The organism is Lentisalinibacter salinarum (assembly GCF_040706555.1).
Lineage (GTDB): Bacteria > Pseudomonadota > Gammaproteobacteria > Steroidobacterales > Woeseiaceae > Lentisalinibacter > Lentisalinibacter salinarum.
In genome coordinates, this window is the sequence record NZ_JAPDRH010000002.1 from 1 (window position 1) to 113,599 (window position 113,599).

Annotated in this window: 102 protein-coding genes and 2 tRNA genes (1 of these 104 cut by a window edge); 46 read left to right on the top strand and 58 right to left on the bottom strand. The window is 67.5% G+C overall.

Going from position 1 to position 113,599, the window contains the following annotated elements; translation table 11 throughout:
• Positions 1–257: 257 nt before the first annotated feature.
• The 5 genes from ACJMKZ_RS03170 to ACJMKZ_RS03190 all read right to left on the bottom strand — a co-directional run bounded on the left by ACJMKZ_RS03170 (position 258) and on the right by ACJMKZ_RS03190 (position 8,336).
• Positions 258–1,058, bottom strand: coding sequence for a PA domain-containing protein (locus ACJMKZ_RS03170; protein WP_405231750.1), 801 nt, complete (start codon positions 1,056–1,058; stop codon positions 258–260).
• Between the two features lie 2,751 nt (positions 1,059–3,809).
• Complete coding sequence (locus tag ACJMKZ_RS03175) at positions 3,810–4,514, bottom strand: hypothetical protein (protein WP_405231751.1); 705 nt, start codon at positions 4,512–4,514, stop codon at positions 3,810–3,812.
• Positions 4,515–6,275: 1,761 nt separating this feature from the next.
• The gene (locus tag ACJMKZ_RS03180) at positions 6,276–6,821 is read right to left on the bottom strand and encodes a hypothetical protein (protein WP_405231752.1); all 546 of its coding nucleotides are present in this window, start codon (positions 6,819–6,821) and stop codon (positions 6,276–6,278) included.
• A gap of 13 nt (positions 6,822–6,834) precedes the next feature.
• Positions 6,835–7,536: a hypothetical protein gene (locus ACJMKZ_RS03185; protein ID WP_405231753.1), complete on the bottom strand. Its 702-nt coding sequence runs from the start codon at positions 7,534–7,536 to the stop codon at positions 6,835–6,837.
• A 710-nt stretch (positions 7,537–8,246) separates the two neighbouring features.
• Positions 8,247–8,336, bottom strand: a tRNA-Ser gene (locus ACJMKZ_RS03190).
• Positions 8,337–8,594: 258 nt separating this feature from the next.
• On the opposite strand from ACJMKZ_RS03190, the gene mltF reads away from it, so the two are divergent.
• Positions 8,595–10,052: a membrane-bound lytic murein transglycosylase MltF gene (mltF, locus tag ACJMKZ_RS03195; RefSeq protein WP_405231754.1), complete on the top strand. Its 1,458-nt coding sequence runs from the start codon at positions 8,595–8,597 to the stop codon at positions 10,050–10,052.
• On the opposite strand, the gene tadA is transcribed toward mltF, so the two are convergent.
• Complete coding sequence (tadA, locus tag ACJMKZ_RS03200) at positions 10,049–10,558, bottom strand: tRNA adenosine(34) deaminase TadA (protein ID WP_405231755.1); 510 nt, start codon at positions 10,556–10,558, stop codon at positions 10,049–10,051. The two genes, mltF and tadA, sit on opposite strands and share 4 nt — an antisense overlap.
• A 95-nt stretch (positions 10,559–10,653) precedes the next feature.
• On the opposite strand from tadA, the gene ACJMKZ_RS03205 reads away from it, so the two are divergent.
• Positions 10,654–11,826, top strand: coding sequence for an L-lactate dehydrogenase (locus ACJMKZ_RS03205; RefSeq protein WP_405231756.1), 1,173 nt, complete (start codon positions 10,654–10,656; stop codon positions 11,824–11,826).
• Positions 11,827–11,844: 18 nt separating this feature from the next.
• On the opposite strand, the gene guaA is transcribed toward ACJMKZ_RS03205, so the two are convergent.
• Entirely contained in the window at positions 11,845–13,419 is a 1,575-nt protein-coding gene (gene guaA, locus ACJMKZ_RS03210; protein WP_405231757.1) for a glutamine-hydrolyzing GMP synthase, read from the bottom strand.
• Between the two features lie 7 nt (positions 13,420–13,426).
• Positions 13,427–14,887, bottom strand: coding sequence for an IMP dehydrogenase (gene guaB, locus ACJMKZ_RS03215; protein ID WP_405231758.1), 1,461 nt, complete (start codon positions 14,885–14,887; stop codon positions 13,427–13,429).
• A gap of 135 nt (positions 14,888–15,022) precedes the next feature.
• Here guaB and xseA point away from each other — a divergent pair, with 135 nt between their 5' ends.
• Positions 15,023–16,384, top strand: coding sequence for an exodeoxyribonuclease VII large subunit (gene xseA / locus ACJMKZ_RS03220; protein ID WP_405233126.1), 1,362 nt, complete (start codon positions 15,023–15,025; stop codon positions 16,382–16,384).
• Positions 16,381–17,292 carry a peptidoglycan DD-metalloendopeptidase family protein gene (locus tag ACJMKZ_RS03225; protein WP_405231759.1) on the top strand — a complete coding sequence of 304 codons (912 nt, stop codon included), beginning with the start codon at positions 16,381–16,383 and terminating at the stop codon, positions 17,290–17,292. The genes xseA and ACJMKZ_RS03225 overlap by 4 nt, the downstream gene beginning before the upstream one ends.
• Positions 17,293–17,512: 220 nt before the next feature.
• Here ACJMKZ_RS03225 and metX read toward each other — a convergent pair whose 3' ends face one another.
• The 14 genes from metX to ACJMKZ_RS03295 form a co-directional block, all read right to left on the bottom strand.
• Positions 17,513–18,637, bottom strand: a complete 1,125-nt coding sequence (gene metX / locus ACJMKZ_RS03230) for a homoserine O-acetyltransferase MetX (protein WP_405231760.1) — start codon at positions 18,635–18,637, stop codon at positions 17,513–17,515.
• A 59-nt stretch (positions 18,638–18,696) separates the two neighbouring features.
• Positions 18,697–19,239 (bottom strand): DUF937 domain-containing protein, encoded by a 543-nt coding sequence (locus ACJMKZ_RS03235; protein WP_405231761.1) that lies wholly within the window; start codon positions 19,237–19,239, stop codon positions 18,697–18,699.
• 42 nt (positions 19,240–19,281) lie between these two features.
• Positions 19,282–20,661: a ribosome biogenesis GTPase Der gene (gene der, locus ACJMKZ_RS03240; RefSeq protein WP_405231762.1), complete on the bottom strand. Its 1,380-nt coding sequence runs from the start codon at positions 20,659–20,661 to the stop codon at positions 19,282–19,284.
• Between the two features lie 47 nt (positions 20,662–20,708).
• Complete coding sequence (gene bamB, locus ACJMKZ_RS03245) at positions 20,709–21,905, bottom strand: outer membrane protein assembly factor BamB (RefSeq protein WP_405231763.1); 1,197 nt, start codon at positions 21,903–21,905, stop codon at positions 20,709–20,711.
• Entirely contained in the window at positions 21,902–22,576 is a 675-nt protein-coding gene (locus tag ACJMKZ_RS03250; protein ID WP_405231764.1) for a YfgM family protein, read from the bottom strand. The genes bamB and ACJMKZ_RS03250 overlap by 4 nt, the downstream gene beginning before the upstream one ends.
• Before the next feature lie 49 nt (positions 22,577–22,625).
• Positions 22,626–23,927, bottom strand: coding sequence for a histidine--tRNA ligase (gene hisS, locus ACJMKZ_RS03255; RefSeq protein WP_405231765.1), 1,302 nt, complete (start codon positions 23,925–23,927; stop codon positions 22,626–22,628).
• Positions 23,928–23,952: 25 nt separating this feature from the next.
• Positions 23,953–24,942, bottom strand: a complete 990-nt coding sequence (locus ACJMKZ_RS03260) for a helix-turn-helix domain-containing protein (RefSeq protein ID WP_405231766.1) — start codon at positions 24,940–24,942, stop codon at positions 23,953–23,955.
• Positions 24,932–25,717 (bottom strand): type IV pilus biogenesis/stability protein PilW, encoded by a 786-nt coding sequence (gene pilW / locus ACJMKZ_RS03265; protein WP_405231767.1) that lies wholly within the window; start codon positions 25,715–25,717, stop codon positions 24,932–24,934. The genes ACJMKZ_RS03260 and pilW overlap by 11 nt, the downstream gene beginning before the upstream one ends.
• A gap of 5 nt (positions 25,718–25,722) precedes the next feature.
• Positions 25,723–26,835, bottom strand: a complete 1,113-nt coding sequence (gene rlmN / locus ACJMKZ_RS03270) for a 23S rRNA (adenine(2503)-C(2))-methyltransferase RlmN (RefSeq protein WP_405231768.1) — start codon at positions 26,833–26,835, stop codon at positions 25,723–25,725.
• Positions 26,836–26,856: 21 nt separating this feature from the next.
• On the bottom strand, positions 26,857–27,288 hold the full coding sequence (ndk, locus tag ACJMKZ_RS03275; protein ID WP_405231769.1) for a nucleoside-diphosphate kinase: 432 nt from the start codon (positions 27,286–27,288) through the stop codon (positions 26,857–26,859).
• 123 nt (positions 27,289–27,411) lie between these two features.
• On the bottom strand, positions 27,412–27,735 hold the full coding sequence (iscA, locus tag ACJMKZ_RS03280) for an iron-sulfur cluster assembly protein IscA (protein WP_405231770.1): 324 nt from the start codon (positions 27,733–27,735) through the stop codon (positions 27,412–27,414).
• 54 nt (positions 27,736–27,789) lie between these two features.
• Complete coding sequence (locus ACJMKZ_RS03285) at positions 27,790–28,191, bottom strand: hypothetical protein (protein ID WP_405231771.1); 402 nt, start codon at positions 28,189–28,191, stop codon at positions 27,790–27,792.
• On the bottom strand, positions 28,188–29,372 hold the full coding sequence (locus ACJMKZ_RS03290) for an aminotransferase class V-fold PLP-dependent enzyme (protein WP_405231772.1): 1,185 nt from the start codon (positions 29,370–29,372) through the stop codon (positions 28,188–28,190). The genes ACJMKZ_RS03285 and ACJMKZ_RS03290 overlap by 4 nt, the downstream gene beginning before the upstream one ends.
• Positions 29,365–30,102, bottom strand: coding sequence for an RNA methyltransferase (locus tag ACJMKZ_RS03295; RefSeq protein ID WP_405231773.1), 738 nt, complete (start codon positions 30,100–30,102; stop codon positions 29,365–29,367). Before ACJMKZ_RS03295 ends, ACJMKZ_RS03290 begins: the two co-directional genes overlap by 8 nt.
• Positions 30,103–30,255: 153 nt before the next feature.
• Between ACJMKZ_RS03295 and ACJMKZ_RS03300 the strand changes: the two genes are divergently transcribed.
• A complete protein-coding gene (locus ACJMKZ_RS03300; RefSeq protein WP_405231774.1) occupies positions 30,256–31,053 on the top strand; it encodes an inositol monophosphatase family protein in 798 nt (265 codons plus the stop codon).
• Between the two features lie 43 nt (positions 31,054–31,096).
• On the opposite strand, the gene secF is transcribed toward ACJMKZ_RS03300, so the two are convergent.
• From secF to ACJMKZ_RS03340, 8 genes are all read right to left on the bottom strand, one after another.
• Positions 31,097–32,038: a protein translocase subunit SecF gene (secF, locus tag ACJMKZ_RS03305; protein ID WP_405231775.1), complete on the bottom strand. Its 942-nt coding sequence runs from the start codon at positions 32,036–32,038 to the stop codon at positions 31,097–31,099.
• Positions 32,035–33,846, bottom strand: coding sequence for a protein translocase subunit SecD (gene secD, locus ACJMKZ_RS03310; protein ID WP_405231776.1), 1,812 nt, complete (start codon positions 33,844–33,846; stop codon positions 32,035–32,037). The genes secF and secD overlap by 4 nt, the downstream gene beginning before the upstream one ends.
• A 57-nt stretch (positions 33,847–33,903) precedes the next feature.
• Complete coding sequence (yajC, locus tag ACJMKZ_RS03315) at positions 33,904–34,233, bottom strand: preprotein translocase subunit YajC (protein WP_405231777.1); 330 nt, start codon at positions 34,231–34,233, stop codon at positions 33,904–33,906.
• A 37-nt stretch (positions 34,234–34,270) separates the two neighbouring features.
• The gene (gene tgt / locus ACJMKZ_RS03320; protein ID WP_405231778.1) at positions 34,271–35,407 is read right to left on the bottom strand and encodes a tRNA guanosine(34) transglycosylase Tgt; all 1,137 of its coding nucleotides are present in this window, start codon (positions 35,405–35,407) and stop codon (positions 34,271–34,273) included.
• Positions 35,404–36,444, bottom strand: a complete 1,041-nt coding sequence (gene queA / locus ACJMKZ_RS03325; RefSeq protein ID WP_405231779.1) for a tRNA preQ1(34) S-adenosylmethionine ribosyltransferase-isomerase QueA — start codon at positions 36,442–36,444, stop codon at positions 35,404–35,406. Before queA ends, tgt begins: the two co-directional genes overlap by 4 nt.
• A 14-nt stretch (positions 36,445–36,458) precedes the next feature.
• Positions 36,459–37,553: a PDZ domain-containing protein gene (locus ACJMKZ_RS03330; RefSeq protein ID WP_405231780.1), complete on the bottom strand. Its 1,095-nt coding sequence runs from the start codon at positions 37,551–37,553 to the stop codon at positions 36,459–36,461.
• A gap of 98 nt (positions 37,554–37,651) precedes the next feature.
• Positions 37,652–38,221, bottom strand: a complete 570-nt coding sequence (locus ACJMKZ_RS03335; protein WP_405231781.1) for a hypothetical protein — start codon at positions 38,219–38,221, stop codon at positions 37,652–37,654.
• 2 nt (positions 38,222–38,223) lie between these two features.
• Complete coding sequence (locus ACJMKZ_RS03340) at positions 38,224–38,823, bottom strand: RNA polymerase sigma factor (RefSeq protein WP_405231782.1); 600 nt, start codon at positions 38,821–38,823, stop codon at positions 38,224–38,226.
• 119 nt (positions 38,824–38,942) lie between these two features.
• Here ACJMKZ_RS03340 and ACJMKZ_RS03345 point away from each other — a divergent pair.
• The 3 genes from ACJMKZ_RS03345 to fdxA all read left to right on the top strand — a co-directional run bounded on the left by ACJMKZ_RS03345 (position 38,943) and on the right by fdxA (position 40,056).
• A tRNA-Leu gene (locus ACJMKZ_RS03345) sits at positions 38,943–39,029 on the top strand.
• Positions 39,030–39,105: 76 nt separating this feature from the next.
• The gene (locus ACJMKZ_RS03350) at positions 39,106–39,639 is read left to right on the top strand and encodes an NUDIX hydrolase (protein WP_405231783.1); all 534 of its coding nucleotides are present in this window, start codon (positions 39,106–39,108) and stop codon (positions 39,637–39,639) included.
• Positions 39,640–39,732: 93 nt separating this feature from the next.
• Entirely contained in the window at positions 39,733–40,056 is a 324-nt protein-coding gene (fdxA, locus tag ACJMKZ_RS03355) for a ferredoxin FdxA (protein ID WP_405231784.1), read from the top strand.
• 16 nt (positions 40,057–40,072) lie between these two features.
• On the opposite strand, the gene ACJMKZ_RS03360 is transcribed toward fdxA, so the two are convergent.
• Positions 40,073–40,840 (bottom strand): DsbC family protein, encoded by a 768-nt coding sequence (locus ACJMKZ_RS03360; RefSeq protein ID WP_405231785.1) that lies wholly within the window; start codon positions 40,838–40,840, stop codon positions 40,073–40,075.
• A gap of 152 nt (positions 40,841–40,992) precedes the next feature.
• On the bottom strand, positions 40,993–41,931 hold the full coding sequence (gene xerD, locus ACJMKZ_RS03365) for a site-specific tyrosine recombinase XerD (protein WP_405231786.1): 939 nt from the start codon (positions 41,929–41,931) through the stop codon (positions 40,993–40,995).
• A 208-nt stretch (positions 41,932–42,139) separates the two neighbouring features.
• On the opposite strand from xerD, the gene ACJMKZ_RS03370 reads away from it, so the two are divergent.
• Entirely contained in the window at positions 42,140–42,985 is an 846-nt protein-coding gene (locus ACJMKZ_RS03370) for a lysophospholipid acyltransferase family protein (RefSeq protein ID WP_405231787.1), read from the top strand.
• A gap of 21 nt (positions 42,986–43,006) precedes the next feature.
• On the opposite strand, the gene ACJMKZ_RS03375 is transcribed toward ACJMKZ_RS03370, so the two are convergent.
• The 7 genes from ACJMKZ_RS03375 to ACJMKZ_RS03405 are packed head-to-tail and all read right to left on the bottom strand — an operon-like array spanning position 43,007 to position 48,497.
• Complete coding sequence (locus ACJMKZ_RS03375; protein WP_405231788.1) at positions 43,007–44,308, bottom strand: tetratricopeptide repeat protein; 1,302 nt, start codon at positions 44,306–44,308, stop codon at positions 43,007–43,009.
• A complete protein-coding gene (locus tag ACJMKZ_RS03380; RefSeq protein WP_405231789.1) occupies positions 44,305–44,934 on the bottom strand; it encodes an energy transducer TonB in 630 nt (209 codons plus the stop codon). The genes ACJMKZ_RS03375 and ACJMKZ_RS03380 overlap by 4 nt, the downstream gene beginning before the upstream one ends.
• Positions 44,935–44,974: 40 nt before the next feature.
• Complete coding sequence (locus ACJMKZ_RS03385) at positions 44,975–45,382, bottom strand: ExbD/TolR family protein (protein ID WP_405231790.1); 408 nt, start codon at positions 45,380–45,382, stop codon at positions 44,975–44,977.
• Between the two features lie 13 nt (positions 45,383–45,395).
• Positions 45,396–45,800: an ExbD/TolR family protein gene (locus tag ACJMKZ_RS03390; protein ID WP_405231791.1), complete on the bottom strand. Its 405-nt coding sequence runs from the start codon at positions 45,798–45,800 to the stop codon at positions 45,396–45,398.
• Between the two features lie 19 nt (positions 45,801–45,819).
• Positions 45,820–46,344 carry a MotA/TolQ/ExbB proton channel family protein gene (locus ACJMKZ_RS03395; RefSeq protein WP_405231792.1) on the bottom strand — a complete coding sequence of 175 codons (525 nt, stop codon included), beginning with the start codon at positions 46,342–46,344 and terminating at the stop codon, positions 45,820–45,822.
• 12 nt (positions 46,345–46,356) lie between these two features.
• Positions 46,357–47,742: a MotA/TolQ/ExbB proton channel family protein gene (locus tag ACJMKZ_RS03400; RefSeq protein ID WP_405231793.1), complete on the bottom strand. Its 1,386-nt coding sequence runs from the start codon at positions 47,740–47,742 to the stop codon at positions 46,357–46,359.
• Positions 47,739–48,497, bottom strand: a complete 759-nt coding sequence (locus tag ACJMKZ_RS03405; RefSeq protein ID WP_405231794.1) for a DUF3450 domain-containing protein — start codon at positions 48,495–48,497, stop codon at positions 47,739–47,741. Before ACJMKZ_RS03405 ends, ACJMKZ_RS03400 begins: the two co-directional genes overlap by 4 nt.
• A gap of 297 nt (positions 48,498–48,794) precedes the next feature.
• Between ACJMKZ_RS03405 and ACJMKZ_RS03410 the strand changes: the two genes are divergently transcribed.
• Genes ACJMKZ_RS03410 through ACJMKZ_RS03435 form a run of 6 tightly spaced genes read left to right on the top strand, consistent with a single transcriptional unit; the run spans position 48,795 to position 56,763 of the window.
• Positions 48,795–49,913, top strand: a complete 1,119-nt coding sequence (locus tag ACJMKZ_RS03410; RefSeq protein WP_405231795.1) for a Glu/Leu/Phe/Val dehydrogenase dimerization domain-containing protein — start codon at positions 48,795–48,797, stop codon at positions 49,911–49,913.
• A gap of 20 nt (positions 49,914–49,933) precedes the next feature.
• Complete coding sequence (locus tag ACJMKZ_RS03415) at positions 49,934–51,091, top strand: acyl-CoA dehydrogenase family protein (RefSeq protein WP_405231796.1); 1,158 nt, start codon at positions 49,934–49,936, stop codon at positions 51,089–51,091.
• A gap of 55 nt (positions 51,092–51,146) precedes the next feature.
• Positions 51,147–52,328 carry an acetyl-CoA C-acyltransferase gene (locus ACJMKZ_RS03420; RefSeq protein WP_405231797.1) on the top strand — a complete coding sequence of 394 codons (1,182 nt, stop codon included), beginning with the start codon at positions 51,147–51,149 and terminating at the stop codon, positions 52,326–52,328.
• Positions 52,329–52,332: 4 nt separating this feature from the next.
• Positions 52,333–53,940, top strand: coding sequence for a carboxyl transferase domain-containing protein (locus ACJMKZ_RS03425; RefSeq protein ID WP_405231798.1), 1,608 nt, complete (start codon positions 52,333–52,335; stop codon positions 53,938–53,940).
• A gap of 16 nt (positions 53,941–53,956) precedes the next feature.
• Entirely contained in the window at positions 53,957–55,984 is a 2,028-nt protein-coding gene (locus ACJMKZ_RS03430) for an acetyl/propionyl/methylcrotonyl-CoA carboxylase subunit alpha (protein ID WP_405231799.1), read from the top strand.
• An 11-nt stretch (positions 55,985–55,995) separates the two neighbouring features.
• On the top strand, positions 55,996–56,763 hold the full coding sequence (locus tag ACJMKZ_RS03435) for an SDR family NAD(P)-dependent oxidoreductase (protein ID WP_405231800.1): 768 nt from the start codon (positions 55,996–55,998) through the stop codon (positions 56,761–56,763).
• A 33-nt stretch (positions 56,764–56,796) separates the two neighbouring features.
• On the opposite strand, the gene ACJMKZ_RS03440 is transcribed toward ACJMKZ_RS03435, so the two are convergent.
• Positions 56,797–58,443: an electron transfer flavoprotein-ubiquinone oxidoreductase gene (locus ACJMKZ_RS03440; RefSeq protein WP_405231801.1), complete on the bottom strand. Its 1,647-nt coding sequence runs from the start codon at positions 58,441–58,443 to the stop codon at positions 56,797–56,799.
• A gap of 227 nt (positions 58,444–58,670) precedes the next feature.
• Between ACJMKZ_RS03440 and zapE the strand changes: the two genes are divergently transcribed.
• Both zapE and ACJMKZ_RS03450 read left to right on the top strand, forming a co-directional pair.
• Positions 58,671–59,771, top strand: a complete 1,101-nt coding sequence (gene zapE / locus ACJMKZ_RS03445) for a cell division protein ZapE (protein WP_405233127.1) — start codon at positions 58,671–58,673, stop codon at positions 59,769–59,771.
• A 103-nt stretch (positions 59,772–59,874) separates the two neighbouring features.
• Entirely contained in the window at positions 59,875–60,339 is a 465-nt protein-coding gene (locus tag ACJMKZ_RS03450; RefSeq protein WP_405231802.1) for a MarR family winged helix-turn-helix transcriptional regulator, read from the top strand.
• 1 nt (position 60,340) lies between these two features.
• Here the strand turns inward: ACJMKZ_RS03450 and ACJMKZ_RS03455 are convergent, their stop codons facing one another.
• Positions 60,341–61,189 carry a tryptophan 2,3-dioxygenase gene (locus ACJMKZ_RS03455; RefSeq protein ID WP_405231803.1) on the bottom strand — a complete coding sequence of 283 codons (849 nt, stop codon included), beginning with the start codon at positions 61,187–61,189 and terminating at the stop codon, positions 60,341–60,343.
• 187 nt (positions 61,190–61,376) lie between these two features.
• Between ACJMKZ_RS03455 and ACJMKZ_RS03460 the strand changes: the two genes are divergently transcribed.
• From ACJMKZ_RS03460 to ACJMKZ_RS03475, 4 genes are all read left to right on the top strand, one after another.
• The gene (locus ACJMKZ_RS03460) at positions 61,377–66,215 is read left to right on the top strand and encodes an NAD-glutamate dehydrogenase (protein WP_405231804.1); all 4,839 of its coding nucleotides are present in this window, start codon (positions 61,377–61,379) and stop codon (positions 66,213–66,215) included.
• A 63-nt stretch (positions 66,216–66,278) separates the two neighbouring features.
• Positions 66,279–67,049, top strand: coding sequence for an NYN domain-containing protein (locus ACJMKZ_RS03465; protein WP_405231805.1), 771 nt, complete (start codon positions 66,279–66,281; stop codon positions 67,047–67,049).
• A gap of 48 nt (positions 67,050–67,097) precedes the next feature.
• The gene (gene gpmA, locus ACJMKZ_RS03470) at positions 67,098–67,838 is read left to right on the top strand and encodes a 2,3-diphosphoglycerate-dependent phosphoglycerate mutase (RefSeq protein WP_405231806.1); all 741 of its coding nucleotides are present in this window, start codon (positions 67,098–67,100) and stop codon (positions 67,836–67,838) included.
• Between the two features lie 10 nt (positions 67,839–67,848).
• Positions 67,849–68,361, top strand: a complete 513-nt coding sequence (locus ACJMKZ_RS03475) for a gamma carbonic anhydrase family protein (RefSeq protein WP_405231807.1) — start codon at positions 67,849–67,851, stop codon at positions 68,359–68,361.
• A 17-nt stretch (positions 68,362–68,378) separates the two neighbouring features.
• On the opposite strand, the gene ACJMKZ_RS03480 is transcribed toward ACJMKZ_RS03475, so the two are convergent.
• The gene (locus ACJMKZ_RS03480; RefSeq protein ID WP_405231808.1) at positions 68,379–69,680 is read right to left on the bottom strand and encodes an MFS transporter; all 1,302 of its coding nucleotides are present in this window, start codon (positions 69,678–69,680) and stop codon (positions 68,379–68,381) included.
• 73 nt (positions 69,681–69,753) lie between these two features.
• Positions 69,754–70,653: an acyl-CoA thioesterase II gene (tesB, locus tag ACJMKZ_RS03485; RefSeq protein ID WP_405231809.1), complete on the bottom strand. Its 900-nt coding sequence runs from the start codon at positions 70,651–70,653 to the stop codon at positions 69,754–69,756.
• Between the two features lie 153 nt (positions 70,654–70,806).
• On the opposite strand from tesB, the gene ACJMKZ_RS03490 reads away from it, so the two are divergent.
• Positions 70,807–71,577, top strand: coding sequence for a DUF1499 domain-containing protein (locus ACJMKZ_RS03490; RefSeq protein ID WP_405231810.1), 771 nt, complete (start codon positions 70,807–70,809; stop codon positions 71,575–71,577).
• Between the two features lie 29 nt (positions 71,578–71,606).
• Here the strand turns inward: ACJMKZ_RS03490 and ACJMKZ_RS03495 are convergent, their stop codons facing one another.
• Both ACJMKZ_RS03495 and ACJMKZ_RS03500 read right to left on the bottom strand, forming a co-directional pair.
• Positions 71,607–72,353 carry an SDR family NAD(P)-dependent oxidoreductase gene (locus tag ACJMKZ_RS03495; RefSeq protein ID WP_405231811.1) on the bottom strand — a complete coding sequence of 249 codons (747 nt, stop codon included), beginning with the start codon at positions 72,351–72,353 and terminating at the stop codon, positions 71,607–71,609.
• A gap of 106 nt (positions 72,354–72,459) precedes the next feature.
• The gene (locus tag ACJMKZ_RS03500) at positions 72,460–74,103 is read right to left on the bottom strand and encodes a 3-(methylthio)propionyl-CoA ligase (RefSeq protein ID WP_405231812.1); all 1,644 of its coding nucleotides are present in this window, start codon (positions 74,101–74,103) and stop codon (positions 72,460–72,462) included.
• 156 nt (positions 74,104–74,259) lie between these two features.
• Between ACJMKZ_RS03500 and ACJMKZ_RS03505 the strand changes: the two genes are divergently transcribed.
• The 5 genes from ACJMKZ_RS03505 to ACJMKZ_RS03525 all read left to right on the top strand — a co-directional run bounded on the left by ACJMKZ_RS03505 (position 74,260) and on the right by ACJMKZ_RS03525 (position 76,879).
• The gene (locus ACJMKZ_RS03505; protein ID WP_405231813.1) at positions 74,260–74,757 is read left to right on the top strand and encodes a hypothetical protein; all 498 of its coding nucleotides are present in this window, start codon (positions 74,260–74,262) and stop codon (positions 74,755–74,757) included.
• On the top strand, positions 74,754–75,164 hold the full coding sequence (locus ACJMKZ_RS03510) for a nuclear transport factor 2 family protein (protein ID WP_405231814.1): 411 nt from the start codon (positions 74,754–74,756) through the stop codon (positions 75,162–75,164). Before ACJMKZ_RS03505 ends, ACJMKZ_RS03510 begins: the two co-directional genes overlap by 4 nt.
• An 11-nt stretch (positions 75,165–75,175) precedes the next feature.
• Positions 75,176–75,625 carry a YiiD C-terminal domain-containing protein gene (locus ACJMKZ_RS03515; protein WP_405231815.1) on the top strand — a complete coding sequence of 150 codons (450 nt, stop codon included), beginning with the start codon at positions 75,176–75,178 and terminating at the stop codon, positions 75,623–75,625.
• 49 nt (positions 75,626–75,674) lie between these two features.
• On the top strand, positions 75,675–76,412 hold the full coding sequence (locus tag ACJMKZ_RS03520; RefSeq protein WP_405231816.1) for an ABC transporter permease: 738 nt from the start codon (positions 75,675–75,677) through the stop codon (positions 76,410–76,412).
• 179 nt (positions 76,413–76,591) lie between these two features.
• Positions 76,592–76,879 (top strand): encapsulin-associated ferritin-like protein, encoded by a 288-nt coding sequence (locus ACJMKZ_RS03525; protein WP_405231817.1) that lies wholly within the window; start codon positions 76,592–76,594, stop codon positions 76,877–76,879.
• Between the two features lie 21 nt (positions 76,880–76,900).
• Here the strand turns inward: ACJMKZ_RS03525 and ACJMKZ_RS03530 are convergent, their stop codons facing one another.
• From ACJMKZ_RS03530 to ACJMKZ_RS03540, 3 genes are all read right to left on the bottom strand, one after another.
• Positions 76,901–78,703: a GGDEF domain-containing protein gene (locus ACJMKZ_RS03530; protein ID WP_405231818.1), complete on the bottom strand. Its 1,803-nt coding sequence runs from the start codon at positions 78,701–78,703 to the stop codon at positions 76,901–76,903.
• Positions 78,704–78,819: 116 nt separating this feature from the next.
• The gene (gene ppk1 / locus ACJMKZ_RS03535; protein ID WP_405231819.1) at positions 78,820–80,958 is read right to left on the bottom strand and encodes a polyphosphate kinase 1; all 2,139 of its coding nucleotides are present in this window, start codon (positions 80,956–80,958) and stop codon (positions 78,820–78,822) included.
• Between the two features lie 117 nt (positions 80,959–81,075).
• Positions 81,076–82,071 carry an alpha/beta fold hydrolase gene (locus tag ACJMKZ_RS03540; RefSeq protein WP_405231820.1) on the bottom strand — a complete coding sequence of 332 codons (996 nt, stop codon included), beginning with the start codon at positions 82,069–82,071 and terminating at the stop codon, positions 81,076–81,078.
• Between the two features lie 213 nt (positions 82,072–82,284).
• Between ACJMKZ_RS03540 and ACJMKZ_RS03545 the strand changes: the two genes are divergently transcribed.
• From ACJMKZ_RS03545 to glcF, 6 genes are all read left to right on the top strand, one after another.
• Positions 82,285–85,089: a TonB-dependent receptor gene (locus ACJMKZ_RS03545; protein WP_405231821.1), complete on the top strand. Its 2,805-nt coding sequence runs from the start codon at positions 82,285–82,287 to the stop codon at positions 85,087–85,089.
• A gap of 177 nt (positions 85,090–85,266) precedes the next feature.
• A complete protein-coding gene (locus tag ACJMKZ_RS03550) occupies positions 85,267–85,632 on the top strand; it encodes a SpoIIAA family protein (protein ID WP_405231822.1) in 366 nt (121 codons plus the stop codon).
• Between the two features lie 104 nt (positions 85,633–85,736).
• The gene (locus tag ACJMKZ_RS03555) at positions 85,737–86,747 is read left to right on the top strand and encodes a glutathione S-transferase N-terminal domain-containing protein (RefSeq protein WP_405231823.1); all 1,011 of its coding nucleotides are present in this window, start codon (positions 85,737–85,739) and stop codon (positions 86,745–86,747) included.
• Complete coding sequence (locus ACJMKZ_RS03560) at positions 86,744–88,243, top strand: FAD-linked oxidase C-terminal domain-containing protein (protein WP_405231824.1); 1,500 nt, start codon at positions 86,744–86,746, stop codon at positions 88,241–88,243. The genes ACJMKZ_RS03555 and ACJMKZ_RS03560 overlap by 4 nt, the downstream gene beginning before the upstream one ends.
• Before the next feature lie 2 nt (positions 88,244–88,245).
• On the top strand, positions 88,246–89,331 hold the full coding sequence (gene glcE / locus ACJMKZ_RS03565; RefSeq protein WP_405231825.1) for a glycolate oxidase subunit GlcE: 1,086 nt from the start codon (positions 88,246–88,248) through the stop codon (positions 89,329–89,331).
• Between the two features lies 1 nt (position 89,332).
• Positions 89,333–90,565, top strand: coding sequence for a glycolate oxidase subunit GlcF (gene glcF / locus ACJMKZ_RS03570; protein WP_405231826.1), 1,233 nt, complete (start codon positions 89,333–89,335; stop codon positions 90,563–90,565).
• 25 nt (positions 90,566–90,590) lie between these two features.
• Here the strand turns inward: glcF and ACJMKZ_RS03575 are convergent, their stop codons facing one another.
• Positions 90,591–91,049, bottom strand: coding sequence for a MaoC family dehydratase (locus ACJMKZ_RS03575; RefSeq protein WP_405231827.1), 459 nt, complete (start codon positions 91,047–91,049; stop codon positions 90,591–90,593).
• Positions 91,049–91,873: an SDR family NAD(P)-dependent oxidoreductase gene (locus ACJMKZ_RS03580; protein WP_405231828.1), complete on the bottom strand. Its 825-nt coding sequence runs from the start codon at positions 91,871–91,873 to the stop codon at positions 91,049–91,051. Before ACJMKZ_RS03580 ends, ACJMKZ_RS03575 begins: the two co-directional genes overlap by 1 nt.
• A 149-nt stretch (positions 91,874–92,022) precedes the next feature.
• On the opposite strand from ACJMKZ_RS03580, the gene ACJMKZ_RS03585 reads away from it, so the two are divergent.
• Positions 92,023–93,669: an MFS transporter gene (locus tag ACJMKZ_RS03585; protein ID WP_405231829.1), complete on the top strand. Its 1,647-nt coding sequence runs from the start codon at positions 92,023–92,025 to the stop codon at positions 93,667–93,669.
• Between the two features lies 1 nt (position 93,670).
• Positions 93,671–94,306 carry a nucleotidyltransferase family protein gene (locus tag ACJMKZ_RS03590; RefSeq protein WP_405231830.1) on the top strand — a complete coding sequence of 212 codons (636 nt, stop codon included), beginning with the start codon at positions 93,671–93,673 and terminating at the stop codon, positions 94,304–94,306.
• Here the strand turns inward: ACJMKZ_RS03590 and ACJMKZ_RS03595 are convergent.
• Genes ACJMKZ_RS03595 through moaA form a run of 4 tightly spaced genes read right to left on the bottom strand, consistent with a single transcriptional unit; the run spans position 94,303 to position 96,570 of the window.
• Positions 94,303–94,761, bottom strand: coding sequence for a molybdenum cofactor biosynthesis protein MoaE (locus tag ACJMKZ_RS03595; RefSeq protein ID WP_405231831.1), 459 nt, complete (start codon positions 94,759–94,761; stop codon positions 94,303–94,305). The two genes, ACJMKZ_RS03590 and ACJMKZ_RS03595, sit on opposite strands and share 4 nt — an antisense overlap.
• A complete protein-coding gene (locus ACJMKZ_RS03600) occupies positions 94,758–95,003 on the bottom strand; it encodes a MoaD/ThiS family protein (protein WP_405231832.1) in 246 nt (81 codons plus the stop codon). The genes ACJMKZ_RS03595 and ACJMKZ_RS03600 overlap by 4 nt, the downstream gene beginning before the upstream one ends.
• A gap of 18 nt (positions 95,004–95,021) precedes the next feature.
• Complete coding sequence (gene moaC / locus ACJMKZ_RS03605; RefSeq protein WP_405231833.1) at positions 95,022–95,507, bottom strand: cyclic pyranopterin monophosphate synthase MoaC; 486 nt, start codon at positions 95,505–95,507, stop codon at positions 95,022–95,024.
• Between the two features lie 22 nt (positions 95,508–95,529).
• Positions 95,530–96,570: a GTP 3',8-cyclase MoaA gene (moaA, locus tag ACJMKZ_RS03610; RefSeq protein ID WP_405231834.1), complete on the bottom strand. Its 1,041-nt coding sequence runs from the start codon at positions 96,568–96,570 to the stop codon at positions 95,530–95,532.
• Positions 96,571–96,868: 298 nt separating this feature from the next.
• Between moaA and ACJMKZ_RS03615 the strand changes: the two genes are divergently transcribed.
• From ACJMKZ_RS03615 to ACJMKZ_RS03635, 5 genes are all read left to right on the top strand, one after another.
• Positions 96,869–98,071, top strand: coding sequence for an acyl-CoA dehydrogenase family protein (locus tag ACJMKZ_RS03615; RefSeq protein ID WP_405231835.1), 1,203 nt, complete (start codon positions 96,869–96,871; stop codon positions 98,069–98,071).
• A gap of 32 nt (positions 98,072–98,103) precedes the next feature.
• Positions 98,104–99,237 carry an acyl-CoA dehydrogenase family protein gene (locus ACJMKZ_RS03620; RefSeq protein ID WP_405231836.1) on the top strand — a complete coding sequence of 378 codons (1,134 nt, stop codon included), beginning with the start codon at positions 98,104–98,106 and terminating at the stop codon, positions 99,235–99,237.
• Positions 99,238–99,333: 96 nt separating this feature from the next.
• Positions 99,334–100,086: a queuosine precursor transporter gene (locus ACJMKZ_RS03625; RefSeq protein ID WP_405231837.1), complete on the top strand. Its 753-nt coding sequence runs from the start codon at positions 99,334–99,336 to the stop codon at positions 100,084–100,086.
• 58 nt (positions 100,087–100,144) lie between these two features.
• The gene (locus tag ACJMKZ_RS03630; RefSeq protein ID WP_405231838.1) at positions 100,145–100,939 is read left to right on the top strand and encodes an SAM hydrolase/SAM-dependent halogenase family protein; all 795 of its coding nucleotides are present in this window, start codon (positions 100,145–100,147) and stop codon (positions 100,937–100,939) included.
• Between the two features lie 74 nt (positions 100,940–101,013).
• Complete coding sequence (locus ACJMKZ_RS03635) at positions 101,014–101,829, top strand: IclR family transcriptional regulator domain-containing protein (protein ID WP_405231839.1); 816 nt, start codon at positions 101,014–101,016, stop codon at positions 101,827–101,829.
• On the opposite strand, the gene ACJMKZ_RS03640 is transcribed toward ACJMKZ_RS03635, so the two are convergent.
• Entirely contained in the window at positions 101,806–102,687 is an 882-nt protein-coding gene (locus ACJMKZ_RS03640; RefSeq protein WP_405231840.1) for an alpha/beta fold hydrolase, read from the bottom strand. The genes ACJMKZ_RS03635 and ACJMKZ_RS03640 overlap by 24 nt on opposite strands.
• Positions 102,687–103,454, bottom strand: a complete 768-nt coding sequence (locus ACJMKZ_RS03645) for a citryl-CoA lyase (RefSeq protein WP_405231841.1) — start codon at positions 103,452–103,454, stop codon at positions 102,687–102,689. Before ACJMKZ_RS03645 ends, ACJMKZ_RS03640 begins: the two co-directional genes overlap by 1 nt.
• 108 nt (positions 103,455–103,562) lie before the next feature.
• On the opposite strand from ACJMKZ_RS03645, the gene ACJMKZ_RS03650 reads away from it, so the two are divergent.
• The 6 genes from ACJMKZ_RS03650 (at position 103,563) to ACJMKZ_RS03675 (ending at position 110,689) form a co-directional block, all read left to right on the top strand.
• Positions 103,563–105,788 (top strand): TonB-dependent receptor, encoded by a 2,226-nt coding sequence (locus ACJMKZ_RS03650; RefSeq protein WP_405231842.1) that lies wholly within the window; start codon positions 103,563–103,565, stop codon positions 105,786–105,788.
• 41 nt (positions 105,789–105,829) lie between these two features.
• Positions 105,830–106,369, top strand: coding sequence for a VOC family protein (locus tag ACJMKZ_RS03655; RefSeq protein ID WP_405231843.1), 540 nt, complete (start codon positions 105,830–105,832; stop codon positions 106,367–106,369).
• 145 nt (positions 106,370–106,514) lie between these two features.
• Positions 106,515–107,099: a flavodoxin family protein gene (locus ACJMKZ_RS03660; RefSeq protein ID WP_405231844.1), complete on the top strand. Its 585-nt coding sequence runs from the start codon at positions 106,515–106,517 to the stop codon at positions 107,097–107,099.
• Between the two features lie 46 nt (positions 107,100–107,145).
• Entirely contained in the window at positions 107,146–108,486 is a 1,341-nt protein-coding gene (locus ACJMKZ_RS03665; protein ID WP_405231845.1) for a phenylacetate--CoA ligase family protein, read from the top strand.
• Between the two features lie 6 nt (positions 108,487–108,492).
• Complete coding sequence (locus ACJMKZ_RS03670; protein ID WP_405231846.1) at positions 108,493–109,527, top strand: uroporphyrinogen decarboxylase family protein; 1,035 nt, start codon at positions 108,493–108,495, stop codon at positions 109,525–109,527.
• A gap of 13 nt (positions 109,528–109,540) precedes the next feature.
• A complete protein-coding gene (locus tag ACJMKZ_RS03675; protein ID WP_405231847.1) occupies positions 109,541–110,689 on the top strand; it encodes a cobalamin-independent methionine synthase II family protein in 1,149 nt (382 codons plus the stop codon).
• Between the two features lie 33 nt (positions 110,690–110,722).
• Here ACJMKZ_RS03675 and ACJMKZ_RS03680 read toward each other — a convergent pair whose 3' ends face one another.
• Together ACJMKZ_RS03680 and ACJMKZ_RS03685 are read right to left on the bottom strand one after the other, a co-directional pair.
• Positions 110,723–112,003, bottom strand: a complete 1,281-nt coding sequence (locus tag ACJMKZ_RS03680) for a glycosyltransferase (RefSeq protein WP_405231848.1) — start codon at positions 112,001–112,003, stop codon at positions 110,723–110,725.
• A 137-nt stretch (positions 112,004–112,140) separates the two neighbouring features.
• Positions 112,141–113,599, bottom strand: partial view of an FAD-binding oxidoreductase gene (locus tag ACJMKZ_RS03685; RefSeq protein WP_405231849.1) — the 3' portion only. It continues 41 nt past the right edge of the window; 1,459 of the gene's 1,500 nt are visible here — the last part of the coding sequence; its start codon lies beyond the right edge, outside the window; it ends in the stop codon at positions 112,141–112,143.

Sequence of the window (113,599 nt, forward strand, 5' to 3'; positions counted from 1 at the left end):
GACTCGCCTTTGCGCCAACGCTCCCACATTAACGCCTTGTCGGCTTCGGTATAGTAGATCCTGCTCGGATACTTCATCGGTGACACCTCCTGCTCTATCCTCAGAGCTTAGGCGTTGCATCGATCAATTGAATCCGCAGCCAAAACCAGACATCTGCACGAAAAAGAAACCCCGGCGCGTAGCCGGGGTTTCGAGACGTCCAGTTTCCGACCCTAATTCTCGCTAAGTCGCTCCCTACCGCTGTGACCGATTAGCGACTACGGCAAGCTAGAGAGCCGAAAGCCTAGATGCCCACTTGAGTCTACTAGTGACTGCGCCGCCGGGAGCTCGATCTTGCCTTCGAAGAACCGGCTGATCACCTCATTCTGGAATTGAAATGCAAGTAATGCAGCTTCCCCGTAGTTGGGATTGTCGCCTTCAATGATTTCGGCTGCGCGACTGATTAGTTTCTTGAGATCATCTTTCTCTTTGCCTGATAGCAGTGTAGGAAGCTTATCCAGAGCGTCCTTGAGAAGGGTGAATGGCTTGTAAAGCAGATTGACGTTGACAGGCGCTGCTGCGGCAAGAGCACTCCCGTCCCCGAATCCCACAAAAACAGCAGGGATACCAACAGCCGGCGGGACAAAGTCAGGCCCCATTGGTATCCGCCAGTCACCGGCACCGAATGCTGGATCGCCCGGAACATTCACTACAATAGCGCCGATAGCACCCGCAGCCTCCGCACGGGCAACCTTAGTCGTGAAACGACAAGCGCCGCGATCGATCAGCGCAACTTTACCGGCAGGATCTGCCAGATACGCATCAGGTGGCCCGAAGAAGATTCCATCGGCCTCACAACCGCGACCAACATAAACCGCCTTGCCTTTCAATTGTCCGGTCTCGTTGGGCCATCCAGCCAAAGCGGGGCTGAATAACGAGTCTGCTGCAAGAAACTCGCCGATATCGGATGACACCTTCACATTTGCCGCGCCATCGTCAAAGTCGGACGCCATGGCCACAGGGGCCATCCCCCAAGCAAGTACCAACGCAGGTACGAAAGACGAAATCGCTCTTAACATTGCCGCTCTCCTCATTTTGTAATTGTTTTCGGCGAGATCAGTATAGACCGACCGGTCGGTCTGTCCAGAGCAAATTCTATCGCGGACTTATGTCAAGTAGATGCAGGCGAACCATTGGACCAAAGATAGCGTCGGACCGGGCATGATTTGACCTGCTCCGCGAGCATGTCGCCGGATGAGAGAGCGACATAGACTGCAGCTACAATGTAAGCGCGCTCGATTCACGCTCGCGAGTGTCGCCTTTGGGTCGATACCGGACATTATCCGACTGCGAGCCGCGGCTGCGGACTGGCTTTCGCTGCTTATCTACCCCGCGTAGAGCGCTGCCAATATGAGTCTGTCCATGCGGCCAGGGTAGGGGAATCCCCCGAATGCAGCCGCCGCTATTTCTTGGCAATCTGCCCGTATTCTCGGATGCGCTCTGCGGGGGGCTCACGCTAATGGAAGAAATAGTAGAAAGCGTTCTGATGTTTGTCGTTTCAGAGCGCGGTTTGGAACTTATTCAAGTCCTTATACTCGCGCTTATAGCATACCGAGTTCGTTTCCTTTTCACTTGGCTATATAGCGCTCTACAAGGTCTCCAACAGAATAGTCGCGAAGAGATAAGTAGCATTAGAGAAAGCTTGAATAACATCGAAGCGCGACTGAGCGACATTGGCTACGAGCTTAAAAGCCCCAAAAAATCAGGATAGGGTAAGCGACTTCCCGAGATTATCTATCATTGTTTACCGGCAATATCAGTATAAGTTGGCGACGTTTTGGGAATGCACATGCAAGTCTGAAAATATTGAAGATCATCCGCCGAAAGAAGAATTGTTCGTAGATGCTATGGGTTTATCGTGAGGCGCATTCATGTCTATTTATGATGCTCTAGAGAGGAAGGCAGTCGAGATGGGCAAGACACCCGCCGAATTCTCAGCAGCGGCGCAGCGCCATGCGAACATGACGTGGGTCTGGGCGCTAGTAGGGGGAGTGGTCTGGTACTTCGCTGATTGGCAATGGGCGTTAATCCCGGCCGCACTCGGTTTGTTGAGTGCCTTTCAAAGCGTCAGCTCAACGGTCGTTGCGACACGATTAGCCGAACGTCAATCAAGATCTAGCGACAATTGATCGGGAGCGTGATTATGCCTACGTGGCGCGAAGAGTTTGAGAGACTATCTTTAATCGAGCGGCAGACAATCGAAGAATGGAAGGTCAACCCCAACTCGACTAACGCGGTAATAAATGCAAAAGAAGCCACAAATGCTTTGCTCAGAGACTACGAGGCTGCTGGTCGACCACCTCACGATGAGATGATGCCTGGCTAGTTGCTATCCTGACTAGCCTTCAAGAATCATAACGGACTCCTTTCTTTGCAGTAGCAGAAGAAACTCATGATCAGAGAGCGGTATGAGGACTCTGCGCGAAACACTAAATGGGCTCAATGGCTGGCGGCGTCTTTGGGTGGTTCTGTCCGCCGTGTGGATTTTGGTTTTCCCCGTTTTGGCCGAACCGCTTGGCGTTGATAACACGGAAGCGTGGGTGCCCTTTACGGTCTGGTTTGGGGTGCCGCTCGCGGTTTATTGGCTGGGCGCAGCGGGCGCTTGGGTAATAAGAGGGTTTCAAGGGTAAGGCGAGGCCGTGGAAGGCCGAACTGAAAAAACATGACCAACTTTCTGCTCTGTGTCTTGATTAGCCTCGTTGCTAGTTTGCTTGCGCATACGATGTGGCGAGACTTTAGCGACGAGTGGCATAAACCGTTTCATGTCTATCTTGCTGTTCTTCTATTTGCATTTGGTGGTGGTGGGATACTCTTTCTGCTCACTTGGAGTGGCAACGCTATCTTTTCGTCCATTCTGTAATAAGATCAATAGTCGGTTAGTGCTTCGTGAACATCCCGCCACCATAGATCCATTCCGCAATACCTCACTCTCGCGCACGCCCAGCCGCTCGGCTATATCGCGCCGCTTTAATCCGTGCGCCCTGAGTGACGCGATCATCTGTTTTGGGTCCATAAGCCACCTCAAAGTGGGCCGGTGCCGCCCCAAACCGTTTTGCTGTCGAACCTCGACGGCGGGTCCTTGCCAGATTTGAGACAGGCGGGTATCGCTCAGCCCGGCCTTTCCGATTATTGCCCTGAGGAAACAGGTTCTAATTAGCTGGGCCGTCCTATCCCGTAAATACGGTTGAGGATCTGAGCTAGGACAGGCCCCGAGAAGCCCTTGGCAACGTCACCTAGCCTTCGGCCTTCAATTCCTGAAGATTGGCCCTCTACCCGCCCCTCCCAGGCTCCTACATGCTGATTCGGGAAAAATCTGGCCGGTCCGCCGAAATATGGCGATAGCAACTCGGAGCAGATCGAGAAAAGCTGGCCGTATCGAACTCGCGGCCATCATTGAGAACTGGCACCCGCCAGACGAGGATTATCTGGATCTGCTAGAAGACGCGTTTCTGAGCTACCAGATCGACTCGATCAGCTATGCGTTGGCTTGCCTCTGGATAGATGACCACGCGGCAGCTTCAACATAATAGGTCGTGGGGTCGGCTTTCCGCCCGGACTGAGAAGGACAGGCAAGAGGTAGGAGACTCCTGTATTCCTCCTGTTAATTCAGGATCTCATCGCCGCATCAGGTACTTAGGTCGCCCAGGGGTCGGGTTAATTCGACCGTTACTGTCTGAAAAGTAGACAGAAATAGAAGCAAGCTCATTGGTCGGCTTGAGACTAGCCGAGGGTCCGCGACCGGCCAGAAGCGGACGTTCGACTGACGTCGATTATTTCTCCATAAGTTCCAATACGGTGTCGATTCTCTTGATTAATACTCGGTGTGACTCTATTAGATTTCCAAACTCGAGAATGCGAGAAATCAGCAAGTTTGCGTACACACGGTTCCTAGTGAATGCGGCCGTATTCATTTCGAACGATACTGGGGATTCAGGCAGATCCACGTATGCCTCCCAATCGAATTCAGTAAAACTGCCCTCCGCGATGTGATAAGGCAGAATATGCAGATTGAAGAAATCGCGCACATCCTCCAGCTCACTGGCATCATCGTCGAGCGCCCTCACGTAGTCGGCGAGCGCCCTTCTTAGTTCTGGAGCCTCTATGACTCGGAATCCTCCCGAGGACACAAGATCATCTATAGCGGCACGAGCTACTGGTGTTGTTCGATCCGGCCCTGTTAGCCACACCATTTCTCGAATCTGGTCGTAAGTTGGCGATGCATCGGGTGCGACTACATCGTTAAGGAAGCCTTCACTTTGCACTACCCAACTCCTTATCACTTCAAGCTCTTCGACCAGAGCCTCTCGATTAGAAACCAGCTCGGTCTCGATAGCCGCAAGATAGGCGCGTGCTTCCTCCCGCTCACCGCGGACGTCCCACCATGCATCAATTGCGAACGCGAGCAAGATACCCAGTAGAACGGCAAGTCCATCCAACAGAGCCGATCGCCAATCGAGTCGTGTTAGGTTGCTCACATTCTCTTTCGCTATTCTGAAAAGTGAATGTCTTCTTCGGTCGAGGAGCAGTCAATTTACCGGAAAGTACAGGCAACTGTCCGCGTCGGGTTCGTTTCGGTCAGTCTAGCGCAATACGCAGGCAACGGTCTGGTTCGGATCGATAGCGGGAATCATACCTCAGAACGCCGCGCGGGCCGGTTTGCCCCCCCCGACAGGAATTGGCATAACAGGGCTCGACAAATCGGTTTTTGCCGCATCATCCGACTCCTTTTCCGTCATTTCATCATGGGGAATTGTGAAACATGCCCAGATCGCGTCGAGCCTCATGCCTAGCATGGGTAAAAACATATTGGATCGAGTTGGAGTCCATCGATGATTACTGCATTTGTTGCTTGCCTAATAATGTCTGGACCTAATGTCAGCAACCTGACAGCGCAATGGTGTATGGAAGGTACTCCCCACAAATCACGGGCCGACTGTAGAAATTCCGCACTCGCACAAGAAGTAAGGCGAAGGAAAGACCCGGACATGGACCAAGTTGAAGGGTATTTCTGCCGTAAGACTCAGCTTTTCTCTCGACCGGATAATGCGTATTGGAGTGAAGACGATGCGCAGTACGAGGCTAGACATATCATGCTGGCATGTGCGCTAAACAATGCTAACTCTCTAGAATGCACACCATTAAAGACGAATGGAAAATACGTGACCGACAAGGCTGAGTGCTATGACCTAGCAGAAGCTTTCTATCAATCGGCACCTTTCACCTCAAAGTCCAGGAAGAAAGTCAAGGCGTGGCTATGTCAGGAGGGCAAACTTTACTCTGAGTCTAATGAAGAGGTTTATAGGCGCAAATACTCGGAATAACTTTGCAGTCCCGCCAAAGGAGCTTCTCTCGCCGAAGAGGAATCGAAATCTGACTGCGTTAGCCGGACTGTCGGACACAACGGGCAACCGTCCGGTCCGTATCGGGAGCGAACCCTTTTTGTTTCTTTGGCCTGTACCAGACTGCCACATTGCAGGGAGCCCAAGGAATAGCTTTGCCCCTGACTTTTCCAGCAGAGGCTGATTCTTGAAGGGAATTTCTTGCGGTCTAGAGGAGCTTCGGGATCCGGCTCGGTCTCCGCCTTGGATTTGTAGCGTCCAATAGCCCCCATCCCCTACGTCACCGGATCTCACCGAACCCAGTCACCTTTTTGGGTACGAACCTGTACGAACTTTGGCACCCTTCTTCGTGGAAGCGGATTTCAACGAATCTCATCACCCTTTTAGTGGCGAACCTCGGCAATCGTCCCACGTTTTGCCGTCGGACTTCGACGGCGGGTCCTTTCCAGCATCCAGCGCGCGGGTATCGCTCAGCCCGGCGGTTCTCAATATCGCCGTTTGAAAACGGGTTCTAATTAGCTGGACCGAAATGTCCCGTAAATTCGGTTGGAAGTCTGGCCTAGGACAGAGCCGGAGTGGCCCTCGGCAACGTCACCTAGTCTTCGGGCCTCAATTCCTCAAGATCAGCCCTCTACCAGCGCCTCCCCGGCTCCTACATGCGGATGCGGAGCATATTTGAACGATCTACTGAGATATGGCGACAGTGAAACGGAACAGATCGAGACAATCTGGCCGTATGGAACTCGCGGCCATCATTAAGAACTGGCAACCTTCAGACGAGGATTACCTGGATCTGCTAGAGGACGCGTTCCTAAGCTACCAGATTGACTCACTCACCTATCAGCTAACGTGCATGTGGTCGAAGCAGCAGGACGCTAATTCAGGCCTATATTGGCATTAACTCATGCCGAGCAACTGGCCTTGCAGGTCCCGCAGCAAGACTTCCCGATCAAGCAGCAAGGCCTTAACCGCGCTATATGCATCATTCATGTCGCTAAATTCGTTAGTCCTCATTACAGAAGCGCGCATATCAGCGAGGCGCGAAGCGTATCTTTCCACAAGGTTCCCTTCGTCAGGCGGTAACATGGTCCGAAGGCGCGCCAGTTCGGTCTGTTGTTTCGCTATATTCTGAACGAGTTTATTCCTCAGCTCTAAATCGACTGCCCGGTCTTCTATGACATTACGCGCAAACAAATAGAAAGTGAGGTTGAATTCGTTACCCAGATGGTCGAGCCTCTCAAACCGCGCATTAAGCGCCGCATGCTCGTTTTCGATTTCAAACCTTACCTGCTCTCTGTGTGCTTCCCACCATTCCGCACCAAGCCAACCGCCGACATTGAGAAAGGCACTGAAAAGAAGCACCGTCAGACCGTGCTTATTGATCCATCCTGTAACACGAGAAAGCCAAGATTCCTCGCGTTCCTGTGCTTTGTGGTCGTTCATATCTACGGCCTCGCTAATCGGCATCCGCGCTCGCCGCTACGTCGACACTCGCGGCGACGTTGAGTCCAGCGCGCTCGCGGCACACTTGGGATTTCTCGCACAGCATGCGCCAAGTCGACTGGCCGAAATGTTCCATCATTCTGTTCACGTAATCGACGACTTCTTGCTCGTATTCCACTTCTGTATCGCCATCTATTCTAGAGATTTTGACAGAATTCGGAGGAGATAATTCGCCCGACGCGATCGCATCACCAACATCCGCTGTGGTTATCGCCAAGACGGCCAGGACGAAACCAGACAACAACTCGCGACGTGCACGAACCAAGAATCGGCCTGGAGAGTGAATTTCAACATCCGTGTCGGCCAATACGGATCGATCGAAAAATCCATCGATTGCCTCTCGCATTGGAAGAAGCGCGAATTTCTCGCCATTCCCCGCTTCCAATGCAAGAAAGGCAGAAATAACGTAGTTAGTTAGCTCAGCGATTTCTCCGATATCGTCGAGGAGAATATGGTCTTTTCGAACACCAAGGTAGAAAGACGTGTCATCATCGGCGATCACATAGCTCTTGAACGCGATATCGTATACGGCGCGCTTCGCCTCCTCTGGAAGCTGGATAAGAGCTTGCCGATTCTGCATTAACGGAATGACGAATGGTGGTAAATCGATCTTCCGCTGATCGTGATCGATCCAACGAACTCGCCTAGCAGGCACTCTCTCGTTCCCAAACTCAGGGACTTGGATTTGCCGGACATCCGAATCCGGTGAATTCGTTAATTCGGCTATACGAATCTCAGTAAAGTAACCACGGTCGGGAACTACGACCAGATCACCTCGCTGCGCCCTTCCATACAGTGCGCGGGCTTCCGATACAGCCCTAATAGGGCGTCCGCTTTTTCGGTAGTGATCTGCCAGATCGGATGAAGGTTCAGACCTACTGCTCCGGCCCCCTCGATACCACTGTGCGCGTGCGCGAGCCATCCGCACTTGCGCTTCGATGGCCCTATACCTTTCCTCGTTCTCCCAAGCGTCGATGGGAGGCCTTTCGAAGCCGGGCAAACCGAGAAAAACAGCGTTCTGAGCGACGAATAAGTCTAGAAACCGATATCCCACCCCGGGGTGCAAGACGAACACTCGATGTTCAGACGGTATTACTCTTTCAGTGATTCGAACATTGACACGTGTCATTCCGTTGACCCCCTCCCCGCTCCCTTAATACCAGACCGGCGTCCCCTCGACGGGAACAAGGCTAATGGACATACGGCGTGATGCAAAGCGCTTGCTAGGCACTACCGTTATTAGGGCACCCCAAAATTCCGTGAGTCCTACGAGCCTTACAGTTCGCCAATGATGGATAGATTGGGGGATAAGAAAGATAAAAAAGAAAGAAAGTCCATATTTTTCAATGGACTTTCTCGAATTGATGGCGGAGGGGGTGGGATTCGAACCCACGGTACGCTTACGCGCACACCTGATTTCGAGTCAGGCCCGTTCGACCACTCCGGCACCCCTCCGTACTTGAAAAGCAGGTAAGCGGCCTAATTATATCAACAGGTTAGGTGCCGCGCCGCCCCGTTGCACGCTTTCGGGGCGGGCCGCGCCCGGTTGCCGCTTTGCCGGGAATGGGCAGCGGATCATGGTCACGTGTGAGACGGCTGTCAAGCCGCCGACCCGTGTCGCGCCTATAATGGAGATAGGGCCGGGGACACGGCGATGCGTCCGCCGCCGCCAAGAGCAAGCAGAAGATGGCGGTCGGACGGTAAAGGAGATTGATGATCATCAGAATCCTCATCTATCTGGCGATCGCGGCACTCCTCGGCACCTGCCGGGAACTCCCGCCCCAGCTCGAGCAGGTGAAGACCCTCGGTGAGTTGCGCGTTGTCACCCGCAACAGCCCTACCGCGTACTACATCGGCGTGAACGGCCCCGTCGGCCCGGAGTACGACCTGGTGAAAGGCTTTGCCGACAGCCTCGGCGTGGAGCTGAAGATCACCGCGGTGGAGAGCTTCGACCAGATCATCCCCACCATCACGGCCGGCGAGGGGCACATGGCAGCCGCCGGGCTGTCGGTGACCGAGTCCCGCAAGGAGCGCGTGCAGTTCAGCATCCCGTATCACGAGGTGACGCAGCACCTGATTTACCGGCTCGGCACCGGCAAACCCCGCAGCGTCGAAGAGCTGACCGACGGCCGTATCGCGGTGATGGCGGGCAGCAGCCACGTGGAGACGCTGGAGTCGCTGCAGCAGGAAGTCCCCGCGCTCAACTGGTCCGAGGAACGCAGCGCCGAGGTGGCCGACCTGCTCATGAGCGTCGCCGCCGACGAAATCGACTACACGGTGGCCGACTCCACGGATTTCAACATCATCCGCAACTACCACCCCGAGCTGCGCGTTGCGCTGGACCTGGAGATGGCCGACCCCATCGCCTGGGCCTTCCCGGCGGACGCCGACGACAGCCTGGTGGAGGCCGCCAACCGGTACCTGCGGCGGACGGAGCAGGGCGGCCGGCTCGCCCGCATCCTGGAGCGCTACTACGGCCACACGGACAAGTTCGACTACGTCGGCACCCGCGCCTTCATGCGCCACTACGAGCGGCGTCTGCCCCGCTACCGGGATATGTTCGAAGAGGCGGCCGACGAGAACACCATCGACTGGCGTCTGCTGGCCGCCATGGGCTACCAGGAGTCCCACTGGCGGCCCGGCGCCGTGTCGCCCACCGGCGTGCGCGGCATCATGATGCTGACCGAGGCGACGGCGGACTATCTCGGCATCGAGGACCGGGTGGATCCGGAGTCGAGCATCTCCGGGGGCGCGCGGTTCCTCCGCCGACTCAAGCAGCGGCTGCCGGCTTCCATCAAGGAACCGGACCGCACCTGGATGTCGCTGGCCGCCTACAACGTGGGTTATGGCCATCTCATGGATGCCCGGCGCATCGTCGAGATCCAGGGCGGCAACCCTGACGCCTGGATCGACGTGAGCGAGACGCTGCCGCTGCTGGCCCAGCGCAAGTGGTATTCCCGGCTGATGTACGGCTACGCCCGGGGCTGGGAGCCGGTGCTGTATGTGGAGAACGTCCGCACCTACCTCGATATCCTGCGCTGGCTCACGGAGCGTGAGCAGCGCCAGCGGGAACGGAAGGACGGGACCGTGCTCGCTCAGGGAGACGGCGAGGAACCGCCCGCCGCCGAGACCAGCAACGAGGACGAGTCGCAGGCGGCGGCGGTCGATTAACCGCGGTCCTGCGCCCCACCGCCCGGCGGTGTCCGCCGGGCGCGGAAGAACGCCCGCAGCAGCTCACCGCACTCCTCCGCCAGCACACCGCCGGTGACTTGGAGGTCGTGGTTGGCGCCGGGGCCGCGGCACAAATCCACCACCGTGCCGGCCACGCCGCTCTTGGGATCGGCGGCACCGAAAACCAGGCGCTCGACGCGCGCATGACGCATGGCGCCCGCACACATGATGCACGGCTCCAGCGTGACGTAGAGGGTGCTGCCGGTCAGCCGATAGTTGCCCCGCCGATGCGCCGCCTCCCGCAAAGCGCCGATCTCAGCGTGGGCCGTGGGATCGCAGGAGCCGATGGGCGTGTTACGGCCCCGTCCGACGATCTCCCCATCCTGCACGATGACGGCGCCCACCGGCACCTCGCCGAGACGCTCGGCTTCCCGCGCCTCGGCGATAGCGAGGCGCATCATGGCCTCGTCGCTCCTGGCGGCGGTGTCTGTCGTCCTGTCCGTCATCTCGTCCGTCGTCCCGTCGGCACCTTGTTGATGGTAGCGCTTTTGGCTAAGTTTGCCCTCTGCGTCCCGCCTTCCATCCGCCACAGGAGACCAGCATGGGCACCCTGCGACTCGCGCCCGCTTCCACCGAGGACTACCGCCGCCTCGCCGAGCAGCGGCTCCCGCGCTTCCTGTTCGATTACATCGACGGCGGCGCCTACGACGAGGTGACACTCGCGAAGAATGTCGCCGACTTCCGGGCGCTTGGCGTGCGGCAGCGGGTGCTGCGTGACGTCTCCCGCATCGAGACCGGCATCGACCTGCTGGGGGAGAAATGGACGATGCCCCTTGCCCTCGCGCCGGTGGGTCTCGCCGGCATGATGGCTCGGCGCGGCGAGGTGCAGGCGGTGCGCGCGGCGGATGCCATCGGCGTTCCATTCTGCCATTCCACGGTGGGCATCTGCTCCGTCGAGGAAGTGGCCGAGGCGGCGCGGCGTCCGTTCTGGTTCCAGCTCTACATGATGCGCGACCGGGGCCATGTGAAGGAACTGGTACAGCGCGCCGGCGCGGCCAGTTGCAAAACGCTGGTGTTCACCGTGGACCTCGCCGTGGTGGGCGCCCGCTACCGGGACGTGCGCAACGGGCTGAGCGGCGGCACCGGACTGTGGGGCAAGCTGCGCGGCAAGTTCGGCGAAATTCTCCTGCACCCGCGCTGGGCCTGGGACGTGGGCGTGAACGGCAAACCCCACGTGTTCGGCAACCTGACCGAGTACGTGCCGAAGGCCTCCACGCCGGACGATTTCCGCGAATGGGTGGACTCCCAGTTCGACCCCGCCGTCACCTGGCAGGACATCGAGTGGCTGCGCTCCATCTGGGACGGGCGCATCGTGATCAAGGGCGTGCTGAGCCCGGAGGACGCAGTGGCGGCGGCGGAGGCCGGTGCCGACGCCGTGATCGTCTCCAACCACGGCGGCCGTCAGCTGGACGGCGTCTCCTCCACCATCAACATGCTGCCGCGGGTGGTCGACGCCGCGGGCGACAAAACCGAGGTGCTGGTGGACAGCGGCGTGCGCAACGGCCAGGACGTGGTGCGTGCGCTGGCCAGCGGTGCGAAGGCGGCGCTGATCGGCCGGCCCTGGATCTGGGCGGTGGCCGGCCGGGGCGAGGCCGGGCTGCGCGCATTGCTGAAGACCTTCCAGGCCGAGATGAAGGTGTCGATGGCGCTGACGGCGCGCACGGCCATAGCCGACCTCACGCCGGAGATCCTCGAGCCGCGCGACGAAGACTAGCGGCGACCGCGGCTCGCCCTATTCCCACTCGATGGTAGCCGGCGGCTTCCCGGATATGTCGTAGGTGACCCGGGAGATGCCGTCCACCTCGTTGATGATCCTGAGCGAGACCCGCTCCAGGAACTCGTAGGGCAGGTGTGCCCAGCGGGCAGTCATGAAATCGATGGTCTCGACGGCACGCAGCGCGATCACCCAGTCGTAGCGCCGCCCGTCGCCCATGACGCCGACGGAGCGCACGGGCAGGAATACGGCGAAGGCCTGGCTGGTCTTGTCGTAGAGGTCGTGGGCGCGCAGCTCGGAGATGAAGATCTCGTCGGCGCGCTGCAGCAGCGCGGCGTATTCCCGCTTCACCTCGCCCAGGATGCGCACCCCGAGGCCGGGACCGGGGAACGGATGGCGGTAAACCATCTCGCGGGGCAGGCCGAGTTCCACGCCGATGCGCCGCACCTCGTCCTTGAACAGCTCGCGCAGCGGCTCGACGAGCTTCAGGTTCATCTTCTCGGGCAGGCCGCCCACGTTGTGATGCGACTTGATGACGTGGGCCTTGCCGGTTTTCGCGCCGGCAGATTCGATGACGTCCGGGTAGATCGTGCCCTGGGCCAGCCAGTCGATGCCCTCCAGCTCGCGGGCCTGCTCGTCGAAGACGGCGATGAACTCGCGGCCGATGATCTTGCGCTTCTCCTCCGGGTCCGCGACGCCCTCCAGTGCCGCGAAGAAGCGCTCGGCGGCATTCACGCGGATGACGTTCACGCCGAGGTGACGGCCGAACGTGTCCATGACCTGGTCGCCCTCGTTCAGGCGCAGCAGGCCGTGGTCGACGAATACGCAGACGAGCTGGTCGCCGATGGCTTCGTGCAGGAGCGCGGCCACCACCGAGGAGTCGACGCCGCCGGAGAGCCCCAGCAGCACCCGGCCGTCGCCCACCTCAGCGCGTACGGCGGCTATGGCGTCGGCGACGATGTTGCCCGGCGTCCAGTCGCCGGGGCAGCCGCAGATGTCCCGCACGAAGCGGAAGACGATCTGCTCGCCCTGCAGGGTATGAGTCACCTCGGGGTGGAACTGCAGGCCGTAGAAGTGGCGTTCGGGGTCTTCCATGGCGGCCAGCGGCGAGTTGTCGCTGGCCGCCGCGGCGGCGAAACCGGGCGGGAGCGCCTCGACCCGGTCGCCGTGGCTCATCCAGACCTTCAGCACCGCCGTGCCGTCGGCGGTGTGCTCGTCGGCGAGTCCCGCCAGCAGTTCCGACCGGCCGGGCCGGATCTCGGCATAGCCGAACTCCCGATGCACCGAGGCCTCCACCCGGCCGCCCAGCTGGGCCGCCATGGCCTGCATGCCGTAGCAGATGCCGAGCACGGGCACGCCCAGCCGGAACAGGGCCTCGTGGGCCCGTGGCGGGTCGTCGAGGTTCACTGACTCCGGGCCGCCGGAGAGGACGACGCCGCTCGCGCCGAAGCCGCGGATCGCGGCCTCGTCCATGTCCCAGGGATGGATCTCGCAGTAGACGCCCGCCTCACGCACGCGCCGGGCGATCAGCTGGGTGTACTGGGAGCCGAAGTCGACGATCAGGATGCGATGCGCATGGATGTCCCGTGACATCGGCGGCTCACTCGGTGCGGTAGTTCGGGGCTTCCTTCGTGATCGCGACGTCGTGGACGTGGCTCTCGCGCATGCCCGCGCCGGTGATGCGTACGAACTGGGGCTTCGTGCGCATCTCGTCGATGGAGCTGCAGCCGGTATAGCCCATGGCCGCGCGGACGCCGCCCATCAGCTGATGGACGATGGCGACGATGCTGCCCTTGTAAGGCACCCGGCCCTCGATGCCTTCCGGCACCAGCTTCTCCAGCTCCTCGGTGGCGTCCTGGAAGTAGCGGTCCTTCGAGCCCTTCGCCATCGCCGCGATGGAGCCCATGCCCCGGTAGGACTTGTAGGAGCGGCCCTGATAGAGCTCGACCTCGCCCGGCGACTCCTCGGTGCCGGCGAACAGCCCGCCGATCATCACGCAGTAGCCGCCGGCCACCAGCGCCTTGGCGATGTCGCCGGAGTAGCGGATGCCGCCGTCGGCGATGAGCGGTACCCCGCTCGGCGCGAGCGCATCCGCCACCTCGGCCACGGCGGAGATCTGGGGCACGCCGACGCCTGCCACCACCCTGGTGGTGCAGATGGATCCCGGGCCGATGCCCACCTTGACCGCATCGGCGCCCGCCTCCACCAGCGCCAGCGCGGCGTCAGCGGTGACGACGTTACCGCCGACGACCTGGGTATCGGGATAGTGCTGCTTGATCCAGGAGACGCGGTCCAGCACGCCGCGGGAGAAACCGTGCGAGGTGTCCACTACGATCACGTCGACGCCGCTCTTCACCAGCAGATCGACCCGCTCGTCCGTGTCCGCTCCGGTGCCCACGGCCGCGCCGACGCGCAGCGCGCCGCGCTGGTCCTTGCAGGCCAGCGGGAAATCGGTGGCTTTCTGGAAGTCCTTGGCGGTGATCATGCCGCGCAGACGGAAGTCGTCGTCCACCACCAGCACCTTCTCGATGCGGTGCTTGTGCAGCAGGGAGAGCACCTCCTCCTTGCCCGCACCCTCGCGCACGGTGACCAGCTTCTCCTTCGGCGTCATCACCGAGGAGACGGCGGCGTCCATCCTGGTCTCGAAGCGCAGATCGCGGTTGGTGACGATACCCACGGTCTCGTCGCCGTCCACCACGGGCACGCCGGAGATGTTCTTCGAGCGCGTGAGCTGCATGACCTCGCGGATAGTGAGGTCCGGCGAGACGGTGATGGGGTCGGAGATGACGCCGCTCTCGTATTTCTTGACCAGCACCACCTGGCGGGCCTGCTCCTCCGCCGTCATGTTCTTGTGGATGATGCCGATGCCGCCTTCCTGAGCGATGGTGATCGCGAGGCGTCCCTCGGTGACCGTGTCCATGGCCGCCGAGGTCAGCGGAATGTTTATCGGGATCTCCCGGGTCAGCCGGGTGGCCAGGCTGACCTGCCTCGGCAGCACCTCGGAATAATCCGGCTGCAGGAGGACATCGTCGAAAGTGAGCGCTTCCTTCGCTATGCGCATGGGTTCTGCCTGGCGGGTGGGGTTAAACAGTCTATTGTATGCTTCGCCGGTCGGCCGGTAAACCGGAGGCCCGGCCCCGCTCATACCTGCACTCGTGGCCTATACTGTCGCGCCATGGAATCCGTGGATACCCCCCTGCCCGGCGGCGGCCGGGAACGCCCGCTCACCGTCTCCGAACTCAACCGGGACGTGCGAACGCTGCTGGAGACCGAGCTGCCTCGCCTGTGGGTGGAGGGCGAGATCTCGAATCTCGCCAGGCCGGCCTCCGGCCACGTCTATTTCAGCCTGAAGGACGACGGCGCGCAGATCCGCTGTGCTTTCTTCCGCCAGCGCCAGCGCGGGCTGGCTTTCCGTCCGGAGAACGGCCGGCAGGTGCTGGTGCGCGGCCGGGTGAGCCTGTACGAGCCCCGCGGCGACTATCAGATGATCGTCGAGCAGATGGAAGAAGCCGGCGAGGGGGAGCTTCGACGCCGCTTCGACGCTCTGAAGAAGAAGCTCGCCGCGGAGGGGCTGTTCGACGAGGCGCTGAAACGGCCCATCCCGCACCTGCCGCGGCGGATCGGCATCGTCACCTCGCCCACCGGCGCGGCGGTCCGCGACATCCTGCACGTACTCGCGCGGCGCTTCCCGGCGGTACCGGTCATCGTCTACCCCACCGCCGTGCAGGGCGACGCTGCGCCGGCGGAGATCGTGGCCGCACTGGAGACGGCAGGCCGGCGCGCCGAGTGCGATGTGCTCATCCTCGCGCGGGGCGGCGGCTCCCTGGAGGACCTGTGGTCGTTCAACGAGGAGACGGTGGCCCGCGCGGTTCGCGCCAGCCCGGTACCGGTGGTTGCCGGTGTGGGCCACGAGATCGACTTCACCATCGCAGACTTCGCCGCAGACCTGAGGGCGCCCACGCCGTCCGGCGCGGCGGAACTGGTGGTGCCGGACTGGCGGGAATGGTCGGCTCGGCTGGATCAGGCCGCCCGCCGGCTCGGCACGGGTCTGGACCGGCGGCTGCAGGATCGGGGTCAGACCCTGGACCGCCTGGCGCGGCGCCTGACGCTGGCGAGTCCGGCCCGCCGGCTGCGCCAGCGGCAGGAACGCCTGGACTCGCTGTCGCGTCGCATGGCGTCCGCCCGCAGCGCGCTCCTGACCGCGGCCGGGCACCGTCTCGAGCGCCTGGGGGCGCGCCTGCTGGCCGCCTCACCGGCGGGCCGGCTGAAGGAACTGCACGGCCGCTGGACGCTGGCGGACCGAACGCTGCGTCGGGCCATGCCCGAGCGCCTGCAGAGCCTCCGGACCCGTCTCGCCGGCGACGCCCGGGCCCTGAACACCGTCAGCCCGCTCGCCACCCTGGAACGCGGCTACGCCATCGTCACGGCGGAACCGGACGGTACTGTCCTGCGAGACGCCGCCGGAGTCGAGCCCGGCAGGCGGATCCGTGCCCGCCTCGCCCGCGGCACACTGATCGCCGCCGTGCAATCCGCCGAGACGCCGGAGGACGAGAAATGAGACTGCAAGGGATTCCGGGCGCCATCGCTATTGCTATCGCTATCGCCATCGCCATCGCCAACCCGGGCCGGCTGGCCATCGTTATCGTGACCGCCCTCGTCACCTGGCCGGCCGCCGCCTCGACACCGCAGGCCGCGCAGGCGGACGGCATGCACCTGCCCCACGCGCCACGGCCGGGCGGCGTCGCTGCCGTGACCCTGCCGGACACCGCGGCACCTCCCGCCCGGGTCTTCCTCGGCGAACGCCGGGTCATGCTGCGTCGGCAGGACGGGCGTTGGGTGGCGGTCGCCGGCATCCCGCTGGACCGGGAGCCGGGCACGGCGACCCTGTCGGTCGAGACCAGCGACGGTGATCGCAGGGAGGTATCCTTCGAGATCGGCGCGGCGGACTACGCCACCCAGCACCTGACGGTCCCCAACCGTCGCCACGTGACGCCCGACCCGGCGGATCTCGAGCGCATCGGCCGCGAACGCGGGATCATCGACGCGGCCCTCGGGCGCTTCAGCGAATCGCGCGTGCCGGAACTCGGCTTCGAGGCCCCTGTGCCGGGCCGCCGCAGCTCCAGCTTCGGCCTGCGCCGCTTCTTCAACGACCAGCCCCGCTCGCCGCACAAGGGTATGGACATTGCGGCGCCCAAGGGGACACCGATCGAGAATCCGCTGCCCGGCCGGGTGGTCGCCACGGGCGACTATTTCTTCAACGGCAACACGGTCATCGTCGATCACGGCCAGGGACTCGTCACCCTCTACTGCCACCTCGAGCGCATCGACGTCGCGGAAGGCGAAGACCTGGACGCCGGCGAGCGACTCGGCACCGTCGGCGCGACCGGCCGCGTGACCGGCCCCCACCTCCACTGGGGCGTGTACCTGAACGCCACCGCGGTAGACCCGGCCCTCTTCCTGAGGTAGGAGGGCCTTCAGGCCCGATTCTTCTTACCCTATCCCCTTCTATTGTAGCCGCCCTGCGGGGTCGTCCGGGCCGACTGGAGCCATGACGGCGGGAAGGAGGCCCGGCCGAAGCGAGGGAGGACAGGACGTCCGACTGAGCGTCCCCGCGACCCTTACCCACCCGATGGCGGGCCTGGCTCAAAAGAAAGCAAGATCGGGCCTGAAGGCCCTCCTACAGGGGTTAGCTGCAGGTCTCGAAGAAGCGGCAGATCACCGGCCGGAAGGAATCCATGTCCACCAGGAAAGAGTCGTGGCCCTGCAGGGAGTGCAGGCGCACGAACTCCACGTCGCGGCCCGGCTTGCGCAGGCCGTCGGCCAGTTCTTCCTGCTGGCGTATGGGGAACAGGAAATCGGTCTCTACGCCGATCACCATCGCCCGCTCGATGTCGATGCGAGAGAACGCGGTCCGGCGGGAGCCGCCGTGGTCGCCCAGATCGAACAGGTCGCTCGCCCGGGAGAGGTAGAGATAGCAGTTGGCGTCGAACTGGCCGGTGAACTTGCGGGCGTGGTTCTCCAGATACGACTCCACGGAGAAGTCGATGCAGAAGGGATCACCGGACAGATGCTCCTCCGACACCCGTTCGCGGCCGAAGCGCTGCTCCCATTCCTTCGCGGAGCGGTAGGTGATCATGCCGAGCTTGCGGGCGAGCTGCATGCCGGTGATCGGCCCCTTGCCCAGTTCGTAGTTACCCTCGTTCCAGGCCGGGTCCTTGCGGATCATTTCCCGCTGTAGCGAGCGCAGGGCGATGGAGAACGGCAGCGCCCGGTCGCAGGAAGAGATGGAAACGAGATGGCGCGCCGCGCCCGGGTACTGCAGGCAATAGGCGAGCGCCGTCATGCCGCCCATGCTGCAGCCGATCACCGTGTGCAGCCGCTCGATGCCGAGGTGTTCGACCACCGCATGGCCGCCGCGGGCGACATCTTCCAGGCTCAGCACGGGGAAGTTCAGCCGGTAGGGCTCGCCGGTGAGAGGATCGACGGAGGCCGCGCCGGTGGAGCCGTAGCAGCTGCCCAGCGAGTTCACGCAGACGACGAAGTAGCGCTCGGTGTCCACCGGCCGGTCCGGCCCGACCATCTCCTCCCACCACCCCGGCGCCGGGTCCTCCCGGGATGAAGTTGCGTGGGCGGAGGGCGACAGGCCCGTGAAGATCAGCACGGCATTGTCGCGGGCGGCATTCAGCCTGCCCCAGATCTCGTAGGCGATCTGCGGGTCCGCCAGCACGCCGCCGCGGCGCATGGGGAACTCGCCCTCGATGCGGTGGATCTTCCTGGCGCTCGGCCTCGATTCCTGTTTCGGTGCGTCCATCAGGGCTACATTGTGCGGCGTGACGGCAACGCTTGCTACCGCCCTCCGCCGCCGCGTCGTCAGCGCAGGAACTTTTTCGCCATGCCGAAGAGGTCGTCGGTCACCGAACCGTCGCGGTCGCCGTCCAGCATGCCGGACAGGAGTCCGCCGAGTCCGCCGCCCTGCTGCTCCCGGAGCGCGCCGCCATCGGCGCCTTCCTTGCTCAGCGAGCCCATGGCCATCGCGGCGACCAGCGGCAACATCTGCTTCAGCTTGCCGACGTCGATGCCGGTCTCCTGCGCGGCATCCGCCGCCACCCGCCGGCTGACGTCCTTGCTGCCAAGCAGATGGCCGAGGATGCCTTCCCCGTCGCGCATGGTCTCTTCGCTGGCGAGCCGGGCGGGATCCTCGATATAGCGACGGTGGGAGCCGTTCTTCAGGGCCGCCAGCAGGGCTTCCGCCCCGCCCGGCGCCGCCGCGTTCTTCTTCAGTCCTTCGGTCAGCGCGGGCAGCAGTTTCGCCACCGCCGCGCCGGCTTCGGCGTCGTCCAGCCCGAACTGCGCGGCCAGCTGTTTCACGGCGCCGCCGTTACGGGCTGCGAGGATGTCTTGCAGTATCTTCATGACGGAGTCCTTGTTATGGCTGGTGTCGTCCTTTCGCTCAGATCAGCGCTTGACGTGCTTGATCAGGCGCTTGCGGTGCCGCTGCTGTCGCGGCGTGAGTTTGTTGCGACGGCCTTTATAAGGGTTGTCGCCGGTGCGCAGACTGAGTCGTATGGGGGTACCGTCCAGGCCGAAGGTCTGGCGGAAGTGGTTGATCAGATAGCGCTTGTAGCTGCCCGGCAGTCGGTCGGTCTGATTGCCGTGGATGACGATCACGGGCGGATTGCGCCCGCCCTGGTGGGCGAAACGCAGCCGGATGCGCCGACCCCTGACCAGCGGCGGCGGATGGGCCTCCACCGCCGATTGCAGCGCGCGGGTGAGGTCCGGCGTCGGCAGGTCACGCCAGGCCGCCGCGTAAACCGCGTCGACGCTCCCCATGAGGTCGCCCACGCCGGTGCCGTGCAGCGCAGAGATGAAGTAGCGCGGCGCGAAATCCATGAAGGGCAGCCGCCGGTCGAGTTCGTCGCGGATCTGGCGACGCCGGTCTCCGGCGAGCCCGTCCCACTTGTTGATGGCGACGATAATGGCGCGCCCGCGCTCCACCGCCAGCCCCATCAGGGAGACGTCCTGCTCGGTGATGCCCTCGCGGGCGTCGACCACGGCGATGACCACGGCCGCCTCTTCCATGGCCTGCAGCGCCTTGACGATGCTGAATTTCTCGATGGACTCGTGCACCCGGGCACGGCGTCGGACGCCCGCGGTGTCGATGAGCGTGTAGTCCCTGCCGTCTCGGCTGAAGGGCACCCGCACGCTGTCCCGGGTGGTACCCGGCTGGTCGAAGGTAACCAGGCGCTCCTCGCCCAGCAGCCGGTTGATGAGCGTGGACTTGCCCACGTTGGGCCGACCGATCACCGCGACTGCGACGCTGTCGGCCGGCGCCTCGGCCGGCTCGGGCTCGAAGCCCGCGAGGATGGCATCCATCATGGCCGACACCCGGTCGCCGTGGGCCGCCGATATCACGACGGGATCGCCCAGACCCAGGGCGTGGAACTCGCTCGCCGCCATGTCGCTGGCGAGCCCCTCGCCCTTGTTCACGGCGATGGTCACCGGCACGTCCCGGCGGCGCACCAGGTCCGCCACGTGCTCATCGGCGGCGGTGAGGCCCTCGCGGGCGTCCACCAGGAAGACGACCCGGTCCGCCTCTTCCAGCGCCTTCAGGGTCTGCTGCTCCATGAGTTCGTCGATGCCCTCGCGGGCACCGGCCAGGCCGCCGGTATCTATGACGATGTAGGGGACGGGGCCGAGTTTGCCGAAGCCGTACTGGCGGTCCCGGGTGAGCCCCGGGAAGTCGGCCACCAGCGCGTCACGGGACTTGGTCAGCCGGTTGAACAGCGTGGATTTGCCGACGTTGGGGCGTCCGACGAGTGCGATAACGGGCAGCATGATGTGATACCGGCGTCCCTGGCGTCACCCGGGCCGGCGGCGGCCCCTTATTCCCCGCCGCCGTCCGGCAGCGCGAAGCCGACCAGGCGGCCACTCTCCGTCTGGGCGTAGATGCGGCCGTCCTGGACGTAGAGATCGCCGCTGATGCGGGAGTTGTCCACCCGCTCGCGGGCCTGCATCTCGCCGGAGCGCGCGTCCAGCCAGTGGAGATAGCCCTCGAAATCGCCCACCACCACCGAGCCGGCCATGGCCGCCGGCGTGGACAGCCCGCGGCGCAGCAGCGCGTCCTGGCGCCAGTACTCGGTGCCGTTGGCGCGCGACAGGGCCACCACCTCGCTCTCGTCGGTCACCAGGTAGACGCTGGTGAAGTCCACGCCGAGGCCGGAGTAGCTTGAGAGCTCGCGTGACCACAGGGCGGAGCCGGACTCGAGCGCCAGCGCCGCCACCCGGCCTTGGTAGCCGGCCACGTAGATGTCCTGGCCGATGGCCGCGACCGCGCCGTCGATGTCCACCAGCCGGTCCAGATCGGTGCTGCCCTGGGGCGGCGTGATGGTCTGCTCCCACAGCACCTCGCCGTCCAGCAGGGAGGCCGCCAGCAGGCGGCCGTTGTCGAAACCGCAGACGACGGCGTCGGCCACCAGCACCGGCGCGGAGGTACCGCGCAGGGTCAGCGGCGGCACGCTTTGTTCCAGCTGCCAGAGCTGCCCGCCGTCGTCGCCGGCCAGCGCGAGCAACCGTCCGTCGGCAGTGCGCAGGACGACCCGGTTGCCGCCCACGGCCGGGCGTGCGAGTACCTCGCCGGCGATGCGCACGCGCCAGAGCTCGCGACCGTCGCCGGCCGCCAGGGCGATGACGTCGCCGTCGCTGCCGGCGACCACCACCCGTCCGTCGCCGACGCCGGGCCCGGCGGAGAGCTGAACCTCGAGCCGTGTCTCCCACAGCCTGTCCGAGCTCTCGCCCTCGAAGGCGTGCACCCGGCCGTCCCGGCTGGCCGCAAAGACGCGCGTGCCGTCGCCGGCCGGCGCAAGCGCCAGCCGCAGATCCTCGGCGCCATCGCCGAGACCGACGGAGAGCACCCGGCGCACGTCCAGCGTGGGCCGGAAGTCCACCAGTTCCGCGGGCGGCGCGACGGCCTCGTCGCCGCCGCCGAATATGCCGCAGCCGCCGAGCAGCAGCGCAGCGGCTATGGTCGCTACTCGCGTCGATACGCTCCCGGTCGACTGGGGTGCGGGCGCAGCCCTCACGGTGCGCCTCCCTCCGGCGTCCCGCTTCCGGCCTCGGCCACCGCGGGCGCACCCAGCTCGTCCAGCTTCATCTGCACGAGCCGCATGTCGATCAGCGGCGGGTCACCCGGCTCGGCGATCGCCGCCGTCCAGGACTCCCGCGCGTCCCCGATCCGCCCGAGGGCGAACTGCGCATCGCCCCGAAGCTCGAGGAAGCGGGGCCGGAACGCGCCCGCATCCGGGACGTCCAGCACCGCGAGCGCCTCCTGCGGCTTGTCCTGGTACAGCAGCACCCGCGCCAGGCGGTGGCGTGCGATCAGGCTGATGGGCGGCTCGCCGTCCTGCACGAGGGTGCGCAGCTCGGCCGCGGCCTGCTCGCTCTCCCCCTGGCCCATGTAGAACTTCGCCATGGCGAGATGCGCCTGCAGCGCGTAGGGCGTGGAGGCATACTGCTCGGCGAGGGTGGCCGCATGGGCCTTCGCGTCGTACTCGCTGCCGTTCTCCACCGCGGCGACGAGCTTCTCGAACACCGCAGAGGCGGATTCCGCCTCCTCGGCCTGGTGTGCCTGCCACTGATTCCAGCCGACCAGACCGCCCACACCGAGCACGATGCCGGCGATGATGAATTTGCCGTTTTCCTGCCACCAGTTACGGATCGCTTCGACGGTTTCCTTCTCCGATAGATCGTTCAATGTCTCTGACCCTTTCTCGTTGAGTGCCGGCCGCGGGGGGGCCGACATTCTAAACCTTATGACCTTGCCGCGTCCCGTCGACGGCCAGCCTCTCCGCGAGTACCGCCGCCAGCTCGCCGACAGCGATGCTCTCCTGGGCTTCGTCGGTCCGCAGCGGCTTCAGGCCCGCCTCGCCGGCGGCGATCTCGTTCTCGCCCAGGACGATCGCGTAGCGCGCCCCGCTGCGGTCGGCGCGTTTCAGCTGCGACTTGAAGCTGCCGCCGCCGGCATTGACCTCGACAGCCTGCCCCGGCAGGCCGTCGCGCAGCCGCTCGGCCAGCGCGAAGGCCGTGGCCGCGGCCGTCTCGCCCACGGCCACCACGTACACGGCCGGCGCGCCGTCGGGTTCCGCGCCGCCCTCCTCCTCGAACAGGGCCACCAGCCGCTCCATGCCGAGCGCCCAGCCGATGGCCGGCGTGGGAGCGCCGCCCAGGTGCTCGACCAGGCCGTCGTAACGACCGCCGGAGCACACCGCTCCCTGGGCGCCGAGAGCATCGGTCACCCACTCGAAGACGGTGCGCGTGTAGTAGTCCAGGCCGCGAACCAGTCGGGGGTTCACCGTGTAGTCGACGCCGGCGGCCGAGAGGATGCGCTGCAGCTCCGCGAAGTGCGCCGCGGACTCCCCGTCCAGGTGCTCGGTGATGTCCGGCGCGCCGGCCACGATGTCCTGCATGTCCGCGTTCTTGCTGTCCAGGATGCGCATCGGGTTGGTATCCAGACGGCGGATACTGTCCTCGTCCAGCCGGTCACGGTGCGCCCGGAAGTACTCGACCAGCACCTCCCGATAATGCTGCCGCGAGGCCGGCGTGCCCAGCGAGTTGATCTCCAGCCGGATCCGGCGGATGCCGAGCCGCCGCCAGAGCCGCGCGGACATCAGGATCATCTCGGCATCGATGTCAGGCCCGGGATAGCCCAGCGCTTCGACATCGATCTGGTGGAACTGCCGGTAGCGCCCTTTCTGCGGACGCTCGTAGCGGAACATGGGCCCCGCGGTCCACAGGCGGTGGCGCTGGTTGTGCAGCAGCCCGTTGCTGATGGCCGCGCGCACGACGCCCGCCGTTGCCTCCGGACGCAGGGTGAGGCTGTCGCCGTTGCGGTCCTCGAAGGTGTACATCTCCTTCTCGACGATGTCCGTGACCTCGCCGATGGAGCGGCGGAACAGCTCGGTGTATTCGAGCAGCGGCAGACGCATCTGTCGGTAGCCGTAGGACTCCAGCACGTCGCGCACCGTGTCTTCCAGATGCTGCCAGCGGCCGGTGTCCGGCGGCAGTACGTCGTTCATGCCCCGGATCGGCCGTACCTTGGCGCTCATGGGTTCCTTCCGCAGGCCGGGCCGCTCACGAGCCCGGCACCGTAATCCGTGCCGTGCGGCCCCGCCGGTCCGCCGGGTCGATGGGATAGGGTTCGCCGTCCACCTCGATGCTCGCCGCGTCCGCGTTGCCGAGGACGAGGGATACCGGGGGAACCGCGCTGAAACGCCGCACCTGGCCGCCCCGGGCGATACCGGCGTAGAGCCGCTCGCCGTCGCCGTCGGTCACCTGCAGCCAGCATTCGTCGCTGAAGCTCAGCGTCAGGGACAGCGGGGCGGACTGCGGCGACCCGCGATCCGCATCGACGGCATCGGCAGCGCGAGCCACCGGCGCCGGTGTCGGTTCGACCGTCGCAGACGCCGCGTCGGCGGCGCTGTCGTCGGCCTCTTCGTTGGTCGTCGCGATCGCCGCTTCGGCCGGCTGCGAGGGCGCAGCGCCCGCCGTCGTGGCAGCGGCGCCGGCGGGCACGTCTTTCCCGCGGGCGGGCAGCAAGGGCTCAGCCGCGCCGTCGCCGGCCACCTCCGGCACCGGCTTCAGCACGGCCCCGCTGAAAGCCCACCAGCCGAGCAGGCCCAGAAGGGCGGCCAGCAGCACGAGCAGGACCGCCTGCAGGGACGGCACGTAGCGTGGACGCGCCGGGGGAGACTTGATGACCACCGGCGGCGGCCCGGCGGCGTCGCTGAGTTCGTCGAAGCCGGCCAGCACCTCATCCTCGGAGACGCCGACCAGGCCGGCGTAGCGGCGCAGATATCCCTTGGTGAACACCGGGGCACTGAACACTTCGAAGCGATTGGACTCGAGGGCTCGCAGCTTGTCCGCGTCCAGGTGAAGTTCCCGGGCGATCTCGTCGAGGGAGATGTTGCGGGCCTGCCGGGCCGCCTTCAGCCGCGCGCCGGCCTGCGGTCCTCGGGTAGCGGGCGCCTGCGTGCGGCCGTCGACCTCCTCTTCCTCGCGCGACTCCTCCTGGCCCGTCTCGTCCTGGCCCGTCTCGTCCTCGCTCATGTCGTCACGAGTCATCGGACTCCTCGTTCAGCCGGAGGGTCTCCGCCGAAGAAGGGAATTTCTCCCGCAGGGCCGCGGCGTGCCGGGTCGCCGCCTCGCGGTCGCCGAGCGCGCGCTCGGCCTGCACGCCGATCCAAAGGATCTCCGGCGCGGCCGGATGCTGCGCGAGATAGCGCTGCACGAACGCCCGGGCGCGCAGGAAATTGCCCCGGTCGACGCTCAGCGCCGCCATCTGCAGCAGGGCCTCGCTGTAGGCCGGGTTGCGCTGCAGCGCGCGGCGGAAGAACTGCTCCGCCTGCACGTAGTCCGGCTTCTGCATGAGACAGACGCCGGCATTGGTGAGCGCCGCCTCCGGCGTGCCGTAACGGGAGTTCGACGCGGCACGGGCGAAATAGTCCATGGCCTCGTCGTAACGCTGGCGCTTGCACAGAAACACGGCGTAGGTGTTCTGCACGCTGGCGTCGTTCGGCGCGAGCCGCACCGCTCTGCGGTACTGTTCGTCGGCCAGTTCGATGTCGCCCTGGCGGTCGTAGACCAGCGCGAGCGTGGAGCGGGCCAGCGCAAGGTCCGGATCCTGGGAGACGGCCCGCTCGAGCCGCTCGCGCGCGAGTTCCAGGTTGCCCTGGCGGATGTACTCGGCGCCCAGCTCGTAGTTGATGCGCGCCGCCTCTTCGGGCGAGCCTTCGGAGCGGGGCTTGCCGGTGTCGGTCGTGACGCAGCCGGCGAGCGCCAGCGCCGCCGCGATCAGAAAAGTCTTCGGCAGGGTCTGCCGCAACGCCACTAACCTCATCCGCGTCATCCTCCGGAAAGCGCCCGTCGCACGGGCTTTTCGCTCAGCCGGATACGCACCCGGTCGGTTACCTGGCCGGCCAGCTGGCCGCAGGCGGCGTCGATGTCGTCACCGCGGGTACGGCGCACCGTGGCGACGATGCCGCGGCCGCGCAGACGGTCGCGGAAGTCGTCGATGACCTGGGGCGGCGAGCGGCGGAACTCGATGCCCGGGAACGGATTGAAGGGGATCAGGTTCACCTTCGCCGGCCGGCCGCGCAGGAGTCTGGCCAGCCGGTCCGCATGGGCCGGCGAGTCGTTCACGCCGTCCAGCATCACATACTCGAAGGTGATGTGCCGGTTGCTGCGAGCCGCGGCGTAGTCCCAGCAGGCGTCGAGCAGCTCGGCGATGGGATGCATCTTGTTGATGGGCACGAGGCGGTTCCTGAGCTCGTCGTCCGGCGCATGCAGCGAGACGGCGAGGGAGACGTTGCACTCTTCCCCGAGCCGGCGCATCTGGGGCACCAGGCCGGAGGTGCTCACGGTGACCCGGCGGCGGGACAGCCCGTAGGCATAATCGTCGATCAGCAGCCGCAGCGCCGTCACCACGTTGCGGTAATTGGCCAGCGGCTCGCCCATGCCCATGAAGACGACGTTGGTCACGGCCGGATCGCCGTTCGGCCGCGGTTCGAGTTCCCGCTGCGCCAGCCAGACCTGGCCGATGATCTCCGCCGCCGTGAGATTACGGTTGAAGCCCTGCTTCGCCGTGGCGCAGAAGGCGCAGTCCAGCGCGCAGCCCACCTGCGAGGAGATGCACAGCGTGCCCCGGTCCGGCTCGGGTATGAAAACGGTTTCCACCGCCTGCCCCCCGCCGGCCGCCGTCAGCCATTTCACGGTGCCGTCCGCGGACTGGTGCCGGGAGATGACCCGCGGCAGCGAGACCGAGGCGGTGAGCCCCAGCGCAGAGCGCAGGGACTTCGCCAGGTCGGTCATCTCGCCGAAGTCGGTGATACCCCGGCGGTGCAGCCACTGCAGCAGCTGGCGGGCGCGGAACGGCTTCTCGCCGAGACCGGCGAAGAAGCCCTCCAGCTCGTCCCGGGACAGCCCGAGCAGTTCCTGTCTTTCCGCGGGGGTGTTCATGATCCGGCCTTCGCGCGGCGATCAGCCGCGCGTGCGCTCGCAGACGCCGTCCGGGAAGAAGAAGGCGATCTCCTGAGCCGCCGTCTCCGCCGCATCGGAGCCGTGCACCACGTTCTCCTCGATGCTCTTCGCGAAGTCGGCGCGGATGGTGCCCTCGTCGGCGTCCGCCGGGTTGGTGGCCCCCATGAGGTCACGGTTGAGCGCGACGGCGTTGTCGCCCTCCAGCACCTGCACCATCACCGGCCCGGAGGTCATGTAGGACACCAGGTCCGGGAAGAAGGGACGCTCCTTGTGGACGGCGTAGAAGCCTTCGGCCTGATCCTTCGTCAGATGCAGCATACGCGCGGCGACGATGCTGAGGCCGGCATTCTCGAACCGGCGATAGATCTCTCCGATGATGTTCTTCTCCACGCCATCGGGCTTGATGATGGAGAGCGTGCGCTCACGAGCCATGGTCTTTCCTTCGTTGCCTTGTCAGAGGGTACTTGTCGGGGGTACGAAAAACTCCCGACCCGCATGCGGGTCGGGAGCATAAGCTATTAATTTTACTCGGTTTAGCCGGGCTCGGCAACGCTTTCAGACGTTGAAGCTCTCGCCGCAGCCGCACTCGCCCTTCACGTTCGGGTTGCGGAACTTGAACGCCTCGTTCAGCCCCTGCTTGACGAAGTCCACTTCCGTGCCGTCGATGTAGGACAGGCTGTCGCCGTCCACGACGATCTTGACGCCGTGATCCTCGAAGACGTGATCACTGTCCGCGACCTCGTCCGCGTAGTCGATGACGTAGGCGAACCCGGAACAGCCCGTCTTCTTCACACCCAGGCGCAGGCCCACCCCCTTGCCACGAGTGCCGATGTGGTTTTTCACCCTGTCCGCTGCCGATTGTGTCAGTGAGATGGCCATATGCGTTCTCGCTCAACTATGCTCGCCAATTGATCCGTCGTCTCATCGATCCATTCATCGATCCATTTGTCGATCCTTTTGTCGATGGTCGGAGTCTGCCGCCGCCGCCAGCGTCCGGCCGAGTTCGGCCAGCGCATCCTCTACGACCAGCAGACTGCCCGTTTTCTCCGCGGGTGCCGCCAGCGCTCCGGCCATCGCGGCCGCGGTCAGCGTGGACAGACCGGCTGTCGGACCGCCCTCGGCCTGGCGGCAGGCCCATTCGCACGCCGCGATGACCCACGGACAGCCGATCGCGCCATAGCGCATGCGGGCTATTCTACCGCCCGCGACCCCGGCGCTGAAAACGACCTCCACACCGCCGGTACGCCCCCGGGCACGGCCGCTGGCGCCACCCTCCACCTGCCCGGCGTGGGCAGCCTCACGGAAAAGGGTGAGGACTTCGGCGCCGTAATTCAAGCCGCGCGGCCTCCGAGCGGCGCGGCGATGCGCCGCAGACGGCCCACGGCGGCGGTGAAAATGTCGACCGCCCGGTCCACTTCCTCCTCCGTCGTGTAACGGCCCAGGCTGAAACGCACCGACGCGCCGGCCAGGCGGTCGTCGCGGCCCAGCGCACGCAACACGTAGGAAGGCTCGCCCGAGGTGGTATTGCACGCCGAGCCGGACGCCACCGCGAGCGGTTCCAGCGATGCGAACAGGCTCTCCCCGTCCACGCCCGCCACGCTCACGTTGACGATGCCCGGGATCCGCTCGGCACCGCCGCCGTTGACGAGGACGCCGTCCACCGCGGTGAGGCCCGCGCTCAGCCGATCCCGGAGTGCCGTCAGCCGCACCCGTTCCGCGGGCAGCTCCTCGCGTGCCCGCGCCGCCGCGGCGCCGAGCCCGACGATCTGGTGCACGGGCAGCGTGCCCGGCCGCAGCCCCCGTTCCTGGCCGCCGCCGTGCAGGAGCGGCTGCACCTGCACACCGGGACGATCCGCGATATACAGCGCCCCCACTCCCTTCGGTCCGTAGAACTTGTGGGCCGTGAGAGCGAGGAAGTCGGCGGGCAGGCGCGCGAGATCGATGGGCAGTTTGCCGACCGCCTGCGCGGCGTCCACGTGGAACAGCACGCCCCGCTCGCGGCACAGGCGGCCGATGGTCTCGACGTCGTTCACCACGCCGGTCTCGTTGTTCACCCACATCACCGCCGCTAGCACGGTGTCGTCCCGGAGCGCCGTACCGACCGAAGCCGGGTCGATGCGACCCTCGGCGTCGGGCTCGAGCCAGGTCACCTCCCAGCCCTCCCGCTCGAGGCGGCGGGCGGCATCCAGCACCGCCTTGTGTTCGATGCGCGTGGTCACGAGGTGCCGGCCACGGTCGGCGAAATACCGCGCCGCGCCGATGACGGCGAGATTGTCCGCCTCGGTCGCGCCGGAGGTGAAGACCAGTTCTCCGGGGCGGGCGCCGATCAGCGCGGCGAGTTCCGCGCGCGCGGCGTCCACGGCGGCGGCGGCGCGGCGGCCGGGTTCGTGCATCAGTGACGCCGCGTTGCCGTACACGCCGTCCCGGCCGAGGCAGCTTGCCATGGCCGCGGCCACCGCGTCGTCCACCGGCGTGGTGGCCGCGTAGTCCAGGTAGATGGGGCGGGCGTCATTCATGGTCGCGTCTCCGCTCGGCGGGCGCCAGCGAGGCCAGTATGCCCCGCAGGATGTTGATCTCGTTCATGTCCGGCTCGGCGCGGGCGAACAGCCGCCGCAGGCGCTTCATCAGGTGCCGGGGATTGTCCGGGTCGAGGAAGCGGGCGGCGAGCAGCAGCTCTTCCAGATGGCGGTAGAAGTTCTCCATCTCGCCGGCCGTCGCGGGCCGCACCTCGCGTGCCGGCGGCTCGCGGCCCGCCTCGCGCTGCATCTGCACCTCGTAGGTCACCACCTGCACCGCCATGGCCAGGTTCAGCGAACTGAACTCCGGCGCCGTGGGGATGTAGAGCAGTGCCTGGCAGCGGGCCAGGTCCTCGTTGCTCAGTCCGGATTTCTCCGGACCGAACACCAGCGCGACCGGCCCGGACGCGGATTCGGCCATGGCCTTCTCCGCCGCCTCCCGGGCGCTCAGCTCCGGCCAGGCGATGCTGCGCTGGCGCGCGCTGGCGCCGGCCACCCACACACAGTCGGCGACGGCGGCCTCCAGCGTGTCGACCACGCGCGCCGCCGCGAGCACGTCCTCCGCCCCGGACGCCCGGGCCGTGGCCTCCTCGTGGGGGAAACTGCGTGGGGCCACCAGCACGAGGTCGCCGAGGCCCATGTTCTTCATGGCCCGCGCCGTGGCGCCGATGTTGCCCGGGTGGGTCGTGCCCACCAGTACGATGCGGATCGCCGTCTCGCCGTCGCTCATCTGCCCTTGCTCATCTGCCCTTGCTCATCTGCCCTTGCTCATCTCTTCTCGCTCGTCTCCACAGGTCATCTCCACCTGGCCGTCTCGCTCACCATCCGGTCTGGTATTCTACCGCCCGCACCCACACACCCCACCACCGGATACGTATCGCGCATGCAACCACTCGCCAACATCGCCGCCATGGCGGCACGCAAGGGCGGCGACATGCTGCTACGCCAACTGAAACAGCTCGACCGGCTGAAGGTGGAGACAAAGGGCCGCAACGACTACGTCAGCGAGGCCGACCGGCAGGCCGAGGCGGTCATCGTCGATACCATCCTGAGCCACTACCCGGACCACGCGATCCTGGCCGAGGAAGGCGGCTCGCAGGGGGATTCGGATCACGTCTGGATCATCGACCCGCTGGACGGCACCACCAACTTCCTGCACGGCTTCCCGGTATTCTGCGTCTCGGTGGGCCTGCAGATCCGCGGCCGGCTGGAGCACGGTGTCATCTACGACCCGCTACGCCAGGAGATGTTCACCGCGTCCCGCGGCGAGGGCGCGCAGCTGGACGGGCGCCGCATCCGCGTGGCGAACCGCCGCGACCTGGCCGACGCCCTGATCGGCACCGGCTTCCCGTACCGGCGGGGCACCGCCGGGCTCGACCCCTACATGGCGCTCCTGAAGGACGTCATCCGCAATGCCGCCGGCGTGCGCCGGCCCGGCGCCGCCGCCCTCGACCTGGCCTACGTGGCCGCCGGTCGGCTGGACGGGTTCTGGGAGACGGGACTCAAGCCGTGGGATCTCGCCGCCGGCGCGCTGCTCATACGCGAGGCGGGCGGTATCATCAGCGGCCTGGACGGCAGCGAGGGTTTCATGGAGACCGGCCACGTGCTCGCCGGCAGCCCGAAGATCTACGCGGCGCTCGCCCGGCTGACCGCTCCCCACCTCGACGGCATCCTCGCCTAGAGACCCGCCGGCGTCGCGAAAGTCCCGCCGGGACGGAGACCGGTCAGGGCAGGTCGTCGACTTCTTCGGGGTCCTTCTCCGGCGGCAGCAGGTCCTGGGCGCTGACGCCCAGTTCCAGCGCGGTGGCGCTCGCCGTGTAGATGGACGAATACGTACCGATGATGATGCCGACGATCAGCGCCACCGAGAACGGCCCGATCGCCTCGCCGCCCAGCACCAACAGCGCCACCAGCACCAGCAGCGTCGTCAGGCCGGTGATGATGGTGCGCCCGAGCATCTGGTTGATCGAGGTGTTCATGACGTCGACCGGCTCGAGGCCGCGCAGCTTCAGGAAGTTCTCCCGGATCCGGTCGAACACCACCACGGTATCGTTCAGCGAGTAGCCGATCACCGCCAGGATGGCCGCCAGCACCGACAGGTCGAAGGGCAGCTGGAACAGCGAGAAGAAACCGAGCGTGATGATGACATCGTGAGCCAGTGCCGCGACGGCGCCGGCCGCGAAACGCCACTGGAAGCGGAACATGACGTAGGCGAAGATCATGATCAGCGTGAAGATCATGGCCAGCCCGCCCTTCTCGGTGAGTTCCTCGCCCACCTGGGGGCCGACGAAGTCCACGCGCCTCAGCTCCACGTCCGGCTCGTCGGCCTGCAGCACGTCGCGCAGGTCCTCCCGCACCTCGGTACCGCTCACGCCTTCGCGCGGCGGCAGACGCACGAGCACGTCACGCGCCGTGCCGAAGTTGGTCACCTCGGCCTCGGGGAAGTCCGCCTCGGTCAGCACCCCGCGGATGCGCTCGAGATCGGCGGCCTCGGGATAGCCGAGCTCCAGCAGGATGCCGCCCGTGAAGTCGATGCCGAAGTTCAGGCGCTGCACGGCCAGCGAGCCGACCGAGACGGCGATGAGCACCAGCGACAGGATGATCGCCGGCCAGCGCCGGCCCATGAAGTCGATGTGGGTATTGTCTGGCAGCAGCTTGAGGCTCATACCGGCACCGTCTGGATCCGCCGGGAACCGTAGACCGCATTGACCACAGCCCGGGTCCCGATGATGGCGGTGAACATGGAGGTAATGATCCCGAAGGTGAGCGTGATGGCGAAGCCCTTGATGGGGCCCGTGCCGAAGGTGAACAGCACGATGGCCGCGATCAGCGTCGTGATCTGGGCGTCGGCGATCGAGGAGAATGCCTTCTCGTAGCCGGCATGGATCGCCGCCTGGGGCGAATTACCGTTGGCGACCTCCTCGCGTATTCGCTCGAAAATGAGCACGTTGGCATCCACGGCCATGCCCACCGTCAGCACGATACCGGCGATGCCCGGCAGCGTCAGCGACGCCTGGAACAGCGACAGCAGCGCGACGATCAGCACAAGGTTGGTAAACAGCGCCACATTGGCGATGAGGCCGAAGGACCGATAGTACACGGCCATGAACAGCACCACCGCGAGGAAGCCGATGGTCACGGCCATGAAGCCGCGGTCGATGTTCTCCTGGCCCAGGCTCGGGCCGATGGTGCGCTCCTCCACCTTGAAGACGGGCGCCGCCAGCGAACCGGCGCGCAGGAGCAGCGCCAGGTCCCGCGCCTCGGCCGGGTTCAGCCCGGTGATCTGGAACTCGTTCCGGAACACGCCGCGGATAGTGGCGACGTTGATGATCTCCTCGGAGCGCTGGGTCACGTATTCGATGTCGCCGTTGCGCTCGACCACGTCCCGGGTGGTCTCGATGAACAACACCGCCATGGGCTTGTCGATGTTGGCGCGCGTGGTCTTCAGCATTCGGTCGCCGCCGGCGGCGTCCAGGCGGATGAACACCGCGGGCCCGCCGTCCTGGGAGAAACCGGAACTCGCATCCACGATCTGGTCGCCCGAGGCGATGACCTCGCGCTTCAGGCAGGTATCGGGCCCGTCGCGGAAGGGATAGCGCTGCGAGCCCAGGCCCGAGCAGTCCTCGTCCACCAGGCGGAATTCCAGCGTCGCCGTGGCGCCGAGGATGGCGTCGGCCCGCGCCGGGTCCTGGATGCCCGGCAGCTGGACGACGATGCGGTCGACGCCCTGGCGCTGCACCAGCGGTTCGGCCACGCCGAGCGCGTTCACCCGGTTCCTGAGCGTGGTGGTGTTCTGCTCGATGGCGAAGTTCTGGCGCTCGCGGATCTGCTGCTCGGTCATCGTGACCAGCAGTGACTTGCCGTCGCCGCCGTCGGCGATGTTCAGATCCTGATCCGCGTTGCGAATGATCCGGCGTGCCTCGGCGAGATCCTCGGCATCACGCACCTGCACGCGCACCCTGTCGTCCTCCACGCGCACCCGGCGGGAGATCCCGGCCTCGGTCAGCCGGGTCTCGAAGTCCTCCACGTACATCTCGAGCCGCTTGCGGATGGCGGCCTCCATGTCCACTTCGTAGAGGAAGTAGACGCCGCCGCGCAGATCGAGGCCGAGGCTCATGGGTTCCAGCCCCAGATCCCGCACCCAGGCCGGCGAGCGGGAAGCCAGCGTCAGCGCCACGGCGTAGTCGTCGCCGACGGCCTCGCGCAGCGCGTCGCTCGCCTGCAGCTGACGCTCGACGCGGTCGAAACGCATCACCACGCGGCCGTCGTCCAGGTAGGCAGCCTCGGGCGTGAGCTCCTCCTCGACGAGGATGTCGCGGAAGCGCTCCACCATGGAGGCATCCAGGGGCTCTGCGTCGGTACGCGCCACCTGCAGGGCCGGCACCGTGCCGAAGGCGTTCGGCAGGGCGAGCAGCGCCCCGATGACGACGATGCCGATAACGAGGGCATACATCCACGCGGGATATCGATTCATGGCGGACCAGAGGGCCTTGAAAGTCTTGGAAGGATGGAGCCGGCGATCGTCCGACGATCAGCCGGCGCTCTCCACCGTGCCCTTGGGGAGCACGGCGCTGATGGTCTGACGCTGTATCTTCAGCTCGACGCCGTCTGCGACCTGGATCGTCAGGAACTGATCGCTCACCGACGTGATCTTGCCGAGGATGCCGCCGGCGGTCACCACCTCGTCGCCGGCGGACAGCTGGGAGACCATCTCCCGGTGCTGCTTCTGGCGCTTCTGCTGCGGCCGGATGAGCAGGAAATAGAAAGCCGCGAACAGGATGATCATCGGCAACAGGAACCCAAGGGGGCTCTCCTGGGCCGGCGCACCCTGCGCCCAGGCACTCTCGATCAGGAAATCCATAATGACACCGTCTTAGCGGGGATACGGCGCGCTATTATTACACAACACGCGGCTCCTTTGTCCCGTGCCGCGCCAGGAACTCCGTGGCGAACGCCCCGAAGGTACCGGCCTCGAGCGCCGCGCGGATATCGCTCATCAGCCGCTGGTAGAAATGCAGGTTGTGCAGCGTCGCCAGCCGGGGACCCAGCATCTCATTGCACTTGTCCAGGTGGCGGAGATAGGCCCGGCTGTAATGGGTGCAGGTATAACAGTCGCACTCCGGGTCCAGCGCGCCGAGGTCCCCGGCGTAGCGGGCATTGCGTATCTTCAGCGTGCCGGCCGAGGTGAACAGATAGCCGTTGCGCCCGTGACGGGTCGGGATTACGCAGTCGAACATGTCCACGCCGCGGGCCACCGCCTTGACGATATCGGTCGGCGTGCCCACGCCCATCAGGTAACGGGGCCGGTCCGTCGGCATGCGGTGGGCGATGGCGTCCAGCACGGCCAGCCGCTCCTCCTCGCTCTCGCCCACCGACAGCCCGCCGATCGCGTAGCCGTCGAAGCCGGTCCCCACCAGTCCCGCCAGCGAGGCCTCCCGCAACGCGGGGTACATGCCGCCCTGGACGATGCCGAACACGGCCTCGCCGCGCCCCGGCTCGCGCTCGCGCAACTCGTCGAAGGCGCGGCGGCTGCGCGCGGCCCAGCGCAGCGAGAGTTCCATCGACTCCCGCGCCGCGTGCTCGCTGGCCGGATAGGGCGTGCACTCGTCGAAGATCATGGCGATGTCCGAGTTCAGGGTCTGCTGCATGGCCATGGCGCCTTCCGGCCCGAGGAAGATCTCGTCGCCGTTGACCGGCGAGCGGAAGGTGACGCCCTCCTCGCTGACCTTGCGCAGCGCCGCGAGGCTGAATACCTGGTAGCCGCCGGAGTCGGTGAGGATGGGGCCGGTCCAGTTCATGAACTCGTGCAGTCCGCCGTGTGCGCGGACCACCTCCGGCCCGGGCCTCAGCATGAGATGGAAAGTATTGCCGAGTATGATCTCGGCGCCGGTGCCGGCGACCTCCTCCGGGGTCATCGCCTTCACCGTGCCGTAGGTGCCGACCGGCATGAAGGCGGGTGTCTCCACCGTCCCGCGGCGGAAGGTGAGACGCCCGCGCCGCGCGGCGCCCTCCCGGATCAGCAGTTCGAAGTTCACGGGCGCGGCTCGAGCGCGTCCGGCGCCGGCCAGACGAGCATGGCGTCGCCGTAGCTGTAAAAGCGGTAGCGGCTCTCCACGGCGTGGCGGTAGGCGGCGAGCACGTTGTCCCGACCGGCGAAGGCACTCACGAGCATCAGCAGCGACGACTCCGGCAGATGGAAGTTGGTGATGATGGCATCGACCACCCGGAACCGGTAGCCGGGCATGATGAACAGCTCGGTCTCCCGGCGGCAGGGCGCGAGGCCGTCGCCGGCCGCGGCGGTCTCCAGACTGCGCACGGCCGTGGTGCCCACGGCCACCACCCGACCGCCGCGCTCGCGGGTGCGGCTCACTGCGGCGCAGAGCGCTTCGTTGACGTGCACCCGCTCGGCATGCAGCCGGCCGGTGGCGATGTTCTCCTCCCGCAGTGGCTGGAAGGTGCCCGCGCCGACGTGCAGCGTCACGAAGGCCCGCTCCACGCCCGCGGCCTCCAGCGTACCGAGCAGGGCCTCGTCGAAATGCAGGCCCGCCGTCGGCGCCGCCACGGCGCCGGGCTCACGCGCGAAGACCGTCTGGTAGTCGTCCCGGTCGCCGGCGGTATCGGGGCGGCGGATATAGGGCGGCAGCGGCACGTGGCCGTGGCGCTCGAGGTGGTCGAGCACCGGCAGGTCGAAGGCGACCCGAAAGAGGTCGCCCTCCCGTCCGGTCACCGTCGCCGTGGCGCCGCCCTCGAGCGCGAGCGATGTACCCGCCCTCGGCGACTTGCTGGCCCGCAGGTGACACAGCGCGTCCCGTTCCGTCAGCGCCCGCTCCAGCAGGAGCTCGACGCGGCCGCCGGTCTCCTTGCGGCCGTGGATGCGCGCCGGGATCACTCGCGTGTCGTTGAAGACCAGCAGGTCGCCCGGCGCGAGCAGTCCGGGCAGTTCGGTAACCGCGGAGTCGGCGAGCGAGCCGTCGCCCTGCAGCACCAGCAGGCGGCTGGCACTCCGGGGCCGGGCCGGCTCGTGGGCGATCAGCTCATCGGGCAGCTCGTAACTGTAGTCCTGCGCGCGCATGGCGGCGCATGGTATCAGACCTCCGGCAGGCCGAAATCCGCTTCCGGAGGCGGTGCCGGAGCCCGCTGCGGTGCCGCCGCGGGCGGGCGGATGCCGGGCAGCGACGGCAGGCGGGGCAGCGGTGCGAGCCCGCCCTGGCTCGCCGGTATCTGCACCGACAGATTGCGGGTACGCTTCTCGCGCATGATCTCCAGTTCGAGTTCCTCGCCCTCCTCGTAGGAGCGGAGTATCCGAATCGCGTGGGAAACGGAGCCGGGCTCACGGCCACCGATCCGGCGGATGACGTCGCCGTCCTCGAGCTTCAGCGCGGGGTCCGACGGCGCCCTCACCACCAGCAGGCCGCTGTCGGTGCCGAAATAGCGGCCGAGGTCGGGCGAGAGTTCCACCAGTTCCATGTCGCCCCAGGGACGGGCAGGACCGAACCAGACCATGGGCGCGTCGGTGCGGAAGTCGAAGTCGAAGTTCCCGCCGTCGCCGAAGAAGGTGAATGCCTGGGCCTCTTTGTCCCGGGTCTTTACACCCAGCGTGAGTTCCTGGCCGTCCCCCCTGCGCAGCTCGATGTCGATGGTGTCGCCGGGTTCGCGTTCGGCCAGGGCCTCCAGCAGACGGCGGTTGGCGGCGGAGGGGCTTTCGGCGGCGAGGGACTCGCCGTCGATCGCGGTCAGCACGTCGCCGGCCCGGATGCCGGCCTCCGCGGCCGCGCTACCGGGCGAGACGCCAAGCACCTCGACGCCCTCGACGGGGCCGTCGCCTTCGCCGGCACCCCCGCCGATGCTGACGCCGAGCACGGGCCGGCGGGCCGAGGCGATGACGCCGCGGGCATACTCCACCGCGCCGGGTACGACGCCGGAGGTGATCTCGGCGATCTCCCGGGCCGCCTCGGCCAGGCGCTCCTCGGCTGCGGCCAGGCGTTCCTCGGCCGCACGCAACCGTTCTGTCTCCGCCGCACTGCGGGCCTCGTCGGCGGTCCGCCGTTCGTCACGGACGATGATGCGCCGCTCGGCGGCCTCGTCCCGCTCCACCTCCCACGCGCTCTCCTGCGCTGCCGCCGTCGCCGCCAGGCCGAACGCCAGCACCAGCATGCCCAGGCCCGCTGTCGTCGTCTTCATCGTGTCACTCCCGGTCAGTTCCCAATCGATTACCCGTCGATTTCCAATTGTTCGCAGTTGTCCAGCCTGCCGCTCCGCCTGCCGCGACTGCGCCCGCTCTAAAGCACAACCCTGCGTGCCTGCGCATAACGCAGCTGCACCAGTGAATCCATCAGCTGCACCCGCTCGCGCCAGAGCGCCCTGGCCTCGGCCTCGCTCAGCGGGCGCTCCGGGAAACTCAGCTGCTGGTCGATCATGGCGATGCGGTCCTCCAGCGTCGCGATCGTGCTCGCGGTGCTCGCGCGCATCACGCGCGGGGTCTCGGGGGCCGCACGCAGCGCCTCCTCCAGCAGGCGGGAACGGGCCATCAGGCTGCCCAGACTGGCGTCGTTCTCGGCCGGTGTGGCGGCGAAACCGGCCTCGTCGACCGGAACCGGATCCTCGCCGGGCGACGTCCCGAACAGCGGCAGGTCCAGCAGCGCGAAAACCACCGTCGCGGCCACCGCGCCGGCAGCCAGCCACTCCAGGTCGCGCCGCACGCGCCGCCGCCGCGGCGGCCCGACGAGCCCCTCGCGTTCGGCCCGGCCGCGAATCTCCCGCCATGCGCCGCGGGGCGGCGCATGCTGCGACAGCCGCCGCAGCGCCTCCGCCAGGTCGCCGTCCCTTTCCATGCCGTTCTCTTCGTACATCTTCAACCTCCCGGCAGCACCCCGGTCACCCGGCTCGTCGCATCGCCGGGTTCGCCGGCACCGCCATCCAGCAGATCGCGCAGCCGCCGATGGGCGCGGGACAGCTGAGATTTGGAATAGCTCTCGGTCTTCTGCATCACCATCGCGATCTCCCGGTGGGTGTAGCCCTCGACGTCGTGCAGCCAGACCACCACCCGGCTCTCCGCCGGAAGACTGGCCAGTGCCGCCTCCAGATCCATGCGCAGGCCCACCGACTCAGCCACCGGCGCACCGCCGTCCACCGGCTCGTCGCCGTCGCCGAATTCGCCGGCGCGCCGGTTCCACGCCGAGCGCAGGTGCATCAGGCACTTGTTCACGGCGATGCGGCGCACCCACGTGGCCAGCGAGGCGTCGCCCCGGTAACCGGGCAGGCTGCGCATCACCTCGATGAAGGTCTCCTGCAGCATGTCCTCCGCGGCGGCCGGCGTCTTCACCAGCCGCAGGGCCAGCGTGTACACGGCCGGCGCCAGCGCCCGGTACAGGGACTCGTGGGCACCGGCCTCCCCGCGACGAGCGCGGCGGATGACCACTTCATCCACGCTGATGCCTGCAAATCCCGACATGTCGACAGCTCTTGATGCGCGAGGGAAGAGAATCGTCGCAATGCGGGTCGCAACCAGGGCCGGAAAATTCGTCGCAAGGTGGCCTGGTCAGCGACCGCAACCTATACTAGCGCCCTCCTGCCGGGATGGCGGAACTGGTAGACGCGCTGGACTCAAAATTCAGTGGGGTAACACCCGTGTGGGTTCGAGTCCCACTCCCGGCACCACAAGCACAACCCGCGGCGCGGACGGCCCGCCAGCCGGCGACACGCCCGCCTCGCGGCATCTCCCGTACTCTCCCGTATGAAATATTGTTCCAACTGCGGCAGCCTCGTCTCGAAGACCATACCCGCCGGCGACAACCGCGAGCGCTGGGTCTGCAGCGAATGCGACTACGTGCACTACCAGAACCCGCGGATCGTGGTCGGCTGCGTGCCGGCGCGGGGCGACGAGGTGCTGCTCTGCCGCCGGGCCATCGAGCCCCGGCTCGGCTACTGGACAGTGCCCGCCGGCTTCATGGAACTGGGCGAGACGATGGAGGAAGGCGCGGCGCGGGAGACCCGGGAAGAGGCGCTGGCCGAGGTGGAGATCGGGCGCCTGTTCGCCACCGTCGACGTAGTGCAGGCGGGCCAGGTACACGTCTTCTACACCGCCCGGCTGCTGGGCGGATTCGGCGTCGGCGACGAGAGCCAGGAGGTGGCCCTGTTCGCGGAGGCCGACATCCCCTGGGACGAGATATCCTTCCCCAGCGTCCGCTTCGCCCTCGAGCGCTACTTCGAGGATGCCGGCAGGGACCGGGGTGTGCACAGCCACAAAGCGCCCCGGATCCGGCTCTGACGGGCTCTGAGCGCGCCGCAGACTCTATGGCATAATCCCGCCTCCGCTCCGGCGGGTCACGGTTCAAGAGCGAACAGAGGAAACGAGGTAACAATGACCTTCGTCGTCACCGAGAGCTGCATCAAGTGCAAATACACGGACTGTGTCGAGGTCTGCCCGGTGGATTGTTTCCACGAAGGCCCGAACTTCCTGGTCATCGACCCCGAGGAATGCATCGACTGCACGCTGTGCGAACCGGAGTGCCCGGTGGAGGCCATCTACTCCGAGGACGAGTTGCCGGCGGGCCAGGAGAAATTCCTGGAGCTGAATGCGGAACTGAGCCGCGAGTGGCCGGTGATCACCGAAGCGAAGGATCCGCCCGAGGACGCGAAGGAATGGGAAGGCGTCCCGGACAAGCTGGAGCACCTGGAGCGCTGAGCCGCGCTCCCGCCCGTCACTCCTCGCCGTCACCCTCCAGCCGCTCCAGCAGCTGCGCTGGCGGCAGGTAACCGCTCACCAGTTCGCCGGTCTCGGTCACGATGGCCGGCGTGCCCCGCAGGCCGATGTCGCGGCCGAGGTCATAGTGGCGCTGCACCATTGACGCATCGCACTCGCGAGACTGGACCGGCTGGTCGTTCTTGGCGCGCGTGAGCGCCGTGTTGCGGTCGTCGGCGCACCAGACGCTCTCCGCCTTCTGCCATGACGCCTGCCCGGGGCCGCTGCGCGGATACAGGAGATAGCGGACCGCGATGCCCGCATCGTTGTACTCGTCGATCTCGCGGTGCAGCTTGCGGCAGAAGCCGCAGTCGATGTCCGTGAAGATGCTGACCGTGTGCTTCGGATCGGCCGGCGCGAACACGATGGCATCCTCGTCCGCCAGCGCATCCATCGCGCGCCGGCGCTCGCCGTTCATGGCCGACTCGGTCAGGTTGGTGCGGGTCTCCAGGTCGATGAGGTCGCCCTGGAACAGGTAGCGGCCGTCCGTCGTGACGTAGGCCACCAGCACGCCCTGCCGGATCTCGAAGAAACCCGGGATCGGACCCTCGTTGATGCTCTCCGGATCGAGCTGCGGGAAGCGCTCGGTGATCTGCGCACGCACGCGCGCGAGGTCTTCGTCCGTATCCGCCAGGGCCGCGGCGGGAGCCAGCCCGGCGGCAAGCGACACGCTCAGTAAGACGCCGGCTGAGAGAATCGGCAACAGCGATCCGATGACACTACGCATAGAGAGTCCTCTGATTGACGGTTGACCGGCCGCGCCTGGGGCAGGCCGGGAACATGAGGAATGGGACAAGCCGGTCCGCCCATCGTTCCCGCCCCGGCCGGGCGGCGCGCATTGTAGCAGAGGGTGCGCCGGGATCCGGCAGCCGGGCCGAATCAGCCCCGGGGGTGATGCGCCCCGTGCAGGTCCTTCAGCCGTTCCCGCGCCACGTGGGTGTAGATCTGCGTGGTGGACAGGTCGCTGTGACCGAGCAGCAGCTGCACCACGCGCAGGTCCGCACCGTTGTTCAGCAGGTGGGTGGCGAAGGCATGGCGCAGTGTATGGGGGGAGAGCTTCTTCTTCACGCCGGCTTTCTGGGCGTAGCGCTTGATAATGTGCCAGAAGGCCTGCCGGGTCATGCGGTCGCCCCGGCGGGTGGGAAACATGTAGTCGGTCTGGCGCTCCAGCAGGATCTCGACCCGGGGACCCTCCATGAAGTCCCGCAGCCAGCGCTGGGACTCATCGCCGAGCGGGATCAGCCGCTCGCGGTCGCCCTTGCCGACGATGCGCAGGACGCCCTGGTTCAGGTTGACCTGATTCTGCTTGAGATTGATCAGCTCCGAGACCCGCAGGCCCGTGGCATAGAGCAGCTCCAGCATCGCCCGGTCACGGTGGCCGAGGGGCTCCTCCGTATTCGGCGCGCCCAGCAGCGCCTCCACCTCCTCCTCGGTGAGCGACTTCGGCAGCGAACGGCCGATACGCGGCATCTCGATGTCCGCGGTCGGATCGTCCGCGATCACGCCTTCGCGGCAGAGATAGCGGAAGAAGCGGCGGAAACTGGACAGCTGGCGCGCCGTGGAACGGGGTTTGGCGCCCTGCTCCACCCGCCAGGCGATGAAGGCCAGCAATTCCGGCTTGCCGGCCCGCACGATCTCGGTGCCGTCGTCGGCGACGAAGCGTGCCAGCGCCATGAGGTCGGCGCGATACGCGCCCAGCGTATTCTTCGACAGGCCCCGCTCCATCCAGATGGCGTCGAGGAACTTGTCGATCATGGCCTCGGAGGCCGCACTGACGGCTGCCTCCTCGGTCTGTTTGCGCGCTGGGCTATAGCTCATCTTGCGTATCTTCGGTCGCTGCTCGCTGGTTGCGGCCAACTGCGCTGGCCCTGTGACGGCCAATTACAATGGCCACTGGCGGATCGGAGAGCGAGTATGTCCGCCCGGCCTCAGGGGGGGCGTGACCGCTGTCACAGATTCCCCAAAGCATTAACATAACGTGACCGGGTTCACACTCTTCGATGCGAACCCGCTACGCTGAGGGAAAATGACCAGACTGATCCGACTCGCCCGCGAGGCGTGGCATGCGCTGTACGGCCTGTGGTTCGCTGCCGTGTTCCTCGTCTGTGTTCCGGTCACGCTGCTGCTGGTCACCGTCCTGCCCGGCCTGGGCCGGCGCCGGGCGGCCGCGCGCAACGGCGCCCGCCTGCTCTTCCTGGCCACCGGCATGGGCCCCGGCATCGATAACCGCCGGCACCTGCCGGGACGGCCCTGCGTGGTGGTGGCCAACCACGCGAGCTACCTGGACGGCATCATCCTCTGCGCCGCGCTGCCACCGCGTTTCGCCTTCGTCATCAAGAGCGAGATGCAGCGGGTACCGCTGGCGCACTACCTGCTGCGGCGCATCGGCGCCCAGTTCGTCGAGCGTTTCCATCACGGCCGCAGCGCACGGGATGCCCGCACCATCCTGCGCCGCGCTCACGTCGGCGAGTCGCTGGCCTTCTTCCCGGAGGGCACCTTCCACGCGGAGCCCGGGCTGCGCCGTTTCCGCGGCGGCGCCTTCGCCGTCGCGGTCAAGGCGCAGGCGCCGCTGGTGCCGGCCGTGATCCACGGCTCCCGCCATGCGCTGCCGTCGAGCAGGCTGCTGCCCCGGCCGCAACGCCTGCGCGTCACCCTGCTGGAGCCGATCGACACCGCCGGCCAGACGCCCGCATCTCTCGCCACCCTCTCACGGAGGCGGATCCTGGCGCATCTGGACGAGCCCGATCTGCATCCGCCGGCGGAGACGCCGGTCCCGCGGGAGGACGGACGGGACGAGACGAGAGCCGGGACCGAAGCCCCGGCAGACGCCGGGACGGAGGCCCGCGGACCGGCCGGGATCCGGCGTCTGTGAACGGGCCCCGGTCGGACGGCTTCAGCCGGAGGCGATCCGCGCGGCCTCCACGGCCTGGCGGTCGCGCACGAAGGCGATCCAGGCGGCGGCGTTCTGGCGCTCCTTGGCGTCGCCGGTCTCACGCACCTTGTCGAACGCCTGCAGCGCCTCTCCGAGGCGATCGAGCTCGGTGTAGGCCATGCCCATCAGCAGCCAGGCCCGGGCGGGCGTCTCCGTGCCCGCGTCCAGCGCCTGGCGGGCCGCCGCGATAACGTCCTCCCAGCGTGCCTGCTCGTTCAGGATACTCGCCTTGTCCATGTAGTACTTGGGATCGCCGGTGAGCTGACCGAGCTGGTCGATCACCGCGACGGCGCGGTCGTATTCCTTCGCCGAGGTCCACGCCGAGCGCAGCAGGTTCAGGTTGTCGGCGTCGCGCTCGACCGCACCCTCCTCGATGCCGCGGGCGAGTATCCGGCCGGCGACGTAGGGACTGTCCAGGTACAGGTTAAGGCGCACCAGGTTGAGGATCTTGGCGCCCTCGGTAATCAGGCCGCGGTTGTAGGCGGCCATCATGGTGGCCAGCGCCAGCTGGTCCTCCTTCAGCTCCAGGTACACGCCGGACAGGGTTTCCCAGTAGCGACGCTTGTCCGGCCAGAGCCGGACCATCGTGCGCAGTACATCGACGGCCGCCCGAAAGGCCTCTTCCTCCATGTGGATGGCCAGTTCCAGCTGATACCAGGACTCCTTCGGCTTCTCGGCCTTCTCGATGGCGAGCTGCACACAGGGCAGCGCCTCACGGTAACGCTCGAGTTCGGCGAAACTGCCGGCCACCAGGATGTAGGCCGAAGCGTCGGGCTCCTCGGCGTAGCGGAACCAGGTGCGCATGGTCTCGATGGCATCCTCGTAGCGCCCCTCGGACTGGTACAGGCCGGCCAGCGAGTAGAGCATGCCCTGCTGGGCCTGGGTGCTGAGGGCATCCTCGGCCAGGCTGCGCTCGAAGTAATCGATGGCCTTGCCGAAATCGCCGCGCGCGGAATAGATGAAGCCGTAGGTCTGCCACATCAGCGCCTTCTCGTAGTCGTTCAGGCGCATGTTCTCCATCTTGCCGATCTCGTTGAGGGCCTCGTCGTAACGGTCCTCGCCCATCAGCTCGTGGATCTTGGACAGCCGCTTGTAGGCCAGCTCGCCCATGGTGCTGCCCGGGTCGTCGCGATCCACGGCGGTGGTGTCGAGGCAGACCTTGCCCTGGGCCAGGGCCGGTCCGGTTGCCAGCACGAGCAGCGCGGCCATGGCGCCCATGGCGCCACGCACGATGCCCGCGCAGGAGAGGGCCCGACCGCTCATGTCGCCTCGTCGATGTTGAAGTCGATCCGCTGGGTGGCCCTCCGCTTCACCGGCTGGCCGTCTACGATGCGCGGCTTGAACTTCCACTTGAAGATGGCGCGCAGCGCATTGCGCTCGAACATCCGGCGCGGCTCGGCGTCCACCACCTCCGGGTCGGAGACCGTGCCGTCCTCGTTGATGGTGAACTCGATCAGCACCCAGCCGCTGATGCCCTCGATGAGGGCCTCCCGCGGCCACTGGGGCTCGATGCGCACGATGGGGATGACGTCGCCTTCGGCACCGGGATCGCCGGCGCTCCACTGGCCGAGATACGGTCCGCCGCCCGCGCTCGCCGGCATGTTGATGCGCGGAGTCTCCATGCGCGGCAGATCCGGCCGCGGCTTGTCCTGAGAGGGCTGACTCAGCTTCGGCGGCGGCGGCGGCTCCTTCGGCTTCTCCGGTTCCGGCGGCGGCTTGCGCTCCTTGATGTTCTCGATCTCGTCCTGCTCCACGCGGACGAAGTTGAGCGACAGGCGGTCGTCGTCGTCCTTGTGGATGTCGGGCGAGCCCGAGATGAGCTGGTGCATCAGCAGGAACAGGCCGAGCGCCACCAAGATGCCGGCACCGAGGGATATCAGGAACCTCATGTCCTGCCTCCCCGTCCGCGCGCCTGCGTGCCATTCGTCCTCACGTGCCCTCCGGCTCGGCCGCCACCGAGATGTCGACCACGCCCCCGAGTCTCACCTGATCCATGATGTCGATCAAGGTGCCCGTGGGCGATTCCTGGTCGGCGATGATCACCGCCGAACTCTCCGGGTTCTCGGTCAGGGCGTTCTCAACGATCTGGCGGATCTGGTTCAGCTCGACTTCCCGCTTGTTCATCCAGATATCGCCCGTCTGGTCCACGCCGATCAGGATGTTGCCGCGAGGACGCGCCTCCGCCGTCTCCGCCTCGGGCCGGGTGGGATCGATGCCCGTCTCCTTCACGAAGGAGGTGGTCACGATGAAGAAGATCAGCATGATGAACACGATGTCGAGCATCGGCGTGATGTTGATCTCCGTCTCTTCCTCCGGCGTCGAGTGCTTGCGCGCCATGAACTCTCTCCGGTCAGTCGGCCAGCGCGGCCAGTGAAACCTTGCTGGCGCCCGCCACCCGGGCCTGGTCGACGACCCGCACCAGGATGCCGGCATCGGCGTTGCGGTCGGCAGCTATCACCACGGCCGCATCCGGATCCACCGCGAGGCCGCTCTCGATGTTGGCCCGCACGGCGCGGATGTCGGTGGGCCGGCCCTTGATGGAGATCTGCCCCGTGTCGCTGATGCGGATGGCGATCACCTCGGAGAGCTTCTGGTCCTTCGGCGGCTCGTTGGAGGGACGGTTCAGGTCGACGCCGAACTCCTTCACGAAGGAGGTCGTGACGATGAAGAAGATCAGCATGATGAACACGATGTCGAGCATCGGCGTGATGTTGATCTCCGCCTCCTCGTCGTGCCGTTTCAGCCGTCTGCGCATCGCTAGCTCCGCGGCCCCCTCAGTGGTGGACCAGCATCTCCTCGAAACGTTGGACTTCCTTGCCGGCGCGCCGTTCGAGATAGGTGGCCAGATACAGACCGGACAGCGCCGCCACCAGACCGGCCATGGTCGGGATGGTGGCCGCCGAGACGCCGCCGGCCATCAACCGCGCGTTACCGGTGCCGGCGAACGCCATCACGTCGAACACCAAAATCATGCCGGTCACGGTGCCCAGCAGGCCGAGCAGCGGCAGGATCGCCATCAGCGTCTTGATCATCAGGATATAGCGGTGACTCTCGAGCGAGACCTCCGAGATCAGCTGGTCGCGGATGCGCCGTGCGAACCAGGAGGTGGTGTCCTCGCGCTGGTCCCACTCCTCGATGGCCCGTCGCTCGAGGCCGGGCAGCACCCAGCGGAAGAACCAGAAGCGCTCGATGATCAGCGTCCACATCAGCGTGGTCACGGCCAGGATGGCCCAGAGCACGTCGCCGCCGGCTTCGAAGAAGCTGCGGATGGCGATGAATGCGGACTCGAGCAGATACACCGGTGCGCCCCGCTACACGCCCCTCTCGGAGTGGCGCGCGATCATGCCCGCGCTCTGCTCCTCCAGCACTTCCACCATGGCGCGGCTGCGCGCAGCGACCAGGCTGTGCAGGAACACCAGCGGGATGGCGACCACCAGGCCCAGCACCGTGGTGACCAGCGCCTGTGAGATACCGCCGGCCATGAGCTTCGGATCGCCCGTGCCGAACAGCGTGATGGCCTGGAAGGTGCGGATCATGCCGACCACGGTACCGAGCAGGCCGAGCAGCGGCGCCACCGCCGCGATCACCTTGATCCAGCCCTGCCCCTGCTCCAGGCGCGGCGTCTCCTTGAGGATGGCCTCGTCCAGCTTCAGCTCCAGGGTCTCGGTGTCGATGTGCTTGTTCTCCTCGAACACCTTCAGGATGCGGCCGAGCGGGTTGCCCTCCGAGGCGCTGTCGCGTTTCAGCTGCGAGCTGAGCTTGCGGCCGGTGACCAGCAGCGCGAGCAGGCGCCACAGCGCGATCAGCAGGCCGATGCAGCCGATGGCGATGATGACGTAGCCCACGGTGCCGCCCTGATTGATGCGCTCGCCGAGACTCGGCGACTGCACCACCAGGCTCAGCAGCGCGCCGCGGCTGGGATCCACCGCCATGCGGGCGTTGCCTTCGCGCGCGGTGTAGAGGTTCTCCGCCAGGCTGCGGAAGCGGTCATCCGGCTGCCGGGCCAGCTCCTGCAGCTCGTCCGCCGCCGGGTCGTATTGCAGGAAGCGGTCGCCGGTGATCACGTTGAACAGTCCCACCCGCACGACCTCGGCGCTCTCCTCCTGCCCCGCCGCGTTGCGGATGGTGGCCGCGAACCGGTCGACGTCGCCGGAGCCGGCCATCTCCTCCAGGATGAGCACCTGAAGGGACTTTAGGTCGGCGATGGAGGGCAGGCCGCGGGCGGAGGCGAGTTCCGTCGCGATCTCGCCCCGGTCCGGATACTCCGCGGTGATGAGCGAGGTATCCACCATGCCGTTGACCTCGCCGGCCGTCTGGCGCACGACGCCGAACAGCTCGCCCATGTCGCCGACCCGGATGCGCAGCGTCTCGTTCAGCTCCTCGAGCTGGCGCTCGTTCTCGTCGAACTGCGTCTTCAGCCGCTCGCTGCGCCGCTCTTCCTCCGCCAGCGCGCGCTTCGCGCTCTCCAGCAGCGCCTGCTGCTGGTTGCGCTTCTGCAGGAACTCCTGCTCCCGCTGCCGGTTCTCCTGGCTCAGCCGCTGGCCCTGCTCGCGGACCGTCTGCAGCAGCTCGTCCATGTCGCGGGGCGCGTCCTGGGCGAGCGCCGTGCCCGCCCCCAGGGCCATCGCCGTGACCAGGCCCATTACGCCGGCAGCTCTGGCCGCCCAGGCCGCCCTGCTAATCGATACGCTCATCATTCCTGCTCCGGGGCCGGGACCGGCAATGTCAGCAACTGCGGGGCCGCCTGCTTCCTGGCGATGGCGATGCCCTCGGTGATCGAGCGCCGGTACGAGGAGTCGAGCTCCTCCCACTGGCGGGTCTGCTTGTTCCAGAAGCCGGTGCGTGACCGGTCGGCCGTCTGGTAGGCGAGCAGGACGCGCCCGACCCTGAGGAACGTCACCCGGGTATCGACGCCGTCGATGTCCAGGCTGCCCGTGTAGGCCTCGATGTTACGGCCGAAACGGGCCTCTTCCTTGTAGGCTTCCATGATCTGGCGGTACTTCTCCGACACCGTGAGGTCGGAGCGCTCCATGTTGTCTTCGAGGCGGGTCACCCGATCCATGCGCTCACGCAGCTGGAAGGGCATGTCCAGTTCGATGAAGGCGCGGAGATCCGAGATCATCTCCAGCATCAGCGGCACGATGCCCTGCTCCACGTCGCCGAACTCCTCGAGCTGGCGGGTGATGGATGCCTTCTCCTCCTCCTGATCCTCGACCAGCCGCTGCAGGTTGTCGTTGTAGATCCGGATCCGGTCGAGCTGCTGGGTGGTCACGCGGTATTCGCCCAGCAGCTCCGAGGTCTGATCGGCCAGCTGGCTGATACGCACCTGGGAACGCTGCGCCGAACGGTTGACCTCGGTCTGCTCGCCGAGCACCTGGCCTAGCGTCGTCTGGCCGCCGGCCGGCGCCGCCAGCACGAAGACGGCCAGCAATCCGGCCGGGAAGCGACTCACGCGGACGGACCGCAATCGCGGGAATCGAACCATTATGAGAATTCCTTGGACTTTTAGACGTGTCCCGGGGCGCGCCCTGTCGCGCCAGCGGATCGCCGGAAACTAGCAGAATACCGGCGCAAAAAAAAGCGCGGCAACGCCGCCGCAACCGCCGGCGCCGGACGAATACCGGCCAGATCGTTACGGATGCAACCGATTATGCCGGGGCCTATAATCGTCGTGTGACCGATAACCCCGAAGCGCGCGCAGAGGCGCTGCGCGCGGGGTGCTGTCGCCATGTTTTTCCAGGAGGGGGATATGGAACTGTTCGACACCATGAGCGACCGCGGCCACGAGCAGGTCGTGTTCTTCCAGGATCGTCCGACCGGCCTCAGGGCCATTGTCGCGATCCACTCCACGGTGCTCGGCCCGGCGCTGGGCGGCCTGCGCATGTGGCCCTATGCCAATGAGGAAGAGGCGCTGCGCGATGTCCTCAGGCTGTCGCGGGGCATGACCTACAAGGCCGCGGTGTCGGGACTGAACCTGGGCGGCGGCAAGGCCGTCGTCATCGGCGACCCCGAGAAGGACAAGAGCGAGGCCCTGTTCCGCATGCTGGGCCGCTTCATCGGCTCGCTGTACAACCGCTACATCACCGCCGAGGACGTCGGCACCACCGTCGACGACATGGACCACATCTTCCAGGAGACCGACCGGGTGGTGGGCGTGCACGAGGTGCACGGCGGCAGCGGCGACCCCTCGCCGTTCACAGCGCTCGGCACGCTGAAGGGCATCGAGGCCTGCGCCGAGCGCAGGTTCGGCCACGCCGATCTGGGCAGGCTCAGCTTCGGCGTGCAGGGGGTGGGGCACGTCGGCCGCCATCTCGTGCACATGCTGCGAGAGCGCGGAGCCCGCGTGACGGTCACCGACATCAACGAGGAGCGCGTTCAGTCGATGGTGGACGAGTACGGTGCCGAGGCGGTGCCCATGCAGAACGTCTACGACCTGGACATGGACGTGTTCGTGCCCTGCGCGCTCGGCGGCGTCATCAACGAGGACACCGTGCCGCGCCTGAAGTGCAGCGTCGTCGCCGGCAGCGCCAACAACCAGCTGGAATCCGAGGCCTGGGGCACGGCGCTCGAGGAGCGCGGCATCCTGTATGCACCGGACTATGCCATCAACGCGGGCGGCCTCATCAACGTGGCGATCGAACTGCAGGGTTATGACAAGGAACGCGCCCACCGTCAGGTCTCGCTCATCTACAATAGCCTCGGCCGGATATTCGACATCGCCGAGCGCGACGGGATACCGAGCTGGCAGGCGGCCGACCGCATGGCCGAAGAGCGCATCGCCGCCCTCGGCCGCACCAAGCTGCCCTATACCCGGCGTTTCAAGGACCGGCTCTCGGGCCGGGCCCATCACACGACCACCACGCACTGACACCGGAGCGCGCCGAGCCCATGATCAACACCCGCATCAGTGAAGAGATCGACCTGCTGCGCGAGACCGTGCGCCGCTTCGCGGAGGAGGAGATCGCGCCGCGGGCCGCCGAGATCGATGCGAGCAACGAGTTCCCCGCCGACCTTTGGCCCAAGCTGGGCGAACTGGGCCTGCACGGCATCACCATCCCCGAGGAGGACGGCGGCACCGGGCTCGGCTACCTGGCCCACGTGGTGGCCATGGAGGAGATCTCGCGGGCCTCCGCCTCGGTGGGGCTGTCCTACGGTGCGCACTCCAACCTGTGCCTCAACAACCTGTACCTGAACGGCACGGAGGCACAGCGCGAGCGCTTCGTGCCCGGTCTCGTGAGCGGAGAGATGCTGGGCGCGCTCGCCATGTCCGAACCGGGCGCGGGCTCCGACGTGGTCGGTTCCATGAGCTGCCATGCCGAGAAGCAGGACGACGACAGCTGGCTCGCCAACGGCTCGAAGATGTGGATCACCAACGGCCCGCGCGCCGACGTGATCCTCACGTACATGCGTACGGCGCCGAAGGAGGACGGGTCGCGCTCCATCACCGCCTTCCTGGTGGAAAAGGACATGCCGGGTTACCGCACGGCGCAGAAGCTGGACAAGCTCGGCATGCGCGGCTCGGACACCTGCGAGCTCGTCTTCGAGGACTGCCGCATACCGGCGGAGAACGTCCTCGGCGAGGTGAACCGGGGTGTCTACATCCTGATGCGCGGGCTCGACTCCGAGCGGCTCGTGCTCTCCGGCGGCCCCATCGGCATCATGCAGGCCTGCCTGGACGCCGTGATGCCCTACCTGCGCGAGCGCAAGCAGTTCGGCCGGCCCATCGGCAGCTTCGGCATGATGCAGGGCAAGCTGGCCGACATGTACACCGCGCTGCAGACCTCCCGGGCGTTCACCTACCGCACCGCGGCCCAGTTCGACCAGGGGCTGCCGACCCGCCAGGACGCCGCCGCCTGCCTGCTGCACGCCTCCCGGGAGGCGGTCACCGTCGCGCTGGAGGCCATCCAGAGCCTCGGCGGCAACGGCTACATCAACGAGTACCCCGTGGCGCGGCTGCTGCGCGACGCCAAGCTCTACGAGATCGGCGCCGGCACCACCGAGATCCGCCGCATGCTGATCGGCCGGGAACTCCTGGCCGCCGACTGAGCGCCGCCCGCGCTACAATGACCGCCCGCCCCAGAAGACGGAGAACGAGATCGCCATGAGTCAGGACCCAATCGTCATCGTTGCCGCCCGACGCACCCCGATGGGCGCCTTCCAGGGCGGCCTCGCCCCGCTGCCCGCCCCCGAGCTCTCCGCGGCGGCCAGCCGCGCCGCCCTGGCCGATTGCGGCCTGGACCCGGCGGAGATCAGCGAAGTGCTGCTGGGATGCGTCCTGCCCGCCGGCATCGGCCAGGCGCCCGCACGCCAGGCGGCGCTCGCCGCCGGCCTGCCGGAGTCGGTGGGCTGCACCACCGTGAACAAGGTCTGCGGCTCCGGCATGAAGACCGTGATGCTCGGCGCCGACCTCATCCGCGCGGGTTCCGCCGCGGTGGTCATGGCCGGCGGCATGGAATCGATGACCAACGCGCCGTACCTGATGCCCGGCGCGCGGGCGGGGCTGCGCATGGGCCACAAGGAGATTCTGGATCACATGTTCTTCGACGGCCTGCAGAACCCCTACGACGGCAACATGATGGGCCACTTCGCCGAGGAGACGGCGAAGAAGTACGGCTTCAGCCGGGAAGACCAGGACGCCTTCGCCATCGCCTCGGTGGAGCGGGCGCGTGCGGCGGCGGACAGCGGCGCCTTCGACGCCGAGATCGCGCCGGTCACCGTGAAGACCCGCAAGGGCGAGACCACCGTCGACACCGACGAGGAGCCCGGCCGGGCCGACGTCTCGAAGATCCCGAACCTGCGGCCGGCATTCGCGAAGGACGGCACCGTGACCGCGGCCAGCTCGTCCTCCATCTCCGACGGCGCGGCGACGCTGCTGCTCATGAGCGCCGCCGAGGCGGAACGCCGCGGCATGGAGCCGCTGGCCCGCATCGCCGGCCACAGCGGCTACGCCCAGGAGCCCGCCTGGTTCACCACGTCGCCGGTGTATGCCATCCGGGCGCTGCAGGACGAACTCGGCTGGTCGCCGGACGACGTGGACCTGTACGAGGTGAACGAGGCCTTCGCCTGCGTCACCATGGCCGCGATGCACGACGTGGGGATCGCCCACGAGCAGGTCAATGTCAACGGTGGTGCCTGCGCCCTCGGCCATCCCATCGGCGCCTCCGGCGCCCGCATCGTCGTCACGCTGCTGCACGCACTGCGCAACCGCAACGCGAAGCGCGGCATCGCCTCGCTGTGCATCGGCGGCGGAGAAGCCGTCGCCCTGGGTATCGAGACGGTCTGACTCCGTGCCCGCCCTGAAGAGCCATCTGGATCCCGCGGATGGCCGCGTTGCCGAGAACGCGCGTCACATGCAGGGGCTGGTCGACGAGCTCCGCGACAAGCTGACGGCAGCGGCCCGGGGCGGCAGCGAGCGCGCCCGCACGAAACACGCCGAGCGCGGCAAGCTGCTCGTCCGCGAGCGCATCGACGCGCTGCTGGACCGCGGCAGCCCGTTCCTGGAGCTCTCGCCGCTGGCCGCCGACGGCCTCTACGACGGCGCCGCACCGGGTGCCGGCATCGTGACCGGCATCGGCCGGGTGCACGGCCGCGAGGTCATGGTGGTGGCGAACGACGCCACCGTGAAGGGCGGCACCTATTTCCCGATGACGGTGAAGAAACACCTCCGGGCCCAGGAGATCGCGCTGGAGAACCATCTGTCCTGCGTCTACCTGGTGGACTCCGGCGGCGCCTTCCTGCCGCGCCAGGACGAGGTCTTCCCGGACCGCGACCACTTCGGCCGCATCTTCTACAACCAGGCCAGCCTCTCCGCCGCGGGCATCGCGCAGCTGGCCGTCGTGATGGGTTCCTGCACCGCCGGCGGTGCCTACGTGCCGGCCATGAGCGACGAGGCCATCATCGTGCGCAACCAGGGCACCATCTTCCTCGGCGGCCCGCCGCTGGTGAAGGCGGCCACCGGCGAGATCGTGGACGCCGAGGACCTGGGCGGCGGCGAGGTGCACAGCCGCGTCTCCGGCGTGACCGACTACCTGGCCGAGGACGACAACCACGCGCTGGCCATCGCCCGGGACTGCGTCGCGCGGCTGGCGCCGGGGCGCGACACGTCACCACCGCACGTGCCCGCGCAACCGCTGATGGACGCCGACGGCATCTACGGTGTGGTGCCGACGGACCTGAAACAGCCCTATGACGTGCGCGAGATCATCGGGCGCATCGTCGACGGCTCGGAGCTGCAGGAATTCAAGCCGCTGTACGGCAAGACCATCGTATGCGGCTTCGCCCGCATCCATGGCTATCCCGCGGGCATCATCGCCAACAACGGCATCCTGTTCTCCGAGTCCGCGCTGAAGGCCACCCACTTCATCGAGCTCTGCAACCGCCGGCGCATCCCGCTGGTGTTCCTGCAAAACATCACCGGCTTCATGGTCGGACGCAAGTACGAGAACGCCGGCATCGCCAAGGACGGCGCCAAGATGGTGAACGCGGTGGCCACGGCGACGGTGCCGAAGCTGACCGTGGTGATCGGCGGCAGCTACGGCGCGGGCAATTACGCCATGTGCGGCCGGGCCTACGGCGGCCGCTTCCTGTGGATGTGGCCCAACGCCCGCATCTCGGTGATGGGCGGCGACCAGGCAGCCAGCGTGCTCGCCACCGTGCGCCGGGACGGCGCCGAGGCCCGGGGCGAGGACTGGCCCGAGGACGAGGAGGCCGCCTTCCGCGAGTCGATCCGCCACCAGTACGAGGACCAGGGCAACCCCTACTACGCCACGGCACGGCTGTGGGACGACGGCATCATCGATCCGCTGGACACCCGCCGGGTGCTGGCCCTCGGACTCGCGGTGGCCGCCGGCGCGCCCGATCCGGGCGAGGGACCCTACGGCATCTTCCGGATGTAGGGGGGCCGGGGGAGCCATGTTCCAGCGCATCCTGATCGCCAACCGCGGCGAGATCGCCTGCCGCATCATCGAGACCTGTCGCCGGCTCGGCATCGCCACGGTGGCCGTGTACTCCGGGGCGGACGGGCGCGCCCGCCACGTGCGCATGGCCGATGCCTGCCTGCCGATCGGTCCGGCGCCGGCCGCCGAATCCTACCTGGACGGCGAGCGCATCGTACGGGCGGCGCTGGACGCCGGTGCCGAGGCCGTCCATCCCGGCTACGGCTTCCTGGCCGAGAACGCGGATTTCGCCGCCGCCGTGCGCGCCGCCGGCCTGGCCTTCATCGGACCCGAGACGGATACCATCCGCAGCATGGGCTCCAAGCGCGCGGCCAAGGAGATCATGGATGCGGCCGGCGTGCCGGTGATCCCGGGCGTGTCGGGCATCGGCAGCGTCGACGAACTGCGGCGCAGCGCCCAGAGCCTCGGGCTGCCGGTGCTGCTGAAGCCCTCCGCCGGCGGCGGCGGCAAGGGCATGCGGGTGGTGCGCGATCCCGCGCAGCTGGAGGACGCCTGGACGGCGGCGAAGCGGGAGGCGCTGGCCGCCTTCGGCGACGACGAGATCATCCTGGAGAAGTTCATCGAGCGCCCGCGCCACGTGGAGGTGCAGATCTTCGGCGACGGCCACGGCAATCTGGTGCATCTGTACGAGCGCGAGTGCTCCATGCAGCGCCGTCAGCAGAAGATCCTGGAGGAATCGCCGGCGCCGGGGCTCACGCGCAATCAGCGCGACGCGCTGCACGGCGCCGCGCTGGCCGCCGGGCGCGCCGTGGGCTACGTGAACGCCGGCACGGTCGAATTCATGCTGGACGAACGCGGCCAGTTCCACTTCCTGGAGATGAACACCCGCCTGCAGGTGGAGCACCCCGTGACCGAGCTGACCACCGGGCTCGACCTGGTGGAGTGGCAGCTCAGGGTGGCGAGCGGCGAGCCGCTGCCGGCCGCCCAGGGCGAGATCGCCAGCCGCGGCCATGCCATCGAGGCACGCATCTACGCCGAGGACCCGGGGCGCGATTTCCTGCCCTCCACCGGCGGCATCGAGGTGTTCGACTGGCCCCGGCGCGACCCCCTCGTGCGCATGGACACCGGTTACGAGGCCGGCGATGCCGTCGAGCGCTACTACGACCCGCTGGTCGCGAAGCTGATCGCCAGCGGGCCGGACCGCGACGCCGCTCTGAGGCACCTGCAGTCCGCGCTGGCCGGCTGCGTCCTGTTCGGCCCGCGCAACAACCTCGCCTTCCTGCGCCGCCTGGCCCGCACGCCGGCGTTCGTGGCGGGCCGCAGCGACACCGCCTACGTGGACCGGGAACTCGACGGCCTGACGCGCGCGACGCCGGTGCCGGACGGCGTCCTGCTCACCGCGGCGGCGGCCGTCATGCGCCGGCTGCAGCGCGGCAGCCGCGAGGACGCCTCGCCCTGGGCCGCCGCGGACGCCTGGCGCGGCCGCCCCGCCACCGGGACAACCATCGCCTTCGACACCGCCGCGGGCGAGCGGCGCATCGCGGCCCGCGGCGGCCCGCAGACCTTCTCCATGGCCATCCGGGATGCGCAGCAGGAGACCGGCAATGACGGAGAATGGCACCGGGTGCGGCTGATCGACACCGGCTGCCGCGGACTGGTGGCGGAGATCGACGGCGCATCCCGTGCGGTGGAGATCGCCTGCACGGCTCGCCGGGTCCAGGTCACGGTGGACGACGAGACCCGGGAGTTCGACATCGCCGACCCGTGGGCCACGGAATCCGCCATGCCCGAGACCGACGCCCACCCGGCCGCACCCATGCCCGGGCGGGTCGTGGAGGTGGCGGTGGCCGAGGACGACCGGGTTTCCGAAGGCGACAAGCTGCTCGTGCTCGAGGGCATGAAGATGGAGTTCACGCTGCGCGCGGGCACGGCCGGGCGGGTCGAGCGCGTGCGCGTGGCGGAAGGCGATTTCGTGGAGGCCGAGGCGGTCCTCGTCGACATCGAACCCGACGGCGACGGCAACGACGACGACAAAGACGACTGACAGGAGCAGACATGGATCTCGGCGGAGTAAAGGCGATAGTCACCGGCGGCGCATCGGGCCTGGGACGGGCGACGGCGGGGCACCTGCTGGCGGCGGGCGGCAGCGTCACGCTGCTGGACGTGAACGAGGAGGCCGGCGCGGAAGCCGCCGCGGAGCTGGGTGAGCGTGCCGGTTTCGTCCGCACCGACGTCAGCGACGAGGCGGAGGTGCGAGCGGCCGTCGGCCGGGCGGCCGAGGCGATGGACGGGCTCACCCTGGCCGTGAACTGCGCCGGCGTCGTCGCCCCCGGGCGCGTGCTCGGCCGCGACGGGCCCATGGACTCGGCCTACTTCGCGCGCACGGTGATGATCAACCTGGTCGGCTCCTTCAATATCGCGAAGGAGGCGGCAGCGCTCATGCAGAACAACGAGCCGAGCGGCGAAGGCGAGCGCGGCGTGATCGTGAACACGGCCTCGGTCGCGGCCTACGAGGGCCAGATCGGCCAGGCCGGCTACTCGGCCTCGAAGGGCGGCGTCGTCGGCATGACCCTGCCCATCGCGCGCGAGCTGGCCCGTTTCGGCATCCGCGTGATGACCATCGCGCCCGGCATCTTCATGACGCCGATGATGGCGGGACTGCCCGACGAGGTGCAGCAGTCGCTCGCGGCGCAGATCCCGTTCCCGCCGCGCATGGGCCGGCCCGAGGAATATGCCGACCTGGTCGGCTACATCTACACTAATCCGATGCTGAACGGAGAAACCATCCGGCTCGACGGCGGCATCCGCATGCAGCCGAAGTAGGCGCGGTGCCGGCGCGCGGCGCGCCGGCCGGCCTCACATGCCGGTGTAATTCGGGCCGCCGCCGCCCTCCGGCGTGACCCAGCGGATGTTCTGCTTCGGGTCCTTGATGTCGCAGGTCTTGCAGTGCACGCAGTTCTGCGCGTTGATGCGGAAGACCTTGCTGCCCTCCTCTTCCACCACCTCGTACACGCCTGCCGGGCAATAGCGCTGGGACGGACAGTCGTAGGTGGGCAGATTGAATTCGATGGGCAGCGACGGATCCTTCAGCTGCAGGTGGATCGGCTGGTCTTCCTCGTGGTTGGTGCCGGAGAGGTAGACGGACGACAGCCGGTCGAAGGTGATCACCCCGTCCGGCTTCGGATAGTCGATCTTCTCGGACTCGGCCGCCGGCTTCAGCTCCTCGTGGTCCGGCACCCGGTTGTGCATCGTGAACGGCATGCGCCCGCGCATGATGTTCTGGTCCAGGAACGTGAACGCCGCGCCGAAGAAAGTGCCGAACTTGTGCTGGGACGGCTCGAAGTTGCGCGCCTTGTGCAGTTCCTCGTACACCCAGGAGTTCTTCACCCGCTCCTCGTGGGCGACCAGATCGCTGCCGCCCTCGTCGCCGGCCTCCAGGGCCTCGAAGACGGACTCGGCCGCCAGCATGCCGGTCTTCATCGCCGTGTGCGCGCCCTTGATCTTCACGCCGTTCAGGTAGCCCGCGTCGCAGCCCACCAGCAGACCGCCGGGGAAGCAGGTCTTCGGCAGCGCCTGCAGGCCGCCCTTGTTGACCGCCCGGGCGCCGTAGGAGATGCGCTCGGCGCCGTCCAGATATTGACGGATCTTCGGATGGGTCTTCCAGCGCTGGAACTCGGCGAAGGGATCGAGATGGGGGTTCGAGTAGTTCAGCGCGATGATGAAACCGAGGTACACCTGGTTATTCTCGGCGTGATAGAGGAAGCCGCCGCCCTCGGTGTCGTTCCTGAGCGGCCAGCCGAGGGAATGCACCACCAGGCCTTCCTCGTGCTTCGCCGGGTCGATCTCCCACACCTCCTTCAGGCCGATGCCGTAGTGCTGGGGATCCGAGTTCGCGCGCAGGTCGTACTTGTCCATCAGCTCCTTGCCGAGATTGCCGCGCACGCCCTCGGCGAAGATGGTGTAACGGGCGCGGAGCTCATAGCCCGGGGTGAACGAGTCTTTCTGCCTGCCTTTCCGGTCGACGCCCATATCGCCGGTGATCACGCCCGCGACCTTGCCGTCCTCGTACAGCACCTCCGCGGCTGCGAAGCCCGGGAACACGTCGACTTCCAGCGCCTCCGCCTGCTCGCCCAGCCACACGCAGAGCTTGCCGAGGCTGATGATGTAGTTGCCCTCGTTGTGCATGGGGCCGGGGACGAAGGGTCCGGGCACCTTCATGGCGCCCTTCTCCGAGGTCATGTAGTAGATGTCGTCACGGGTGACGCCGGTCTTCACCGGCGCGCCGCGTTCCTTCCAGTCCGGGAACAGCTCGTCCAGGGCCCTCGGTTCGAAGACGTTGCCCGAGAGGATGTGCGCACCGATCTCCGAGCCTTTCTCCACGACGACGACGGAGAGTTCGCGGCCTGTCTCCTGCGCCAGCTGCTTCAGTCGGCAGGCCGCGGCCAGACCGGCCGGGCCGGCGCCTACGATAACGACGTCGAATTCCATGGATTCGCGTTCCACGTGTCATCCCCTCTGTTGGTTGCTGGTTCGGGGCTGAAGCCCCTCCTACATGGATCGGGCCTGAAGGCCCTCCTACATGGCTCGGGGCTGAAGCCCCTCCTGCGTGCGATTCGTGCGCTTGCGAAGTATCCGTGCAATTCTAACATCCCGTGCCCGGGCGGCGCCCGTCGAGGCCTTGTGGAGACCTTGTGGAGGCAGAGGCGCGGACGGTGTACGCTCCGTGCGCCATGACCATCCACCACCGCTACCTGGACTGCGTGCGCCGGGAGGACCTGACCCGGGATCCGGCCCAGGAGGCGGCCGTGACGGAGCTGCAGCGGCTGCACGACGAGCTGGCCCGGGACACCGGCACTGCGGCGGCGCTGCGCCGCGGCCTGGCGCGGCGGTTCCCCGGGCGCTTCGCGCTCGAGCCGGTGCGCGGGCTCTATCTCTGGGGCGGCGTCGGCCGCGGCAAGACCCTGCTCATGGACCTGTTCTTCGAGGAGCTGCCCTTCGAGGACAAGCTGCGCATTCACTTCCACCGCATGATGTGGCGGGTGCACGAGGCGCTGAAGCGCCACGGGCAGCTGGAGGACCCGCTCGACCGGGTCGCCGCGGATATGGCGGCGGAGACCCGCGTGCTCTGTTTCGACGAGTTCTTCGTCTCCGACATCGCGGACGCCATGATCCTCGGCCGGCTGCTCCGCGCGCTGTTCCGCCGCGGCGTCACCCTTGTGGCGACCTCGAACCTGCCGCCGTCGGAACTCTACCGCGACGGCCTGCAACGCCAGCAGTTCGTGCCGGCGATCGAGGCCATCGAGCGCCACTGCCGGGTGTTCCACCTGGATGCGGAGACCGATTACCGGCTGCGCGTGCTCGAGGAGGCGGAGATCTATCACTCGCCCCTCGACGAGACCGCGGACCGCAACCTCGCGCGTTATTTCCGGCGCATCGCCTCGGGGCGCGAGGAGCACGGCCGCACGCTCACCATCCAGGGCCGGCCGGTGCGCACGGTGCGCCTCGCCAGGGGCGTCGCCTGGTTCGAGTTCGCCGAGTTGTGCGATGGCCCGCGCAGCCAGGACGACTACATCGAGATCGCCCGGCGCTACCACACGGTGATCATAGCGGGCGTGCCCGTGTTCGACCGCTCGAGCGAGAACCAGGCCCGGCGCTTCATCGCCCTGGTGGACGAGTTCTACGAGCGCCGGGTCAACCTGATCCTGTCGGCGGCCGCGCCGCCGGACGAGCTGTACCGGGGCCGGCGCCTCACCTTCGAATTCGAGCGCACCGTGAGCCGGCTCGTCGAGATGCAGTCCCGGGAGTATCTCGCCGCGCCGCACCTCGCCTGATGCCCCGCCGCGTCATTGCGGCATGTCCGGGCTGGCCAGCGCCCTTCGCGGAGGCTAACCTCATCCGGTCTGCGGCGAGATGCCGGCGCGATGGACGGAGACCATGGCCGAGAAGCAACAGGAACTGATACTCGAGGACTTCCTCCCCTACCGCCTCTCCATACTGTCGAACACGGTGAGCGCCACCATCGCGGGCGCCTATTCGAAGCGCTTCGGGCTGTCGATACCCGAGTGGCGCATCATGGCCGTGCTGAGCCGCCACCCGGGTCTGTCGGCCTCGGAGGTGGCCGAACGCACCCTGATGGACAAGGTCGCGGTCAGCCGCGCGGTGGGCAAGCTGATCAAGAGCGGGCGCATCAACCGGCGCTTCGCCGACCAGGACCGCCGCCGATCCATCCTGCACCTGTCGCCCGCCGGCGAGGAAGTGTATGCGGAGGTGGCGCCGCTGGCGCTGAAGTTCGAGCGCGAACTCCTGCACGGGCTGAGCGACGACGAGGTGCACACCCTGGACGTGCTGCTCGAGCGCCTGCTCGCGCGGGCGCGCCTGCTCGGCGCGCCCCACTACTGAGTCAGGTGGCGTCGGCGAGTTCCGTGCGCACCCGGATCAGCTCCGGGAAGAAGTCGTAGTCCAGCGCCCGCTTCAGCCAGGCGACCCCCGCCGTGCCGCCGCTGCCGCGTTTGTGGCCGATGATCCGCTCCACCGTCTTCAGATGGTGGAAGCGCCAGAACTGGAAGTTGTTGGACACGTCCATGAGGGCCTCGGCCAGTTCATAGGCCTGCCAGTAACGCTCGGGCTCGGCGTAGATCTCGCCCAGCGCTGCCACCACCCGGTCGTCGGGCTCCCGCGGCACCGTGAAGTCCCGCTCGACGGCCTCCCGCGGCACCGGCAGGCCGATCCGCGCCAGGTGGCGCAGGAACTCGTCGAAGATGGCGGGCGCTTCCAGCGCCACGCGCAGCCGCCGGTGCCACTCCTCGTGGCGGGCGAACACGGCGATCTTCGCCGGATCCTTGTTGCCGAGCATGAACTCGACCAGCCGGTACTGGGGTGACTGGAAGCCGGAGGCCTGCCCGAACACGTGGCGGAACTCGGCGTACTCGCTGGGTGTGAGCGTATCCAGCACGTCCCACTGGCTGTAGAGCTGGTGCTGCACCTGCTTGACCCGCGCCAGAATCTTCGCCGCGCGGGCGAGATCGTCCTCGCGGATGGCGGCCATCGCCGCCTCGAGCTCGTGCACGGTCAGCTTGAACCAGAGTTCCGCCACCTGATGCTGGATGACGAACAGCATCTCGTCGTGGTGGGGCGGGTCGCTCAGCGGGCGCTGCGCGGACAGCAGCCGGTCGAGACGGAGATAACCGGCGTAGTCCTCGCGGGGGTCGAGGTCGGTGTGGAATGCGTTGTCGTAATGGTCGGTCGCCATGGGGAACGCTCTCCTCCTCGCGCGCCGGCGCTGCCGCCGGCGGCCTGTCATGACTCGATGCGCGGCAGGATACCAGCAAGCGGACGGCCACGGCGGGGCTGTGTCGTCGTGTATACTGGCGCCCCGTTGGAAGACGGTCACACCCCCGCCGGGATCGCGGCCGGCGGCGTCAGGAACTGCGATCATAGTGAGCCCCAAAGCGCTGCGCCGGAACACGGACCAGAAGGACCGGATCCTCGAGGAGATCGTCGGCGCCGTACGCGGCTCCGGACCATTCAGGAATCGCGCGCGCCTGCGCACCTTCATCCGCCACTATTACGCCGACGTCGACGTCGAGGACCTGCGCGCGGCCACGCCCGAGAACCTGGCCGGCGCCGCACTCGCCCACCTGGAACTCGGCATGACCCGGCGGCGCGGCCGCCACCGGCTGCGCATCTACAACCCCGACCCCGGGCGCGACGGCTGGGACTCCAGCCACACCATCGTGGAGATGGTGAACGACAACATGCCGTTCCTGGTGGACTCGCTCGGGATGGCGGTGGCGCGCACGGGCGCCAACGTGCACCTGACCGTCCATCCGCTGGTACGCCTGGAGCGCGACGCAAAGGGCACCCTGACCGCCATCCATCCCCGCTCGGCCCGGGAAGGCCATGTGGAGTCCTTCGTGCGCCTGGAGATCGACCGGGAGACGAGCGACCGGCGCATGGCGGCGCTGAAGCGCGCGCTGGAGGAGACCCTGCACGACGTCCGCGTGGCCGTGCGGGACTGGCGCCGCATGCGCGAGAAAATGCTGGAGGCCGCCGCCGCGCTCGAGGGACCGGCCGGCCGCGTGGATCAGACCCTCGTGGAGGAGAGCCGCCACCTGCTCGAGTGGATGGCGGACGACCACTTCACCTTCCTCGGCTACCAGGAATACGAGGTCGTGCGGAGCAACGGCGAGGCGCAGCTGCGACCCGTCGCGGATACGGGCCTCGGCATCCTGTCGAAACGCCGTTCGGCGGAACGCCGGGTCACGATGACCCCGGAGATGCGGCGCGAGGCCCGCGGGCGGGAGCTGCTGATCCTGACCAAGGCGAATGCCCGCTCCACGGTGCACCGGCCCAGCCATCTCGACTACATCGGCGTGAAGGTCTTCGACGAGGCCGGCGAGCCGGTGGGCGAGAAGCGCTTCCTCGGGCTGCTCACCTCGGTGGCGTATAACGAGAGCCCGCGCGCCATCCCGTTGTTGCGGCTGAAAGTGCGGCGCGTCATCGAACGGGCGGAGCTGGATCCCAGCGGCCACCGGGGCAAGGCGCTCATGCACGTGCTGGACACCTACCCCCGGGACGAGCTGTTCCAGGCCTCGGTGCGAGACCTCTCGCGCACGACCTCCGGCATCCTGAACCTGCAGGAGCGCCAGCGCGTGAAGCTGTTCCTGCGCCGGGACGCCTTCCGCCGCTTCTTCTCCTGCCTCGTCTACGTGCCCCGCGAGAAGTACAACACCCGGGTGCGCCAGCGCATCGAGACCATCCTCATGCAGGCGTTCGACGGGCTCAGCATCGAGTCGTCGGTGGAGTTGTCGGAGTCGGTGCTCGCCCGGCTGCACCTCATCGTGCACATCGAACAGGGCCGCAAGCCGAGGATCTCCATCCGCCAGATCGAGAAGGACATCGGCGAAGCCGTGGTGACCTGGCAGGACCGCCTCGCCCACGCGCTGGTGGAGCATCTGGGCGAGGCCCGCGGCATCGCGCTCGCCCGCCGCTACGGTCACATCTTCCCGCTGGCCTACGAGGAAGACGTCCTGCCGGCCGCCGCCTGCGGCGACGTCGAGACGCTGGACCGGCTGAAGGGCGGCGAAGCGGGCGACGGCGAGGACACGGAGCTGTACCGGCCGCCCGGCGTCACCGAGCGGCTTCATTTCAAGATATGCCGTCCGGGCGAGCCTCTGCCTCTCTCCGACGCCCTGCCGATCCTCGAGAATCTGGGCGTGCGGGTGGTGAGCGAGCGGCCCTACCACCTGGAGCCGGATGACGGCAGCGCCTGGTGGATCCAGGACTTCGAACTGGAGCATCCCCGCGGCGCCGCCATCGATCCGGCGGAGGCCGAGCGCCGCTTCGAGGACGCCTTCTCCCGGGTGCTCGCCGGCGAGTGCGAGAACGACGGGCTGAACCGGCTGGTGCTCGAAGCCGGTCTGAGCGCGCGGGAGACGTCGATACTGCGCGCGTTCTCGAAGTACCTGCTGCAGCTGGGACTGCCTTTCTCCCAGCCCTACATGGAGTCCGTGCTGGCGCGCCATCCGCAGATGGCCGCGTTGCTGGTGCGCCGTTTCAGGCTGCAGTTCGACCCGGATGCCGATGCCGAAGCCGCGCGCGCAGGGCTCGAGGAGTGCCGCCGCGAGATCGCCCGGCTGGTCGCCGAGGCGGCGACGCTGGACGAGGACCGGATCCTGCGCGCCTACACGGGCGTGCTGGAAGCGGCGCTGCGCACGAATTTCTTCCGCGTCGACGACGACGGCCGGGAGCCGCCGGCAATCGCCATCAAGTTCGACCCTTCCGCGCTGGAAGAGGCACCGCTGCCCCGCCCCCGCTACGAGATCTTCGTGTACTCGCCGCGGGTGGAAGGCACGCATCTGCGCGCCGGCCCGGTGGCCCGCGGCGGCATCCGCTGGTCGGACCGCCGCGAGGACTTCCGCACCGAGGTGCTGGGCCTGATGAAGGCCCAGACGGTCAAGAACACGGTGATCGTGCCCACCGGCGCCAAGGGCGGCTTCCTGCCGAAGCGCTTGCCCCACGGTGACAAGGGTGACAGGGACGCGGTGCAGGCGGAGGTGATCGCCTGCTACCGCATCTTCATCGGCTCGCTGCTGGACATCACCGACAACATCGTCGAGGGCGAAGTGGTGCCGCCGGACCGCGTGGTGCGCCTCGACGGCGACGACCCCTACCTCGTGGTGGCCGCCGACAAGGGCACGGCGGCGTTCTCCGACATCGCCAACGGCATCTCGGCGGAGTACGGCTTCTGGCTGCACGACGCGTTCGCCTCCGGCGGCTCGGCGGGCTACGACCACAAGAAGATGGGCATCACCGCCCGCGGCGCCTGGGAGGCCGTGCGCCGGCATTTCCGCGAGATGGGCATCGAGACCCAGAGCCAGGAATTCACGGTGGTCGGCATCGGCGACATGAGCGGCGACGTGTTCGGCAACGGCATGCTGCTGTCGCAGACCATCCGCCTGCTGGCCGCCTTCAACCACCAGCACATCTTCCTGGACCCGAACCCGGACGCCGCGGCGAGCTTCGCCGAGCGCGAGCGCCTGTTCGCCCTGCCCCGCTCGAGCTGGGAGGACTACGACAAGCGGCTGATCTCCGCCGGCGGCGGCATCTGGCCCCGCTCGGCCAAGAGCATCCCGCTGAGCGCCGAGGTGCGCGCCATGCTGGGCGTCACGGACGAGAGCCTGAGTCCGCCCCAGCTGGTACGCGCCATCCTGCGCATGGACTGCGACCTGCTCTGGAACGGCGGCATCGGTACCTACGTCAAGGCCGGCAGCGAGTCCCACACCGAGGTGGGCGACCGCAGCAACGACGCCGTGCGCGTCAACGCCGGCGAGCTCGGCTGCCGCGTGGTCGGCGAAGGCGGCAACCTGGGTCTTACGCAGCGGGCGCGCATCGAGTTCGCCCTGGCCGGCGGACGCATCAACACGGACTTCATCGACAACTCGGCCGGCGTGGACAGCTCCGACCGGGAAGTGAACATCAAGGTGCTGCTCGGGCAGGTGGCCGAGACCCGGCGCATGACCACCGGCCGGCGCAACCGGCTGCTGGCGGACATGACCGAGGACGTCGGCGCGCTCGTCCTGCGCAACAACTATCTGCAGACCCAGGCCATCAGCATGATGCAGGCCACCGGGGTCGACCGCCTGAGCGAGCATCTCTATCTCATCCAGGCGCTGGAGAAGACGGGCCTGCTGGACCGGGAGCTCGAATACCTGCCGGACGACGAGACCCTGGAGGAACGGCGCCAGCGCGACCTGGGGCTCACCCGGCCGGAACTGGCGGTGCTGCTCAGCTATTCGAAGATCGAGCTCTACGCCCGCATGCAGGCCGCCCATATCCCCACGGACGGGTATCTCGCGAAAGAGCTCGAGCAGTATTTCCCGGCGCCCCTGCCCCGCCGCTACGGCGACCTCATCCGCGAGCACCGCCTCGGCGGCCAGATCCTCGCCACGCTGATCACCAACAGCATGGTCAACCGGATGGGGCCCGCGTTTGCCTGGCGGGCGGCGGACGAGACCGGCGCCGATGCGGTGAGCGTGGCGCGCGCCTACGCCGTGGCGCGGGAAGTCTGCGGCGCCCGCGAGATCTGGGCGGGCATCGAGGCGCTGGACAACCTGATACCGGCGGAGACCCAGTACCTGGTCATGTTCGAGGTCAGCCGCAAGCTGCGCCATGCCTGCTACTGGCTGCTGCGCCGCGAGCAGTCCTACGAGAGCATCGAGTCCGCCGTGCAGACACTGAAGCCCGGCGTCAGCCTCGTCTTCCAGAAACTCGGCTCACTACTGCACGAGAGCGCACGCCAGCGGCTGGCCCGGATGACCAACGAGTTCGAGTCCATGGGCCTGCCCGGCCGGCTCGCGCAACGCATCGCCGCGCTGACGGCGGTCACCTCGGCGCTGGACATCGTCGACATCGCCGGCGACCGGGATCTCAAGCGGGTCGCGCGGCTGTACTTCGAGCTGGGCCGCGGACTGCGTCTGGACTGGGTGCGCGAGAGGATCGACGAACTGCAGGCGCGCGGCCACTGGCAGGCCCTGGCGCGCAGCCGCCTGCGCGACAACATCCGCAACGTCCAGCGCACGCTCACCGAGCGGCTGCTTGAGGAGACCGGGCCGGAACTCGGCACCGGCGAGGCCGTGGTCAGCTGGCTGGACGGCGCCGGGGAGCGGGTGCGCGGGGCGCGCCACATGCTCGACGAAATGCAGAAGAGCGCCCGTACCGATTTTGCTACGCTCTCGGTCGCCACCGACGAGCTGACTAAGCTCACGGGCCGCTGACAGGACCGCGGGACGCCGACGACCATCCCGGACACAACCCCGAACAACAATGGCTGACAGATAATGGCAGACGAACAACTCATCGCGGTATTCATCGACTTCGAGAACCTGGCGCTGGGCGCCAAGGAGACGCCCCAGGGCACCTTCGACATCAAGCTGGTGCTGAAGCGCCTGCTGGAGAAGGGCCGCCTGGTGTACAAGCGCGCCTACTCCGACTGGAGCCGCTACCAGAAGTACGTGCGCGACTTCCACGAGCAGGGCATCGAGCTGATCGACATCCCGCAGACCAAGTTCAGCGGCAAGAACAGCGCCGACATCCGCATGGTGGTCGACGCCATCGACCTCTGCTACGCGAAGAGCCACATCGATGCATTCGCACTGGTGTCGGGCGACAGCGACTTTTCGCCGCTGGTCTCCAAGCTGAAGGAGAACGACAAACGCGTGATCGGCTGCGGCATCAAGAGCTCCACCTCGGATCTGCTCATCGGCAACTGCGACGAGTTCATCTACTACGACGACCTGGCCCGTGTGGCCGGGCGCAAGCAGACCCAGGGCGCGAAGAAGAAGAAGACGGAGCAGAAGAGCGGCACGAACGGCAAGCGCCAGGAGGCGCTGGAGATGCTGGTGGAGATAGTCGACTCGCTGGAGGCCGACTACGACCCGCTGTGGGGGTCGCTGGTCAAGCAGACCATGCGCCGCGTGCATCCGGGCTTCAACGAGAACTACTACGGCTTCAAGAACTTCTCCGAACTGCTGGAATCGGCGCAGAAGGAGAAGCTGATCCGGATCGACTTCGATGATGCGCGGGGCAACTACATCGTGCACACGGTCTGATGCGTCACCGCCGAAACCGCCAATGGACCGAGAGAGGTAACTAGCGAGATGCCAGGACAACTGATCCTCTGCCGCCACGGCCAGAGTGAGTGGAACCTGAAGAACCTGTTCACCGGCTGGACCGACGTGGACCTCACGGAGAAGGGCGTCGAGGAGGCGAAGGAGGCCGGGCGCACGCTGAAGCAGGCGGGCTACCGCTTCGACGTCGCCTACACCTCCGTCCTGAAGCGCGCGATACGCACGCTGTGGCTGATCCAGGACGAGATGGATCTCATGTGGATCCCCGTGCACCGCAGCTGGCGGCTGAACGAGCGCCACTACGGCGCCCTGCAGGGCCTGAACAAGGCGGAGACGGCGGAGAAATACGGCGAGGAGCAGGTGCACGTCTGGCGGCGCAGCTACGACACGCCGCCGCCGCCGCTCGAGGAAGACGACGAGCGCCATCCCCGCTTCGACCGCCGCTATGCCGGCATCGCCGACCTGCCCGCCACCGAGTCGCTGAAGACCACGCTGGAGCGGGTGGTACCCTACTGGGACGACGTGATCGCGCCTGACCTGCTGGCCGGGCGGCACGTCCTGATCGCCGCCCACGGCAACAGCCTGCGCGCGCTCGTGAAGATGCTGGACGGCATGTCGGACGACGAGATCACCGGCTTCAACATCCCCACCGGCATCCCGCTCGCCTACGAGCTGGACGACGACCTGAAACCGCGCAGCCGGGAATTCCTGGGCGACCCGGACGCGGTGGCGAAGGCCGCCGCCGCCGTCGCGAACCAGGCGAAAGGCTGAGGAGACGACCATGATTCACGATCTCGGCGATGCGAGCCCCGACATCCACGAAGACGCCTGGGTGGCGCCCGATGCCCGGGTGATCGGCCGCGTGCGGCTGAAGGCAGGAGCCAGCGTCTGGTTCCAGTCCGTGCTGCGCGGCGACAACGAATGGATCGAGATCGGCGAGGGCTCCAACGTCCAGGACGGCACGGTGATGCACACGGACATGGGCTATCCCCTCACCGTCGGCGACCGGGTCACGATCGGCCACAAGGTCATGCTGCACGGCTGCACGATCGGCGCTGATACCCTGATCGGCATCGGCAGCATCGTCCTGAACGGCGCGCGCATCGGCTCGAACACCGTAGTGGGCGCCAACAGCCTGGTGACGGAGGGCAAGGAGTTCCCGGACGGCGTGCTGATACTGGGTGCGCCGGCCAAGGTGGTGCGCGAGCTCAGCGACGAGGAGATCGCCATGATCGGCCACTCCGCCGAACATTACGTGGAGAACGCCCGGCGCTACCGGCGCGATCTCGACTGACGCGAGCCGGACAGCGATCAGGCTTTCGGCAGCTGCGAGCGCAGCCACACGAATCCGAAGGCGCCGCCGGTCGTGAGCGCAAGCGGCAGGAACAGCGCGTAGATGCCCAGCCCTTCCTCCACGCCCTGCAGGATCTGGTAGGCGCCCACGCCGGCGATCGGCGCCAGCAGGCCGCGCACCCCGGTCAGGGTCACGTGCAGGCCCATGTATTCCGTCGCGCGGGCATCCGAGGCGAAGTCGTTGTGGCCCAGGTTCCAGCCGAGGCGCCCGCCGGCATAGCCCGTGCCGAGCAGCGCCGCACCGAGCCACAGCACCTCGATGCGCGCGGTGAACACGCCGGTGAGGAACGCCGCCATGGCGGCCACGAAGGACCAGCTCTGGATGGCGCGGTAGCGCACGATGTGCACCCGGTCGAAGAAGCGGGCCCACAGCGGGATGGAGAGCGGGATCACCGCGAAGGGGATGGACGAGGTGATCAGCATCTGCTGCAGCCGCGACAGGCCGAGCTGCTCGTTCAGTATTATCACCAGCTGGGCCACCACCATCAGGTTGCCGCTGCCGAAGACGAACATGCAGGTGAGATAGCGCCGGTAGTCGTGGTCGGTGCGCAGGATGCCGAACAGGTCCCGGCGCCGGCGCCGCCCGGGCCCCGCCTGCTCCGCCCGCTCGGCGGCCACCAGACGCCGGTGGCCGCGCACACGCACCCGGGCATACAGCGCCATGCCGGCGAACATGGCCAGCGCGGCCGCCGGATAGACGTAGCGGAAGGCCAGCGGGTCGCGGTCCAGCAGCAGGCCGGTGACGACGCCGGTCGTGGCCATGCCGAGCGCCGCCAGCACCGTCACCCGCGCCGTGAAGTTGCCGCGGACGTGGCGGGGATAGTTGGCGCGCCAGATCGCCGAGCGCACCGTCACGATGCCGGACCAGAACAGCCGGGCGCCGATGACGCCGGCGACGAACAGGGCCAGGCCCCAGCCGTTGATGGGCGCCAGCGCGATGGCGACCAGGCTCAGGCCGGCGGCGAGCTTCAGCGCCGTCAGGACCCGCACCTTGTCCCGGCCGCTGGCCATGCCCGCCCAGAGGAACGAGAGTATGTTGGCGAACGCCGGCGCGCCGGCCACCAGCGCGACGCTCTGGTTCAGGGCCACGTCGCCGACGGCGCCGGCGAAGGCGTTCTTGGCGATGACGCCCACCACGCCGCCTTCGACAGCACCGAGGCCGAGGGAAAAGAGCGTCCAGGCGCGCAGTTCGCGGCCGTACAGCGCACGCGCCACGAACGGCATGCGCGCCGAGAAGAACCAGCTCAGATAGTGGCGCATGGACTATTGGCTCATGGACTATGGGCGCACGGATCGGGACACGGGCAGGCGCGTCGGCGGGCGCACACCATGATCAGTCCTGCGCGGCGGCGCTTCTGCGCTTTCGCTCCAGCGGCTCGCGCCACACCCGCACGAGACCCTCCTGGGCCGTGGAAGCCACCAGCGTGCCGTCGCGGCTGAAGATCTGGCCGCGCGAATAGCCCCGTCCGGCCGACGCGTTGGGACTGTCGAAGCTGTAGAGCAGCCACTCGTCCACGCGGGTCTTGCGGTGGAACCACAGCGCGTGATCGAGGCTCGCCATCTGCACGTTGCCCGTGCCGAAGCGCAGCCCGTGGGGCAGCGTCGCCGTGCCCAGCAGCTCGTAGTCGGAGAAATAGGCGAGCAGATTGCGGTGCAGATCGGGGTCGTCCGGCAGGCGGTCTGCGGCGCGCACCCAGACGTGCTTGACCGGCGGCCGCTTCTCCGGCTTCAGGAAGTCCGGCGGATCCACGGGGCGGAACTCGAACGGCCGCTTCTGGGTGAAGAAGCGGCGCATCTTCTCCGGCAGCACGTGGACGATCTCGGAGGCGAGTTCGTGGGAATCGCGCAGTTCCTCCGGCGGCGTCACCTCCGGCATCTCGGCCTGGTGCTCGAGGCCCTCCTCCGGCACCTGGAACGACGCGGACAGGTTGAAGATGGGTCGCCCGTGCTGGATGGCCACCACCCGGCGCACGGAGAAACTGCGCCCGTCCCGGGCGCGGTCGACGTCGTAGACGATGGGCGCCTCCACGTCGCCGCGGCGCAGGAAATAGGCGTGCAGGGAATGGGCCACCCGGCCCTCCACCGTGTGATGCGCTGCGGACAGGGCCTGACCGAGCACCTGGCCGCCGAAGACCTGCGCACTGCCGATGTCCCTGCTGTCGCCGCGGAATATGTTCTCTTCGATGCGCTCGAGCTTCAGCAGTTGCAGCAGATCGGCGAGTACGGGATCCATGCGGAGACTCCGTGGCTGGGGAAACGAGCGGCGTATTCTAGCAGGCGCCGTCGGCAGGCAGGCCGGCAGCCGGGCGGCGTAATCGACGGGACGTGGCAGCCGGGTTTATAGTGGTTTCCTTGCCGGCGGAAGAATGCCCGGAGGAGGAAGGCGATGGCTGACGAACTCGGCGGCGGCTCCGTGTGGCCGCGGCGACTGGGGCGCTTCGCGCTGTACGCGGCGCTGGCTGCCGTGCTCGCGCTGGTGATCGCGGGACCCGGGCACCGCTTCGGCATCGTCGGCGTGATGCCCGGGATCCGGCTGGCGATGGCCGGCGGCGCACTGGCACTCGTGGCTGTGATACTCGGCATCATCGCGGTCATCGGCATCCTGCGGGTGCCGGGACAGCCGGCGCTCGGCAGCGCGGTGGTGGCCGTGGTAATCGGCGCCGCCATCTCGTTGCAGCTCTACGGCTGGTTCGCTCAGGCGCGCAGCGTGCCGGCCATCCACGACATCAGCACCGACCTCGAGGACCCGCCGGCCTTCTCGGCGATCGCGCCGCTCAGGGCCGGCGCACCGAATCCGGCCGCCTGGGCCGGGCCGGAGAACGCCGAGCAGCAGCGCCGGGCCTATCCGGACCTCGACAGCCTGGTCGTGGATGCGCCGCCCGCCGAGGTGGTCCGCCGCGCCGCGGAGATCGCCCGGGCCTTCGGCTGGGAGGTGGTCGCCGCCGAGCCCGACGCAGGCCGCGTGGAGGCGGTGGACACGACCTTCTGGTTCGGCTTCCGCGACGACGTGGTGCTGCGCGCCCGCTCCGTGGCGCAAGGCACCGAGGTGGACGTGCGCTCGAAGTCCCGGGTGGGGCGGAGCGATCTCGGCACCAATGCCACGCGCATCCGCGAGTTCCTGGCAGCGCTGGAGGAGTCTCTGGCCACGTCAGGCTAGCCGGCGGGGCCGGCCATTGTCAGCCGTTATCAGGGCGCCTGCATCGCGCCGCCGTCCACCCGGATGTCCTGGGCACTGACGAAGGCCGCGTCGTCGGAGGCGAGGAACAGCGCCACCTTGGCTACGTCCAGCGGCTCGCCCAGCCGTCCGGAGGCCGACTTGCCGATCCAGAAATCGCGGAACTCCCGGTCGGCGCGGAACGCCTGGCGGGTATTGCTGGTGACGATCGCGCCAGGCTCGAGAAAATTGGCCGTGATGCCGTCGCGGCCGAGTTCGCCGGCCAGCGTCCGCGTGAGGCCGGAGACGGCGTGCCGGCAGGCCGCGTAGGCCGCCCGGTCCTCGGCGCCGAAAGCGGACATCACAGAGCCGATGTTGATGATGCGGCCGGCGGGGCTCTTCTTCAGGTACGGGATCGCGGCGCGGCAGAGGCGGTTCATGGCGTCGAGACTGACGTCCAGCGTCTCCTGCCAGTCGCCCTCCTCCGCGATGCCTGCCGGCAGGACGCCGGTGCCGTTCACCAGGATGTCCAGGCCGCCGAAACGCTTGGCCACGGTCTCCATGACGACGTCCACCGCGCCGTCGTCGGCAAGTTCCAGCGCCAGCGGCAGGATAGCGTCCCGCCGCCGGAAGGCCTGCTCGAGCCCGCTGTCCGGTCCGTCCACGGCGAGCACCTCGGCGCCGTGCTTCGCGAACAGCAGCGCCACCGCCTCGCCGATGCCGCCGGCGGCGCCGGTGACGATCGCCTTCATGCCGTGCAGCCGTTGATCTACCGTCATAACCCGTTCCCTTTGCCCTGGATTGGCGCGGACTATACCGCCCCGCCCGCCCCCGTGCGCGGGAGCGGTTCACGGACCGGAGGGCCCGCGGGAATCCGATCGCCCGTCAGGAGGCCTTCTCGGCCGGCAGCGTGTAGTCGCCGAAGTCCTTGCGCAGGTCGGTCTTGCGGATTTTGCCCGTGGCCGTGTGCGGCAGCTCGTCGACGAACACCACGTCGTCCGGCAGCCACCATTTCGCCACCTTGCCGTCCAGGAATTCGAGGATGTCCTCCCTGGCCACGTCCGTGCCCTCCTTGCGCACGACGATCAGGAGCGGGCGCTCCGTCCACTTCGGATGATGGACGCCGATCACCGCCGCCTCGGCCACGTCGGGATGGCCCATGGCCGCATTCTCGAGATCGATTGAGCTGATCCACTCGCCGCCGGACTTGATCACGTCCTTGGTGCGGTCGGTGATGGTGAGGAAGCCCTCCGGGTCGATATGCGCGACGTCGCCCGTGTCGAACCAGCCGGACTCGGCATGGGCATCGCTCTCGCCCTCCAGCTTGAAGTAATCGCTGCACACCCAGGGGCCGCGCACCTTCAGCGCACCGGAGGACTTGCCGTCCCAGGGCAGCTCGTTGCCCTCGTCGTCGACGATCTTCATCTCGAAGCCGAAGATGCCGCGACCCGCCTTGGCCATGATGCGGTACTGCTCGTCCTTCGGCAGTTCCTTCTGGTGCGGCTTCAGCAGATTGGTCACGCCGAGCGGGCTGGTCTCGGTCATGCCCCAGCCCTGCTGCACCGTGACCCCGTGTTTCTCGTCGAAGCGGCGAATCATCGACTCCGGCACCGCCGCGCCGCCCACCAGCGTGCGCTCCAGCGTGCTGGTGGTCACTCCCGCCTGGTCCATGTACTGCAGCAGCGCCAGCCAGACCGTCGGCACGCCGAGCGAGATCGTGACTTTCTCGGATTCCATCAGCTTGTACAGCGCCTCGCCGTCGCCCATCTTCGGGCCGGGAAATACCAGCTTCGCCCCCACAATCGGCGCCGCATACGGGATGCCCCAGGCGTTGACGTGGAACAGCGGCACCACCGGCAGCACCGTATCGTCCAGCGACAGGTTCAGGATGTCCGGCATCAGGCCCGCATAGGCGTGCAGGACAGAGGAGCGGTGGCTGTAGAGCACGCCCTTCGGATTACCGGTGGTGCCCGAGGTGTAGCACAGGCCGGAGGCCGTGTTCTCGTCGAACTCCGGCCACTCGTACTCGTCGCTCTGCCCGGCGATGAAGCTCTCGTAGGAGACCGCGCCCTTCAGCGTGGTCTCCGGCATGTGCTCATCGTCGGTGAGGATCACGAAGCGCTCGACGACGTCGATCTGGTCCGCCAGCTTCTCCAGCAGCGGCACGAACATCGGGTCGGTCAGCAGCAGCCGGTCCTCGGCGTGGTTGATGATGTAGACGATCTGCTCGGGGAACAGCCGGGGGTTGATGGTGTGGCAGACGGCGCCGATGCCGGAGATGGCGTAATAGGCCTCCAGATGCCGGTAGTCGTTCCACGCCAGCGTCGCCACCCGGTCGCCGAGCTCGATGCCGGCCCCTTCCAGTGCATTCGCCAGCTGCCGCGAGCGGCGGAAGCAGTCCCGGTACGTGTAGCGGTGCAGCGGGTTGTCGCCCGTGACCGAGACGATCTCGGAATCGCCGTGGAACCGCTCCGCGTGCTTCGCGATCGACGAGATCAGCAGCGGCATCTGCATCATGAGACCTTGCATCGTTGTCCTCCCCCGACTGTGCGTCGATGATTCGTGTCGCGCCGCGGCAGCGGCCCGGTTGCAGGGGATACTACACAATGATCCGCGACGGTGGGAATGCCCGCCGGGCGGCGCGCCGGGTTACACTGGCGCCTGGTCCGTACAGGGAGCCTGCCCATGAATTCCTCGGTCTGGATCGTGGTGGCAGCCGTCGCCAACCTGATCGCCAGCATCGGCGTCATCGCCGCCGTCGTCCTGCTGGCCCGGCATATCCGGGACAACAGCGAAGCGGTGCGGATGAACGTGCGCCAGAGCGCCATCTCATTGCACGGCAACTTCACCGATCTGATCATCCAGAACCCGGACCTGCAGGACATCTACCGCCGCGGCCGCAAGAACTACTGGAACCTGAAGGGTCAGGACCTGTATCGCTTCTCCAACCTGGCGCAGAAGGCGTTCTGGTACTTCTCGACGCTCTACCACCAACGGCACATGGGCAACCTGGAAGAGCACCAGTGGCACGAAGGCCGGGCGCACCTGAACTACTGGCTGCAGTCCGAGGGCGTGCGCCAGTGGTGGCAGGACTTCGGCTCGAAGAGCGCCGCGCCGGATTTCCGCCGCTTCGTGGACGAGGAACTGGAACGCCTCGGCCCCATCGGACGGCACCAGCGGTGAGCGGCGCCGACGAGCGGCCGGCGGTCATCGAACGCTGGCACCGGCTGGTCGCCGAGCGGGACATGGCGGCGCTGGATGCCCTGCTGGCCGACGAGGTCGTGTTCCACTCGCCCGTCGTGCATACGCCCCAGGCCGGCAAGCCGCTGACGCGGATGTACCTGCAGGCCGCCATGTACGTGCTCGGCAACGAGCATTTCCGTTACGTCGGCGAGTGGTACGCGCCCCGCGGCGCCGTGCTCGAGTTCCGCACCCGGATGGACGACATCGAGATCGACGGCATCGACATGATCTCGTGGAACGACGAGGGGCGCATCACCGAATTCAAGGTGATGGTCAGGCCGCTGAAGGCGATCAATCTGCTGCACCGGCTGATGGCCGAGCGGCTGCCGGGCGCGCCGCCCGGCTGAACCGGGCCGCCATGTCCAGACTCGAGCGCTACCTGCACGAGACTATCCCGCTCACGGTCGCCATGGGGGTCGGCGTCCGCTCGGAAGATCCCGAGCGGGTCGTGCTCGCCGCACCCCTCGCACCGAACATCAACCACAAGCAGACGGCGTTCGGAGGCAGCGTCGCGGCGCTCGCCACGCTGGCCGCCTGGTCACTCGCCCAGCTGCGCGCCTGGCAGGCCGGCGACGGCATCACGCTGGTCATCCGCGACAGCCGGATGGAATACCTGCGGCCCGTCACCGCCGAACTCGTCGCGGTGTGTGAATTCGACGACGATGCCGCATGGCAGCGTGCGCTCGCGCAGCTGCGCAGGCGCGGCCGGGCGCGGCTGGAGCTGGCGAGCCGGCTGGAGAGCGCCGCGGACGGGACGGCCGCCCGCTTCCACGGGACCTTCGTCCTGCTTGCCGGCGACGGCCGCTGACCCCTCTGCGGGGCGGCCACGGGGACATCGACAACCGGAGCCACCGCCCATGAACGACACCATCCAGCCCGTCGCCCTCGCCGACATGGCGCTGGCCTTCCTGCCGGTGGCCGCCGTCATCGTCCTGCTGCTGCGCTGGTCCGAAAACTGGCGCGAAGCCGTGTACGCGGTGGTGCGCATGGCCGTACAGCTGCTGCTCATCGGCTATCTGCTCGTGTGGATCTTCGAGGCCGAGCGCGTCTGGATCGTCCTGGCCGTGGTCGGCGTGATGATACTGGCCTCCTCTTGGATCGCTCTGCAGCCGGTCAAGCAACGCCGCCGCGCGCTGCTCGGCCCTTCGCTCGCGGCCATCGCCGCCGGCGGCACGGCCAACCTGCTGCTGGTGACGGAGTTCGTCCTGGACCTGGCGCCGTGGTACCGGCCGGACTACTTCGTGCCGCTCGCCGGCATGGTCTATGCGAACGCCATGAATACGGTCAGTCTCGCGGCCGAGCGCCTGCAGGCGGAACTCGCCGCCGGTGTGGAGGCGGCAGATGCCCGCCGCCGCGCGTTCCGGGCGGCGCTGATTCCGATCACCAACTCACTGCTGGCGGTCGGACTCGTCTCCCTGCCCGGCATGATGACCGGCCAGATCCTCTCCGGCGTAGACCCGCTCGTGGCCGTGCGCTACCAGATCCTGGTGATGTGCATGATCTACGGCTCCGCCGGTATCTCGGCGGCCTGCTTTCTCACCCTGGTCGCCCGCTCCGACGCCGGCCCGCTCTCAGACGAGGCCGCCGATGGATGACGGTGCCGCCCGTGGCAGATCCGGACCCCGGACCGTCAGGCCGTTTGGCCTGTGCCGGGCCCGGTGAACACTGCGCAGAGATTCGTGCTACCGCTATACTCTCGAGCGAGCACTATCCGGATTACCGGCGCCGGGTGCGGCGCCGGATGTAGGTTTCGACTGCCAAGAGGAGATCGGCAATGGCGAACGAGGGATACCACGAACCCGTCAGCGAACTCAGCGACGAGACGCGGGACATGCACCGGGCGATCATCTCGCTGATGGAGGAACTGGAGGCCGTGGACTGGTATCAGCAGCGCATCGACGTCTGCAAGGATGACGAGCTCAGGAGGATCCTGGCGCACAACCGCGATGAGGAGAAGGAACACGCGGCGATGGTGCTCGAGTGGATCCGGCGGCGGGATCCGAAATTCAACGACGAACTGAAGGACTACCTCTTTACCGAGGAGCCCATCGCACACGACTAGGGAGCACGACCGGGCACACGGCTAGGCGCTGACGGCCGCCAGGCGCGGCCCGCCGATGTCCTCCAGCCCGGCGCGGGACAGGAGCAGCATGCCGCTGCCCTCGGCGGTCTTGGCGCTCTGCTTCACCCGGCTGAGTTCGGCGGCCACCTCGCGCGCGTCCGCGTAGCACCGGGCGTCCGAGGCGACGCCGGCCACCGTCATCGTCAGCAGCGGAAAGTGACGCTCCACGCCGTAGCGGTCCCTGGCCGTGATCCCGCGGGCCGCCCGGTGTTCTTCCGAGTAGTACGACGGGATTTCCTTGTCGAAGTCCCGCATCAGGCTGCGCAGACGGTCCTGCCAGTCGCCGCTGCGGAAGACGGCCACGAAGTCGTCGCCGCCGATGTGGCCGACGAAGTCCGACACCGGGCTCGCGTAGCGGGTCAGCAGCTGCGCCATGTGCATCAGCACCTCGTCGCCCCGGGCATAGCCGTAGAAGTCGTTGAACGGCTTGAAATTGTCCAGATCGACGTAGCAGGCGGTGAACGCCGTGCCCGAACGCAGCAGCGCGTTGATGTGCTGGTCGATGGACTCATTGCCCGGCAGCGAGGTCAGCGGATTGGCCGAGCGCGCCCGCCTCACCTGCTGCTCGGTCAGGCGCTTCAGCAGGTCCAGCGTCCGGGCCATTCCCTCGTAGCGGCCTTCCCGGGTCAGGATGAAATCGTGCTCCAGCCGCAGCTTGGAGTGCGCCGTCAGCAGATGACTCACCTGCTCCAGCCGCAGCCCCACGTCGACGCACAGCGGGTCGGTCTCCATCACGGCGCTCACCGGCTTGCGCCCGTAGACCTCCATGTGCAGCGGTTTGGACAGGATCAGGAACAGCCGGGCGCGGCGCACGATGCCGACCGGATGGCCCGATTCCACCACCGCGATGGACGTGCGGTCCTCGTTCTCGCTGAAGATGCGCAGTAATTCCCGCACGGACTCCGAAGCCGCCACCGGCGGCGCCGGGTTGAGGAGGCGGCCGGCCAGCACGCCGTCGGGCGTCTCGAATTCGTTCTGTTCCGGGTCGGCCAGACAGGCCTCGATGCGCGTGCTGTCAGGCGCCGGGGGCTCCAGTGCGGGCTCGCTGAAGTAGAAGCCCTGCAGGTATTCCACCCCCAGGTCGGCCAGCTCCCGGCACTCCCCGGCGCTCTCCACGCCCTCGGCGATCACCGCACTCTGGCCGGCGCGGGCGATGTCGATGATGGAGCGAAGGAACTCCGATCTCAGGGGATCGACGTCGATGTGGCTCACGAAGTCGGGGCTCAGCTTCACGAAGTCGGGGCGCAGCTCCGACCAGGTGCGCATGCTGGAATAGCCGGCACCCATGTCGTCCATGGCGATGCGGCAACCGAGATCGCGGATGCCGATCACGGCCTCGCGCATGGACTCGTAGTCCCGCATCATGGACTGCTCGGTCAGCTCCAGAATCACGTCCGCCGGCTTCACGCACCAGCGGCTCATCGCCTCGCGCAGATAATCCACCTCCTCGCGGAAATGCAGGAAGGTGGCCGGTGACGCGTTCAGGAACAGGTGACCCTGCAGCCCCCGCTTGACGAACGCCTCCAGCGCCGCCTCGATGCACAGCAGCTCCAGCTCGCGCGCGCGCCCGAAGGCGCTGGCGGCGGCGAACAGGTTCAGCGGCAGATGCAGCGGGCTCCCCGAGGGGCCGCGCACGAGGGCTTCGTAGCCGAAGACGCAGCGCTCGCGGCGGTCGATCACCTCATGGAACAGCGTCTCTATCGCCCGCTCCTCCATGATGCGGGCGAGCTCTTCCATCATGCTCTGCTGCCTGGGGGTCGACATGGGTCGTGCCTGCCGGTCTTCGATCCGGAGCAGGGTAGCCGCTCGCGGCGGCCGCGGGCGTGACCCCCATCACACGATCACGGGCCACGGGTTCAGGGCAGGGGTCGGGGTGCTTATCAGAGCGCCGGCGACTGCGCCTTCTCCTGGGCCCACCCGGCGAGCATCTGCTGCGAGTCGATGGGGTGCTCGTCGGGCTCGCAATGCACGTAATCCCCGTCGGGCAGCATCTGCCAGGCGTTCTCGGTGTCGGCCAGCTGCAGATCCAGGATGTGGCGCAGGGTCTCGCGCAGCCGCTCCTCGCGCACCGGCACGATGGTCTCCACCCGGCTGGTGAGGTTCCGGCTCATGCAGTCGGCCGAGCCGATGAAGTACTCCTCGTCGCCGCCGTTCCGGAAGTAGTAGATGCGGGTATGCTCGAGGAAACGGCCCACCAGGCTGCGCACGCTCACGGTGTCGGAGATGCCCGGCAGGCCCGGGCGCAGACGGCAGGTGTCGCGCACGATGAGTTGCACCGGCACGCCCGCGCGGGAGGCCTCGTACAGCGCGCAGGTGACCTCCGGGTCCTCCAGCGCATTCGTCTTCAGCTGGATCAGCGCGCCGCGGCCGGCGGCATGGTGCTCCGCCTCCCGGCGGATGCGCGCGAGCAGGGCCGGTTTCATGTCGTCCGGCGCCGTCACCAGCCTGCGGTAATTGCGGCGCCGCGGGGAACCGGTGGTCAGGGAGTTGAAGAACTCCGAGGCGTCCGCACCCAGGTCCTCATCCGCGCTGATGACGCCCAGGTCACAATACTGCCGGGCGGTGCCGGAGTGGTAGTTGCCGGTGCCCACGTGCACGTAGCGCTGCAGCCGGCCGCCCTCGTCCCGCACGATCAGCATCATCTTGGCGTGGGCCTTGTAGCCGACCACGCCGTAGGAGACATGGATGCCCGCCTCCTCCAGCCGGTTGGCCCAGCGGATGTTCGCCGCCTCGTCGAAACGCGCCTTCAGCTCCACCACCACCGCCACCTGCTTGCCGTTGGTCACGGCGTCGATCAGCAGCGGCACGATCTGGGAGTCCTCCGAGGTGCGATAGAGGGTGGTCTTGATGGCGAGCACGGCCGGATCCGCCACCGCTTCGCGCAGCAGCCGGATCACCGTCTTGGTGAACGACTGGTACGGGTGCTGCAGCAGCAGCGGCCCGTTGGCGCGAATCTCCTCGAACACCGAGCTGGCGCGCACCAGCCTCTCGTGGGCCGCCGGCGTGTGAGGCGGGTACAGGAGATGCGCCACCGGCAGCGTGGCGAGCTGCATGTAGTCGGCCCTGCCGAGCAGCCCGTCGGTCTCGAAGATGTCGTCCGCGCTGGTGAGCTCCAGCTGGCGTCGCAGGTAGTCCCGCGCCTCGCCGCTCATCGAATGACTCACCTCCAGCCGCACGACCGGAGCGAAGCGCCGCTCGCGCAGCTCGGACTCGATCAGCTCCAGCAGGTCGTTCGCCTGCTCCTCGTCCCGCTCCACCACGGCGTTGCGGGTCACGCGGAAGAAGTCGCAGGAGACGATGTCGACACCGGGCAGGACCAGGTCGAGATGATGCTCGATGATCTGTTCCAGGGGCACGAACGTGTGGCCCGGGCCGAGCTGCACGAAACGGGGCGTGCGCGAACCCAGCGGCACCTTGATGCGCACGATCGAAGGCTTGTCGTCACCGCGCTGGCACACCTGCACCAGCAGGTTGACCGACAGGTTGGAGATGAACGGGAACGGATGGGCCGAGTCGATCACGAGCGGCGTGAGCAGCGGGAAGACGTTCTGCTCGAAGAAGCCGCGGGCCTGTTCGCGCTGCTCCGCGTCCAGCTCCTCGAAGTCCAGCACCCGGATGCCTTCGGCCGCGAGCGCCTTCATCAGCTCGCCGAGGATGACCGACTGGTCGGCCAGCAGGTCGCTGATCTCGGCATAACACTCGGCGATCTGCTCGGATGGGCTGCGCCCGTCCACCGTCAGCGTGCTGACGCCGGCGCCTTCCTGCTGCTTCAGGCCGCCGATGCGCTTCATGAAGAACTCGTCCAGGTTGGAGCTCACGATTGCCAGGAACTTCAGCTGCTCCAGCAGCGGGTTCCGCTCGCGCTCGGCCTCCGTCAGCACCCGCCGGTTGAACGCGAGCCAGGTGAGTTCGCGGTTCAGATAGAGCGCGGGGTCCTCCGGGTCGAAGGGGACCTCCCGGGCCTCGTCGTGTCCGTTGTTACCGAACTCGTTATCGAACTCGTCGGCCGCCGTGGACATTTGCGTCGCTTCCCTGTCGAGTGTACGGACATGACAAAATACACCCGCGCCGCGGTGCGAACCAGGGAACAGCTCTCACTTCCCCGCCGACTCCGTGACGGGGAGGTTACGGCGGCTTCAGCGGGCGGCGACGGGCGCCGTCACGGCGGCGAAATGATCCAGCAGGGCGCCCGTGATCTCCGGCAGGAAATACGGCTCCATCGCGTGTCCCATCTCCTCGACGACGAGCAGCTCGGCGCCGGGCACCAGCTCGGCGGTGTGGCTGCCATGCTCGACGGGTACCAGGGGATCCGCCTCGCCGTGGATGACCAGCGTCGGCGCGCCGATCTGCGGCAGCAGCTCGTTCCGGTCGCCGGAGCCGAGCACCGCCCAGAGCTGGCGGCCGACGCCCGGGGTGTAGTGACTGCGGTCGTAGCTGCGGCTGAGATAGGCGTAGAGGTATTCCTCGCTGTAGCCGTGGGTCGGACTGCCGATGGCGCCCACCAGGTCGACCGTCCGGGCGATCGCCTCCTCCCGGCCGGCCGACTCCGACGAACGGGTCAGCAACTTCTCGGTGACCTCGGCATCGCCGGGCGGCAGGTCCGCATCGCCGCTGGTCGACATGATGGAGGTCAGGGTGAGCACCCGGTCCGGGTGCCGGGCCGCCACGATCTGGGCGATCATGCCGCCCATCGAGGCGCCGACGACGTGAGCCTCCTCGATGCCGAGCGTATCCATCAGGCCGACGGTATCCGCCGCCATGTCGTTCAGGTCGTAGGGCGGATCCAGGTCCCAGCCGAGCCGGAACTTGATCATCGGCCACCACCCGAGCCTGTCCGCTTCCCACAGCTTCTCCGAGAGGCCGGCATCCCGGTTGTCGAAACGGATCACCCGGTAGCCGGCGTCGGCGAGCTCCAGCACGAGCTCATCCGGCCAGTGTATGAGCTGGGCGCCTAAGCCCATCACCAGAAGCACCACCGGATCGTCCGCGTTCCCGAACTCCTGATAGGCGATCGAGATGCCGTTGGCATGGGTGAAGTAGGTCGGGTACTCCGTGAACTCCGCGGGCTGCGCCTGCACGCTCACGGCGGCGAGCAGTACGACGGCGGCGAATGTCCTCAGTCTTCTCGGCATGGGGTGGTTCAGCATCGATGCGGTCCCTGTTCGAACACGCCGATACACTATGTGAAGTGAGCAACTTTGACCACCCTGCCGGTCGGCCGTGTCATCGCAACCGCAGCATGTGAACTCGTGTTCGACCTGCTAGACTCCACCCCGGCAATTAGCGTGCCGCCGGTCGGTTACGCAATGTGACCGGCCGCTTCAAAATCTGTAAGGGGGAGGATTATGAAGCGTGTCTCATCACGCCGCCGGTATCTGCCGGCAGGCGCAACCATACTGTTCGTCTCTGCTTTGTTCGCAACCGGGTCCGGGCTCCATGCTCAGCAGGATTCGTCCGGAAGATCGTCCGGAAGATCCGCTGAGGGCGTCTTCGTCGAGGAAGTGGTGGTCACGGCCCAGCGTCGGGCCCAGTCGCTGCAGGAAGTGCCCATCGCGGTCTCCGCGTTCGACGCGGCGGCACTCGAAAGACTGCAGATCGAGCAATTCACCGATCTGCAATTCTCCACGCCGAACGTCACCTATTCCAAGGCGAACTTCACCGGTAACAACTTCCAGATCCGCGGCATCGGCAACGCCCTGGTGGCGGCATCTTCCGACAGCGGCGTGGGCATCCACGTGAACGACCTGCCGCTGAATGCGCCGCGTCTGTTCGAGCTGCCCTACTTCGACATCGAGCGGATCGAGATACTGCGCGGCCCGCAGGGCACGCTGTTCGGCCGTAATGCCACCGGCGGCGTCGTCAACATGATCACCAACAAGCCCGGGGACGCCTTCGAGGCGTCGACCGAAGTGGAGCTCGGCGACTACTCGAGCACCCAGGCCAAGGGCATGGTCAATTTCCCGCTGACGGACGACCTGTTCGCACGCTTCGCCGGCATCGTCACCAAACGCGACGGCTACACCGAGAACCTGTTCACCGGCAACGACGTCGACGACAGAGACAGCTACGCGGTCCGGGCCGCTTTGCGCTGGCTGCCGAGCGACGCCACCACCGTCGACTTCATGGCCTCCTGGTTCGACGAGGACTCGAGCCGCACCCGGTCGCAGAAGCAGATGTGCAACAACGACCCGACCGCGGTGCTGGGCTGCCTGCCGGACCGGCTGGAGTTCGAGCTGCCGAATTCGGCCGCTACCATCGCCGGCGGTCTCTCCAGCGACCTGATCCTCGGCCCGGTGGCGCTGGCGCCATTCGGACTGGACCTGTACGCGAATTCCCCGAATCCGGCGGACTTCCGTCAGGTCCACATGGACTTCGACCCGATCTACAAGTCCGACGAACTCTTTCTGGACTTCCAGGTCGAGCACCGCTTCGAGCGTCACACGCTGAATCTGCTCGCGGGGTACCAGGACACCAGCGTGTTCTCGGAGGCGGACTACAACAACGCGGTGGGGCAACCCTATCCCGCACTCTCCGATCCGGTCTGGGCGGCGACGATGCAGGCGGCCTTCCCGATCGTCTACAACACGTACTTCTCCCAGGGCACCGTGCCGATCTCCGAGATCACCGATTCCAGCGTGGGCGTGATCGGCGGCGAGATCCGCGGCTTCTCGAATCTGGTGGATGCCTACGACCGTTCCTCGGGCGAGAGCGACCAGGTCATGTTCGAGCTGCGGCTGTCCTCCGACTATGACGGCGCCTGGAACTACCTCGTCGGCGCCAACTGGTTCGACTACGAAAACTGGACGGACTACTACGTGGTGTCCAACGGCCTCGACTACTTCTCGCTGCTCGGCTCCGGCGTCGACGGCATCGCCATCCCCACGCCGTTCTTCCACAGCGATACCGACTTCTACGGCCTCACCTCCTCGGCGGCTTTCGGCGAGCTGTATTTCGCGCCGGCGGACACCGTGAGGATCACCATGGGGCTGCGCTTCACCCGGGACGAGAAGGAGATCCGCGACCGCGCGCCGCTGTTCGCCGGGCAACCGACGCCGATCGGCTCGGACAGCGTCGTGCTGCCGCCCTACCGGGAGGACACGGTGGAGTTCACGGAGACGACCGGGCGCCTGGTGGTCGACTGGACGCCGGACATCGGCTTCACGGAGAACACGCTCGTGTACGGCTCCTATTCGCGGGGTTACAAAGGCGGCGGCTTCAACCCGCCGTTCGATCCGGCCGTGTTCCCGAATACCAGCCCGAACTTCGAGCCGGAGTTCATCAACGCCTACGAGATCGGCACCAAGAACACCCTCGCCGGCGGCCGCATGCAGGCGAATCTCACCGGCTTCTATTACGACTACGAGGGTCTGCAGGTCTCGCGCATCCAGAACCGAACCTCGTTCAACGACAACGTGGATTCGAAGATCTGGGGCGCGGAGCTGGAGCTGACGATGCTGCCCTCAGACCGGTGGCTGATCAACGCGAACCTGTCGTATCTCAAGACGGAGATCGGCGAGGTATCCCTGGTCGACACACGCGACCCGACCGGTGGCGACCCGGGCGCGACGCTGATCAAGGATTACACCAACTATTCCAACTGCGTCATCAACGCCAATGGCGGCCCGCCGGTGATCCCGACGCTGCAGTCGCTGATCGCCGCCGTGCCACAACTGGCCCCGGTGTTCGGGCCACTGCCATTCTCCGTGTGTGAGACGCTGGCCGGCCTCGACTTCTCGGCCTTCGGCCTACCCTATACCTGGACGGACGGCAACCGGGTGCCGCTGGAAGGCAACGAGCTGCAGAACTCGCCGGAACTCTCGTTCAGCTTCGGCGCCCAGTACACCTTCCCGCTGGCCAGCGGCTACGAGCTGAGCATCCGCGGCGATTACTACTGGCAGGACGACAGCTGGGGACGCATCTTCAACCGCGACCCGATCGATCGCATCGAGAGCTGGGACATCATCAACGCGCAGGTGACGCTGACGCCGGACGACGGCGGCTGGTATCTGCGCGGCTTCGTGCAGAACCTGGCGGACGACGACAACGTGACGGGTCTCTACGTCACCGACCCCTCGTCGGGTCTGTTCACGAATGTCTTCACCCTCGAGCCGCGTCGCTACGGGCTGGCATTCGGCATCAACTTCGACTGACGGGCACTCGCCGGTCGGAGACAGTCGATCGGCACTGGCCGATCGAAATGGGCGGCGAGCTTCGGCTCGCCGCTTTTTTTTGCGGACCGCCGCGGTTTCAACCGGGCCGACGATGTTACATAATCGACGCGCGCTGCCCGTTCGCGGGACAGCCGCCAATCCAGACGAGGCCCAGACATGCTGCAGCACCGATTCGACGTCCGCCGCCGGCTTCTCTTCGTTGAGCCGGAATCCGAACTGAGCGAGGACGACTTCCGCAAGCTGGCCAAGGCGGTGGACGGCTTCATACGCATGCACGGCGACCTGAACGGAGTGGTGATCCATGCGGAGGATTTCCCGGGCTGGGAAGACTTCGGCGCCCTCGTCGAGCACCTGACCTTCATCCGCCAGCACCATCGCCAGGTCGCCAAGGTGGCGCTGGTGGGCGACGACCGGGTCATGAGGCTGATCCCGCACATCGTCGGCCATTTCGTGGCCGCGGAGACGCGACACTTCCCGGCAGGCGAGCTGGACGCCGCGACGGAGTGGGCCGCCGCACCGTGAACGCCCGCCGGGCGCCTCCGCCCCGGCTCCCGCATCCCGGCTTGGTCTGAGCCGGTCCCGCCGGTAAGCTGGCAGGAGTCGATCCGACGGCCGCCGGGTACCGAATGGAAGGGCCATACACCATCTACGGGGCGCTGGGTTCGCCCTACTCCATGAAGATGCGCGCCGTGCTCCGCTACCGGCGGCTGCCGCATATCTTCGTGAGCGCCACGCCCGGCGACAAAGCCATCGCCCACGTGCGCCCGCCGGTGATACCGGTGCTGCTGTTCCCGGACGGCAGCTGGCACGTGGACTCCACGCCGATGATAGAGATGCTGGAGCGCGACCTCCCGCCCATGCGCTCCCTGCTGCCGGATGACGCTGCGCTCGCGTTCCTCGCCTGGCTGATCGAGGACTTCGCCGACGAGTGGGGCACGAAGATGATGTTCCACTACCGCTGGTACCGGCACCCCGACCAGCAGGCCTTCAGTCACTGGGGCGCCTTCGACCGGCTGGCGGGACAGGGACGTGCCGCCATCGAGCGCACGGCCGCGGCTTTCGCGGAACGGCAGATCGCCCGCATGCCGCTGGTGGGCTGCACGGAGGGCAACCGCCCGCTCATCGAGGAGACCTTCCGCGAACTCGTCGGGCTGCTCGATGCTCACGTCACCGAGCGTCATTTCCTGTTCGGCAGCCGGCCGTCCGTGGCCGACTTCGGCCTGTACGGGCAGCTCTCCCAGCTCGCGAGCGACCCCACGCCGGCCGGCCTGATGCGCGCCGAGACGCCCTACGCCTTCCGCTGGGTCGCACACCTGGACGATGCCAGCGGCATCGAGGGCGAATGGCTGGATTTCGAGACCGCGGGCGGCGCCCTGCTGGACGGACTGCTCGGACTCTGCGGCGAAGTCTACCTGCCCTTCCTGGCGGCGAACGCCGCGGCCGTCGCCGCCGGCGAAGACGAGTTCGAGCTGAGCATCCGCGGTCATGTATGGCGGCAGGGCACGTTCCGTTATCAGGCCAAGTGTCTGGCCCGGCTGCGGGAGCGCCATGCGGCGCTCGGCGACGGCGACCGACGGCGCGTGGACGGACTGCTCGGTGAAGCGGGTGCCGCCATACTCGCGGAGGGCGCGCCGTGAGCGCCGGGCACGACCCGCGGCTGGACGGCGATCTGCCGCGGGTGGACCGCGGCCGGCTGCTCGCCGCGCTGCGCGCGCTGCTGCCGGCCGGGGCGGTGCTCGACAGCGACGAGGCGATCGCGCCCTTCGAGTGCGACGGGCTCTCCGCCTACCGCCAGCGCCCCGCCGCCGTGGTGCTGCCGGAGACGGTGGACCAGGTGCAGTCGCTCATGCGCCGGATGAACGACATGGGCGTGCCGGTGGTGACCCGCGGCGCCGGCACCGGCCTGTCCGGCGGCGCGCTGCCGCTGGCCGAAGCCGTGCTGCTGGTGATGACCCGCTTCAACCGCATCCTCGAGGTGGACAGGGACAATCGCTGTGCCCGTGTGCAGCCGGGCGTCACCAACTCCGCCATCTCCGAGGCCGTGCGCGGCCTCGGCCTTTATTACGCGCCGGACCCCTCCTCCCAGATCGCCTGCTCGATCGGCGGCAACGTGGCGGAGAACGCCGGCGGCGTGCATTGCCTGAAGTACGGGCTGACCGTGAACAATGTCCGATCGCTGGAGCTGGTCACCATCGACGGCGACCGCCTGCGCCTCGGCTCGGCCGCGCTCGACGGCCCCGGATTCGACCTCACGGCGCTCCTCACCGGCTCCGAGGGCATGCTCGGCGTCATCACGGAAGTCACCGTGAATCTCCTGCCGGTGCCCGCCTGCCGGCGCGTGCTGCTGGCCGGTTTCGACGCGGTCGGTGCGGCCGGCGATGCCGTGGCCGCCATCATCGCCGCCGGCATCGTGCCCGCCGGGCTGGAGATGATGGACGCGCCCGCCATCCGCGCCGCGGAGGCGTTCTGCGGCGCCGGCTACCCCACCGACGCGGCCGCCATCCTCATCTGCGAGCTGGACGGCGTGGAGGGAGACGTCGCCGACGAGGCGGAGCGGGTGCGCGCCATCCTCGACGCCGCCGGCGCCCGTGGCGTCCGCGAGGCGACGGAGGCCGCCGAGCAAGCGCGGCTGTGGCAGGGGCGCAAGAGCGCGTTCCCCGCCGTCGGGCGCATCTCGCCGGACTACTACTGCATGGACGGTACCATCCCCCGGCGGGAAATCGCCCGGGTGCTGCAGGGCATCAGCGACCTTGCGGAGCACTACGGGCTGGGCGTCGCGAATGTGTTCCACGCCGGCGACGGCAACCTGCACCCGCTGATCCTCTACGACGTCATGAACCCCGGCGAACTCGAGAAGGCCGAACGCCTCGGCGGCGACATCCTGGAGCTCTGCGTGAGCGTCGGCGGCACCATCACCGGCGAGCACGGCGTGGGCCGGGAGAAGATCGACCAGATGTGCGTGCAGTTCTCCGACGCCGAACTGGCCGCCTTCCACGGCATCAAGGCGGCCTTCGACCCTCGCGGCCTCATGAACCCGGGCAAGGCCGTACCGACGCTCGCCCGCTGCGCCGAGATCGGCGGCATGCACGTGCACCGGGGCAAGCTGCCGCATCCCGAGCTGGAACGCTTCTGACCGTGGCGGAGGCGAAACAGGCGGCCGACGACGCGCTGACGGTCCTGGCCGGGCGCATCCGCGAAGCCGCCGCGGCCGGCGAGGCGCTCGCGATCCGCGGCGGCGGCAGCAAGGACTTCCTGGGCCATGCCGTGCGCGGCGCACAACTCGGCACCGAGACTTGCCGCGGCATCCTGGCCCACGAGCCGAGCGAACTGGTGATCACCGCCCGCGCCGGCACGCCGCTGGCGGAGGTGGAAGCCGCGCTGGCCGCCGAGGGCCAGATGCTGCCCTTCGAGCCGCCCCGGCTGGCGCGGGAGAGCACCCTGGGCGGCGCCGTCGCCGCCGGGCTGTCCGGGCCGGCGCGGCCGTTCCGCGGCGCGCTGCGGGACTACGTCCTGGGCTGCCGGGTCCTGGACGGCCGCGGCCAGCCGCTCGCCTTCGGCGGCCGGGTCATGAAGAACGTGGCCGGCTACGACGTCTCGCGCCTGCTGGCGGGCAGCATGGGCTGCCTCGCCCTGCTGACCGAGGTCTCCCTGAAGGTGCTGCCCGTACCGCCGGTGACGATCACGCTGGCGCGGGAGTGCGACGAGGCGGACGCCATCCGCGAGATGTGCCGGCTCGCCATGCAACCGTTGCCGCTCAGCGCCGCGAGCTACGGCGAAGGCGTGCTGCGGCTGCGGCTGTCCGGTGCCGCGGGCGCGGTCGCCGCGGCAAGGCACGACATCGAACGATCCCTCGGCGGCGAGGAGAGCGATGCGGCCCACTGGGAAGCGCTGCGGGATCAGCGCACCGGCATCTTCGCGACGCCGCTGCCCCTGTGGCGCCTGTCGGTCCCGGCCGCCACGCCGCCGCTGCGGCTGCCCGGACGTCAGCTGATCGACTGGGCGGGCGCCCAGCGCTGGATCGCCACCGAAGCCGACGCGGACACCGTCCGTGCGGCTGCGACGGCTGCGGGCGGCCACGCCACCCGTTACCGGGGCGGCGACGACGCCGTCCCCGCCTTCCACCCGCTACCCGACGCGCTGCTCGCGCTGCACCGCCGACTGAAGGCGGCGCTGGACCCGGCGGGCGTCTTCAATCCGGGCCGGATGTACGGGACGCTCTGACGTGGAGACGCACCTCACCGCGGACCTGAGAGACCGGCCCGAGGGCCGGCGCGCCGCCGCGGTCATACGCACCTGCGTCCACTGCGGCTTCTGCAACGCCACCTGCCCCACGTTCCAGGTGCTCGGCAACGAACTCGACGGTCCCCGCGGACGCATCTACCTCATCAGGCGCGCGCTGGAGGGCGGAGAGGTGACGCGGGAGACCCAGATCCACCTCGACCGCTGCCTCACCTGCCAGGCCTGCGAGACCACCTGCCCCTCGGGCGTGCGTTATCACGAACTGCTGGACATCGGCCGCGCCCGGGTGGACGCCCGCGTGCGCCGACCGCTGGCGGAGCGCATGCAACGCCGCGCCCTGCGCTTCCTGTTCGGCTCCCGGCGGCTGCTGCGAGCGGTGCTGCAGCTGGGCAACGCGTTCCGCTTCCTGCTCCCGCCGGATCTCAGGCGCCGCCTGCTCGCGCCCGGCCGGGCCGGGCCCTGGCCCACACCCCGCCACCGGCGGCGCATGATCGCCCTGAACGGCTGCGTGCAGCCGGTGGTCTCGCCCGGCATCGACCGGGCGGCGGCGCGCCTGCTGGATGCCGCCGGCGTCTCCCTCACGCCCGCGCCGCCCGGCTGCTGCGGCGCCATGGATTACCACCTCGGCGACCAGGACGGCGGCCTGGCGCTCGCCCGCCAGCGTATCCGGGAATGGTCGCACGCCCTGGACGCGGGCGCGGAGGCGGTGGTCATCACCGCCACCGGCTGCGGCGCGTTCGTGCAGGACTACGAACGGCTGTTCGCAGACGATCCCGAACTGGCCGAACCCGCCCGCCGTGTGGCGGCCGCCGCCAGGGACATCGGACGGGTACTCGCCGCCGAGGAACTCCCGCCGCTCCGGCCGCCGCAGTCGCCCGCCCGGGGAGGCAAGGTCGCCCTGCATTGCCCCTGCACGCTGAAGAACGCGCTGGGCGAGGGCGACACGGTCAGGGAGCTCCTGGCCCGCCAGGGAGTGGACCTGGCGCCGGTGGGCGAGTCCATCGCCTGTTGCGGCTCGGCCGGCGCCTACTCGCTGCTGCAGCCGGTGCTGTCCGAGCGCATCCGCGAGCGCAAGCTGGCGGACCTGGAGGCGGGCGAGCCGGCGGAGATCGTGACCGGCAATATCGGCTGCCTGCACCACCTGGCCGCCGGCACCGACCGGCCGGTGCGCCACTGGGTGGAGTTGCTCGCCGAGCGACTGCCGACCGAGCGCTGAGGGCGCCCGCGCGGTCCGGGAAATATCAGTCCAGGAAATACAGGCCGATGGTCTCGGCAATGCAGGCCGGCTTCTTCTGCCCCTCCACCTCGATGCGGATCTCGCTCACGAGATGCAGCGCACCGGCGCGCTGACGGGCCTGCTTCACGGTGGCCCGCGCCCGCACCCGGCTGCCGGACGGCACCATGCTCTGGAAGCGGACCTTGTTGCAGCCGAAGTTGATGGTCCGGGTAAGCGTCGGCATCTCCACGAAGTCGGCGGTGAGCGTCGGTATCAGGGCCAGCGTCATGTAGCCGTGCGCGATGGTCCTGCCCTCGGGCATCTCCGCGGCCGCCCGCTCGGGATCGACGTGGATCCACTGGTGATCGCCCGTCGCCTCCGCGAACAGGTCGATGCTGTGCTGGTCCACCGTGACCCAGTCGGAGACGCCGACCTCCTTGCCTTCCAGCGCCTTGGCGTCCTCCACGCTGAGCACGACCGGCATCAGACCCGCCCCCCGTCGCAGACGACGCACTGGCCGTTGATGTAGTCGGCCTCGGGGGTGCACAGCAGATAGACGGCGCCGGCCGCCTCCTCCGGCGTGCCGCCGCGGCCGAGCGGCACGGTCTTCGCCGCGGCGTCGAGCCGTTCCTGGCGCACACCCACGCTGATGTCGCGCCCGCCCACGTCGATGCTGGCCTGCTCGCCCTGCAGCGGCTGGGTGAGCCGGGTGTGGATCAGCCCGAAGGCGACCGCGTTCACGTTGACGTGGTAGCGCCCCCACTCCTTCGCCAGCGTCTTCGTCATGCCGACGATGCCGGCCTTGCCCGCGGCGTAGTTGATCTGTCCGAGGTTGCCGTACACGCCGGAAGTCGAGGAGATATTGACCACCTTGCGCTGCACGATGCGGCCCACCTCCTCTTCCGCCGTCACCGCCTTGCGGATGTGGGGCAACGCGGCGCGCAGGATGCGGAACGGCGCCACGAGATGGATGTCCAGCATCGCCTGGAACTGCTCGTCGCTCATCTTCTGGATGACGTTGTCCCAGGTGTAACCGGCGTTGTTGACGATGATGTCGATGCCGCCGAACTGCTCGACCGCCGCATCGACGAACTGCTGCGCGAACTCCGCGTCGCAGACGTCGCCGGGCACGGCCACCGCCACGCCGCCGGCCGACTCGATCTCGTGCACCGTCTCCTCCGCCGGACCGGCGTCCAGGTCGTTCACCACGACGTGCGCTCCTTCGGCGGCGAGCTTCATCGCGATGGCGCGGCCGATGCCTCGCCCCGAGCCGGAGACGATCGCGCTCCTGCCTGCCAGTTTCGTCATAGCTATCGTTCCCCGCCCGGCGGAGGTCTCCGCCGGCTGTCGAAAGAGCGGCCATTATAGGTTGCGCCCCGCCGAATGCCCAAGCGGACCGCCGTGCCATAATGCCCGCGAGGCGCCGCCCGGCGCCGGTGTCAGGGCGAGGAGTCCCCGTGTCGTCGACAGCCGAAACCGCAGCGAAACCGTCGCCGGTGTCGTCCGGGGAACCGTCGGCGGCGCCGGACCCGGGCGGCCTGGCGCCGTTCCGCCGGCCCATCTTCCGCTGGCTGTGGGTCGCGCTGCTGGTCTCCACCGTCGGCAGCTGGATGCACGACACCGGCGCCGGCTGGCTGATGACCTCGCTCGCGCCGGACCCGGTGATGGTGGCGCTGGTGCAGGCGGCCGCCCTGCTGCCTACCTTCCTGCTGGCCCTGCCTGCCGGCGCACTCGCCGACATCGTCGACCGCCGCCGCTTCCTGCTGTTCGCGCTGAGCTGGCTGATGGTCTCCGCCGGCGTGCTGGGCGTGCTCACCGTCACCGGCAATGTCACGGCGTGGGGGCTGCTCGCCATGACCTTCGCCATGGGCACCGGCGCGGCGATGATGATGCCCGCCTTCTCCGCGCTCATCCCGGATCTGGTGCCACGCTCCGAACTGCCCGCCGCAGTCACGCTGAACGGCATCGCGTTCAACGTCTCCCGCGCCATCGGCCCCGTGCTGGCGGGCCTGCTGCTGTCCGCGGCCGGGCCGGGATTCGTCTTCCTCATCAATAGCGCGAGCTACCTGGGCGTGCTCGCCGTGATGTTCTTCTCGCGCACGCCGCGGCGCCAGAGCACGCTGCCCAGCGAACGCTTCTTCGGCGCCGTGCGCATGGGCCTGCGCTACGCCCGGCGCTCCGCCGGGCTGCAGGTGGTCATCGCCCGGGGCATCCTCTACTTCGTGCTGGTAAGCGCCCCGGTGGCCTTCCTGCCACTGATCGTGCGCGAGGAGATGGGCGCCGGCCCGGAGGTCTACGGACGGCTCCTCGGCGCGGTGGGCGTCGGCGCCGTCCTGATCGGCCTCAACCTGGCGCGGCTGCGCCGCTTTCTGTCCGACGACGCGCTGGTGACGCTGGGCTCGGCGGGCACCATCGCCGCCGCCCTGGCCCTGGCCTTCGTCCGCGACGCCTGGTGGCTGGCACCGGCCATGCTGTTGCTGGGAGCCTCCTGGGTCTCGGTGCTGTCCACGCTGCAGGTGGTCGCGCAGCTCTCCCTGCCCGAGTGGGTGCGCGCCCGCGGGCTGGCCGTCTTCCTGGCGAGCTTCATGGGCACCGTCGCCGGCGCGGCGGCTTTCTGGGGCAAGATCGCATCGCTGACGTCGCTGTCCGAGGCGCTGGTGTACGCCGCGGTCGTCGGCCTGGTCGGCCTCGCGCTCGGCGTGCCGCTGAACATGCGCCGCTACGCCAGCGCCGATCCGACGCTCGTGACCCCCATTCCCGATCCCAGCGTGCCATTCACGATCCAGCAGGACCAGGGGCCCGTGCTGGTGGAGATCCGTTACGAGATCGATCCGGCGGACGCCGACGATTTCGCCGCCGCCATGCAGCCGGTACGCAAGCTCCGGCTGCGCAACGGCGCCATTACCTGGGGGCTGTTCCAGGACACCGAGGACGAGCGGCTGTTCGTGGAAGTGTTCGTGGACGAATCCTGGCTGGAACACCTGCGCCAGCACCGCCGGCTGACCCGGGGCGACATGGAGGTGCTCGCCGCCGCCTTTCGCTACCACCGCGGCGAGGAACGCCCGCGGGTCTCGCATCGCATCGCGCGGCAGCGCCGGGGCTGACGTGAGTGCGCGCGACCCGTTGCTGTTCGCATTGGTCCTGGCCGCCGGCGGCTCGCGCCGGTTGGGCGCGCCGAAGCAGCTGCTGACCTTCGGCGGCGAAGCACTGGTGCGGCGCGCGCTGCGCCTGGCCGCCGGCCCCTGCGGCGGCCGCAGCCTGCTCGTGCTCGGCGCTGAATATACGCGGGTGCTGGAAGCCGCCGGCGAGGTGGCGCGCTACTTCGTGGTGAACGAGCACTGGCAGCGGGGCCTGTCCAGCTCGCTGGTTCTGGGAGTCGAGTGCCTGCCGGACGATTGCGACGGCCTGCTGGTGTTGCTCACCGACCAGCCCCTGGTCGACGAGACCGACCTCGCCCGCCTGGCGGCAGCCTGGCGCAGCCGCCCGGATGCCATCGCGGCCAGCCGTTATGGGGGCCGCGGCGGCAATGAGTGCGGCGATGACGGTGGCGATATTCTCGGCGTCCCGGCCATCTTCCCGCGCCGGCTGTTCCCGGAGCTGCGCGCACTCACCGGCGACCGGGGCGCCCGGCCGCTGATCGAACGGCACCGGCACGAGGTGATCGCGGTGGAATGCCGGCGGGCTGCCACGGACATCGACACGCCGGCCGACGCGGCAGCGCTCGCGCGGGAGGGAGGCTAGCCGGCCGACGCCGATTCGTGCTGGTGGCCGGCGGCGCAGCGCTCGCAGTTGACCCAGCCCGAGTCACCGTCGGTGTAATACTCTTTCTTCCAGATCGGCAGCCGCACCTTCACCTCGTCGATGATGTAGCGGCACGCGGCGAAAGCCTCGTCCCGGTGGGGCGAGACGACGCCCACCCAGACCGCGTAATCGCCGATCTCGAGCATGCCGGTACGATGCACGCAGTGCGCGGAGAGGATGGGCCAGCGCTCGCAGGCCTCGGCGATGATGCGCGCGCCCTCCTTCTCCGCCAGCGGGGCATAGGCCTCGTACTCGAGCCGCTCGACTGCCCGGCCCTCGTTCCGGTTGCGCACGCGTCCCTCGAAGCCGACGAACGCTCCGGCGCCCGGCTCCGTGAGCGCAGCGCCGAGCTCGCCGGGCACAATCGGGTGAGGGCTTATCACCACTTCGCTCATCCGCCCGCCACCGGTGGGAAAAGCAGCACCGTGTCCCCGTCCTTCAGCGGCGTCGTCCAGTCGGCCATCTCGTCGTTGATGGCCACCTTGCAGTGTCCGCGGGGCTCCGCCGAGCCGTGGCGGTCGCGAAGCGCTTCGAAGAGATCGGCGGCGGTGTCCGCCTCGGTCTCCAGCGCTTCCTCTGCCCTGCCCGCGCGCTCCCTGAAGGCGGCGAAGTAACGCACCGTTACCTGCTTGCTCATGCGTTCGCCATCCAACGGTCAGTCCTCGTGATGAAAGTCACTTTTGCCTCCGGTCTTCGCGATCAGCCGGGTCTCGCCGATCACGATGTCGTGGGACAGTGCCTTGCACATGTCGTAGACGGTGAGCGCCGCCACGCTGGCGCCGGTGAGCGCTTCCATCTCCACGCCCGTCTTCGCCGTGATGCGGCAGCGGCAGGTGATGGCGAGCGTCGCCGGATCGCGCACCTCGATCTCGATATCGCAGTCGTCCAGGCCGAGCGGATGGCAGAAAGGTATCAGCTCATGGGTGCGCTTGGCCGCCATGACTCCCGCCACGACTGCGGTGGCGAACACCGGACCCTTGGCCGTACTCAGCTCGCCGTCGGCCAGACGGGACGCCACGGCCTCCGGCAGCCTCACCAGCGTGCGTGCGACCGCTTCCCGCCGGGTGACGGCCTTGCCGCCGACGTCGACCATGCGCGGCCGGCCCCGTTCGTCGATGTGACTGAGATCGGATGCTCCCACTGCTCGCTTCCCGGCTGACTACCTAACCGCCGATTCGGTACATCTCGACCTTGCGCAGGACGTGGGCCTGGGCCGCGCCCGGCGTGCGCAGCTCGCTGTACCGATCGGCGCGCTGCAGCCATATCCTGCGGATTATATCGGTAATCTCGTCCACGTCCGCACCGTCGCGGAGCGCCTCGCGCAGGTCGGTCCCGTGGCTGGCGAACAGACAGGTATACAACGTGCCGTCCGCCGACAGCCGCGCACGATTGCAGGAGCCGCAGAACGGCTCGGTCACGCTCGAGATGAAACCGATCTCGCCTGCGCCGTCCTCGTACACGTAGCGCCGGGCCACCTCGCCGGCATAGTTGCGGCCCACGGGCCGCAGCGGCCAGCGCTCCGTGATCCGGGCGAGCAGCTCCCGCGAGGGCACGACCTGGTCCATGCGCCAGCCGTTGCGGTTGCCGACGTCCATGTACTCGATCAGTCGGACAATATGGCCGGTACCGCGGAAGTACTCGAGCAATTCCGGCACAGTCCCGTCGTTGACGCCCTTCTGGATGACCGCATTGATCTTCACCGGCGCCAGTCCCGCCTCGTCCGCCGCGCGGATGCCCTCCAGCACGTCGTCGAGCCGGCCCCGGCCGCCACTCATGCGCCGGAATACGGTCGGGTCCAGGCTGTCCAGGCTGATCGTGACCCGGGAGAGTCCGGCCTCGGCCAGACGGCGGGCCACCGGGGCCAGCAGCATCCCGTTGGTCGTCAGCGCCAGGTCCGTCACGCCCGGGATGTCGGCGAGAAGCGCCACCAGCTCCGGCAGCCGCTTCTCCAGCAGGGGCTCGCCGCCCGTCAGCCGCAGCTTCGTCGCACCCAGACTCGCCGCGGCGCGTGCGACCCGGTGAATCTCGTCGAACGTAAGGCGCTCGCGCCGTTTCAGGAACTGGTAATCCGCGTGGAACGTCGATGCCGGCATGCAATAGGGGCAACGGAAATTGCAGCGGTCCAGCACCGAGATGCGCAGGTCGCGCAGCGGCCGCGCCAGGGCGTCGGTGACTACGGGTGTCTGCGGTGTGCCGCGGGTCATGCGTCTGTGTCTGCCTCTGCCGTAAAGGCGTAACCATAGCACGGCCGCGGGAGCCGATGTGGAGCCGCAGGCCGGCCGCCGGAACACAGCTTCTGTCCGGATTTCCGCGGGGTTCACCGCATTGTTGTGCAGTGCAATATAATGCTATTCTGCCGGGGTTGAGGGGGTCCCGGGCGTACGGCCGGGACTGTTTCGGCGGCCGCCTCCGCAGCGGCCGCAGCGGCCGTTGCGTGCCCGACCGGGCGCGGCCGCGGACACGGGGTCTCGCACCCCCAATTGTCAGTATCAGGACAGCACCATGGATGTAAATTTCACCGCCGAGGAGAAAGCATTCCGTGAGGAAGTGAGGAGCTTCCTCGACGAGAAGTACCCGGAGGACATCGCCTACAAGATGAACAACGGGATCGAGCCCGATCCCGAGGACTTCATCCGCTGGCAGAAGATCCTCTACAAGCAGGGCTGGATCGCGCCGAACTGGCCGGTCGAGTACGGCGGCACGGGCTGGAGCCCGGTGCAGAAATACATCTTCTCCATGGAGATGGCACGCTACAACACGCCGCGGCTGATTCCTTTCGGCCTGAGCATGGTCGGGCCCGTCATCTACACCTTCGGCAACGACGCGCAGAAGGAGCGCTTCCTGCCCGACATCCTGGAGAGCAACGTCTGGTGGGCCCAGGGTTACTCCGAACCGGGCGCCGGCTCCGACCTGGCCTCGCTGAAGACCCGCGCGGACCGTGACGGCGACGAGTACGTCATCAACGGCACCAAGACCTGGACCACGCTGGGCCAGCATGCCGACTGGATCTTCCTGCTGGCGCGCACCAGCCAGGACGTCGAGCGCCGCCAGGAGGGCATCAGCTTCATCCTCTGCGACATGAAGACGCCGGGCGTCAGCGTGAAGCCGATCATCACTATCGAGGGCGGGCACGAGGTGAACGAGGTGCACTTCGAGGACGTGCGCGTGCCGGTGCAGAACCTGGTGGGCGAGGAAGGCAAGGGCTGGACCTACGGCAAGGTGTTGCTCCAGCACGAGCGCACCAACATCGCCGATGTGGCGCGCTCCCAGTACCGGCTCAACCGGCTGAAGGAACTGGCCCGCGCGTCGGTACGCGGCGGCGAGCCGCTCATCGGGGACTGGAGCTTCCGCCGCAAGCTGGCCGAGGCCGAGATCTCGTTGAAGGCGCTCGAGTACACCGATCTTCGCACCCTCGCGGCCGTGGCCACCGGCAAGGCGCCGGGCCCGGAGAGCTCCATCCTGAAGATCCGCGGCACCGAGCTGCAGCAGCTGATCGACACGCTGTTCATGGAGGCGGCCGGCTACTATGCCATCCCCTTCGTGCCGGACCAGTACGAGGTGGACTTCGCCGAGGAAGACTACGTGGGCGAAGGCGCCGAGACCCGGACCTCGCTGGTCTACTTCAACAACCGCAAGGCATCGATCTACGGCGGATCCAACGAGATCCAGCGCAACATCGTGGCCAAGCACGTGCTCGGCCTGTAGAGCCGGTCGCCCCTTAAGCGGAGATATCGAGCATGGACTTTGCAATCACCGAAGAACAGTCACTGCTGCAGGACAGCGTGGCGAAATTCATCGACAACGACTACGACTTCGAGAAGCGCATGAAGCACTCGGAGAGCGAGCTGGGCTACAGCGCCGAGGACTGGCAGGAGTTCGCCAATCTGGGCTGGACCGCCGTGCCCTTCCCCGAGGAGGACGGCGGGCTGGACGGCGGCCCGGTGGAGCTGATGCTGATCATGGAGCAGTTCGGCCGCGGCCTGGTCGTCGAGCCCTACCTCGCCAGCATCGTGCTCGCCGGCGGCGCGCTGAGGCGCACCGCCGACGACGCGCAGAAGGCCGACTGGCTCATGCCGCTGATCGAGGGATCCAAGACCGGCGCCCTCGCCTACCTGGAGCCCCAGAGCCGCTACCGTCTCGCCGACGTGGCGCTGAGCGCCAAGAAGGACGGTGACGATTACGTGCTGAACGGCGAGAAGGGAGTGGTGCTGAACGGCGCCACGGCCGACGTGCTCGTGGTGAGTGCGCGCACGGCGGGCGGCCAGAAGGACGAGGACGGCATCAGCCTGTTCGTCCTCGCCGCGGACAGCGACGGCATCAAGCGACGCGGCTATGCCACCGTCGACGGCCAGAAGGGTGCGGAGATCAAGTTCAAGGACGTCCGCGTGCCCGCCGCGCAGCTGCTCGGCGAGGAAGGCAAGGCGTACCCGGTTCTGCAGTCGGTGATCCAGGAGGCCACGCTGGCCGTCTGCGCCGAGGCCGTGGGCATCATGGAGAAGCTGAACCATAAAACCCTGGAGTACACCAGGAGCCGGGTCCAGTTCGGCGTGCCCATCGCCGCATTCCAGGCGCTACAGCACCGCATGGTGGAGATGTTCATGCTCTACGAGCAGACCAAGTCGCTGCTGCTCTGGGCCGTGATGGCCCAGGAGAGCGAGGACGCCGACGAGGCCCGCCGGGCGATCAGCGCCATCAAGTACCAGGTGGGCACGGCCGGCCGGAAGATCGGCGAGGAAGCCATCCAGCTGCACGGCGGCATGGGCGTCAGCTGGGAGATGGACGTCGCTCACTACTTCAAGCGGCTGACCGTGATCAACACGCTGTTCGGCAACGCCGACTTCCACGTCGAGCGCTACGCCGGCCTGATGTGAACCACCGGGAGCGCGGATGCCCGCGGCGCGCGGCCGCGGGCATCCCCTCGCCGACCTGCCTCTCCTGACCTGCCTCTCCTGAGCTGCGGATAGTCCATGTTCCCCGAAGCACTGTCCGCGTTCTTCGCCGAGAATCAGGAGGCGCTCTGGCTGACCACGCTGGTCGCCGACCTCGCCTTCACCGTGATCCTGTTCCGCCTGTTCGGCCGGGCCGGGCTGCAGGCCGCGATCGTCACCGCGATCATCCTGGCCAATCTGCAGGGGCCGAAGCTCACCGAGATATTCGGCCTGCAGACCAGCCTCGGCGTGATCTTCTACTCCAGCATCTTCTTCGCCACGGACGTCCTGAGCGAGAACTACGGGCGCAGGGCGGCCAACCAGGCGGTGCGGCTGGGGTTCTTCGTCAGCGTGATCATCGTCATCATGCTGAGCCTCGGCCTGCAGTACCTGCCGTCCACCGACCCGAAGACCGCGGCATTCTCCCGGGACGTCCACGAGGCCTTCGTCACCATCCTCGACTTCACGCCCCGCTTCGTGGCGGGCTCGCTGCTCGCCTACCTCATCAGCCAGAGCTTCGACGTGTGGGCCTTCCACCGCATCCGCCAGGCGACCGGCGGGCGCTGGCTCTGGCTGCGCAACAACGGCTCGACCATGGCCTCCCAGGCGCTGGACACCACGCTGTACTCGCTGGTGGTGTGGTGGGGCGTCGTCGACCTCGTCACCGCCCTGCAGCTGGGCGCCGCCAAGTACGTGTTCAAGCTCGCCATCGCCGTCATCGATACACCGTTCATCTACTGGGCGCGCTGGTGGCACCGTTCCCGGCGCACGGCGGATCCCGCCGCCGCCTGACTGCCCGACCGCGGCTGGGGTAAGCTAGACGCCTCGTATCGAGGGAGAGCGTGCAGCGATGGCTTCCGGCGTCGTCACCATCACTACGGACTTCGGCCACAAGGGGCCTTTCGTCGGCGTCATGAAGGGGGTGATCCTGGCGCGCTTCCGTGACGCGAAGATCGTCGACCTCACCCACGAGATCCCGGTGCACTGGCCCGCGGAGGCCGGTTTCTGGCTGCAGCGCTCGTATTACTACTTCTCGCCGGGCACCGTGCACGTGGCGGTGGTGGACCCCGGCGTGGGCACCGAGCGCGACATCATCGTGGCCGAGGCTGACCGCCATGTCTTCCTCGCACCGGACAACGGCCTGCTGGCGCCCCTGCTGGACACGGTCGCCGACGCCGCGGTCCACCGCGTGGACGCCGCCGGCCTGGACTCCCTGTCGCTGCCGCCGGCCAGCGCCACCTTCCACGGCCGGGACATCTTCGCGCCGCTGGCCGCGGAACTCGCGTCGGGACGGGTGGCGCCGTCGGATCTCGGGCCCCGGGCGGACGACTGGACGCCGGGCTGGCTGGACGAGCCGGAGAGCGCCAACGGCCGTGTCGTCGGCGTCGTGGTGACGGTGGACAACTTCGGCAACCTGATCACGAACATCGGCGAGGAATACCTGGAGAGCTTCGAACGGCCGCTGGTCCTCGCCGGCGGCCACGAGTTCGAATTGCGGGAGACCTACGGGCGCTCGAAACCCGGCGAGTATCTCGCCCTGGTCAATTCCTTCGGGGTGCTGGAGATCGCGCGGGCGGAGTCGAGCGCCGCCGCCGGACTCGGTCTGGACCGGGGTGCGCCGGTGCGCATCATGGAAGCCGGCTGACCGTACGCGGCTAACACTCCGCGCCGAAACCGTACTACCATCCCGGCTCTTTCCGACGTCGACGCCACCCATTCATGCCGAACGAAAACCCCCGCAGCGATGGCGAATACCTGAATACCCTGGCACGGGGGCTGACGGTGCTGCGCTCGTTCACGAAGGAACGTCCCGAGATGAGCCTCAGCGAGGTCGCCGCCGCCACCTCGCTCAGCCCGGCCGTCGCCCGGCGCTGCCTGAACACGCTGGTGCACCTGGGTTACGTGGGCAAGAAAGGCAAGCGCTTCCTGCTGACGCCGGAGGTGATCGGCTTCGCCTCGGCGTTCCTCGAGTCCATGAACGTGGAGGAAGTCATCCGGCCGTACCTGCAGGAGGTACGCGACCGCACCGGCGACAGCTCGTCGCTGGCCGTCCTGTCCCGGCAGAACATCCTCTACCTGGTGCACGTGTCCACGAACCGCATGGTGCGGCTGGCCGCCGGCGTCGGCACCCGCTTCCCCGCGTACTGCACCTCACTCGGCCGCGTGCTGCTCGCCCACCAGCCCGACGGCGTGCTCGAGTCGCTGCTCGCCGAAATGCGGCCGGAGAAGTTCACCGACAAGACCGAGACCTCAGTGCCGAGGCTGCGCGAGATACTGCAAGAAGTCCGCGGTCGTGGCTACGCCTCCATCCAGGACGAGCTCGACTACGGCATCGTCTCGGTGGCGGTACCGGTGCGCATGGACGACGGCACCGTGATCGCGGCCATCAACTGCTCGACGGCCACGACCCGGGTGAACGAGGCGGAGATGGTGGAGACCCGGCTGCCGCACCTGCGCAGCGCCGCCGAGCGCATCGAGACCGAGCTGCGCCGCTACCCGGTGCTGGTCCACTCAATCCGCGGCGCCGGGGACTGAGGCGCCGCGCCCGCCATTGCCGCGCTCGCCGCAATCGACGTCGCGGCAGAATTCCCTCACGGCGCGGTTGTAGGCGTCCGGTTCGCTGAGGTTGCCGAGATGCCCGCTTGCCGCCAGCACGACCTCGCGGGCGCCGGGCACCCTCTCGACAAGCAGCCGGGCGAGACGTCGCCGCGCCTCCGTCTCGCGAGCTCCGGTCAGAACCAGCAGGCGCAGTCCCGCGCCGGCGACGGCGCCGAGCACATCGTCCGACCAGGCATAGGCTTCGGGGCGAAAGCGCGCGAGATCCTCGCCCCGGTAGTCCGTCAGCATCTGTCGCAGCAGCGTCTCTGCTTCCGGGTGACCCTCGCCGACCCGCATCATGGGATGACGCAGCCAGCGGCGCCGGACTTCGTCCATGCGGCCCTCGGCCGCCAGCGCCGCGTACTCGGTAACGGGGATGCGCTCTTCGTCCGGGCCGCCCGGGTCCTCACCGTCCACCGCGGCGCCCTGCAGGATCAGCGAGCGCAGCCGGCCGGGGTGCCGTGCCGCATAGCGGAGCGCGATGCGCCCGCCCTGGGACATGCCGAGCAGGTGAAACGGACCGCCGATCAGCTGCCGGGCGATGGCGTCGATGTCCCCGGTCTCCCGCGAGAGGTCGGGTTCGCCCCCGGACAGGCCGAAGCCCCGGCGGTCGAACGCGATCACGCGGAAATCCCTGGACAGTGCCTCTGTCTGGGGGCGGAAGACGCGGTGGTCCATCGCCCAGCCGTGCACCAGCAGTAACGGCGCGCCCACGCCGACCGCCTCGACGTGCAGGCGCGCCCCGTCCGAGACCACCTCGTGGGAGCGGGTCACCGCCGGCGCCTCCGCCGCCATCACGGCTCGTAGTCGACGGCCTCCTGGGCCGCCTCCCAGATGGCCGGGGCTGCCGGCTCGGACATCTCCTCGAAGACGTGCCCGACCAGCCCTGCGCAGCGGGCCGTCAGCACCACCCCGCGCATGAGCCGGGAAGGGATGCCGGCCTCCGCCATGGCAGCCGCCATCGCCGCGCTGATGTTGGTCACCAGGGGCTTGCCCAGTTCCTCGCGCAGCGCGTCCTGCAACAGATACATCGCGTCGATGGCCTCGCCGCCGGCGCCGGCCGCGCGCACGATCTCCAGCAACCGCTCGACCCGGGGGTCTTTCGTCTGGTGGATGGGGTGGCCGAAGCCGGGTATCGGCCGGCGGATGCTGCGATAGCTCCGCACCTGCTCGAGCGCCCTCGCCTTGCGCTCCGACTCGGCCGCCTCGAGGATCCGCTCCAGCACCGCGCCGCACTCGCCCGCTGTGCCCGCATAACGGTCGCCGACGCCCAGCAGACCGGCCACCACCGCGCCCTGGAAGGACTCCGGCGCGCCGTAGTGCGTGAGCCGGCTCACCACCGCCGAAGGCACCATGCCGTGCTCCATGATCGTAACCATGACCGCATCGACGATGCGCACCTGGGTCTCGCTGGGCTCCTTTCCGAGCGCCTGGAGCAGCATCAGCTGTGTAAAACTGTAGCTGCCCATGATGTCGGTCACGAGATTCCGGCCGCGGATCAGGATGTTGTCCGCGTCGTAGCCGCAGATGCCCGTGCGCCCCGTCGTGCTCTGGTCTGACATCGTCTCCCCTCCGTCGACACGTTTTCGCATAGCGAAGTTGAATTCGGTATGCGAAAATTATAGCATCCCGCCCATCCTGTCCAAAATCAGCTCGGGGGAGAGTCAAGAATGAAGCTATCGACCAGGATCGCTCTGTGCCTGCTGGCACCGACGCTCGCCGTGCCCTTCGTCGAGGTCCGCGCCCAGGGGCAGGTCATCGAGGAAGTGGTGGTCACCGCCCGCAAACGCGCGGAATCGCTGGAAGACATCCCGGTCTCCGCGCGGGCATTCACGGCCGACGAGATCGAGTCCGCCGGCATCAACACGCCCCAGGACTTCATCCAGCTGACCCCGAACGTCACGCTGGTCCAGACCCAGAACGCGGGCAATTCCTTCATCAACATCCGCGGCGTCTCCCAGGCGCGCAACAGCGAGATGTCGGCTGCGGTACTCGTGGATGGCGTGCTGATGGCCAATCCGGCCCAGTTCAACCAGCAGCTGTTCGACATTCAGCAGATCGAGGTCCTGCGCGGGCCCCAGGGCGCGCTGTACGGGCGCAATGCCATCGGCGGCGCCATCACCATCGTGACCAAGCAGCCGACCGACGAGCTGGAGGGCCGCATGGAACTCGGCGCCGACGACGGGCCGGGCTTCACCGCCCGCGGTGCGGTCAGCGGGCCGGTCGGCGGCAGCGAAACGCTCAAGTTCCGCGCCTCCGCTTCCTACGTGGACACGGACGGATGGATCGAGAACGAATTCCTGGACGAGGAAGCCGATCCCTACCGGGATATCTCCGGCCGTTTCAAGCTGCTGTGGGAGCCGACGGACCGCTTCTCCGCAGACCTCCGGCTCTCCGCGTCGCAGCTCGACACCCAGGCGCTGTATTTCGTGATCGGCCCGGAGGCGGACGACACCGACATCCCGGTGCGCGTCAACAACCCGGGCAAGAACGAGCGCGACCTCTACAACGCCACGCTGAAGCTCGACTACGAGGCCGACTTCGGCACGTTCACCTCGATCACCGCCTATGACGATCTCGAGGAGCTCCTGACCGGCGACCAGTTCAACTTCGTGCCCCGAGAGGAATCCGTGGTGAACTTCTTCGACTTCGCGCCGCTCATCCGCGACCTGACCGGCGATGAGTTCGTGGACCTCAGCCAGACCCAGTACCTCGAGTCCGACGCCATCAGTCAGGAGTTCCGCTTCACCTCGCCGGCCGAGAACCGCCTGCGCTGGATCGCCGGCACCTACTTCATCCAGACGGACCGGTTCATCTCCACCGGCAACATGATCGACCGCGGCAACGGCGTGCCCGACGTCACCACCGAGCCGAGCGTCTCGGTGTTCGTCGACCCCACGGATCCGAGCCCCCAGTTCGGCCTGCTGGTGGACGAGCAGGACAACTTCGCCTGGGCGGTCTTCGGCGAGATCGCCTACGACCTCACGGACACCTTCGAGGCGTCGGTATCCCTGCGCTATGACGAGGACGAGCGCGAGAACACCACGCTGACCGAGCCGCTGTACGACCCGACCGGCGGCCTCACGACCTTCGGCGAGGTGCGCAAGGAGACCTGGGACGCCTGGCAGCCCAAGGTCACGCTGACCTGGCAGCCGAGCGACGCGATGACGATCTACGGCGGCTACAGCCGCGGCTTCCGGAGCGGCGGCTTCAACCAGTCCGGCGTCGGCGGCGCGGTGCCCGAACCCGGCGTCGAAGACATCTTCGAAGAGCAGATCGCGGACACCTGGGAGGCCGGCATCAAGGGCTCGTTCTGGGGCGGCCGGGCCAGCGGCTCCGCGAGCGTCTACTACACCGACTTCGAGAACGCGTACTTCTTCTTCTTCGATCCGGGTACCAGCACGCAGAACCTGGGCAGCATCCCGGAGGTCACCTACCAGGGCCTGGAGATCGAGGCCAGCGCGCTGGTGACGGACAACCTCAGCGTGAACTTCGGCCTCGGCTACACCGACAGCGAGATCGAGCGTGCGGCCGACCCTGCCGACAACGGCAACCAGGCGCCGCTCGTCTCGGAGTACACGCTGAATCTGGGCCTGCTCTATCAGCGGCCCACCGAACTCTTCGGCGGCGTGAACGGCGTCGTACGGGTCGACTACCAGCGCACCGGCGACACGTGGTGGGATCCGGGCAACATCTCCGTGCGCAGCCCCTACGACCTGGTGGACGTGCGCGTCGGCGTGGAGATGCCCGACGACTGGTCGCTGATGCTGTGGGCGAAGAATGCCTTCGATGAGGAATACAATACCGAGTTCTCGCCGGGTCCCGTGCCGGGGGCGAACTTCCTCTGGCCGGGCATGCCGAGGCGCTGGGGCGTCGAGTTCTCCAAGCGCTTCTGAGCAACCCCGAAGCAGACGGAACAGACGAGGAGTTTCAGACCATGCAAGCACCGAGAGTAGATTCCAGACTCCACCACAACGCCCACGTCACCCGCGACCTGGAGGCCGTGCGGCACTTCTACGAGGACATCATCGGCTTCCCGCTGACGGCGACCTGGTGCGAGAAGACCGACCTCTTCGGCAAGGAGCGGGTGTACGCGCACTGCTTCTTCGACATCGGCGACGGCGAGGCGCTGGCCTTCTTCCAGTTCGCCGACGAGGAGGACGCCGAGGAGTTCGGCCCCGAGCTGCCGCTGTCCGGCTTCCGCCACCTGGCACTCAAGGTGGACCAGGAGAGCCAGGACGGCATCAAGGAGCGCCTCGAGGCCGCCGGCTACAAGGAGCCGGACATGTACATTCTGAATCACGGCTACTGCTATTCGCTGTACGTGTTCGACCCGGCGAAGCTGCTGGTGGAGTTCACCGTCGACCACCCGGATGTGGACAAGATCAATGCCGACCAGCTGCCGAAGGCACACAGCGAACTGAAGCGCTGGCTGGCGGGCGATCACACGCCCAATAACGAGCAGTACCACCGCTAGTCGTACAGCGGCCGCCTGACCGGCGGCCGGCACCGCGGGCTCCCCACGACGGGGCCGGAGCACAGGAACTCCGGCCCGCGGACCCGCTCGGCCCGAGGCCGGAGAACAAGTCCTAACAACAGTGAGAGAAGCCGGGAGAGGAACCATGTCCAGGAAGATCTGCATCGTCCACCACAGCGGCTACGGCCACACCGCGAAACAGGCGGCCGCCGTCGCCGAAGGCGTCCGCGCAGTCGACGGCGTCGCGTGCGTCGAACTCACCGTGGCGGACCTGGAGGAGGCCGAAGCCACGGGCTGGTCCGAACTGGACGCGGCCGCCGCCATCGTCTTCGGCAGCCCCACCTACATGGGCAGCGTCTCCGCCGACATGAAACGCTTCATGGAGGCTACTTCCGGCCGCTGGATGGAGCAGAAGTGGGCGGACAAGCTCGCCGCCGGCTTCACCAATTCCGGCTCCCAGAACGGCGACAAGCAGAACACGCTGGTCTCCTTCCTCACCCTCGCCGCTCAGCACGGCATGGTCTGGGTGAATCTCAACCTGCTGCCCGGCAACAACAGCTCGAAGGGCAGCGTGGACGACGTGAACCGCCTCGGCGGCTCCCTGGGTGCCATGGCCCAGTCCAACGTGGACGAGGGCCCCGATGTCTGCCCGCCCGAGGCCGATCTCGAGACCGCGCGCCGCCTGGGGCAGCGCGTCGCCGAGTGCGCGCTGCGCTGGAACCGCGGCTGAGCGCATGCCGACACAACAGGACCCGACACAACGAAGGTGGTCCCCCATGATCTATGACAAAGCGACAGAGACACGCCCGGTAGAAGAGCAGTTCGCCCTGGACCGGGAGACCTACCGGCGCCAGGTCGCCTACCTGTTCGGGAACTCCGCGTTCTATCAGCACAAGCTGCGCGAGGCCGGCTTCGACGACGCGGCCGCCGTGGGTGAGCTGGACGACATCGCGAAGCTGCCGTTCACCGAGAAGGACGAGCTGCGCGCCACCCAGGCCGACGCCCCGCCTTTCGGCGAGCACCTGGCGGCACCGCCGGAGAAGCTCATGCGGGTGTTCAGCACCAGCGGCACGACCGGCGTGCCCTGCTACCTCGGGCTGACCCGCAACGACGTCGACGTCTACGCCACCAATGTCGCACGCGGCTACACCGCCGCCGGCTTCTCGGCGGGCCAGCGCATCGCCGTCGGCTTCAACGCGGGACCGTTCGTCGCCGGCGCCGTCTACTACGGCTTCGACAAGATCGGCTGCACGGTCATCCCGGTGGGCACCGGCAACACCGAGCGGCTCGTCACGGCCATCCGCAACCTTAAGGCCACCGGCGTCAGCTGCACGCCCTCCTACGGCCTGTATCTCATCGACTGGTGCCAGGAAAACGGCATCGACACCCGCTCCCTCGGGCTGACCAACATGATCACGGCGGGCGAACCCGGCGGCGGCGACCCGCTGGTGCGCGGCCGCATCGAGGAGGCCTTCGGCTGCAAGGTGCGCGAGTCCATGGGCATCGGCGACATCTCGCTCTCCGCCTGGGCGGAGGACGACGACGGCAACGGCATGCACTTCATGGCCCGCGGCTACGTCCACGTGGAGCTGATCGACCCCGCCGGCGGCGAGCCCATCCCCTGGGAAGACGGCGCGGAGGGCGAACTGGTCTACACAGCACTACAGCGTGAGGCCATGCCGCTGCTGCGCTTCCGCAGCCGCGACCACGTGGTCGTGAACATGCAGGAGAATCCCACCGGGCGCACCGGTCCGCGCATCCGCTGCGTCGGTCGCACCGACGACATGTTGATCGTGCGCGGCGTGAACCTCTTCCCCTCCGCCATCCGCAGCCTGCTGAAGGACTTCGCCCCCGACGTCGGCGGCCTGCTGCAGGTGCGCCCGAGAGAGCGCGGCGTGCTGCAGTCGCCGCCGCTGCCGGTCGTCGTCGAACTCGGCGAAGGCATGTCGAGCGCGCCGGAAGGACTGGCCGACCGCATCAGGCAGGAAATCCGCTCGCGCCTGCTGGTGACCACCGACGTCGAGCTGGTTCCCTACGGCACGCTGCCGCGGGAGACCTACAAGTCCAAGCTGATAGACTACTCCAACGCCGACAAGAAGGAAGCCGCCTCCGGCTGAATCATCATGGCATCCGCACTACCGCTCTTCCCCTGCACCATCGTCGGCAGCTATCCGCAGCCGGACTGGCTCATCGACCGGCAGAAGCTCTCGGGCCGCTTCCCGCCCCGCACCCGGGCGAAAGAGCTCTGGCGCATCGACGAGCAATTCCTGCAGCAGGCCCAGGACGATGCCACCCGCATCGCCATCCAGGACCAGGAGCGGGCCGGACTGGACATCGTCTCCGACGGCGAGATCCGCCGCGAGAGCTACTCCAACCACTTCGCCACCGCGCTGGACGGCATCGACCTGGACAACCCGGGACAGGCGCTGGACCGCAGCGGCGAGCCGGTGTTCGTGCCCCGTATCGTCGGCCCCATCCGCCGCCGGCACCCGGTGGGGGTCGACAGCCTGCGCTTCCTGCGAGCGAATACCGACCGGGCCGTGAAATTCACCGTGCCCGGTCCGTTCACCATGGCACAGCAGGCACAGAACGAGCACTATGCGACGGACCGGGAGGCGGCGCTCGCGTACGCGGACGCCGTGAACGCCGAGATCCGCGACCTGTTCGCCGCCGGCGCCGACGTCGTGCAGATCGACGAGCCCTACATGCAGGCGAGGCCCGACCAGGCCCGTGAATACGGCATCGAGGCGCTGAACCGGGCACTGGACGGCGTCGACGGCCGGACCTGCGTGCACATCTGCTTCGGCTACGCGGCGCTGATCCACGAGCGGCCGGAGGGTTACTCCTTCCTGCCCGAGTTCTCCGGCGCCTGCTGCAGCCAGGTCTCCATCGAGACCGGCCAGTCGAACCTCGACTGCTCGGTGCTCGCGTCGCTGCCGGACAAGGAGATCCTGCTCGGCGTGCTGGACCTCTCGAGCAATGAGGTGGAGTCGGTGGAGACGATCAAGGAGCGCGTGCGCCGGGCGCTGGACCATGTCGACGCCGAACGCATCCTGCTCGCGCCCGACTGCGGCATGAAGTATCTCAGCCGCGAGGCCGCCTTCGGCAAGCTCGCGGCCATGTCGAAGGCCGCGGCCGAACTGCGCGCCGAGGCCTGACGGAGAAGACATCATGAGCACCGGTGCCGACCGCATACTGACCACTCACACCGGCAGCCTGCCCCGCCCGGACGACCTCATCCGCATCATGTGGGCGAAAGGGGACGGCATCCCGGTGGACGAGGCGGCGCTCGCCGAACGCGTGGCCAGCGCCGTGCAGGAGATGGTGGACCGCCAGGCCGCCGCCGGCATCGCAATCGTCAACGACGGCGAGATGTCCAAACCGAGCTACGCCACCTACGTGAAGGACCGGCTGCACGGCTTCGGCGGCGAATCGGTGCAGAACTACTTCTTCGGCGACCTCGTCGACTATCCGAAGAGCGCGGAGATCGTGGCCGCCAACCCGGGGCGCCGCAAGCGCTCGGCGCCGGCCTGCAACGCACCCATCTCGGTGAACGACATGGAGGCGGCGGCACTCGATATGGTGAACCTGACGAACTCGGCGAAAGACGCCGACGTGGCGGGCATCTTCTCCAGCGCCGCCTCACCCGGCGTGGTCACCATCTTCTTCGGCAACGAGTACTACAAGACCGACGAGGAGTACGTCTTCGCGGTCGCCGAGGCCATGCGCCACGAGTACGAGGCCATTGCCGCGGCCGGCGCGTACGTGCAGCTGGACTGCCCGGACCTCGCCATGGGCCGGCACTCGGCGTACGCGGAGATGGACCTCGCGCAGTACCGCAAGCGCGTCGCCATGAACATCGAGGCGCTGAACCATGCCGTGCGCAACATCCCGGAAGAAAAGCTCCGCATGCACCTGTGCTGGGGCAACTACCCCGGCCCCCATCACTGCGACGTGGCCATGGGCGAGATCATCGACCTGGTGTGGAACGCGAAGCCGCGCACCATCCTGTTCGAGGCCGCCAACCCGCGCCATGCCCACGAGTGGGCCCTGTTCGAGACGGTGCAGGTGCCGGACGACAAGATACTCTGCCCGGGCTGCATCGAACCCCAGTCCAACTACATCGAGCACCCGGAACTGGTGGCCCAGCGCATCGAGCGTTACGCGCGCCTGGTCGGCCGCGACCGCGTGATGGCCGGCGTCGACTGCGGCTTCAGCGTGCACGTGGGCATGCAGGGCATCGACCCGGACGTGGCCTGGGGCAAGCTCGCCTCCCTGGCCGAAGGCGCGGCAATCGCGACGGACCGCCTCTGGGGCTGAAGAACAGCCGGAATTCTCCGGCGCGAACTCGCATTATCGCCGACCCTGATCCGCCAGGCGCTCGAGCAGATGCACCGCACGGCCGATGCCGTCTTCCCGACGAATCTGCGCCCCCAGCTCTGCAGCCCTCCGGCCCATTGCGGCATCGGTACAGGCGACCTCGATGGCGCTGGCCAGTCTGGCCGCACTGAATTTCTTCTGTGGAATCGGCGCGGGACCCGCTCCGAGTTCCCGGACGCGCCGGCCCCAGAAGGGTTGATCGCCGAAGAACGGGCAGATCACGCTCGGCCGTCCGGCTCGCAAGCCGGCCGCTGTCGTGCCGGCACCGCCGTGGTGGACGGTGGCGGCGACCCGGGGCAGCAGCCAGTCATAAGGCACCGCATCGACCACGTAGACATCATCCGGGACTGCCTCGGGCGTCAGGCCGCCCCACCCCGTCACCAGGATGCAGCGCCGACCCGTCCGTGCGATCGCCTCGAGCACGATGGCCGTCGTCCGCGCCGGATCGCGCGCTGCCATGCTGCCGAAGCCGACGTGGACGGGCGGCGGTCCGGCAGCCAGGAAGTCCGCCAGTCCGGCCGGCGGCGACCACGCCTCGCTCCGGTCGAGGAACCAGTAGCCGGTGACGTAGACGTGATCGGGCCAGTCGTCCGGGCGCGGGACGACGGTCTCGCTGTAGCAGTGCAGTACCGGAACCGCATCGCCGTCGCCTCGCCGCAGGAGACCGAGACCCTCGGCCGGCGGCAGACCCTGCGCGCGCCTCCATTCATTCACGAACTTCCCGCCGATCCGGTCGGCGGCGGCATGCACCACCCTGTAGGTGAGACGGTTGTATGAACGGCCAAGCGGGAGGCGCGGGAAACCGAGCGCCGGGAACGCACTCGTCGGCACGAACTGCGGCAGCGGCATGGCCAGGACGGAGGGAACGCCGAGCTTCTCGGCGTAGTGAGTTCCCGCCATCTTGGAATTGAACAGAATCAGGTCCGGGTCCACCGATCTCGCCGCGTCCCATCCTTCTGCCAGCATCGAGCGCTGGATGTCGCTGCTCTCGCGCATGAGCCGGGGTACCGTGCGGATGGTGCGGAAGAAGCTGCCCATGTCTTCGATCGCGCCGCGACCCGCCTCGGTTTCCAGCAGGTCCACCAGGCCGTTGTTGAGAAACGCGTATCCGAGCCCGCGCTGCTCGACGAAATCACGGAAACGATCGCAGGTATTGACCGTGACCCGGTGGCCCGCACGCAGCAGACCCTGACCCAGCGCGACATAGGGCTCGACGTCACCCCGCGACCCGGCGGTCTGAATCAGGATATTCAAGGTGAAACCCGGGTCGTCATGACCACAGGGTAGAGGCTATGGCGACAATTCAGAGGATGCGACTCGATTCCTGAGACCCGGCGTCCGGTCCGGGCAACTACTCCCGCAAATACCCGGTCGAGATACGCAGGTTTCGTTCACACGGGACGGATGTTGGCATTCAGCCTGAACAGGTTCGTCGGGTCGTATTTCTGCTTGATCTCCAGCAGGCGCGGGAAGTTCTCCCGATACGTCTGGTTCACCATTTTCTGGGACTGGTCGTAATAATCATTCACGTAGAAGCCGCTGGTGAACGGTTCCGCCTTCGACCAGTGCGAGTTGATGTAATCGACATGCTCTGCACCCTCTTCACCGGTCTTCCAGCTGACGAATGACAGGAGATTGTAGTTGGAATCCCGGTGGGCGAACGCAGTATCCGAGTTGGAGACCCGGCTTATCGCCCCGCCCGCGTGACCGAACCCGAATCGGGTGGCGCGGTCGGGATGCGCCTCGAAATTGTCGATCAGGGCATCGATGAAATCACCCGATATGGACCTGACGAATCCGGACTTCATGTAACCGGTGAACGCACGCGTGTCATCCATGTCGCCGGATCGTTGAACCGCGACATAGTCCATCGTCCGAACTGCCTCGTTGACGACAGTGCCGGCCTTGCGCAGCGGTGCGAAATATTTTTCGGCCCTGGCCGGATCACCACTCCACACGAAGTACATGGCAACACCGGGCTCGTCGCCGAGACGACTGCCCACGCCGGCGCCGATGGACATCTCGTCCGGCACCTTCCCGGAATAGTCCGCGTAAAAGCCGAGGACTTGCTTGGCCTCGGACAGCGGGAAGGCGAAATATCCGGTAACCACCTCGCGCTGCATTTCATGCAGCTGAAACAGGAACGAGGTCACGACGCCGAAATTGCCGCCGCCGCCGCGCAACGCCCAGTAGAGGTCTGCGTCGTTGCCGGGGCCCACCCGGCGCAATTTTCCGTCCGGCGTAACGATATCCATCTCGAGGACGTTGTCGATGGTCAAACCGTAGCGGCGAGCGAGCCGGCCGAAGCCGCCGCCCAGCGTGAGACCGCCGACGCCGGTGTGCGAAACCGAGCCCGCCGTCGTCACCAGGCCGTGCGACATGGACTCGTGATCGAGATCGCCCAGCAGGCTGCCACCGGCGATACGGGCGGTCCTGGCGTTCCGATCGACGCGCGCATTGCGGAGTTGCGAGAGGTCGATCTGCATGCCCTTGTCGCAGCTCGACGTGCCGGCCGCGGCGTGTCCGCCGCATTTCACGGCCAGGAGCAGGTTGTTCTCCCGGGCAAAGGTCACGGCGTTCTGTACGTCCGCCGCGCCGGTCGGCCGGATCACGAATGCCGGATACTTGTCGTACTCCGCATTCAGTAACCAGCGGGCCTGATCGTATGCGTCACCGCCGGGCAGCAACAACCTGCCCCTGAGACTGTCACTGAGCTCCTGAACGGCGGCACGTTTCAGCGTGATTCCTGCACCGTCGCCGGTGACCGCGTCGATGTCCGACGGCACACTGGTCGGGCTGTGCAGTAGCGATTCGGCAAGCACATCCCACTGCGGCAGCGATGCGGCAATC

Excerpts from the sequence above, each read along its gene's own strand:
- ACJMKZ_RS03170 (WP_405231750.1), bottom strand. The coding sequence starts at position 1,058 with ATGTTAAGAGCGATTTCGTCTTTCGTACCTGCGTTGGTACTTGCTTGG.
- ACJMKZ_RS03180 (WP_405231752.1), bottom strand. The coding sequence starts at position 6,821 with ATGAACGACCACAAAGCACAGGAACGCGAGGAATCTTGGCTTTCTCGT.
- mltF (WP_405231754.1), top strand. The coding sequence starts at position 8,595 with ATGATCATCAGAATCCTCATCTATCTGGCGATCGCGGCACTCCTCGGC.
- tadA (WP_405231755.1), bottom strand. The coding sequence starts at position 10,558 with ATGACGGACAGGACGACAGACACCGCCGCCAGGAGCGACGAGGCCATG.
- ACJMKZ_RS03205 (WP_405231756.1), top strand. The coding sequence starts at position 10,654 with ATGGGCACCCTGCGACTCGCGCCCGCTTCCACCGAGGACTACCGCCGC.
- guaA (WP_405231757.1), bottom strand. The coding sequence starts at position 13,419 with ATGTCACGGGACATCCATGCGCATCGCATCCTGATCGTCGACTTCGGC.
- guaB (WP_405231758.1), bottom strand. The coding sequence starts at position 14,887 with ATGCGCATAGCGAAGGAAGCGCTCACTTTCGACGATGTCCTCCTGCAG.
- ACJMKZ_RS03225 (WP_405231759.1), top strand. The coding sequence starts at position 16,381 with ATGAGACTGCAAGGGATTCCGGGCGCCATCGCTATTGCTATCGCTATC.
- metX (WP_405231760.1), bottom strand. The coding sequence starts at position 18,637 with ATGGACGCACCGAAACAGGAATCGAGGCCGAGCGCCAGGAAGATCCAC.
- ACJMKZ_RS03235 (WP_405231761.1), bottom strand. The coding sequence starts at position 19,239 with ATGAAGATACTGCAAGACATCCTCGCAGCCCGTAACGGCGGCGCCGTG.
- der (WP_405231762.1), bottom strand. The coding sequence starts at position 20,661 with ATGCTGCCCGTTATCGCACTCGTCGGACGCCCCAACGTCGGCAAATCC.
- hisS (WP_405231765.1), bottom strand. The coding sequence starts at position 23,927 with ATGAGCGCCAAGGTACGGCCGATCCGGGGCATGAACGACGTACTGCCG.
- ACJMKZ_RS03260 (WP_405231766.1), bottom strand. The coding sequence starts at position 24,942 with ATGACTCGTGACGACATGAGCGAGGACGAGACGGGCCAGGACGAGACG.
- pilW (WP_405231767.1), bottom strand. The coding sequence starts at position 25,717 with ATGAGGTTAGTGGCGTTGCGGCAGACCCTGCCGAAGACTTTTCTGATC.
- rlmN (WP_405231768.1), bottom strand. The coding sequence starts at position 26,835 with ATGAACACCCCCGCGGAAAGACAGGAACTGCTCGGGCTGTCCCGGGAC.
- ndk (WP_405231769.1), bottom strand. The coding sequence starts at position 27,288 with ATGGCTCGTGAGCGCACGCTCTCCATCATCAAGCCCGATGGCGTGGAG.
- iscA (WP_405231770.1), bottom strand. The coding sequence starts at position 27,735 with ATGGCCATCTCACTGACACAATCGGCAGCGGACAGGGTGAAAAACCAC.
- ACJMKZ_RS03290 (WP_405231772.1), bottom strand. The coding sequence starts at position 29,372 with ATGAATGACGCCCGCCCCATCTACCTGGACTACGCGGCCACCACGCCG.
- ACJMKZ_RS03295 (WP_405231773.1), bottom strand. The coding sequence starts at position 30,102 with ATGAGCGACGGCGAGACGGCGATCCGCATCGTACTGGTGGGCACGACC.
- ACJMKZ_RS03300 (WP_405231774.1), top strand. The coding sequence starts at position 30,256 with ATGCAACCACTCGCCAACATCGCCGCCATGGCGGCACGCAAGGGCGGC.
- secF (WP_405231775.1), bottom strand. The coding sequence starts at position 32,038 with ATGAGCCTCAAGCTGCTGCCAGACAATACCCACATCGACTTCATGGGC.
- secD (WP_405231776.1), bottom strand. The coding sequence starts at position 33,846 with ATGAATCGATATCCCGCGTGGATGTATGCCCTCGTTATCGGCATCGTC.
- yajC (WP_405231777.1), bottom strand. The coding sequence starts at position 34,233 with ATGGATTTCCTGATCGAGAGTGCCTGGGCGCAGGGTGCGCCGGCCCAG.
- queA (WP_405231779.1), bottom strand. The coding sequence starts at position 36,444 with ATGCGCGCGCAGGACTACAGTTACGAGCTGCCCGATGAGCTGATCGCC.
- ACJMKZ_RS03330 (WP_405231780.1), bottom strand. The coding sequence starts at position 37,553 with ATGAAGACGACGACAGCGGGCCTGGGCATGCTGGTGCTGGCGTTCGGC.
- ACJMKZ_RS03335 (WP_405231781.1), bottom strand. The coding sequence starts at position 38,221 with ATGTACGAAGAGAACGGCATGGAAAGGGACGGCGACCTGGCGGAGGCG.
- ACJMKZ_RS03340 (WP_405231782.1), bottom strand. The coding sequence starts at position 38,823 with ATGTCGGGATTTGCAGGCATCAGCGTGGATGAAGTGGTCATCCGCCGC.
- ACJMKZ_RS03350 (WP_405231783.1), top strand. The coding sequence starts at position 39,106 with ATGAAATATTGTTCCAACTGCGGCAGCCTCGTCTCGAAGACCATACCC.
- fdxA (WP_405231784.1), top strand. The coding sequence starts at position 39,733 with ATGACCTTCGTCGTCACCGAGAGCTGCATCAAGTGCAAATACACGGAC.
- ACJMKZ_RS03360 (WP_405231785.1), bottom strand. The coding sequence starts at position 40,840 with ATGCGTAGTGTCATCGGATCGCTGTTGCCGATTCTCTCAGCCGGCGTC.
- xerD (WP_405231786.1), bottom strand. The coding sequence starts at position 41,931 with ATGAGCTATAGCCCAGCGCGCAAACAGACCGAGGAGGCAGCCGTCAGT.
- ACJMKZ_RS03370 (WP_405231787.1), top strand. The coding sequence starts at position 42,140 with ATGACCAGACTGATCCGACTCGCCCGCGAGGCGTGGCATGCGCTGTAC.
- ACJMKZ_RS03375 (WP_405231788.1), bottom strand. The coding sequence starts at position 44,308 with ATGAGCGGTCGGGCCCTCTCCTGCGCGGGCATCGTGCGTGGCGCCATG.
- ACJMKZ_RS03380 (WP_405231789.1), bottom strand. The coding sequence starts at position 44,934 with ATGAGGTTCCTGATATCCCTCGGTGCCGGCATCTTGGTGGCGCTCGGC.
- ACJMKZ_RS03385 (WP_405231790.1), bottom strand. The coding sequence starts at position 45,382 with ATGGCGCGCAAGCACTCGACGCCGGAGGAAGAGACGGAGATCAACATC.
- ACJMKZ_RS03390 (WP_405231791.1), bottom strand. The coding sequence starts at position 45,800 with ATGCGCAGACGGCTGAAACGGCACGACGAGGAGGCGGAGATCAACATC.
- ACJMKZ_RS03400 (WP_405231793.1), bottom strand. The coding sequence starts at position 47,742 with ATGATGAGCGTATCGATTAGCAGGGCGGCCTGGGCGGCCAGAGCTGCC.
- ACJMKZ_RS03410 (WP_405231795.1), top strand. The coding sequence starts at position 48,795 with ATGGAACTGTTCGACACCATGAGCGACCGCGGCCACGAGCAGGTCGTG.
- ACJMKZ_RS03415 (WP_405231796.1), top strand. The coding sequence starts at position 49,934 with ATGATCAACACCCGCATCAGTGAAGAGATCGACCTGCTGCGCGAGACC.
- ACJMKZ_RS03420 (WP_405231797.1), top strand. The coding sequence starts at position 51,147 with ATGAGTCAGGACCCAATCGTCATCGTTGCCGCCCGACGCACCCCGATG.
- ACJMKZ_RS03430 (WP_405231799.1), top strand. The coding sequence starts at position 53,957 with ATGTTCCAGCGCATCCTGATCGCCAACCGCGGCGAGATCGCCTGCCGC.
- ACJMKZ_RS03435 (WP_405231800.1), top strand. The coding sequence starts at position 55,996 with ATGGATCTCGGCGGAGTAAAGGCGATAGTCACCGGCGGCGCATCGGGC.
- zapE (WP_405233127.1), top strand. The coding sequence starts at position 58,671 with ATGACCATCCACCACCGCTACCTGGACTGCGTGCGCCGGGAGGACCTG.
- ACJMKZ_RS03450 (WP_405231802.1), top strand. The coding sequence starts at position 59,875 with ATGGCCGAGAAGCAACAGGAACTGATACTCGAGGACTTCCTCCCCTAC.
- ACJMKZ_RS03455 (WP_405231803.1), bottom strand. The coding sequence starts at position 61,189 with ATGGCGACCGACCATTACGACAACGCATTCCACACCGACCTCGACCCC.
- ACJMKZ_RS03465 (WP_405231805.1), top strand. The coding sequence starts at position 66,279 with ATGGCAGACGAACAACTCATCGCGGTATTCATCGACTTCGAGAACCTG.
- gpmA (WP_405231806.1), top strand. The coding sequence starts at position 67,098 with ATGCCAGGACAACTGATCCTCTGCCGCCACGGCCAGAGTGAGTGGAAC.
- ACJMKZ_RS03475 (WP_405231807.1), top strand. The coding sequence starts at position 67,849 with ATGATTCACGATCTCGGCGATGCGAGCCCCGACATCCACGAAGACGCC.
- ACJMKZ_RS03480 (WP_405231808.1), bottom strand. The coding sequence starts at position 69,680 with ATGCGCCACTATCTGAGCTGGTTCTTCTCGGCGCGCATGCCGTTCGTG.
- tesB (WP_405231809.1), bottom strand. The coding sequence starts at position 70,653 with ATGGATCCCGTACTCGCCGATCTGCTGCAACTGCTGAAGCTCGAGCGC.
- ACJMKZ_RS03490 (WP_405231810.1), top strand. The coding sequence starts at position 70,807 with ATGGCTGACGAACTCGGCGGCGGCTCCGTGTGGCCGCGGCGACTGGGG.
- ACJMKZ_RS03495 (WP_405231811.1), bottom strand. The coding sequence starts at position 72,353 with ATGACGGTAGATCAACGGCTGCACGGCATGAAGGCGATCGTCACCGGC.
- ACJMKZ_RS03500 (WP_405231812.1), bottom strand. The coding sequence starts at position 74,103 with ATGCAAGGTCTCATGATGCAGATGCCGCTGCTGATCTCGTCGATCGCG.
- ACJMKZ_RS03505 (WP_405231813.1), top strand. The coding sequence starts at position 74,260 with ATGAATTCCTCGGTCTGGATCGTGGTGGCAGCCGTCGCCAACCTGATC.
- ACJMKZ_RS03515 (WP_405231815.1), top strand. The coding sequence starts at position 75,176 with ATGTCCAGACTCGAGCGCTACCTGCACGAGACTATCCCGCTCACGGTC.
- ACJMKZ_RS03520 (WP_405231816.1), top strand. The coding sequence starts at position 75,675 with ATGAACGACACCATCCAGCCCGTCGCCCTCGCCGACATGGCGCTGGCC.
- ACJMKZ_RS03525 (WP_405231817.1), top strand. The coding sequence starts at position 76,592 with ATGGCGAACGAGGGATACCACGAACCCGTCAGCGAACTCAGCGACGAG.
- ACJMKZ_RS03530 (WP_405231818.1), bottom strand. The coding sequence starts at position 78,703 with ATGTCGACCCCCAGGCAGCAGAGCATGATGGAAGAGCTCGCCCGCATC.
- ppk1 (WP_405231819.1), bottom strand. The coding sequence starts at position 80,958 with ATGTCCACGGCGGCCGACGAGTTCGATAACGAGTTCGGTAACAACGGA.
- ACJMKZ_RS03540 (WP_405231820.1), bottom strand. The coding sequence starts at position 82,071 with ATGCCGAGAAGACTGAGGACATTCGCCGCCGTCGTACTGCTCGCCGCC.
- ACJMKZ_RS03545 (WP_405231821.1), top strand. The coding sequence starts at position 82,285 with ATGAAGCGTGTCTCATCACGCCGCCGGTATCTGCCGGCAGGCGCAACC.
- ACJMKZ_RS03550 (WP_405231822.1), top strand. The coding sequence starts at position 85,267 with ATGCTGCAGCACCGATTCGACGTCCGCCGCCGGCTTCTCTTCGTTGAG.
- ACJMKZ_RS03555 (WP_405231823.1), top strand. The coding sequence starts at position 85,737 with ATGGAAGGGCCATACACCATCTACGGGGCGCTGGGTTCGCCCTACTCC.
- ACJMKZ_RS03575 (WP_405231827.1), bottom strand. The coding sequence starts at position 91,049 with ATGCCGGTCGTGCTCAGCGTGGAGGACGCCAAGGCGCTGGAAGGCAAG.
- ACJMKZ_RS03580 (WP_405231828.1), bottom strand. The coding sequence starts at position 91,873 with ATGACGAAACTGGCAGGCAGGAGCGCGATCGTCTCCGGCTCGGGGCGA.
- ACJMKZ_RS03595 (WP_405231831.1), bottom strand. The coding sequence starts at position 94,761 with ATGAGCGAAGTGGTGATAAGCCCTCACCCGATTGTGCCCGGCGAGCTC.
- ACJMKZ_RS03600 (WP_405231832.1), bottom strand. The coding sequence starts at position 95,003 with ATGAGCAAGCAGGTAACGGTGCGTTACTTCGCCGCCTTCAGGGAGCGC.
- moaA (WP_405231834.1), bottom strand. The coding sequence starts at position 96,570 with ATGACCCGCGGCACACCGCAGACACCCGTAGTCACCGACGCCCTGGCG.
- ACJMKZ_RS03615 (WP_405231835.1), top strand. The coding sequence starts at position 96,869 with ATGGATGTAAATTTCACCGCCGAGGAGAAAGCATTCCGTGAGGAAGTG.
- ACJMKZ_RS03620 (WP_405231836.1), top strand. The coding sequence starts at position 98,104 with ATGGACTTTGCAATCACCGAAGAACAGTCACTGCTGCAGGACAGCGTG.
- ACJMKZ_RS03625 (WP_405231837.1), top strand. The coding sequence starts at position 99,334 with ATGTTCCCCGAAGCACTGTCCGCGTTCTTCGCCGAGAATCAGGAGGCG.
- ACJMKZ_RS03630 (WP_405231838.1), top strand. The coding sequence starts at position 100,145 with ATGGCTTCCGGCGTCGTCACCATCACTACGGACTTCGGCCACAAGGGG.
- ACJMKZ_RS03635 (WP_405231839.1), top strand. The coding sequence starts at position 101,014 with ATGCCGAACGAAAACCCCCGCAGCGATGGCGAATACCTGAATACCCTG.
- ACJMKZ_RS03640 (WP_405231840.1), bottom strand. The coding sequence starts at position 102,687 with ATGGCGGCGGAGGCGCCGGCGGTGACCCGCTCCCACGAGGTGGTCTCG.
- ACJMKZ_RS03645 (WP_405231841.1), bottom strand. The coding sequence starts at position 103,454 with ATGTCAGACCAGAGCACGACGGGGCGCACGGGCATCTGCGGCTACGAC.
- ACJMKZ_RS03650 (WP_405231842.1), top strand. The coding sequence starts at position 103,563 with ATGAAGCTATCGACCAGGATCGCTCTGTGCCTGCTGGCACCGACGCTC.
- ACJMKZ_RS03655 (WP_405231843.1), top strand. The coding sequence starts at position 105,830 with ATGCAAGCACCGAGAGTAGATTCCAGACTCCACCACAACGCCCACGTC.
- ACJMKZ_RS03660 (WP_405231844.1), top strand. The coding sequence starts at position 106,515 with ATGTCCAGGAAGATCTGCATCGTCCACCACAGCGGCTACGGCCACACC.
- ACJMKZ_RS03665 (WP_405231845.1), top strand. The coding sequence starts at position 107,146 with ATGATCTATGACAAAGCGACAGAGACACGCCCGGTAGAAGAGCAGTTC.
- ACJMKZ_RS03670 (WP_405231846.1), top strand. The coding sequence starts at position 108,493 with ATGGCATCCGCACTACCGCTCTTCCCCTGCACCATCGTCGGCAGCTAT.
- ACJMKZ_RS03675 (WP_405231847.1), top strand. The coding sequence starts at position 109,541 with ATGAGCACCGGTGCCGACCGCATACTGACCACTCACACCGGCAGCCTG.